Annotated in this window: 100 protein-coding genes, 2 tRNA genes and 2 pseudogenes (1 of these 104 running past the window's edge); 56 read left to right on the forward strand and 48 right to left on the reverse strand. The window is 43.7% G+C overall.

What is annotated here, in order from left to right; genetic code table 11:
• Nucleotides 1-5,783 (forward strand): cadherin-like domain-containing protein (locus QWZ04_RS01895; RefSeq protein WP_290324417.1); only part of this gene is annotated, 5,783 nt, incomplete at its 5' end.
• A gap of 132 nt (nucleotides 5,784-5,915) precedes the next feature.
• On the opposite strand, the gene QWZ04_RS01900 is transcribed toward QWZ04_RS01895, so the two are convergent.
• Together QWZ04_RS01900 and QWZ04_RS01905 are read right to left on the reverse strand one after the other, a co-directional pair.
• Complete coding sequence (locus tag QWZ04_RS01900; protein WP_290324418.1) at nucleotides 5,916-7,112, reverse strand: class I SAM-dependent methyltransferase; 1,197 nt, start codon at nucleotides 7,110-7,112, stop codon at nucleotides 5,916-5,918.
• 303 nt (nucleotides 7,113-7,415) lie between these two features.
• Nucleotides 7,416-8,819 carry a methyl-accepting chemotaxis protein gene (locus tag QWZ04_RS01905; RefSeq protein WP_290324420.1) on the reverse strand — a complete coding sequence of 468 codons (1,404 nt, stop codon included), beginning with the start codon at nucleotides 8,817-8,819 and terminating at the stop codon, nucleotides 7,416-7,418.
• An 84-nt stretch (nucleotides 8,820-8,903) separates the two neighbouring features.
• Here QWZ04_RS01905 and yccX point away from each other — a divergent pair, with 84 nt between their 5' ends.
• Nucleotides 8,904-9,176: an acylphosphatase gene (gene yccX, locus QWZ04_RS01910; RefSeq protein ID WP_290324422.1), complete on the forward strand. Its 273-nt coding sequence runs from the start codon at nucleotides 8,904-8,906 to the stop codon at nucleotides 9,174-9,176.
• Nucleotides 9,177-9,207: 31 nt separating this feature from the next.
• On the opposite strand, the gene QWZ04_RS01915 is transcribed toward yccX, so the two are convergent.
• The 6 genes from QWZ04_RS01915 to QWZ04_RS01940 form a co-directional block, all read right to left on the reverse strand.
• Entirely contained in the window at nucleotides 9,208-9,537 is a 330-nt protein-coding gene (locus tag QWZ04_RS01915; protein ID WP_290324424.1) for a TusE/DsrC/DsvC family sulfur relay protein, read from the reverse strand.
• Between the two features lie 125 nt (nucleotides 9,538-9,662).
• Nucleotides 9,663-10,328 carry a Bax inhibitor-1/YccA family protein gene (locus tag QWZ04_RS01920; RefSeq protein ID WP_290324425.1) on the reverse strand — a complete coding sequence of 222 codons (666 nt, stop codon included), beginning with the start codon at nucleotides 10,326-10,328 and terminating at the stop codon, nucleotides 9,663-9,665.
• Nucleotides 10,329-10,558: 230 nt separating this feature from the next.
• On the reverse strand, nucleotides 10,559-11,308 hold the full coding sequence (locus QWZ04_RS01925; protein ID WP_102521531.1) for an amino acid ABC transporter ATP-binding protein: 750 nt from the start codon (nucleotides 11,306-11,308) through the stop codon (nucleotides 10,559-10,561).
• A gap of 21 nt (nucleotides 11,309-11,329) precedes the next feature.
• A complete protein-coding gene (locus tag QWZ04_RS01930; protein WP_290324428.1) occupies nucleotides 11,330-12,427 on the reverse strand; it encodes an amino acid ABC transporter permease in 1,098 nt (365 codons plus the stop codon).
• Nucleotide 12,428: 1 nt separating this feature from the next.
• Nucleotides 12,429-13,631 (reverse strand): amino acid ABC transporter permease, encoded by a 1,203-nt coding sequence (locus QWZ04_RS01935; protein WP_290324430.1) that lies wholly within the window; start codon nucleotides 13,629-13,631, stop codon nucleotides 12,429-12,431.
• Between the two features lie 72 nt (nucleotides 13,632-13,703).
• Nucleotides 13,704-14,732: an amino acid ABC transporter substrate-binding protein gene (locus tag QWZ04_RS01940; protein ID WP_290324431.1), complete on the reverse strand. Its 1,029-nt coding sequence runs from the start codon at nucleotides 14,730-14,732 to the stop codon at nucleotides 13,704-13,706.
• Nucleotides 14,733-15,179: 447 nt separating this feature from the next.
• Here QWZ04_RS01940 and QWZ04_RS01945 point away from each other — a divergent pair, with 447 nt between their 5' ends.
• The 7 genes from QWZ04_RS01945 (at nucleotide 15,180) to ihfA (ending at nucleotide 22,279) form a co-directional block, all read left to right on the forward strand.
• Entirely contained in the window at nucleotides 15,180-16,121 is a 942-nt protein-coding gene (locus QWZ04_RS01945; protein WP_290324433.1) for a siroheme synthase, read from the forward strand.
• A gap of 166 nt (nucleotides 16,122-16,287) precedes the next feature.
• The gene (locus QWZ04_RS01950; RefSeq protein WP_290324434.1) at nucleotides 16,288-17,091 is read left to right on the forward strand and encodes an outer membrane lipoprotein-sorting protein; all 804 of its coding nucleotides are present in this window, start codon (nucleotides 16,288-16,290) and stop codon (nucleotides 17,089-17,091) included.
• An 18-nt stretch (nucleotides 17,092-17,109) separates the two neighbouring features.
• Nucleotides 17,110-18,339, forward strand: coding sequence for an ABC transporter permease (locus QWZ04_RS01955; RefSeq protein WP_290324436.1), 1,230 nt, complete (start codon nucleotides 17,110-17,112; stop codon nucleotides 18,337-18,339).
• The gene (locus QWZ04_RS01960; protein ID WP_290324437.1) at nucleotides 18,329-19,576 is read left to right on the forward strand and encodes an ABC transporter permease; all 1,248 of its coding nucleotides are present in this window, start codon (nucleotides 18,329-18,331) and stop codon (nucleotides 19,574-19,576) included. Before QWZ04_RS01955 ends, QWZ04_RS01960 begins: the two co-directional genes overlap by 11 nt.
• A gap of 2 nt (nucleotides 19,577-19,578) precedes the next feature.
• Nucleotides 19,579-20,289, forward strand: coding sequence for an ABC transporter ATP-binding protein (locus tag QWZ04_RS01965; RefSeq protein WP_290324440.1), 711 nt, complete (start codon nucleotides 19,579-19,581; stop codon nucleotides 20,287-20,289).
• Nucleotides 20,286-21,497 (forward strand): hypothetical protein, encoded by a 1,212-nt coding sequence (locus QWZ04_RS01970; RefSeq protein ID WP_290324441.1) that lies wholly within the window; start codon nucleotides 20,286-20,288, stop codon nucleotides 21,495-21,497. The genes QWZ04_RS01965 and QWZ04_RS01970 overlap by 4 nt, the downstream gene beginning before the upstream one ends.
• 485 nt (nucleotides 21,498-21,982) lie before the next feature.
• Nucleotides 21,983-22,279 (forward strand): integration host factor subunit alpha, encoded by a 297-nt coding sequence (gene ihfA / locus QWZ04_RS01975; RefSeq protein ID WP_102521522.1) that lies wholly within the window; start codon nucleotides 21,983-21,985, stop codon nucleotides 22,277-22,279.
• A 130-nt stretch (nucleotides 22,280-22,409) separates the two neighbouring features.
• On the opposite strand, the gene QWZ04_RS01980 is transcribed toward ihfA, so the two are convergent.
• On the reverse strand, nucleotides 22,410-23,189 hold the full coding sequence (locus tag QWZ04_RS01980) for a RelA/SpoT-related domain-containing protein (protein ID WP_290324444.1): 780 nt from the start codon (nucleotides 23,187-23,189) through the stop codon (nucleotides 22,410-22,412).
• Nucleotides 23,190-23,489: 300 nt separating this feature from the next.
• Between QWZ04_RS01980 and QWZ04_RS01985 the strand changes: the two genes are divergently transcribed.
• Complete coding sequence (locus QWZ04_RS01985; RefSeq protein WP_290324445.1) at nucleotides 23,490-24,146, forward strand: thiopurine S-methyltransferase; 657 nt, start codon at nucleotides 23,490-23,492, stop codon at nucleotides 24,144-24,146.
• 114 nt (nucleotides 24,147-24,260) lie between these two features.
• On the opposite strand, the gene purT is transcribed toward QWZ04_RS01985, so the two are convergent.
• The 5 genes from purT to sbcB form a co-directional block, all read right to left on the reverse strand.
• Nucleotides 24,261-25,454 (reverse strand): formate-dependent phosphoribosylglycinamide formyltransferase, encoded by a 1,194-nt coding sequence (gene purT / locus QWZ04_RS01990; protein WP_290324447.1) that lies wholly within the window; start codon nucleotides 25,452-25,454, stop codon nucleotides 24,261-24,263.
• A 243-nt stretch (nucleotides 25,455-25,697) separates the two neighbouring features.
• A complete protein-coding gene (gene cdd / locus QWZ04_RS01995; protein WP_290324449.1) occupies nucleotides 25,698-26,585 on the reverse strand; it encodes a cytidine deaminase in 888 nt (295 codons plus the stop codon).
• A 186-nt stretch (nucleotides 26,586-26,771) separates the two neighbouring features.
• Nucleotides 26,772-27,449, reverse strand: coding sequence for an LrgB family protein (locus QWZ04_RS02000; RefSeq protein WP_290324450.1), 678 nt, complete (start codon nucleotides 27,447-27,449; stop codon nucleotides 26,772-26,774).
• A gap of 1 nt (nucleotide 27,450) precedes the next feature.
• Nucleotides 27,451-27,813, reverse strand: a complete 363-nt coding sequence (locus tag QWZ04_RS02005; protein ID WP_290324452.1) for a CidA/LrgA family protein — start codon at nucleotides 27,811-27,813, stop codon at nucleotides 27,451-27,453.
• A gap of 10 nt (nucleotides 27,814-27,823) precedes the next feature.
• Nucleotides 27,824-29,248: an exodeoxyribonuclease I gene (gene sbcB, locus QWZ04_RS02010; RefSeq protein ID WP_290324454.1), complete on the reverse strand. Its 1,425-nt coding sequence runs from the start codon at nucleotides 29,246-29,248 to the stop codon at nucleotides 27,824-27,826.
• 172 nt (nucleotides 29,249-29,420) lie between these two features.
• Here sbcB and QWZ04_RS02015 point away from each other — a divergent pair, with 172 nt between their 5' ends.
• Nucleotides 29,421-29,582: a hypothetical protein gene (locus QWZ04_RS02015; RefSeq protein WP_290324456.1), complete on the forward strand. Its 162-nt coding sequence runs from the start codon at nucleotides 29,421-29,423 to the stop codon at nucleotides 29,580-29,582.
• Between the two features lie 77 nt (nucleotides 29,583-29,659).
• On the opposite strand, the gene QWZ04_RS02020 is transcribed toward QWZ04_RS02015, so the two are convergent.
• Complete coding sequence (locus tag QWZ04_RS02020) at nucleotides 29,660-29,992, reverse strand: PBPRA1643 family SWIM/SEC-C metal-binding motif protein (protein ID WP_290324459.1); 333 nt, start codon at nucleotides 29,990-29,992, stop codon at nucleotides 29,660-29,662.
• 122 nt (nucleotides 29,993-30,114) lie between these two features.
• Here QWZ04_RS02020 and QWZ04_RS02025 point away from each other — a divergent pair, with 122 nt between their 5' ends.
• The 3 genes from QWZ04_RS02025 (at nucleotide 30,115) to QWZ04_RS02035 (ending at nucleotide 31,435) form a co-directional block, all read left to right on the forward strand.
• Nucleotides 30,115-30,534 (forward strand): GNAT family N-acetyltransferase, encoded by a 420-nt coding sequence (locus tag QWZ04_RS02025; RefSeq protein ID WP_290324460.1) that lies wholly within the window; start codon nucleotides 30,115-30,117, stop codon nucleotides 30,532-30,534.
• A gap of 73 nt (nucleotides 30,535-30,607) precedes the next feature.
• Entirely contained in the window at nucleotides 30,608-30,907 is a 300-nt protein-coding gene (locus QWZ04_RS02030; protein ID WP_290324462.1) for a YkgJ family cysteine cluster protein, read from the forward strand.
• 147 nt (nucleotides 30,908-31,054) lie between these two features.
• Entirely contained in the window at nucleotides 31,055-31,435 is a 381-nt protein-coding gene (locus QWZ04_RS02035) for a VOC family protein (RefSeq protein ID WP_290324464.1), read from the forward strand.
• A 102-nt stretch (nucleotides 31,436-31,537) separates the two neighbouring features.
• Here QWZ04_RS02035 and QWZ04_RS02040 read toward each other — a convergent pair whose 3' ends face one another.
• On the reverse strand, nucleotides 31,538-31,993 hold the full coding sequence (locus QWZ04_RS02040; RefSeq protein ID WP_290324466.1) for an exoribonuclease R: 456 nt from the start codon (nucleotides 31,991-31,993) through the stop codon (nucleotides 31,538-31,540).
• Nucleotides 31,994-32,195: 202 nt separating this feature from the next.
• Here QWZ04_RS02040 and QWZ04_RS02045 point away from each other — a divergent pair, with 202 nt between their 5' ends.
• The 3 genes from QWZ04_RS02045 (at nucleotide 32,196) to QWZ04_RS02055 (ending at nucleotide 36,044) form a co-directional block, all read left to right on the forward strand.
• Nucleotides 32,196-32,645: a dCMP deaminase family protein gene (locus QWZ04_RS02045; RefSeq protein ID WP_290324468.1), complete on the forward strand. Its 450-nt coding sequence runs from the start codon at nucleotides 32,196-32,198 to the stop codon at nucleotides 32,643-32,645.
• A gap of 188 nt (nucleotides 32,646-32,833) precedes the next feature.
• Nucleotides 32,834-33,826, forward strand: a complete 993-nt coding sequence (locus QWZ04_RS02050; protein ID WP_290324470.1) for a phosphate/phosphite/phosphonate ABC transporter substrate-binding protein — start codon at nucleotides 32,834-32,836, stop codon at nucleotides 33,824-33,826.
• A gap of 22 nt (nucleotides 33,827-33,848) precedes the next feature.
• The gene (locus tag QWZ04_RS02055) at nucleotides 33,849-36,044 is read left to right on the forward strand and encodes a bifunctional diguanylate cyclase/phosphodiesterase (RefSeq protein WP_290324473.1); all 2,196 of its coding nucleotides are present in this window, start codon (nucleotides 33,849-33,851) and stop codon (nucleotides 36,042-36,044) included.
• Nucleotides 36,045-36,094: 50 nt separating this feature from the next.
• Here QWZ04_RS02055 and QWZ04_RS02060 read toward each other — a convergent pair whose 3' ends face one another.
• The 3 genes from QWZ04_RS02060 to QWZ04_RS02070 form a co-directional block, all read right to left on the reverse strand.
• Complete coding sequence (locus QWZ04_RS02060) at nucleotides 36,095-37,780, reverse strand: ATP-binding protein (protein WP_290324475.1); 1,686 nt, start codon at nucleotides 37,778-37,780, stop codon at nucleotides 36,095-36,097.
• 3 nt (nucleotides 37,781-37,783) lie between these two features.
• A complete protein-coding gene (locus QWZ04_RS02065; protein ID WP_290324477.1) occupies nucleotides 37,784-38,326 on the reverse strand; it encodes a heme NO-binding domain-containing protein in 543 nt (180 codons plus the stop codon).
• Between the two features lie 103 nt (nucleotides 38,327-38,429).
• On the reverse strand, nucleotides 38,430-39,869 hold the full coding sequence (locus QWZ04_RS02070; RefSeq protein ID WP_290324479.1) for a protein adenylyltransferase SelO: 1,440 nt from the start codon (nucleotides 39,867-39,869) through the stop codon (nucleotides 38,430-38,432).
• Between the two features lie 201 nt (nucleotides 39,870-40,070).
• Here QWZ04_RS02070 and QWZ04_RS02075 point away from each other — a divergent pair, with 201 nt between their 5' ends.
• Nucleotides 40,071-40,391 carry a YciI family protein gene (locus QWZ04_RS02075; protein WP_290324481.1) on the forward strand — a complete coding sequence of 107 codons (321 nt, stop codon included), beginning with the start codon at nucleotides 40,071-40,073 and terminating at the stop codon, nucleotides 40,389-40,391.
• Nucleotides 40,392-40,501: 110 nt separating this feature from the next.
• Here the strand turns inward: QWZ04_RS02075 and QWZ04_RS02080 are convergent, their stop codons facing one another.
• Nucleotides 40,502-41,302, reverse strand: coding sequence for a TetR/AcrR family transcriptional regulator (locus tag QWZ04_RS02080; RefSeq protein ID WP_290324482.1), 801 nt, complete (start codon nucleotides 41,300-41,302; stop codon nucleotides 40,502-40,504).
• A gap of 156 nt (nucleotides 41,303-41,458) precedes the next feature.
• Here QWZ04_RS02080 and QWZ04_RS02085 point away from each other — a divergent pair, with 156 nt between their 5' ends.
• The 5 genes from QWZ04_RS02085 (at nucleotide 41,459) to QWZ04_RS02105 (ending at nucleotide 52,561) form a co-directional block, all read left to right on the forward strand.
• Nucleotides 41,459-42,535 carry an efflux RND transporter periplasmic adaptor subunit gene (locus QWZ04_RS02085; RefSeq protein ID WP_290324485.1) on the forward strand — a complete coding sequence of 359 codons (1,077 nt, stop codon included), beginning with the start codon at nucleotides 41,459-41,461 and terminating at the stop codon, nucleotides 42,533-42,535.
• Nucleotides 42,535-43,596 carry an efflux RND transporter periplasmic adaptor subunit gene (locus tag QWZ04_RS02090; protein ID WP_290324487.1) on the forward strand — a complete coding sequence of 354 codons (1,062 nt, stop codon included), beginning with the start codon at nucleotides 42,535-42,537 and terminating at the stop codon, nucleotides 43,594-43,596. Before QWZ04_RS02085 ends, QWZ04_RS02090 begins: the two co-directional genes overlap by 1 nt.
• The gene (locus tag QWZ04_RS02095) at nucleotides 43,596-46,652 is read left to right on the forward strand and encodes an efflux RND transporter permease subunit (protein WP_290324490.1); all 3,057 of its coding nucleotides are present in this window, start codon (nucleotides 43,596-43,598) and stop codon (nucleotides 46,650-46,652) included. Before QWZ04_RS02090 ends, QWZ04_RS02095 begins: the two co-directional genes overlap by 1 nt.
• 408 nt (nucleotides 46,653-47,060) lie before the next feature.
• On the forward strand, nucleotides 47,061-51,098 hold the full coding sequence (pulA, locus tag QWZ04_RS02100; RefSeq protein WP_290324492.1) for a pullulanase-type alpha-1,6-glucosidase: 4,038 nt from the start codon (nucleotides 47,061-47,063) through the stop codon (nucleotides 51,096-51,098).
• Nucleotides 51,099-51,439: 341 nt separating this feature from the next.
• The gene (locus QWZ04_RS02105) at nucleotides 51,440-52,561 is read left to right on the forward strand and encodes a GGDEF domain-containing protein (RefSeq protein WP_290324494.1); all 1,122 of its coding nucleotides are present in this window, start codon (nucleotides 51,440-51,442) and stop codon (nucleotides 52,559-52,561) included.
• Nucleotides 52,562-52,638: 77 nt separating this feature from the next.
• Here the strand turns inward: QWZ04_RS02105 and QWZ04_RS02110 are convergent, their stop codons facing one another.
• Nucleotides 52,639-53,580 carry a carbamate kinase gene (locus QWZ04_RS02110; RefSeq protein ID WP_290324496.1) on the reverse strand — a complete coding sequence of 314 codons (942 nt, stop codon included), beginning with the start codon at nucleotides 53,578-53,580 and terminating at the stop codon, nucleotides 52,639-52,641.
• A 166-nt stretch (nucleotides 53,581-53,746) separates the two neighbouring features.
• A pseudogene (locus QWZ04_RS02115) lies at nucleotides 53,747-53,902 on the reverse strand (putrescine carbamoyltransferase); the annotation flags it as partial.
• Between the two features lie 565 nt (nucleotides 53,903-54,467).
• Here QWZ04_RS02115 and QWZ04_RS02120 point away from each other — a divergent pair.
• From QWZ04_RS02120 to QWZ04_RS02150, 7 genes and pseudogenes are all read left to right on the forward strand, one after another.
• Entirely contained in the window at nucleotides 54,468-54,818 is a 351-nt protein-coding gene (locus QWZ04_RS02120; protein WP_290324500.1) for a hypothetical protein, read from the forward strand.
• Nucleotides 54,802-55,215, forward strand: a complete 414-nt coding sequence (locus QWZ04_RS02125; RefSeq protein ID WP_290324502.1) for a hypothetical protein — start codon at nucleotides 54,802-54,804, stop codon at nucleotides 55,213-55,215. The genes QWZ04_RS02120 and QWZ04_RS02125 overlap by 17 nt, the downstream gene beginning before the upstream one ends.
• Nucleotides 55,216-55,574: 359 nt before the next feature.
• Nucleotides 55,575-56,194 (forward strand): annotated as a pseudogene (locus QWZ04_RS02130) (IS3 family transposase); the annotation flags it as partial.
• 281 nt (nucleotides 56,195-56,475) lie between these two features.
• Nucleotides 56,476-57,459, forward strand: a complete 984-nt coding sequence (pheS, locus tag QWZ04_RS02135; RefSeq protein WP_290324503.1) for a phenylalanine--tRNA ligase subunit alpha — start codon at nucleotides 56,476-56,478, stop codon at nucleotides 57,457-57,459.
• A gap of 15 nt (nucleotides 57,460-57,474) precedes the next feature.
• The gene (gene pheT, locus QWZ04_RS02140) at nucleotides 57,475-59,862 is read left to right on the forward strand and encodes a phenylalanine--tRNA ligase subunit beta (protein ID WP_290324506.1); all 2,388 of its coding nucleotides are present in this window, start codon (nucleotides 57,475-57,477) and stop codon (nucleotides 59,860-59,862) included.
• A 199-nt stretch (nucleotides 59,863-60,061) separates the two neighbouring features.
• Entirely contained in the window at nucleotides 60,062-60,679 is a 618-nt protein-coding gene (locus QWZ04_RS02145; protein WP_290324507.1) for an NAD(P)H-dependent oxidoreductase, read from the forward strand.
• The gene (locus QWZ04_RS02150) at nucleotides 60,676-62,628 is read left to right on the forward strand and encodes a monovalent cation:proton antiporter-2 (CPA2) family protein (RefSeq protein WP_290324509.1); all 1,953 of its coding nucleotides are present in this window, start codon (nucleotides 60,676-60,678) and stop codon (nucleotides 62,626-62,628) included. The genes QWZ04_RS02145 and QWZ04_RS02150 overlap by 4 nt, the downstream gene beginning before the upstream one ends.
• A gap of 122 nt (nucleotides 62,629-62,750) precedes the next feature.
• On the opposite strand, the gene QWZ04_RS02155 is transcribed toward QWZ04_RS02150, so the two are convergent.
• Nucleotides 62,751-62,827, reverse strand: a tRNA-Val gene (locus tag QWZ04_RS02155).
• 22 nt (nucleotides 62,828-62,849) lie between these two features.
• Nucleotides 62,850-62,926, reverse strand: a tRNA-Val gene (locus QWZ04_RS02160).
• Between the two features lie 309 nt (nucleotides 62,927-63,235).
• Between QWZ04_RS02160 and QWZ04_RS02165 the strand changes: the two genes are divergently transcribed.
• The gene (locus QWZ04_RS02165; protein WP_290324511.1) at nucleotides 63,236-64,099 is read left to right on the forward strand and encodes a DNA ligase; all 864 of its coding nucleotides are present in this window, start codon (nucleotides 63,236-63,238) and stop codon (nucleotides 64,097-64,099) included.
• A gap of 97 nt (nucleotides 64,100-64,196) precedes the next feature.
• Here QWZ04_RS02165 and QWZ04_RS02170 read toward each other — a convergent pair whose 3' ends face one another.
• On the reverse strand, nucleotides 64,197-65,567 hold the full coding sequence (locus tag QWZ04_RS02170) for an MATE family efflux transporter (protein WP_290324512.1): 1,371 nt from the start codon (nucleotides 65,565-65,567) through the stop codon (nucleotides 64,197-64,199).
• 153 nt (nucleotides 65,568-65,720) lie between these two features.
• On the opposite strand from QWZ04_RS02170, the gene QWZ04_RS02175 reads away from it, so the two are divergent.
• Nucleotides 65,721-66,359, forward strand: coding sequence for a riboflavin synthase subunit alpha (locus tag QWZ04_RS02175; protein ID WP_290324515.1), 639 nt, complete (start codon nucleotides 65,721-65,723; stop codon nucleotides 66,357-66,359).
• Between the two features lie 51 nt (nucleotides 66,360-66,410).
• Here the strand turns inward: QWZ04_RS02175 and QWZ04_RS02180 are convergent, their stop codons facing one another.
• Nucleotides 66,411-66,614 (reverse strand): CPXCG motif-containing cysteine-rich protein, encoded by a 204-nt coding sequence (locus QWZ04_RS02180; protein ID WP_290324517.1) that lies wholly within the window; start codon nucleotides 66,612-66,614, stop codon nucleotides 66,411-66,413.
• 289 nt (nucleotides 66,615-66,903) lie between these two features.
• A complete protein-coding gene (locus QWZ04_RS02185) occupies nucleotides 66,904-67,779 on the reverse strand; it encodes a fructosamine kinase family protein (RefSeq protein ID WP_290324519.1) in 876 nt (291 codons plus the stop codon).
• Between the two features lie 245 nt (nucleotides 67,780-68,024).
• On the opposite strand from QWZ04_RS02185, the gene QWZ04_RS02190 reads away from it, so the two are divergent.
• The 3 genes from QWZ04_RS02190 to QWZ04_RS02200 all read left to right on the forward strand — a co-directional run bounded on the left by QWZ04_RS02190 (nucleotide 68,025) and on the right by QWZ04_RS02200 (nucleotide 70,391).
• Complete coding sequence (locus tag QWZ04_RS02190) at nucleotides 68,025-68,990, forward strand: response regulator (protein WP_290324521.1); 966 nt, start codon at nucleotides 68,025-68,027, stop codon at nucleotides 68,988-68,990.
• The gene (locus QWZ04_RS02195; protein ID WP_290324523.1) at nucleotides 68,991-69,959 is read left to right on the forward strand and encodes a sensor domain-containing diguanylate cyclase; all 969 of its coding nucleotides are present in this window, start codon (nucleotides 68,991-68,993) and stop codon (nucleotides 69,957-69,959) included. It abuts the gene before it with no gap.
• Nucleotides 69,960-70,046: 87 nt separating this feature from the next.
• Nucleotides 70,047-70,391 carry a DUF3802 family protein gene (locus QWZ04_RS02200; protein ID WP_102521483.1) on the forward strand — a complete coding sequence of 115 codons (345 nt, stop codon included), beginning with the start codon at nucleotides 70,047-70,049 and terminating at the stop codon, nucleotides 70,389-70,391.
• Here the strand turns inward: QWZ04_RS02200 and QWZ04_RS02205 are convergent.
• A complete protein-coding gene (locus tag QWZ04_RS02205; protein ID WP_290324526.1) occupies nucleotides 70,388-70,909 on the reverse strand; it encodes a C40 family peptidase in 522 nt (173 codons plus the stop codon). The genes QWZ04_RS02200 and QWZ04_RS02205 overlap by 4 nt on opposite strands.
• 60 nt (nucleotides 70,910-70,969) lie before the next feature.
• On the opposite strand from QWZ04_RS02205, the gene QWZ04_RS02210 reads away from it, so the two are divergent.
• Entirely contained in the window at nucleotides 70,970-73,003 is a 2,034-nt protein-coding gene (locus QWZ04_RS02210) for a methyl-accepting chemotaxis protein (protein WP_290324528.1), read from the forward strand.
• Between the two features lie 9 nt (nucleotides 73,004-73,012).
• Here QWZ04_RS02210 and QWZ04_RS02215 read toward each other — a convergent pair whose 3' ends face one another.
• On the reverse strand, nucleotides 73,013-73,819 hold the full coding sequence (locus QWZ04_RS02215) for a sterol desaturase family protein (protein WP_290324530.1): 807 nt from the start codon (nucleotides 73,817-73,819) through the stop codon (nucleotides 73,013-73,015).
• A 58-nt stretch (nucleotides 73,820-73,877) separates the two neighbouring features.
• On the opposite strand from QWZ04_RS02215, the gene QWZ04_RS02220 reads away from it, so the two are divergent.
• Entirely contained in the window at nucleotides 73,878-74,630 is a 753-nt protein-coding gene (locus QWZ04_RS02220) for a tRNA-uridine aminocarboxypropyltransferase (protein WP_290324531.1), read from the forward strand.
• A gap of 160 nt (nucleotides 74,631-74,790) precedes the next feature.
• A complete protein-coding gene (gene nagK / locus QWZ04_RS02225; protein WP_290324533.1) occupies nucleotides 74,791-75,699 on the forward strand; it encodes an N-acetylglucosamine kinase in 909 nt (302 codons plus the stop codon).
• An 84-nt stretch (nucleotides 75,700-75,783) separates the two neighbouring features.
• Here the strand turns inward: nagK and QWZ04_RS02230 are convergent, their stop codons facing one another.
• The 6 genes from QWZ04_RS02230 to QWZ04_RS02255 all read right to left on the reverse strand — a co-directional run bounded on the left by QWZ04_RS02230 (nucleotide 75,784) and on the right by QWZ04_RS02255 (nucleotide 80,724).
• Nucleotides 75,784-76,053 carry a DUF2960 family protein gene (locus tag QWZ04_RS02230; protein ID WP_290324535.1) on the reverse strand — a complete coding sequence of 90 codons (270 nt, stop codon included), beginning with the start codon at nucleotides 76,051-76,053 and terminating at the stop codon, nucleotides 75,784-75,786.
• A 98-nt stretch (nucleotides 76,054-76,151) separates the two neighbouring features.
• On the reverse strand, nucleotides 76,152-77,939 hold the full coding sequence (locus tag QWZ04_RS02235; RefSeq protein WP_290324537.1) for a bifunctional molybdopterin-guanine dinucleotide biosynthesis adaptor protein MobB/molybdopterin molybdotransferase MoeA: 1,788 nt from the start codon (nucleotides 77,937-77,939) through the stop codon (nucleotides 76,152-76,154).
• Complete coding sequence (gene mobA / locus QWZ04_RS02240; protein WP_290324539.1) at nucleotides 77,936-78,520, reverse strand: molybdenum cofactor guanylyltransferase MobA; 585 nt, start codon at nucleotides 78,518-78,520, stop codon at nucleotides 77,936-77,938. Before mobA ends, QWZ04_RS02235 begins: the two co-directional genes overlap by 4 nt.
• Nucleotides 78,498-79,202, reverse strand: coding sequence for an energy-coupling factor ABC transporter ATP-binding protein (locus QWZ04_RS02245; protein ID WP_290324541.1), 705 nt, complete (start codon nucleotides 79,200-79,202; stop codon nucleotides 78,498-78,500). Before QWZ04_RS02245 ends, mobA begins: the two co-directional genes overlap by 23 nt.
• A gap of 11 nt (nucleotides 79,203-79,213) precedes the next feature.
• On the reverse strand, nucleotides 79,214-79,912 hold the full coding sequence (locus QWZ04_RS02250) for an ABC transporter permease (protein WP_290324543.1): 699 nt from the start codon (nucleotides 79,910-79,912) through the stop codon (nucleotides 79,214-79,216).
• A gap of 2 nt (nucleotides 79,913-79,914) precedes the next feature.
• Entirely contained in the window at nucleotides 79,915-80,724 is an 810-nt protein-coding gene (locus QWZ04_RS02255) for an ABC transporter substrate-binding protein (RefSeq protein ID WP_290324545.1), read from the reverse strand.
• 351 nt (nucleotides 80,725-81,075) lie between these two features.
• On the opposite strand from QWZ04_RS02255, the gene QWZ04_RS02260 reads away from it, so the two are divergent.
• The 3 genes from QWZ04_RS02260 (at nucleotide 81,076) to QWZ04_RS02270 (ending at nucleotide 86,294) form a co-directional block, all read left to right on the forward strand.
• The gene (locus tag QWZ04_RS02260) at nucleotides 81,076-82,542 is read left to right on the forward strand and encodes a sigma-54-dependent transcriptional regulator (protein WP_290324548.1); all 1,467 of its coding nucleotides are present in this window, start codon (nucleotides 81,076-81,078) and stop codon (nucleotides 82,540-82,542) included.
• Nucleotides 82,529-84,562, forward strand: a complete 2,034-nt coding sequence (locus QWZ04_RS02265) for a sensor histidine kinase (protein WP_290324550.1) — start codon at nucleotides 82,529-82,531, stop codon at nucleotides 84,560-84,562. The genes QWZ04_RS02260 and QWZ04_RS02265 overlap by 14 nt, the downstream gene beginning before the upstream one ends.
• Nucleotides 84,563-84,704: 142 nt before the next feature.
• On the forward strand, nucleotides 84,705-86,294 hold the full coding sequence (locus tag QWZ04_RS02270) for an ABC-F family ATPase (RefSeq protein ID WP_290324552.1): 1,590 nt from the start codon (nucleotides 84,705-84,707) through the stop codon (nucleotides 86,292-86,294).
• Nucleotides 86,295-86,395: 101 nt separating this feature from the next.
• Here QWZ04_RS02270 and QWZ04_RS02275 read toward each other — a convergent pair whose 3' ends face one another.
• Both QWZ04_RS02275 and fdhD read right to left on the reverse strand, forming a co-directional pair.
• Complete coding sequence (locus tag QWZ04_RS02275; RefSeq protein ID WP_290324554.1) at nucleotides 86,396-88,288, reverse strand: methyl-accepting chemotaxis protein; 1,893 nt, start codon at nucleotides 88,286-88,288, stop codon at nucleotides 86,396-86,398.
• 260 nt (nucleotides 88,289-88,548) lie between these two features.
• Complete coding sequence (gene fdhD / locus QWZ04_RS02280) at nucleotides 88,549-89,376, reverse strand: formate dehydrogenase accessory sulfurtransferase FdhD (RefSeq protein ID WP_290324556.1); 828 nt, start codon at nucleotides 89,374-89,376, stop codon at nucleotides 88,549-88,551.
• A 289-nt stretch (nucleotides 89,377-89,665) separates the two neighbouring features.
• On the opposite strand from fdhD, the gene QWZ04_RS02285 reads away from it, so the two are divergent.
• From QWZ04_RS02285 to QWZ04_RS02325, 9 genes are all read left to right on the forward strand, one after another.
• Nucleotides 89,666-90,115 carry a DUF3305 domain-containing protein gene (locus tag QWZ04_RS02285; RefSeq protein WP_290324558.1) on the forward strand — a complete coding sequence of 150 codons (450 nt, stop codon included), beginning with the start codon at nucleotides 89,666-89,668 and terminating at the stop codon, nucleotides 90,113-90,115.
• Nucleotides 90,105-90,758: a DUF3306 domain-containing protein gene (locus tag QWZ04_RS02290; protein ID WP_290324560.1), complete on the forward strand. Its 654-nt coding sequence runs from the start codon at nucleotides 90,105-90,107 to the stop codon at nucleotides 90,756-90,758. Before QWZ04_RS02285 ends, QWZ04_RS02290 begins: the two co-directional genes overlap by 11 nt.
• A gap of 183 nt (nucleotides 90,759-90,941) precedes the next feature.
• On the forward strand, nucleotides 90,942-92,636 hold the full coding sequence (locus tag QWZ04_RS02295) for a 4Fe-4S dicluster domain-containing protein (RefSeq protein ID WP_290324561.1): 1,695 nt from the start codon (nucleotides 90,942-90,944) through the stop codon (nucleotides 92,634-92,636).
• 9 nt (nucleotides 92,637-92,645) lie between these two features.
• Nucleotides 92,646-93,248, forward strand: coding sequence for a TorD/DmsD family molecular chaperone (locus tag QWZ04_RS02300; protein WP_290324564.1), 603 nt, complete (start codon nucleotides 92,646-92,648; stop codon nucleotides 93,246-93,248).
• Between the two features lie 55 nt (nucleotides 93,249-93,303).
• Entirely contained in the window at nucleotides 93,304-93,498 is a 195-nt protein-coding gene (locus QWZ04_RS02305; protein ID WP_290324566.1) for a twin-arginine translocation signal domain-containing protein, read from the forward strand.
• Between the two features lie 13 nt (nucleotides 93,499-93,511).
• Entirely contained in the window at nucleotides 93,512-96,367 is a 2,856-nt protein-coding gene (locus QWZ04_RS02310; RefSeq protein WP_290324569.1) for a formate dehydrogenase subunit alpha, read from the forward strand.
• 11 nt (nucleotides 96,368-96,378) lie between these two features.
• On the forward strand, nucleotides 96,379-96,987 hold the full coding sequence (gene fdh3B, locus QWZ04_RS02315; protein WP_102521461.1) for a formate dehydrogenase FDH3 subunit beta: 609 nt from the start codon (nucleotides 96,379-96,381) through the stop codon (nucleotides 96,985-96,987).
• Nucleotides 96,988-97,001: 14 nt separating this feature from the next.
• Nucleotides 97,002-98,033 (forward strand): formate dehydrogenase subunit gamma, encoded by a 1,032-nt coding sequence (locus tag QWZ04_RS02320; RefSeq protein WP_290324574.1) that lies wholly within the window; start codon nucleotides 97,002-97,004, stop codon nucleotides 98,031-98,033.
• 44 nt (nucleotides 98,034-98,077) lie between these two features.
• The gene (locus QWZ04_RS02325; RefSeq protein ID WP_290324576.1) at nucleotides 98,078-98,491 is read left to right on the forward strand and encodes a hypothetical protein; all 414 of its coding nucleotides are present in this window, start codon (nucleotides 98,078-98,080) and stop codon (nucleotides 98,489-98,491) included.
• 108 nt (nucleotides 98,492-98,599) lie between these two features.
• Here the strand turns inward: QWZ04_RS02325 and QWZ04_RS02330 are convergent, their stop codons facing one another.
• Nucleotides 98,600-100,471 carry a methyl-accepting chemotaxis protein gene (locus QWZ04_RS02330; RefSeq protein ID WP_290324578.1) on the reverse strand — a complete coding sequence of 624 codons (1,872 nt, stop codon included), beginning with the start codon at nucleotides 100,469-100,471 and terminating at the stop codon, nucleotides 98,600-98,602.
• Between the two features lie 292 nt (nucleotides 100,472-100,763).
• Here QWZ04_RS02330 and QWZ04_RS02335 point away from each other — a divergent pair, with 292 nt between their 5' ends.
• Both QWZ04_RS02335 and cobB read left to right on the forward strand, forming a co-directional pair.
• Nucleotides 100,764-101,984 carry an ammonium transporter gene (locus QWZ04_RS02335; protein WP_290324579.1) on the forward strand — a complete coding sequence of 407 codons (1,221 nt, stop codon included), beginning with the start codon at nucleotides 100,764-100,766 and terminating at the stop codon, nucleotides 101,982-101,984.
• Between the two features lie 164 nt (nucleotides 101,985-102,148).
• Nucleotides 102,149-102,880 (forward strand): Sir2 family NAD+-dependent deacetylase, encoded by a 732-nt coding sequence (gene cobB / locus QWZ04_RS02340; RefSeq protein WP_290324580.1) that lies wholly within the window; start codon nucleotides 102,149-102,151, stop codon nucleotides 102,878-102,880.
• Nucleotides 102,881-102,991: 111 nt separating this feature from the next.
• On the opposite strand, the gene QWZ04_RS02345 is transcribed toward cobB, so the two are convergent.
• The 5 genes from QWZ04_RS02345 to potA all read right to left on the reverse strand — a co-directional run bounded on the left by QWZ04_RS02345 (nucleotide 102,992) and on the right by potA (nucleotide 108,057).
• The gene (locus tag QWZ04_RS02345) at nucleotides 102,992-104,035 is read right to left on the reverse strand and encodes an extracellular solute-binding protein (protein ID WP_290324582.1); all 1,044 of its coding nucleotides are present in this window, start codon (nucleotides 104,033-104,035) and stop codon (nucleotides 102,992-102,994) included.
• Between the two features lie 139 nt (nucleotides 104,036-104,174).
• On the reverse strand, nucleotides 104,175-105,212 hold the full coding sequence (locus tag QWZ04_RS02350; RefSeq protein WP_290324584.1) for an extracellular solute-binding protein: 1,038 nt from the start codon (nucleotides 105,210-105,212) through the stop codon (nucleotides 104,175-104,177).
• Nucleotides 105,213-105,327: 115 nt separating this feature from the next.
• The gene (potC, locus tag QWZ04_RS02355) at nucleotides 105,328-106,098 is read right to left on the reverse strand and encodes a spermidine/putrescine ABC transporter permease PotC (protein WP_290324586.1); all 771 of its coding nucleotides are present in this window, start codon (nucleotides 106,096-106,098) and stop codon (nucleotides 105,328-105,330) included.
• Complete coding sequence (potB, locus tag QWZ04_RS02360) at nucleotides 106,098-106,952, reverse strand: spermidine/putrescine ABC transporter permease PotB (RefSeq protein ID WP_290324587.1); 855 nt, start codon at nucleotides 106,950-106,952, stop codon at nucleotides 106,098-106,100. Before potB ends, potC begins: the two co-directional genes overlap by 1 nt.
• Nucleotides 106,939-108,057: a spermidine/putrescine ABC transporter ATP-binding protein PotA gene (gene potA / locus QWZ04_RS02365; protein ID WP_290324769.1), complete on the reverse strand. Its 1,119-nt coding sequence runs from the start codon at nucleotides 108,055-108,057 to the stop codon at nucleotides 106,939-106,941. The genes potB and potA overlap by 14 nt, the downstream gene beginning before the upstream one ends.
• Before the next feature lie 297 nt (nucleotides 108,058-108,354).
• Between potA and QWZ04_RS02370 the strand changes: the two genes are divergently transcribed.
• The 4 genes from QWZ04_RS02370 to ttcA all read left to right on the forward strand — a co-directional run bounded on the left by QWZ04_RS02370 (nucleotide 108,355) and on the right by ttcA (nucleotide 111,759).
• Nucleotides 108,355-109,167, forward strand: coding sequence for a DUF2189 domain-containing protein (locus QWZ04_RS02370; RefSeq protein ID WP_290324588.1), 813 nt, complete (start codon nucleotides 108,355-108,357; stop codon nucleotides 109,165-109,167).
• Entirely contained in the window at nucleotides 109,160-110,005 is an 846-nt protein-coding gene (locus tag QWZ04_RS02375; protein WP_290324589.1) for a glucosaminidase domain-containing protein, read from the forward strand. The genes QWZ04_RS02370 and QWZ04_RS02375 overlap by 8 nt, the downstream gene beginning before the upstream one ends.
• A 3-nt stretch (nucleotides 110,006-110,008) precedes the next feature.
• On the forward strand, nucleotides 110,009-110,659 hold the full coding sequence (locus tag QWZ04_RS02380) for a DUF2987 domain-containing protein (RefSeq protein WP_290324590.1): 651 nt from the start codon (nucleotides 110,009-110,011) through the stop codon (nucleotides 110,657-110,659).
• A gap of 206 nt (nucleotides 110,660-110,865) precedes the next feature.
• Complete coding sequence (gene ttcA, locus QWZ04_RS02385; protein WP_290324591.1) at nucleotides 110,866-111,759, forward strand: tRNA 2-thiocytidine(32) synthetase TtcA; 894 nt, start codon at nucleotides 110,866-110,868, stop codon at nucleotides 111,757-111,759.
• A 67-nt stretch (nucleotides 111,760-111,826) separates the two neighbouring features.
• Here the strand turns inward: ttcA and uspE are convergent, their stop codons facing one another.
• The 5 genes from uspE to QWZ04_RS02410 form a co-directional block, all read right to left on the reverse strand.
• The gene (gene uspE, locus QWZ04_RS02390) at nucleotides 111,827-112,768 is read right to left on the reverse strand and encodes a universal stress protein UspE (RefSeq protein WP_290324593.1); all 942 of its coding nucleotides are present in this window, start codon (nucleotides 112,766-112,768) and stop codon (nucleotides 111,827-111,829) included.
• 151 nt (nucleotides 112,769-112,919) lie between these two features.
• On the reverse strand, nucleotides 112,920-113,666 hold the full coding sequence (gene fnr / locus QWZ04_RS02395; protein WP_290324594.1) for a fumarate/nitrate reduction transcriptional regulator Fnr: 747 nt from the start codon (nucleotides 113,664-113,666) through the stop codon (nucleotides 112,920-112,922).
• A 99-nt stretch (nucleotides 113,667-113,765) separates the two neighbouring features.
• Nucleotides 113,766-114,437 (reverse strand): sulfite exporter TauE/SafE family protein, encoded by a 672-nt coding sequence (locus tag QWZ04_RS02400; RefSeq protein ID WP_353958843.1) that lies wholly within the window; start codon nucleotides 114,435-114,437, stop codon nucleotides 113,766-113,768.
• Nucleotides 114,427-114,603, reverse strand: a complete 177-nt coding sequence (gene ccoS / locus QWZ04_RS02405) for a cbb3-type cytochrome oxidase assembly protein CcoS (RefSeq protein WP_290324598.1) — start codon at nucleotides 114,601-114,603, stop codon at nucleotides 114,427-114,429. Before ccoS ends, QWZ04_RS02400 begins: the two co-directional genes overlap by 11 nt.
• Before the next feature lie 3 nt (nucleotides 114,604-114,606).
• A protein-coding gene (locus QWZ04_RS02410; protein WP_290324601.1) for a heavy metal translocating P-type ATPase crosses the window boundary here: on the reverse strand, nucleotides 114,607-115,343 show its final stretch. 1,633 nt of this gene lie beyond the right edge of the window; the window shows 737 of its 2,370 coding nt (coding positions 1,634-2,370); its start codon lies off the right edge, out of view — the gene reads right to left on this strand; it ends in the stop codon at nucleotides 114,607-114,609.

The raw sequence follows: 115,343 nt of genomic DNA on the forward strand, positions 1-115,343 counted from the left end.
CAGACATCACCAGTGGTGAAGTGGTGATCGACACCACGGCTCCAAGCGTGCCAGTGGTAGTCATCACTGAAGATACGAACAACGACGGTCTGATCAGCGAGACAGAGTTGGACGGTGACGTGAACGTGACCATCAGCCTTTCAGGCACAGGTGCGCTGAAAGGCGATACCTTGACTGTGAACGGCACGCCAATCACGTTGACCCAAAATCACATCGACGCAGGCAAAGTGTTGACGACGGTGGATGCACCGGCGGAAGGCGCGAGACTGACAGTGGACGCGACCATCACGGATGCGGCGGGCAACGTGTCAGAGAAAGGCACAGACAGTGCGAAACTGGATACCAAAGTTTCAGCAGAAATAGATATACTTCATATCGCTGGCGATAATAAAATCAATGGTACAGAGTCAAATGCAAATATCAGTGTTGTTGGGTTTGTAAATAAAGACGCGAAGCCCGGCGATAATATTGACTTTTACTTGGAAGGTGAACTAATTGGTTCAGTTGAAGTTTCAAACGAACCATACCTAAATTCAAATGGCGAGCAGGCTGGTTATAAATACGAGTTTACGACACTTGGTTCTAACTTGATTCCTGACGGGGAAGTTGATGGAGTAGGGCAACTTATAGCTAAAGTTACAGTCATTGATGAAGCTGGCAATACACACGTTGCTAGTAATCATGAGAGTTATTTCTTTGACCTTGTGGCACCTGACGCACCATCAATCACAAACATCACCGATGACTCAGTAGATTCGGACTACTCCACGGTAACCCTACACGGAACAGGAAGCGAACCAGGCAACACAATAGAAGTCTTCGCTAAAGATGCATCTGGACTTTACGTATCAATTGGAACAGCACTAGTTGTAGCTGGTAGCCCATCGCCAACTTGGACGCTGGATATCTCGTCTGAAAGTGCGATCCCACTAAACGATAATGAATTCCTTTATGCTAAAGAAACGGACTCATACGGCAACACAAGTGAAGCATCCGATACAGTGCACTATTACCACGGTGATTTCGATCCTGCACAATCTGAAGCTTCCGATGATTATGTATTGCTCGGTACGGGTGACGACGAATTTATCGTCAATAAAGATGACGAGAACGATAAACTGGTAGCAGACGGTGGGGCAGGAATAGATACAGCGAAATTTGATTTTGCGAAAGATGCCCAAGGCGTAACCGTTACTATAAATGCATCCGGTGAAGTCGTTGTAGTTGACCCTCAAGGGGATACAAACACCTTCAGAGAGTTCGAGAAATTCGATTTTGATGGCGAAGTCATTAGCAAAGACGAAATCCTGAAGCCTGAAGTCAATATTATTGATGCCGATAATATTCTGACTCAGGTAGAGCTTGGACATAATGTTAATTATACGGTCAAGCTTCCGGTAGGTGCTGCGGTCGGTTCTACGTTAGTTCTAACGATTGAAGGCGTTGCACAAACACCGATTCAAATTACGCAACAGCACCTAAATAATGGCCAGTTGAACTTAAGTCTTCCGGGAAGCGACGTTGTTGGAAGTGAATTGACAATTGGAGCTCAAGTCACCTTAGAAAATGGTCAGACCGGTGAATCAGGCTCAGATAGCATTGACGTTAATGCAGCGCCTAACGCTGAAGACGACAGCTTAAATAATATAGATGAAGAGACGATAGTTACTATTGCTAAGTCAGATCTCGTTGTTAATGACTCTGATGCGGATAGTGACAGTTTCAGCATTACAAATGTTGGTAACGCTGTTGGCGGTACAGTGGCAATTATTGGCAGTAACGTAGTATTCACTCCAACAGAACACTTTAACGGTAAGGCATCGTTCACCTATACGATTACTGACGCTCATGGTGATATAGACACAGCAACGGTTGAATTTACTTACGACGCTGTTAATGACCAAGCGACTATTACAGGAATTGATGTCGGGTCAGTTACTGAAGTCGATGGTTCTGTCATTTTGAGCGACACAGGAACTCTGTATTCAACGGATGTTGATAACGTAAACAACCTATTCCAAACTATTGTTAGCGATGTTGTTCACCCAACGGAAGGTGCACCTCACGGGTCATTAACGATGACTGAAGCAGGCGTTTGGACATATAACGTAAATAATAGCCAAATTGAGTCATTAGCTTTAAATCAGACTCGAGTCGAAAGCTTCATTGTTAAGTCGGCAGATGATACGACACACCAAATTGATGTGACTATTACTGGTACGAATGACGAGCCAACAGTAAGTGGCCCCGTCACCAAAACGGTAGCAGAGGACAGTAGTTCTACGGTTGATTTATTGCAGAATGCCTCAGACGTGGATAACGGCCATTCCTTGTCGATCGTCGATTTAGGAGCTCTGCCTGACGGAGTTATCGTTTCGGGCTCAACATTAACCATAGATACTAGCCATGCTTCTTATCAGCATCTTGGCAAAGATGATTCGATGGATGTGACGGTCAATTACAAAGTAAAAGATGAAAATGGGGCAACGGTTGACCAAAGTGCTGTTATCACGGTTACAGGTACCAATGATGACCCTGTAGCTCAGAACTTCAAGCTAACGACGGACAGTGATGGCGATGTCGAGTTTAAATTCACAGATGTTGATTTGAACTTAGTTACTCAAGATTCTGCTGTGTCTGATGTTGAAGATGATCATGACGGAACAACTCTTAAAATAGTCATTGATGAAGACCCATTGTTTGGTGATTTCTACATAGCTGGAACCAATCAAAAAGTTGCTCAAGGCTCTGAAATAGATGCTGATACTAAACTTGAATATCGTGCCGCTGATGATGCGAACGATAAGCTTAGTTTTGATGCTGTTGATTATATCAATGCTGGAAATAGCGTAGATAGTTCAGTTAAGACGATTGTTATAGGTGGAGTTAGCATTTCTGGAGGAGTTTATAGTGGAGACATGGAAAAAGTAGTCTCACTAACGAAAGAAAGCCTTGGTTATGACTCAGAATACAAAGACCGTGGGTTTGGTGTTAACTCGGTTGGTGATGTAGATAATGAAATAAGCTCTTCCGCACAAGAGTACATGCAGATCAATTTTGCAGACGGGGTTACTGTAACGAGCGCTGATATTAGTTTTGCAAGTATGCATGGTCATTATGATAAAGATGCAACGCAAAATGCGCAGGTCAACATTTATCTGTATCGTGACGGCAAGCACGTTGAAACACTTGTTGTTGATGCTGATAAAGGGGATACATTATCCAATTCGCTCGCAACGAAGACGATTGAGTTTGAGGATGGTTTCGACGAAATACGTGTTACGACCACTGCTAATAGTAACTCTAACTTCACTGTTAGAGGTGTTGAGGTTAACGAATCTACGATCAGTGAAAGTATTGACTATCATGCCGTCGACGCAGACGGTGCTGATAGTAATACGGCTCAAATAACCGTAGATGGTACAACATCTGATGCAAAACCTGACGTGAGTGTTCAGATTGGTGAGCCGTTGATAGTTAAGGCTTCTGAATTGGCAGAACATAATGGTGCCCGTCGCTTTGACTCGTTGACCAGCGCAAGACAGGAATATTCGACATCTGGCAAGTTAATCAATGAGGGTGATCATCGACAAGATTCACTTTGGCATGAGAACAAGGATGCAGATTATTTGATGATCGCCCATGGTGGGAACAATGAAATACTGACTGCACAGCACGGAGACTTTAACGATATTCTAATTGGTGGTGATGGTGTTTTAGGTAACCCCGATAAAGATAAGCAAGATTCACTTTATGCTCGAGGCGGAGACGATATCTTAATCGGCGAAGGTGGGGACGACGGTCTTTATGGTGGTTCGGGTAAAGACACTGCAGTATATGCTGGAAATTTTGATGAATATGACGTTTCCGATGTGAAAACAACATCTGGTAACTCTAAATTCTTTACTGTGGAAGACGAAGGGCATGAAGACGCAGGACGTTCTGATGAAGGAGACGATGATCTTTATGATATCGAATACTTGCAATTCGCAGACGGCCTATATCATTGGAACGGCAGTGAATGGGAGAATCTTGACGAACAAACGTACCTCGAATATCCATTAGATATTGATGCATCAGTAGGTGATATTGCTAGTGATATTATCCACTCTTTGACCATCGAAGGTTTACCTTCAGGATCTGAAGTGGTAAACAGCAGTGGTGATGTCGTTGGATCTCTTAATAGCGATGGTACATGGTCAGTGCCAGTAACTAGTGGTCAGACTGAAATTAGTATAGATGGCCTGTCAGTACGAATCCCTCAAGGTGAACAACTTTCTATTAACGTTAAGGTTGAAGCTATTGACTCAGGTAACAATGATATTGAGTCTAGTGAAGCATCTGCTACAGCACCGCATGAAGTGTTTGTCGCTCAAGAAGATACACCACCAACCTTGATTTCATTGGTGTTGGATTCATCTGGCAGTATGGACGATTATTCACACAATGGTGTGACCAGAATGAACCTAATGCTTAAGGCGTCGGTTGCGATGCTAGCAGATGTTAAAGATCAACCTGGATCTAGTGCAGTGCATGTCCAGCTGATTGATTTCGATAATAGAGTCTCAGGTAGTAGTAATGAGGAGAATATGTCTCCAATCGGTTGGTTTACCGTTGATGAGGCGATAGCAATACTTACCTCTGCTCAGAATGGTTCAGTTGAAGTCGACGGAACCAAATATTTTCAGGTGCAAGGTGGTACGGATTACGAAGAGGCGGCGTACGCGACTATAAATGGTTACGACAGTTTGCCAACTGGTATTGATGCATCAAACACCAATGATGTAGTTTATTTCATTAGTGATGGTGAAAGTAACGGCGGTTGGGACGGCGACGCTGAAAAAGCATGGGATAACTTTACAAAAGGTAAAGATGTAACCGCAGTAGGTATTGTTCAGTCGGTGACTTCTGAAACGAGCATCGAACACCTTGAAGATATCTCTAACAAAGTGGTCTATATTCCGGATAGCGAGCTTACAACTAAGTTACCTCAACTGGCGCCTACAATTGGCCAATCGGGGGATTTGTTAGGGGCTGATAGTACCAGTAAGGTTGTCATTGATGCGGATAAACTGGACGTTATTCAGTTTATTGCTGAAGACGGAAGCGTGACAACACCTGCCATTAGTGCAACAGAAGTTAATGGTGATCTTAAAATCACAACCGATTACGGTGAACTATTCATTAGCGAAGATGGTAGCTATGTATTTGAACCTTCAAGCACGGCTACTGATGTGAATACGGGCAAAGCGGTTGGCTTTGAGGTGCTCTATACCTTAGTTGATGCGCAAGGTAGTGAAAGCCAGCGTCTAATGTCGTTAAATATTCATTCGGACGGAGAGACTGTTCTTGCGCAAAGCCATGCACAAGTTGGCTCTACTGCTAATGATACATTAGTAGGTACAGGCTTCGATGATATTCTGCTTGGTGGCGATGGAGAAGACATCCTAACCGGTGGGTTAGGCAACGATATCTTAACTGGCGGTGATGATGCAGATATCTTTAAGTGGGTTGCTGGAGATTTAGATGGAAGTACAGATCGCATTACTGATTTCAGTATTTCTGAAGGAGACAAAGTAGATCTATCAGACTTGTTTACTGATACACCAACTCAACAGCAAGTGACTGAGCTATTGGATAATATCAAAGTCGATGGTGATGCGGATAACTCTTCGATGATAGTTGAGAAAACAGGTCAACAAGTAACCATAGAGTTTGATGGTTTATCTGCTGCTGACCTAACGAATAACTTAAGTAATATCTTGGTGATTAAAGAGGACTAAGTTTTCCCTAAGCCAACAAAAAACCGAGATTGAAAAATCTCGGTTTTTTTATACCCACAGCGCCTAATAGCGCTATTTTTGAGCCTGTAGCCTGTAGCCTGTAGCCTGTAGCCTGTAGCCTGTAGCCTGTCTTTACAACACCTTACAAGCAAACCCTTTCAAATAAAACCCTTCAGGATAAGCCGTATCAACTGGGTGATCTGCTGCTTGTTCAAAACGTTCGATGAATTTAACGCTGCGGCCTGCATCTAGTGCCGCGTCGGCAATGATTTTTTGGAATAGGTCGTTACCCATAAGGCCTGAGCAAGAGTAAGTAAGCAATGTGCCACCTGGTTTCAAGATCTGCATGGCAAGCATGTTGATGTCTTTATAGCCATTCGCACCAGACGTTAAGTTGTTCTTGCTAGACACAAACTTTGGTGGATCCATGATCACGACATCAAATTTCGTGCCTTGGTCGCGGTATTCACGAAGCAGTTTAAATACATCTGCGTTTAGGAATACAGCGCGCTTTTTCGAAATGTCAAAACCGTTGATTTCCGCATTGTGTTTTGCGGTATCAAGAGCTGGTTTAGATACATCGACGTTGATAACGCGTTTAGCATCGCCTTTAAGCGCGTACAGGCCAAATCCGCCAGTGTAAGAAAAGCAGTTAAGAACTTCTTTGTCTTTAACGTATTTGATTGCTTGTTGGCGGCTATCGCGTTGGTCTAGGTAGAAACCAGTTTTGTGTCCATCGACAATATCGACGCTGATTTTAACGCCATTCTCTTCGATAACGACCGATTTAGGTGGTGTTTCGCCATGAAGCACACCAACAGTTTGTTCTAAACCTTCTTTTTTACGAACAGCTACATCAGAGCGCTCGTAAATATTGCATTCTGGGAACACTTCTTTTAATGCTTCTACCAAAGCTGGCTTTTGTAATTCGGCGCCTGCACTAAGAAGCTGACAAACAAGAAAGTCTTGATACTTGTCTATGGTAATACCAGGGAGGCCATCAGACTCAGCGGCAATCAGGCGAAAGCCAGTAAGGCCATCTCGTTCAATTATATCTTCGCGAAGAAGTAGGGCATCTTGAATTCGTTTAACAAAAAATGCCTGATCGATAGAATCCGATTTTTTGAAGCTCCATACACGCGCGCTGATTTGCGAATTTGGGGAATATGCTGCTTTAGCTAGCCATTCGCCATTGTGAGCAAGGATATCAACGGTTTGACCTAGTGTTGGCTCGCCTTCGATTTTTGCAATACCGCGAGAGAAAACCCAAGGGTGTTTGCGGCGTAGCGATTTATCGCGGCCTTTAACAAGAGTTAGTGTAGGAGTCATTTGAAGTGCCTGATTGGTTGATCTAAGGCGCGTATTTTGAGTGAAGCAGTAGGTAAATGCAATAGATGTTGTAAAGAAGGGGCAGGTGAGAAGGCACAAGGCTTAAGGCGGAAAGGCATAAGTGAAGAAATGGGCTCGATTTGTTCTCGCACCCAATACTCCACTTGATACTTATATTTTGTTACTTAGCCTTTAGCCTTTAGCCTTTAGCCTTTAGCCTTTAGCCTTTAGCCTTTAGCCTTTAGCCTTTAGCCTTTAGCCTTTAGCCTTTAGCTTTTAGTACTTAGCCTTTAGCACTTCAAACTACGCCTTTAACCCAGTAAGAAGTTTTTCCATTTGGTCGCTTTGCACGCGTAGGCTATCGATATTGCCATTTGAAGATTGAATAAGAGTATTCACTTCGTTTGACTGATTTCGAATCGTTTCTACACTTGAGGCAATGCTGTCGGCTACCACGCCTTGTTCTTCTGCGGCTGTTGCAATTTGGGTACTACTTTCTGAAATGAATTGGTTCTTATCAGAAATATCGGTGATCTGTTTGTCTACTTCACCCATTAAGCTTTGGCCTTGGTTGGCATTCAATACCGTGGTTTCCATTAAACGAGTTAGGGCACCACTGTTTTTCTGCAGAGCTTCAATCATGGATTGAATTTCAACCGTTGCTTGTTGGGTTCGACCTGCAAGAGTTCGAACTTCATCAGCTACAACAGCGAAGCCGCGGCCTTGCTCACCGGCACGAGCCGCTTCAATCGCTGCGTTAAGTGCCAACAGGTTGGTTTGCTCAGAAATTGCGTTGATAGTGGCAACCACTTCGTCAATCTGAGCGGCATTAGTATCCAATTCTGCTACGGCTTGTGCTGCAGATTGTATTTCATTACTCAAGTTAGAAATAGAACTCAGCGTTTCGCCAACTTTTACCAAGCCATCTTGCGCGACATTACGAGCTTCGTCGGTTTGCATGCTTGAATCGTGAGAAAGGTTGGCAACCTCACGAATGGTTGTCGCCATCTCTTCGGTAGCACTGGCGAGTGAATCCAAGTTGGATTGCTGCTGGCTCGAAAGGTTATAGCTGGTTTGAGATGATTGATTAAGCTCCGAGCTAATCTGTTGCATCAGCGCGACGGATTCTTGAATCGCTAAGACCAATTTCTGTTCGCGTTCAGATACCTTGTCTATATTAATAGCAATGGTGCTGAATTCATCACGAACAGGGAAATAGTTCAAACGAGCTTTGAGATCGCCATTGGCAAGAGTGGCAAGTGCTTTGTTGGTCGAAAACATCGCGCCGCCAATAAAGGTCATGATGTAGTAAACGGTTAAAGCAACAAGAAATAGGGCACCAATGATAATACTCAGTTGTGTCGCTGAAAGCCAAGAAACTAAACTAATATCAGGGTTTGGCATTAAGCTAAGTGTTCCATTTGCAACGGTAATCGCTTCTGGTCCACGGCCAACAATAATATGGTCGGACTGTGCAATGGCACCCATCACTTGCTGCTGAGTCAAGTTGCCGGCATCCGCTAAAGATTGAACAGCGGTCAAATCTTTAATAACAAGCTCATGAATTAAGTCATTAGCAGCAAAGTTAAGAATGGCGGTCACGATAACAACGGCCAGAGCTGGCAAGATGAATAACAGGTAAAATTTTTCTTGGATTTTTAGGTGAATGAGATACTTATCTATCCAGCGAAACGGGATTTCTTTCATAATTGTGGCTCTTATTTCTAAATGTTGTTAGACATTGGCATGATAGAACTAATATAGCATTGTGCATTTTTATAGGGTAATAAAATGGTTCAAAAATGTGTGCGGTTTAGCGTAAACGGTCAAGTTCAATGTGTTGGATTTCGTTTCCATACGGCTCAATATGCATTGAAACTGGGTTTGGTCGGCTATGCAAAAAATCTAAATAATGGAGATGTGGAAGTGCTGGCTTGTGGTGAACCTATGAATGTGGCCACGTTAGCGTCATGGCTAGAAAAAGGGCCAAAAACAGCCAGAGTAGATTCGGTCACTTCTGAAGAGGTCTCGGAAGCAAATATTGAAGGGTTTGTTATTTTGTAGGCCGTGAAAGCCTACAGATATGATATCGACATTACAAGCACTTAGCGGGTTTTGGTAAGCCAGCCAGTTTAGTGGCTTGTTTAGCTGGGCCTTGCCTGAAAAGTTTGAACAAGTATTTGCTGTTTCCCTTTTCTGGGCCGTGTGCTTTTTCCATCGCTTTGACCAACATTCTAACTGCTGGCGATGTATTAAACTCTAGGTAAAAATCACGGACAAATCGAATGACTTCCCAGTGCGCATCCGTTAGCTCTATACCTTCCTCTGTTGCAAGAAGAGGGACCATGCCTTCTTCCCATTCTTTGAAGTTTAGAAGGTAGCCCTGTGCATCTGTTGCAATTTCTTTATCTTGATAGTTCAGCATGGTATTTGTTCGTCAGGTTCATCTGGCGCTAGGTTAGCTCAAATTTAAGCTTTATACCATAAGCTTACATCAATAGAAAAGCCCGAGCAATGCTCGGGCTTTTGGGGTTCAAATAACAACAAAGATTAGTCGTTGTTGTTCATGATACCTAGAATGCTTAGCAGGCTGATGAAGATGTTGTAAATAGATACAAACAAAGTCACTGTCGCTGAGATGTAGTTAGTTTCACCACCGCGAATAATGCCTTGAGTCGTCATCAAAATTGCCATTGTAGAGAATACAATGAACAAGCTGCTCATTGCCAAATGCATAATTGTCGATTGGATAAAGATGCTAGCGATCATGCCAACAACCAAAACAACAAACAAAGAAAGCATTAGGCCACCAAGCATAGACAAATCACGCTTAGTTGTTAGCGCGTATGCCGATGCTGCCATAAATGATAGAGCAGTACCGCCAAGAGCAGTAATGATCACATCGCCCATACCTGCACCAAGGTACATGTTTAGGATAGGACCAATGGTGTAGCCCATGAAGCCTGTGAATAGGAAAGTAAACACCAAGCCCATCGAGTTATTGCGATTCTTTTCGGTTAGGAAAAGAAGGCCGTAGAAGCCAACTAGTGTAATGATCATACCTGGGTGAGGCATGTTCATTGCCATAGACACGCCAGCCACAACCGCTGACCAAAGCAGAGTCATAGACAGCAAGAAGTAAGTACTACGCAGTACTTTGTTTGTTTGAATCAGACTCTCTTGTTGGCGAGAGTTCGATACGATTGGACCGTTCATAATGTTCCTCGTAAGGTGACGTTGTTATCTATAAGACATTTATGGGGGCTAAAGTTCAATAATACAAGCGCTAGAGCCAACCATAGAGGTAAAAATAGTACGAAAAATAACGAGATATGTATCAACGACTTTGTAACACATTGTTACCGAGTTGTAGTGATCATAGCTGCCAAAGATAAGGCGACCATTTCAGTCGCCTTGTTTAAGTGTAGTATCATCTCTTGGAAAGTTTAATGATGCAATATCTGGCTCAAGAAGTTTTGGGTTCGATCAGACTGTGGGTTCTCAAAGAAGTCGACTGGGTTGTTTTCTTCAATGATCTCGCCAGCATCCATAAAGATAACTCTGTCAGCCACTTCTTTTGCAAAACCCATTTCGTGCGTTACACATAACATGGTCATGCCTTCCCCTGCTAACTCAACCATTACGTCAAGTACTTCTCGAACCATTTCTGGGTCGAGGGCGGAAGTTGGTTCATCAAACAACATTACTTGCGGATTCATACAGAGTGAACGAGCAATTGCTACACGTTGCTGTTGGCCACCAGACAGCTGCCCTGGGTATTTCTCTGCTTGATCTGGGATCTTAACCCTTTCCAAATATTTCATTGCGACGGCTTCAGCTTCTTCTTTAGGCATTTTCTTTACCCAAATTGGTGCTAACGTGCAGTTTTCTAACACGGTAAGGTGAGGGAATAGGTTGAAGTGCTGAAAACACATGCCTACTTCTTTACGAACCGCTTCGATGTTTTTGATGTCTTCTGTTAGTTCAGTTCCTGACACGAGGATCTGACCTTTTTGGTGCTCTTCGAGCCGGTTAATGCATCGAATCATGGTGGATTTACCAGAGCCTGAAGGGCCACAAATAACGATCTTCTCGCCTTTACGTACCTCTAGATTGATGTTCTTTAGTACGTGGAAATCGCCGTACCACTTGTTCATGTCCTTTAATTGGATCATTAGTTCATTTTCTTGCGTCATAATACGTCCCTGCGCTTAATTCTATCGTTTGTGACCGGTATGAAGTTTGTTTTCAAGCCATATCGAGTATCTCGACATGCTGAAACAAAATACCCAGAACACTAACGCAACAAATACATAACTCTCAGTCGCAAAACCTAACCACTCTGGGTCGGTGTTTGCTGCCTGACCAATACCAAGTACATCAAACATACCGATGATAAGCACCAAACTGGTGTCTTTAAATAGACCGATAAACGTGTTAACAATTGATGGAATGGTGATTTTTAATGCCTGAGGTAAAATAATTAACCCAGTTTTTTTCCAGTAGGATAGCCCTAATGCGTCGGCTGCTTCGTATTGACCCTTAGGGATAGCTTGAAGCCCACCACGTACCACTTCTGCCATGTAGGCTGCACTGAACATAACCACACCGATCAGAGCACGGATGAGCTTATCTGTTTCAGAGCCTTCAGACATAAATAGCGGCAGCATTACTGAAGCCATAAACAGAACGGTGATTAATGGAACACCACGCCATGCTTCAATGTAGACAGTACATAAGCTCCGAATAATTGGCATCTCAGATCGACGACCTAATGCTAGAGCGACACCGATTGGTAGTGAAACCACAATGCCCACTAACGCGATGATTAGCGTAACTAACAGGCCACCCCATAGATGGGTATCAACCACTTCTAAGCCAAATACGCCACCATATAACAGGCCTGCTGCCAAGAATGGGTAAATATTGACGAAAAATAGCCAAATCCACGTACGTTTCGGGGTTTTTTCGTAAGCCAGTAATGCGACGAAAACCGCTAACGTGCCGAAGAATAAGCGAGCGCGCCATAGTTCTTCTGTTGGGTAAAACCCATACATATACTGTTGCCAGCGGACGCTAATGAATACCCAACAAGCGCCATCACGAGTACAGTCGTCACGTGTTGTGCCAAACCAGTCTGCCGAAAGCACGGCCCAATCTAATGTGTTCCAAAACAGCGTGATAGACAGGTAACCAAGAATGACAGTTAATATTGAATTACCAACGCTATTGAATAGGTTTTTCTTTAACCAGCTACCGATACCAACAGTATTCGATGGAGGCGGAAGGTCAGGTTGAAATTGATGAGTACTCATATTATCTCTCCACCAACGCGACTTTACGGTTATAGATGTTCATCAAGGCAGAAGTAACCAAACTTAGAGTTAAGTAAACCCCCATCGTCATCGCGATAATTTCAATCGCTTGACCTGTCTGATTGAGCGTTGTACCTGCAAACACTGAAACCAAATCTGGGTAACCGATCGCCATCGCAAGGGATGAGTTTTTGGTCAAGTTCAGATATTGGCTTGTGAGTGGTGGAATAATGATTCGCAAAGCTTGCGGAATAACAACAAACTTAAGTGTGCGTGAACGAGGCAAGCCAAGCGCCATTGCCGCTTCGGTTTGTCCGTGACTGACAGCATTAATACCAGAACGAACAATTTCAGCGATGAATGAAGCCGTATAAACGCTCAGTGCCATAAGTAGTGCGGCTAACTCAGGAAGTATCGTAATACCGCCACGGAAGTTAAAGCCTTTGAGTACTGGATATTCTGCTGTGATGGGCATTCCAACGAGGAAGTACGTGACAACAGGTAAAACAACACATAAGCCTGTAGCAATAAGAGCGACGGGAGTTTGCTGTCCGGTTAGTTTTTGCTTGTTCTTTGCCCAAACCGAAATAACGATAGAGGCTGCGATGGCAATAACAAAAACACCGAGCACAATGCTACTTCCTGCTTCAAACACTGGGCTTGGTAGGTATAAACCTCGTACGTTGAGGAATATAGCTTCACCTAAACTCATACTTTGTCGAGGAGACGGCAAGGCTTGCAGTACGGCAAAATACCAAAAGAAAATTTGTAGTAAAAGGGGAATGTTTCGGAAAACTTCGATATAGACTGCTGCTAATCGGCTAACAAGCCAGTTAGATGACAATCTTGCGATACCCATGGTAAATCCAAGCAAAGTCGCAAAGATAATACCAAGTACAGCAACCAGAGCTGTATTTAAAAGACCAATAACGAACGTTCTTCCATAAGAATACGTTTCGTCATATTCGATGAGTGTTTGGCCAATCCCAAAGCCTGCTTCTTGTGTTAGAAAGTCAAAACCAGTCGCGATGCCGCGGGCATCAAGATTGTTTAATGCGTTGCTCACAATGGTATAAATAAAACTACCGAGAGCGAAAACCGCAATTAACTGAAAAACAACAGAGCGAAAAGTAGGATTGTATAAAAGGTTAGCTTTTTGAGATGGCTTAGTATTGCCTTCGGCTAAATTATTCGTAGGTTTCATACAACAATAACCTCAAATCCATTTAAAGAAGGGCGGAAATACCGCCCTTTCTGATTTATTGTAGTAGTGGAATTAGCGAAGTGGTGGAGCGTACATGAAGCCGCCTGCATTCCATAACGCGTTCACGCCACGTGAAATTTGCAGAGGAGAACCTGTACCAACTGTGCGTTCGAAACTTTCACCATAGTTACCGACTTGCTTAATAACTTGGTAGCTCCAGTCATCACTCAAACCTAGGCCTTTACCTTTTGGACCATCAACACCAAGGATACGCTTGATATTTGGATCGGTAGATTTAAGCATTTGGTCTGCGTTCTTAGATGAAATACCGTACTCTTCAGCATTGATCATTGCATTTAGTGTCCACTTAGCAATGTTGAACCATGCATCATCGCCTTGACGAACAACAGGGCCTAGAGGCTCTTTAGAAATGATTTCTGGCAATACAACTGCAGATGCAGGATCCGCTAGGTTAAGACGAAGTGCGTATAGACCAGATTGGTCTGTTGTGAGAACGTCACAACGGCCTGAATCGAACCCTTTAGATGTTTGAGCGGCAGTATCAAATACTACAGGCTTGTAAGACATGCCTTCGTTACGGAAGTAATCCGCAAGGTTTAGCTCTGTTGTTGTACCCGACTGAACACAGACAGATGCGCCATCAAGTTCTTTAGCACTTGTTAGTCCAAGGTCTTTCTTAACCATGAAACCTTGACCATCGTAGTAGTTAACCCCTACAAAGTTCAAACCTAGCGCTGTATCACGGTGCAGTGTCCACGTTGTGTTACGTGAAAGAACATCAATCTCACCTGATTGAAGTGCAGTAAAACGCTCTTTCGCAGTTAGGGGTACGTATTTAACTTTTGTTTTGTCGCCTAATACCGCAGCAGCAACAGCTTGACAGTACTCTACGTCGATTCCTTCCCACTCACCCTTAGAGTTCGGGTTAGAGAAACCAGGCAAGCCAGTACTAACACCACATTGTAGTGAGCCTTTTGCTTTCACTTTCGCTAATGTGCTTTCTGCAGCTTGTGCTGATGTTGCCATCATGACAGTTGATGCTGCTACTACTGAAGCAAGAATAGTGAGTTTGTTCGCCATATGAATCCTTCCTGTATCATCCATGTAAAACCGAACCAATTCGGTTCACGTTAAAAAAACTAGCATTTTGTGCTGACAGATTGTTTCGAACGACCTAACAATAAATCAACTAGTTATAAGCGTAGGAAAAGAATTGTGGTTTCTCAAATAGTTAATTTAAAAGAATTTTTGAGAACCGTCACAAAACTTGACGTAATTAGAATGAACAAATGTAACTAGTTTGTAAATAGTGCAACCGCGCTCCAACGTTGTGCATCAGAGGTATTGTTACAATATTGATACATTTATTGGGTTTTAATCTCATTTTCTTGCATATATGTAGTTGATATGTCTTTATAGAGTTGAAATTTCGAAGCTAAATGATGTCCGTGTTGGGTGGGGCATATCGTCAATGCCCCATTTTTGTTAGACTTTATAGGCATATATAAATGAGTAGAAAGGTAAAGGATGCGATATTTTCCACTGTTTTTTGACTTAAATCACAAGCCCGTATTGGTTGTTGGAGGAGGAGAGGTCGCTTCTCGTAAAGTCGATGCTCTTGTGAGAGCGGGTGCAAGAGTGACGATTGTGTCTCCGAAAATTGACTCCTTTTTGATGAACTTAGTCGATCAAGAGCAATGTGTCTGGGAAAAATCTTTTTATCATTCGGATATGATGAAAGGGTATGTACAAGCTTGGGCGACAACCGATAATCCAGATTTAAATCATCAAGTTTATCAAGATGCTAAAGACCAAAAAATCATGGTCAATGTGGTAGATGACTTGCCATTTTGTGATTTTATTACCCCATCGATGATAGAGCGCGGTCGTATTCAAGTCGCGATTTCAAGCGGCGGAGCATCCCCTGTTCTCATTCGAAATATTCGCGAAAAAATTGAATCGGTATTGGCCCAGAATTTGACATTACAAGCTGAGTTCGCGGCGTCAAAACGCAACAGCATTAAAAAGAATTTAGATAGCGTAGACAGCAGAAGACGTTTCTGGGAAACCTTTTTCGCACATCCGTTGGTTGATAGCGCGAGTAGCAGAGAAGCGCTAGAAGATGTGTATCAAACGTTGATTAACCAGGCTTACGAGCCTACGAAGCGTGTTACTTGGCATGAATTTGGGCAAGATGTAGAGCTGCTCTCTATTAAAAGCCTACGTTTGATGCAACAGACTCAGATGGTTTTGTACCCGAGCTCATGCCCGTTTGAATTCGTTGACTTATGCCGTCGAGATGCTGCAAGGCAACCTTATGACTCTATTTCCCATCTTTCTAAGTTATTAGAAGAAGCTTCACGTAATAATGAAGATGTGTGTGTGTTTGTTCCGGAGCGTTCCAAGTGCCCTCCAGAGTTAAATTTGCTTCTCAGTAATGCAGCACTGTTGCAACTTGCTAAAATTTAAAACGATACAAAATCGTACATTTTAGGCTTCCATTTGGTTGGGGGCCTTTTTATTCCTTGATAGATTAACTTACATGTTTTTAAACGTGTTTCTTTGATTCACTGCGGATGCTAAGTCTGCCAAATTGTGCCAATATAACTTCGTCAATCTCTAATAGGATTTTGTTATGAAGCACCTCGCGTTACGTTTATTTACTCTAAGCATCACTACTCTGTGTTTGTCTTCTTTTGTATTAGCTGAATCTTCAACTCATTCTGAAAAAACACTTTCTGCAACAACACAGTCCGCTAAGGAGATCGTGCAACGCTCTGATCAGCAAATGCGAGGCTCATCGAGCTACACCGTTTCCACAATGAATATCATTCGCCCAGACTGGACTCGCAGCATGAGCATGAAGTCTTGGACTAAGGGGCAAGACCTGTCGTTAGTCTTGGTTACAGCACCCGCAAAAGATAAAGGTGCATCGTCTCTTAAGCGACAAAAAGAAATGTGGAACTGGATACCGGGTATTGAGCGGGTCATCAAAATAGCACCGTCTATGCTGGGCCAGTCTTGGATGGGTTCAGATTTTACTAATGACGATCTTATTAATCAGTCTTCCATTGTTGTCGACTATGACCACAAAATGGCGGGAGAGGAGAAATTTGATAGTGAGAACACATGGGTAATTAACGCGTACGCGAAGCCAGATGCACCTGTGGTATGGAACAAGGTCAAATTATGGGTCTCTACTGACACCTATTTACAACGTAAAGTCGAGTTTTATGATGAGTTCGACGAGTTGGTCAATACGATGAGCACTTTTGAAATCAAAGAAATGGGTGGCCGAATGTTGGCAACAAGGATGGAGATGATTCCGGCAGACAAACCGGATCAAAAAACTGAAATGATCACCCATGAAGCTCAATTTGAATTTGAAATAGGTGATGAGTTTTTCTCACAATCTCAAATGAAAGCACTGCGCGACTAAGACTATCAAGGGCTATGTATGTTAGTGAAACTGGCTTGGCGAAACCTATGGAGACAGAAGCGGCGTACCGTATTGACGGCTTCAGCACTTGCGTTAGCATTGGTGTTGTCGTTGGTTATGCGGTCAATGCAAGAGGGTACTTACGCAAATTCTATAGAGAACAGCGCCCGCTTTTACACTGGGCTTATCCAGCTTCAGCATCCGGACTATGTGGAAAGTAGCAGCATTGATGACTTGCTACCGGGTAGTGAAGACTTCATTCAGCCAGCCAAAGCATTGCCTTCTATGGCGTTTGTAATGCCCAGGATCGAATCTTTTGCGTTGGCCGCGGCGACAGACCAGTCTAAAGGCGTCATGGTCATCGGAATTGACCCACCATTAGAAGACGCCTATTCCAACTTATCCGATAAAATCGTTAAGGGAAGTTATTTTGCCGCTTCCGATAAAGCCGTGTTACTTGGGGAAAGTTTGGCTCGCGTTATGAACGTAACAGTAGGCGATGAGTTTGTGCTGTATGGGCAAGGTTACCGAGGCCAAACAGCTGCGGGCTTATACACCGTTAAAGGGCTTGTTTCGTTTCCGACACCTCAATTAGAAAGTCAATTGGTCTATATGCCTCTTGAACAAGCAAAGCTGATGTACAGCACAGAGGGACAGGTGACTAACTGGGTTCTCCATACCCACGCTTTAGAAGAGGTCCCGATAGCAACGGGTCAATTAGAGTCGATATATAAAGACAAGGTAAACGTTCGAGACTGGACGGATCTATCGCCAGAAACTGCGCAAAATATTCAAATGGATAAAGCGGGAGGCATCTTTCTAATGTACGTCTTGTACGGTGTGGTTGGCTTTGGCCTATTTGCCACTATTATGATGATGACGTTAGAGCGCCAAAGGGAATTTGGTGTCATGCTGGCGACAGGCTTAGTGCGGTCAAAATTGATTGCATTGATAGGGCTTGAGTCTGCAATGATGGCATTGTTCGGTGTGGTTATTGGCTTGGTGGTGTCGGCGCCGATATTAGCTTATCTGTTTTATAACCCGATTGAGTTAACGGGGGAAACTGCGAAATTGATGATTCAAAGTGGGTTAGAACCTGTCATTCCAATTGCGATTAAGATGTCGTTGTTTATTGACCAAATCCTGATTGTATTAACCCTGATGTTGCTTTGCTTAATTTATCCAATGAAGCGGATTTATCAACTTGAATTGGTCAGTGCTTTAAAAGGAGGCGCTCATGCTCATTAAGCTTGCGTGGCGTAACTTATGGCGTAATAAAATGCGAACGAGCATCATGCTCGGCGCGATGGTGTTTGGCTTGCTTGGCGTATCGCTCATGATGGGTTTCATGACGGGATTGATTGATAGCATGTTAAAAAATGCGATCTCATGGCAAACGAGCCACGTTCAAGTGCATCAGCAAACTTACGTTGATAGTCCAGAAATCAATACCGTAATCCCGAATTCTGATGCGTTACTGGACTACCTTGAACATTCCGCTGATGTAGAGGCTTATTCAGGCAGAATGCTGGCCAATGGGATGGTCGCCTCAGCGCGAAGTACCAGAGGAGTGCGTATTAATGGCGTTGATTTGGTTCAAGAGCAAAAAATCACACCGTTGTCGGCGCACATAGTCGAGGGTGAGTGGCTTTCAGTTGAAGGGCGCAACCCAGTTCTTGTTTCGCAAAAAATAGCAGAACGATTGCGGCTGCGTATCGGTTCTAAAGTCGTGCTAACTTTTTCTGATACCAATAATGACGTATCGGGTGCTGCATTTCGTGTTCGAGGTATCTTCAAAACACCGTCAACCACCTTCGACGACGGCAATGTTTACGTTAGAAAAGGTGACTTAAGTAAGTTAGCAGGCATTTCTGGGGTTCATGAAATTGCGGTATTAGTTAATAACCAATCAGTTGAGGGCGTTAAAGCCTTTCAACAGAAGCTACAAACCCATATTGGTGCAAGTTTTAATAAGCACACATCATCAACCATCAGTGTAAGAAATTGGCAACAAGTTCAGCCCTTACTTGCCAGTATGCAAGGTTCAATGAAAACCAGTAATCAGGTGATGTTAGCGATTTTTGTGATTGCAATGGGGTTTGGCATTATCAATATCTTGTTGATGTCGGTGTTTGAGCGTACCCAAGAGTTTGGCGTATTGATGGCTGTAGGGATGCAGAAACACAAAATCTTTAGTTTAATCATGCTTGAGTCTGCTTTTTTAGGAGTGACAGGGGCGGCTCTTGGAGTTGTCAGTAGTTTTGTACTCATGACAATACTCGGTCACAGTGGCATCAATTTGACCATGATGGCAGAAGCGCTAGGGAATTATGGCATGGATACTATGTTATACCCTTATGTTGCTGCGTCTGACTATCAAATGATATTTGTCACCGTGGTGTTGGCGAGTTTAGTTGCCGCTTTATATCCAGCTCGTCAAATATTGAAACAACACCCTGCGCAAGCCATGTCGGAGAAACATTGATCATGACAATTCGAATCAAAGCACTACGAAAAACATACAATCAAGATACTGAGTTTCCTGTGCATGCCGTTCAAGATCTTGATTTAAGCATAGAGCAGGGCGAGTTTGTTGCAGTGATGGGGCCATCGGGCTCGGGGAAAACCACGCTACTGAATATGCTTGGTGGCATAGATAAACCCACTTCTGGGAAAGTGTTCATTGACGATTGTGATATTTGCCAATTGTCAGAAAAGGAGTTGATAGGCTACAGACGAGACCATATCGGCTTTATCTTTCAAGATTACAGCCTACTACCTGTATTAACTGCTCTGGAAAACGTCGAGTTTGTCATGCAGCTTCAGGGCCACAGTGAAGCGCAATGTCGTGAGCGAGCGAGCAGTTTATTAGAGCAAGTTGGCTTAGGCGATCAGCAAAACAAAGTACCTTCAAAGCTGTCTGGTGGGCAGCAACAACGTGTCGCGGTGGCAAGAGCATTGGCACCAAAACCTCGCTTTGTGATGGCTGATGAACCAACGGCGAACTTAGATGCTAAAAGTACCTCAGAGCTGCTGGATATTATGCAACGGCTGAATGAGCAGGAGGGCACAACGTTTATCTTTTCTACTCACGATCCACGAGTCATCAAAAGAGCAAAACGAGTCATTGTTTTTGAAGATGGCCAACTCAAAGAAGATAAACTACAAGGTGAATCTAGCCGTTTGGAAGTTGAATGAAAGGGCGAATAAAAGTGCGCGTAAAATGGACTACAGCATGCTTTATTTGGTCTGTTATCAGCACTACACTCGTTGTGAACGTAGCGCTTGCGCAAATCCCGGGGTTAGTTCCTGAAAAAAACTGGGACCTAAATGGCTATGTTAAATACATGGCGACTTCGACGATGCCTGACAACTCGAGCAACTCGTTGGATCACCTAGTTCACCAGAGATTTAACTACGAGTATCGTTTTCACTCCGATTTAAGGGTCAACCTAGGCATGAGAAACAGAGTGCTATGGGGAGATACGCCTAGTATGCCTGGTTATGGTGAACTTATCGGTCACGATCCTGGCTATCTAGATTTAACCAGTAATTGGCATGATAACGATGGTGTTATTGGTACCTCGCAGTTCGACAGAGCCTATATTCAGTGGCAAAACGAGGACTGGCAAAACCGCGTGGGACGCTTTCGAATTAACTGGGCTATGACGACTATTTGGAATCCGAACGACATTTTTAACTCATATTCAATATACGACTTTGATTATGAAGAGCGCAGCGGCAGCGATGCCATTGCAGTAAGCAGAAAACTGGGCTTTGCTAGCTCTGTTGACCTCGTTTACAGCCCGAGTGAAGATCAAGCACTAGACAGCTATGCTGCTCGGTATCTATTTAACCACGATGGTTGGGACTACCAAGCTATGGTTGGGAAGTCAGGCTTAGACCACGTTCTAGGGGCTGGTTTTGCTGGTGATGTTTCGGGGGCGGGAGTGAGAGGCGAGCTAAGTTGGTTTAATCCGACTCAAGATGAATGGCAATCGATGCCGCTTGAGCAAAGCACCATTGCGAGTTTAGAAGCCGACTATAGCTTTGGCGGCGCTCGAAACTGGATAGGCAGAATGGCGATGTTGTACATATCCAACCCGCAAACCACAGACAGCGCAATTAAGTACTTAAACCTACCACTTACCGCACGAACCTTAAGTTTCACCAAACACACCATGTATGCGGATCTTGGCTTTGATATTTCCCCTTTAAGTCGAATTACATTCTCATCGATTTACTATCAAGATGGCTCTGTGTATCTCAGTGTAAATAGCAGTTATTCTCTGTCGAATAATGTTCAGTTGTTGGCGGTTGCACAACGATTTGATGGTGCCCCGGAAAGCTTGTTTAGCGAAAGCGCGAGTACCTTGGTGTTTGGTCAAATCAAGTGGAGCTTCTAGTTGAACGCTAAAATATATAGCTGGGACGAGTATTTATGGAAGAACTAATTATCTAATCTATAGTTCTATCAATTTGCGCGAAGTATATGATTATTAACGATATGCATAAAATGGAAGTGAACTCGCTGTTTTAGACGAAAATTCGGTTTGTTTCCCTCAACATCATGAAAAATATGACAAAAAGAGAATTATTTTTCAATTACGTTGCTTTGGGGTAATCGACTGGTATGTGGTTTGTTTTTAGGGTTAAATTCTATAGCATGTCTTGATGCCAGCAAATTCCGTTGATTATCTGTGTTTTTATTGATTGAACTATCACCAAAGTTGAGTGGAGCCGATCAAGAAATTTAGAAAAAAATTAGCCAAAATCATGAGGTTGGCTTACACTTTTCAACATGAAGTCAATTTTAAGTTGTTTGACTCTTCATATTGCTTTGGCGCTACTGATTGGTAGCTAAGTTTAACACAGCTTTGAGGAAAGTTTTATGGCGCTCACCAAGGCCGATCTGGCTGAGAACCTGTTTGAAAAGCTCGGATATAGTAAACGGGATGCCAAGGACACGGTTGAAGTCTTTTTCGAAGAAGTTCGAAAGGCACTCGAAAACGGCGAGCAGGTGAAATTATCAGGATTTGGTAATTTTGACCTTCGCGACAAGAATGAAAGACCAGGCCGTAATCCGAAAACCGGTGAAGACATTCCAATCACCGCACGACGAGTCGTTACATTCCGTCCTGGGCAGAAGTTAAAAGCTCGCGTCGAGAGTATCGAAGTCGAGAAGTAGCCCTAATAGTGAAAACAAAGACCACGCCAATATGCGTGGTCTTTTTGTATTCTTTAGTGAAAGGCTAAAGGCTGATAACTAGCTAAGCACAAGTATTGTCGGCCTTGAATAAACATCAAGGCCGACTCTGTTAAGCAGCTGTCGCCTGTGGGGAAATATAAGGTTGCCAAGCTTGATGATATAGGTCGAATGCTTGGTTTCTTAGTTGGGCAATTTTACCCGTTTCAAACTCATTAAGAGAGCGGTCTTGAGCAACAGCCGTTCTTTCTATCCCTTGAATCACTTTGTAAATGTCATGTTCTGGGCCGCTTTTCACATCAGCAATGGCTCTTAAATGCAATTGAACTTCAACCATCAGTTTAGTTTTTGGTAGTTCAACGACGACATTCAAATCACGATACCCTGATTTATTCGGCGTTTTAAATCTATTTTTTGCTTTAACAACCGTCGCTTCACGCGTTAGGGTCTCGTACGCCGCCATTAACCCCTCAACGTCATCGGCAATGATTGTTGCACGAGCCAGGTCGGTGATCTTATTGGTGTTGCCATTAAGTTCGAGTTCAATTTTTTGCTTGGCTCTGTCTGCTGATTTTATGCCTGAGAAAAATGCTTGAGTGCCACTCAACATCGCCGTACTTTTGCACAAAGACTCTAATTCGAATTGTGCTTGGTGTGCTTTTGAGTAAAGCACGTCGAAGTCGGTATACGGCTGAATAGGATCGCTATTGAATGATTCAATGGCATAGAGGCCACTCAAGCTGTATTTGAATGAGCGAGAGCTGATTTGATTTTGCGAGGTGTTAGAGGTACGACCGTCTGTTAGGTTGACAGCATTCAACGGCATAGCAGCTAATGGTGCACGGCTTAAAAGCAGCAGCATTAGTGCAGTCGTTCTTAAAAATAGGTTCATTCACACTCCTTAAGGACCCAGTCAAATAGGGTGTACTAATAAGGTTACTTTGTCTCTCAAACAGCGTGCGGCCAGTTTTTCACTGACGTACTTACTATATGGGGACAGCGTACCTAAATACAACCCTAATAACGTGATTAAGACCACACAGTAATAGCGCTGGTTCATTACAAGCGTATGAATTGACATTCAATTTACAAACCACTTACCTAGTAAGCACGAGTGCATGATGGTGTTTTACTTTATTAACTAACGTACATTCGGTATTCTCGTTACATAATTTGTAGATGAGTAAAGCAAATGCAAGATCAAGAGCTGTGGCATAACAAATGGGCGTCCAATCAAATAGGTTTTCATCTAGATGATGTAAACCCTCTGCTCATCAAATACTGGCCTCAACTGTCGCCAAGCCGTGAAAAGAATGTACTGGTGCCGCTTTGTGGCAAATCTGAAGATTTAGTATGGCTTGCCCAAAAGCATGATGAAGTTCATGGTGTGGAACTGAGTGATATTGCTGTTCGTTCCTTTTTTTCAGAGCATCTTTATACACCGCTGGTTACCCCGCTAGATAATCACCATACTCTCTATCAATTCGATGAGCTATCACTCTATGTTGGCGACTTCTTCAGCGCGCCATTACAACCGGTAGAACTTGTTTATGACCGAGCGGCACTAATAGCTCTTCCAGCAGGAATTCGACCTATCTATGCTGAACGTATTCGTGGTTTACTCAAAACGAACGGCAGAATGTTGCTGGTGACGCTGGATTACCCACAAGAAGAGATGTCCGGCCCCCCATTTAGTGTTCCTGAGCAAGAAGTTCGCGAGCTGTTTTCTGGCATGAAGCTCACTAAACTGTATCGTGACGATGCCGATGAAACGCATCCAAGAATCAAAAAAGGGCTGTCTCGTTTTGCAGAAGAAGTGTGGTTGATTGAAGATAGGGATGAGATTTAAGGCAACAGGCAACAGGCAACAGGCCACGGGCGTTAGGCGTTCAAGAATATGGAAAGAGAATAAAAACGAAGAGCCAACGATTGAGTCGTTGGCTCTTTTTGTTTAAGTTAGTGTTTAGTAACGCACAGTGACTTTCGCAGCATTTTCGACAGCATCTTCAACGGCTGTTTCAATTGAGTCACGGCGAGTCAGTGTGACTCCTAAGCGGCGGCGTCCGTCGATTTCAGGTTTGCCAAACAAGCGAACTTGGGTTTGCGGTGCGCTAAGTGCGTCTCTAACACCGTCAAAACGAATATTCGTCGACGTGCCTTGACCAAGAATTACGGCAGATGCGCTAGGCCCGTATTGAGTAATACTGTTAATTGGCATGCCTGTAAATGCTCTCACGTGCAGTGCGAATTCTGACATTTCTTGAGATATAAGTGTGACCATGCCTGTATCGTGTGGGCGAGGAGACACTTCGTTAAAGATCACGTCGTTGCCCTTAATGAACAACTCAACGCCAAATATGCCATAGCCACCTAAAGCATTAACGACCTTTTCTGCCGCTCGTTGGGCATTTTCAAGGGCCGTATGGCTCATTACCTGTGGCTGCCATGACTCACGATAATCACCGTCTTCTTGGCGGTGACCGATTGGTGCACAGAAGTGAACACCGTCAACAGCACGTACCGTCAATAGAGTAATTTCGTAATCGAAGTCGATGAAGCCCTCAACAATAACGCGACCAGCCCCAGCTCGGCCACCGTCTTGAGCATAGTCCCATGCTTGTTGAATATCATCAGCGTGTTTAATGACGCTTTGCCCTTTACCTGATGAACTCATTACAGGTTTTACAACGCAAGGGATGCCAACAAACTCAATCGCTTGTTTAAAGTCTTCCAGGCTGTCGGCGAATCGGTAGCGAGATGTCGGGATCTCGAGTTCCTCTGCTGCTAAGCGGCGGATGCCTTCGCGATTCATCGTTAGCTTCGTTGCGTGGGCGGTTGGCACAACATTCAGGCCTTTTGCTTCAAGTGCAACAAGCGTGTCTGTCGCAATGGCTTCAATTTCAGGCACAACGTAGTCTGGTTGTTCTTTTTCAATGAGGGTTGTTAGGGCTTCGCCATCCAGCATATCAAGCACATACGAACGATGAGCAACTTGCATTGCTGGTGCGTTTTCGTAACGGTCAGCGGCGATGACTTCAAGGCCTAAACGTTGGCATTCGATAGCCACTTCTTTACCAAGCTCACCAGAACCCAGTAACAAAACTCGAGTAGCATCTTTAGCTAAAGCCGTACCAATACTTTTTGGAGAAACAGACATGTTGAACCCTATTCATTTTGTGAGTTGCTGCGGATCATACTGAAAAATGATCAATACGCAATCGTTTGCCATAAGATAGATACAAAATAATTGTAATCAAATTTCTGGTTGTTTAGCTTTTGAACAATTCAGCAACAAGTGGGGTTGTTTGGAAAGGAGATTGATTAGGCGCTAGGTCATTTTTTACATTAAAGGCCCTAAAAAGGGCCCTTAGTTGTCGGTGTTTTTTATTGAAATAGGGTATTAGTAGGCGATGTATTCTACTGGCACATCGGGACTGATCGCTTCCATTGTCCCCTGAGTATCAATTAAATGACTCATTGAGCTTTCAAGCATTTCTACCAACGCGACAGATTCAATATCGGCAAATGTTTTACCGGTTAATAGCACTTGAACCAGTGCTACTTGCAGAGGTGGCAAACTAGGGTTGAACGCCGCGTTTTCAGCATAACTACCTCTAACAATCACGCCGTCAGTGGTACGAATGGCAACACCACTATGGTTCTTCGTATAAGGTGAATGACTCATATTTAGAGCGTGAACGGCTTGCTGTATGAGTTCGTCGCTGCTGTCGCTCGTAACGCCTTTATCAACTTTTGTCATAAGGCCTTCGGTAACACCAAGATCTGCTGGACCGAATGAGTCTGGCAAGTAGGTATGTAAAGACAGTGCTTCTCGCTCAGGCAATTGAATCATGAGGTCTTTTGCGGTTGTCAGTTCATTCATGAATTGTCGACAGTGGCCACACGGACTAAAGTTAACAGTAACATCAATAAGCCCTTCTTCACCTTTCATCCAAGCATGGCTAATTGCGGCTTGTTCTGCATGTACAGTTTGACCAAGTTGAACACCAGACATCTCGACGTTAGCGCCAAAATACAAACGACCAGAAAGCCCACGAGCAATAGCGCCAACATAAAATTCAGATAGAGGAACATGGGCATAAGTCGCCGCTAATGGAAGTAGGGCGAGTCGCAACTCTTGATCGGTTAGGCCTGAAGCATCTAACAAAGACTGAAACTGTGACTTAGAAATTGTCGCGTCATAATGTTCTTCATTGAGAATGGCTTTAAGAGTGCTAGCAATGCTGTCTGGCATCTTGATGAGTACTTGTTCAATACGCTCGTTCATACGTGATCCTTTTATGTTATGAACATCATTCTAGGTCAAACAGAAACATTAACAGTGACACCTGTCGCAGTTGTAAATGTAACGACAATGTTCGTTGCATGAATTGAGAGGGGTCACACATGTAATTGATTACATCTAAAAAATATGAGATCTACGTCAACCTTGTTTGAAGCGTACAGAAGTCACTCAGTGGCTTAGCCAAACGACCAATGAGAAAAATGCCGGAGCCAAGATAGAGGTGATGACACCGCATAGCACCAGTGCCAAGCTACTGAACGCCGCATCTCTAGGGTCTTTTTCAATACAAGTGGATGTACCCAGTGCATGAGAAACCGTACCCATGGTTAACCCTTTGGCGATTGGATGTGTAATACCCACTAAATTGTAGATAGGATAAGCAAATACTGCCCCAAATAATCCAACAATAAGAACAAATATTGCGGCAATTGCCGGCTCACCACCCAAGTTACTGGAAACTTCCATCGCTATAGGAGTAGTAACCGACTTACCAAGTAAGCTGGCTATCAGAGTTAAGTCTGTGTTTAGGTAAATAGCGATGAGTGATGACGTCAGCATAGACATAATACTGCCAACGCTACAAGCCAACAGGATGATCTTCCAGCGGGTCCGGATTTCGGGCAACTGCGAGTATAAAGGGTACGCTAAAGCCACAACGGCAGGTTGCAACAAATAGCTCAATGAGTCTGCTTCTGCGTAATAGGTAGGAAAATCAATATCGAGTAACAATAGCGCGCAAATGATGATAGTGACGCTGATCACCAGAGGGTTCATTATCGGATTTTTCAGTTTCTGACTGACTGCCCGAGCAAAAAAGAAAACAGCGATGGTGATAACAAGCCACATACTATTTTTCTCCTTTTAGAAGGTATTCTAGCGCCAACCCCAATAACACCAATACGATCGCAGTCCCACCTACGGCGCTTGCTAAAATAGGAAGAGCGTTCTGCGCGAGCATGTCGAAGTGATCCATTAATCCAACGCTGATAGGAACAAACAGTAAGATCATATAGCGAATGAAAAGCTGTGAGGTCGGTTTAACCCATTCGACAGGCACAATCCCCATTACTAGCAAAGCAAACAGCAATAGCATGCCGAATATACTACCAGGTATCGACGTGCCTAGAGCAGATTGGATAGCGAGGCCCGCTAATAAGCAGGCCATGATGACAGCAAGTGAAACCACATAGCCGAGAAGGCGTTTAAACATAGGTGTGCCTTTATGAGACGAGTTTTTCTACATAGCGATAAACGGATTTTAATATAGCTAACTTTGATTCGTCACTTTCATGTTCGTGAGCTAAGTTTTCAAGATTAAGCATGTACTCTTCAATACGACTTTCGTAATAATCGCGACAATGTGCAGCCCATTTTTGTTGTTCAGCTTCGCTCAGTGTGTGAGGGTAATGCCGAGCACGATAACGAAATAATAGCGGTGCAATACGATCATCGTTGAAACTGATATCCAGTTCACCGAGATCTTCAGGTTTAGCGCTGCGAATGATGTCCATCGCTGCTTTGTCTGCTGGTGAGAAAAAACCGTCGTATAGTTGAGTATCTACATCTGGGTTCTTGTCGTATTTGCGTTCATTACTGTAAAGCTCCGTCAGCTTTTCTCGGATCTCTGGGTGTTGCTTAATCAGCGATAAGTTCTTCAAGCATTGTTCGCGATCGATGCCAATTTTTTCGGCATTTTCTGCGGTCAGCGTTTTTGCTGGCGCCAATGTCGGGCACTTATTCAGCTGTACCAGTTTCACCGGAATAGGAAGTTCTCCCTCGGCTAATTCGTCGCGCTTAGTGTACATTCGGTCACGAATTGCATCGGCATCTAGGTCGATTAATGGTTGAGGGTCAAAAGCCAGGTTAATCATGACCACCGCATTTTTATTGGTCGGATGCCAAGCGACAGGCACCATCCAGCTTGTGTAGGCACATTCAGAACCCAACATGCCAGAAACATGCATGAGCGGAGTCATGTTAACGATGTCGACTAACTCATTCAGTTTACGTTTGTGGCGCATACTAAATAGGTAATCAAATAGCTTTGGTTGCGCTTGCTTTACTTTCTTTGCTAATTCAATCGTTGCGACGACATCAGCCATGGCGTCATGGGCATTCGCATGTTCAATACCATTTTCAACTGATAAGTCCTCAAGTTTAAAGCTTGGAAAGCCGTCTTCTCTTTCAGGCCATTCAATGCCGTCCGGCCTAAGGGCGTAACAAGTACGCATCACATCCAGCAAATCCCAGCGAGAGTTACCATTCTGCCAAGCCCAAGCGTACGGATCTAAAAAGTTACGGTATAACGTGTAACGAGAAACCTCGTCATCAAAACGAATACTGTTGTAACCAAGGCTGGTAGTATTAGGCGTCGCCAGTTCGTGATGAATCTTCGCGATGAATTCAGGCTCAGGCAACCCTTTAGAAACCGCCGTTTGCGGCAAAATGCCGGTAATTAACGCAGCTTCAGGCGCCGGTAAATAGTCGCTAGGTGGCTGACAATAGATAACCAACGGCTCACCAATAATATTGAGATCCATATCGGTACGAACCCCAGCAAACTGACACGGTCGGTCGATGGCTGGGTTTACTCCCCAAGTTTCATAGTCGAAGAAGAAAAGAGTAGGCTGGTTGTCTTGTGACATCAATGGATTCCAAAGTATTGGTGCGCTATGGCGTTATTAGACCACTCAAGGGCTTGTATATCAATTAACGGTTTGCCTTCGTTACCATTATGAGGTTATTCATTACGGGTTTGTATGCGTTCTGGTCGTTGGGCGTTATAATGCTGCCGTAATTAATGAATACGGAGTCACAATGAGAAAGCACTATACGACGGAAGGCGATCCGAACGCGAAAAAACGTAAAGATGCGTACCCTATATTGGTGTTATGTGAGCGCTGTGTTGGCCGCTATATTGTTATCAGTGAGGGAGAAAGGACGTATGATGCGTGTGTTAAGTGTGGGGAAGACGAGTAAATCTAAGTGATAAACTGAAGTGAATAAAATCGCCACTTCAGTTTTAGCAATAAGTGCTTATCACTTAGCGAATACAATTACGCACAGCACTTTTTGTATTTTATACCACTCCCACACGAGCATGGGTCGTTGCGGTTTGGTGTTTTTGCAAACGTCGTGGTTTTTGGTTTGTTAAGGATTGTGTCCAATTCTAGTGTGTTTTCTTCTTGAATTGGGTCTACTTGGATATTGGCAAAGATTGCGTTTTCAGCAACGATAGCTTCAATTTCAGCTTTACGTTCTTCTGTTGTTACCACAATTGAAATTGGTGCTTCTTCGCTTCCCGCTTTTACATCGCGGTTCACGTTATAGCCAGATTGAACATGGTTCTGTCTGGTTTCAATACGGCCTTTAAAAAACATTTTTGACATTGGAGACTCACTAACAGTTGGTATGACGCAATAATGCGGCGATTATACCTAACTATCGCCATTGATAAAGCGGCGATGCAGGTTAAGTGGTCTAAATACGTATTAATACAATGGGCATAGTGATGATAGACATAGTCGAATCGCAAACTGGCAGCAGATACTTAACGGAAGTGACACGGTTATTTCAATCGGAATGGCCTGACTTTGAGCCTTACACACCGGTTGTGAATGGTTTTGAAGTGCCATTACCGATACTTGCGCTTTCCAATGCTGATTTGGTCGGTGGTTTGGCGTTTACGCGATTTCCGGAGCCGAATGCAAATAGACAGGCGCTTTGGATAAATGCAGTTCTTGTCGAAGCAAAGAGCAGAAAGCAGGGAGTCAGCTCTAATCTAATACGGCGCGCAGAGTCTCTAGCGAAACACAATGGAGAATTGTCTTTATATGTTTACACCCACATTCCTACTCTTTATCAAAAATTAGGATGGGAAGTCACCGATACCAGCGATGAGCATATGGTGTTACGTAAAACTCTTTCTTAGCAATAAAAAGTAATCCGGATAAATAGTTTCTTTTTGGAGTACTATGCGGCAACGGATCTTATTGTAGATATGCATGACCATTAATATAAAAAACATTCCAACAAAAGAAATAACCTGCGCTAACTGCCAAGCTTGTTGTTGTCGCTTAGAGGTTATGATCATTACCGATACGGGCGTTCCAGAGGAGCACATTGCGGTCGACCAATGGGGAGGCGAAACGATGTTGCGTTTAGACGACGGATGGTGTTCAGCCGTTGATCGCGAAACACTGATGTGTACCATTTACGAAAATCGTCCTTGGATTTGCCGTGAATTTGAAATGGCGTCTTATGAGTGTGAGAACGAGCGTAAAGCCCAGTTGCTTGATCAGTAGGCACACTTACAGAGCACGAAAACGGTTGTGATTTTAGTTGTGATTTCTCGTTTATTGGAATCCATTTCTTGTTGCCTCCTGCTTGCTAGAAAATGTTGAATGTATGTCCTATGTTGTATTTGATAAAGACACAATGAGGGACAAAACATGCAAGGTAATCCAGTAGGTTGGTTCGAAATATATGTGGATGATATTGAAAGAGCAAAAGCTTTTTACCAAACAGTCTTCACGGTGGTTCTCGAAAGGTTAGGTGACCCTAAAGACACGAATATGGAAATGTGGTCATTTGGCTCAGACATGGAACAGTATGGGGCAACGGGCGCTTTGGTAAAAATGGCGGGTTGTTCTGCCGGTGGGAATAGCACCATGGTCTATTTTTCTTGTGAAGATTGCTCGCTAGAACAATCACGAGTCGTTGCTGCCGGTGGCGGTGTGACACAAGAAAAAATGTCGATAGGTGAGTACGGTTTTATTGCGATGGTTACCGACACAGAAGGCAATATGATTGGACTGCATTCAGCTAAGTGATATGAGACACATTAATGTTATTTGGTAAGAGTCAGAGTCAAGGGTGACTCTTACCTTTATGAGTACAAAGTAATAGAGGCTAGGCTATTTACTTTGCTCTGCCTAGTTTTGTTCTGCGTGCTCGTTTTGTTCTGCATAAAAGTGCAACAGCTCATTGAGTGTTTTGACCCATCCAAATGCATCATTTGGCGCACTTACTAGAAGTGATTCGACTTTTGCACAGTGTGTTTCAAGTGTGATCGCCTCTTCTAAATTAAACGAGATAGCATAGAAGTGCCATAACACCAAGCGGGTCATTCGTTCGGTGTTTTGCTTTGCATTATCGGAGTCAGAAAAAGCTTGACAGACTTCTCCTAGCGCGATCCCTGTCATTCTAAGCATTGCGTCAAACTGAGCCGCCTTCATGCGCTCTTCATTATCGACTTCTTCTTTGTCGAATGTAAAAAGCTCGCTCATCACGTCTTCTGGCACCATACGAGTCATTACCCGCATACTAAATTCTTCCAATTCGTGGCGTGGCATCGTCATCAAGCAATCTAGGGTGTAATCGCGTTCCATAATTCTCTCAAAGCAAATCTGTATCTGGAGGGCCATTCTAGCGATTTATAGCAACAAATCTATGAGTAATGAATGCCAGAAAGACATAATTTCCTCGCAAGTAATTACTCGGAAATGTTAGGGGTAAGTCACAAAATAAGCTACTATCAGTAGATTAGTCACAATCGAATTAAAATGACACGAGTGAAAGAGAGGAATCTACATGATATCTAAATGGGCTCAGCGCTTTAATCAAATGGCCGAATTGGTGGCATCTTGGAGTAAAGACCCATCGACACAAGTAGGCGCGGTGATCACCAAACATAATCGAATTGTTTCTGTTGGTTTTAACGGTTACCCACATGGTATTTCAGACAGTGCAGAAACCGATGAACGAGACATGAAGTACCTTAAAACGCTGCATGCCGAAGAAAATGCGATTCTGTTTGCTAAACGTGACTTAGACGATTGTGATATATGGGTGACGCATTTCCCTTGTCCAAATTGTGCGGCAAAGATCATTCAAACGGGAATAAAGGCAGTGCACTGTCCTGAACAAACCGAAGATTTCTTATCTCGCTGGGGAGACAAAATCCGAGTAAGCCAAGATATGTTCTTACAGGCAGGCGTTAAGGTTGACTGGTTGCCGCTAGGTGAAATTAGCGCTGAATAGTCGTCAAGTAATGGTTTTCTTGCGAGCTTGATGAGCTCGCATTTTTTTTGCCTGTTGACAGTGGCTGGTTGGAGTTCAAAAAAATCGTACGGTTAGTGTCTGAAAAAGAGACTAATTTGTCTTATTTGCTATTCTTAATTTAGCAATTAGTGTATTTAGCAACCTGTGAATTGATTAAGGGATGCATAATGTTAGGTTTATTTTCTTATTCGTCCCACCGCCTTTCCCAGATATTTCTACTTTTGTTAGGAATGTACGTTGGCGTGATGCCATCTACAGCGTTGGCTCAGTCAACTGAAGAATATACGATCAAACCGTCTATGAGCCCTGACCAGATCGTCCTTGGGGTCATCAGCTCTAACCCTAAAAATGCGGTAAAAAGAAGCATGCCAATTGCAAGGTATTTAGCCCGTAATCTGTCTCATCATGGCATCACCACAGGGCACGTCGTGGTGGCGAAAGATCATCTTCAGATGTCACGGTGGTTGGTACAAGGACGAGTCGATTTGGTCTCTGAAAGCGTCTTTTCCGCGCAAGCATTAGTTCGTCGCTCTGAGGGAGAGCTTATTGCTCGGCGATGGAAAAGTGGCGTAGCAGAATACGCCTCGGTGTTTTTCACCTTAAAAGATAACAATATAAACTCTTTTGATGATTTGATCGGCAAAACGGTGGTTTTTGAAGACAGAGAGTCAACCAGTGCATTTTACATTCCTGCGGCGATGTTGATAGAACAAGGCTATACATTATTCGAACTCACTTCACCTAGAGAAACACCGCCAGAGGGCTCGATAGGTTATATTTTTGCTGACGAGCTGACCACTTCCGGTGGCGAAATCAATATGTATACCTGGGTGTATAACGGTATTGTTGCGGCGGCGGCTTTCAGTGATGTCGATTGGAACAACGAGATCCCTGAATTACTCAAAGAAAAAATGAAAGTTTTCTATCGCAGTCAATCTGTCCCTCGAACCCTTGAGTTAGTTAGGCCAAATATGGATCCTAAGTTAAAACAAGACATTCAAGGTGTGTTGTTTTCGGCCCATTTATCAGAGGAAGGTCAGAAGGCAATGAGTGGGTATAAAAAAACCAAAAAATTTGATTCGATAGATGCTCATACCATGTCTGGCATTGAATGGGTCGAGAAGCTTAAACCCTTGGTTGATGAAACTTTGATGCTTTAATACTCGATTAGAATGAGAGCCAATGAAATTACAAAGTAGAATAACCGTATCAAATACTGTCATGGTGGTTGTCACTGTGATTACGTTTTCTATGATCCAAGTATTAGGCTTTTACTTCACTTCTAATCAAATATTGGAGCAAACATCGAAAAAAGTGTCGCAGAGCTTGTTATCACAACTGGAGCAACGCGCTACTTATACAGCCAATTATTTGTCAGAGGCGCTCATTAACCCTATATACAAATTTGATATGGAAGGGGTGCATGAGTTACTTGAACCGGCGTTAAAAAGCGAAGAAGTGTTAGCGATCGTGGTGTTTGACGAGAGTGGAAATACCTTTCATACAGGTCAACGGGTTGATGCCAGCTACGGCATACCATTTGATATGCCCGATGTGAAAGAAGCGGTATTGAAGCTTGGTATTGAATACCAACAAGTAGTAAATAACCAATTGCTGTACGCCAAGCCGCTTTATATTGGCGATGAGTTACTCGGGGGATTGTTTTTAAAGCTATCTGTTGAAGGTATCGAACAAGATATAGCACAAACACGGTCGATTATTGAAAACATCAATCTAAAAGCAAGCAAAACAGGGACGTTAGGCTCTGCACTTTTGGCTTTTGTTTTTTGTGTAGTTAGTATCGTGGTGTCTTTTTTAATTACTCGAACGATTATTTCTCCTGTTACATTGCTGGTGGGACATGCACGCCGAATTACGCAGGGGGACTACCTGCACGATAATACGATTGATCGTAATGATGAAGTGGGGGAATTGGCGAATACGTTCAATGAAATGAGTGCTAGCTTAAAGGAACGAACAGAAGCCATAGAATTTCTAGCCTATCACGACCACTTAACAGAACTTCCAAATCGGACTCTTTTCATTAAGCAAGTCTCTGAAGTCATCGATCAAAAGGGCGCGGCGCAACAGCACTCGTTGGCGATTCTGTTCATTGATCTTGATGAGTTCAAAGGAGTAAATGATAACTTTGGTCATCATGCTGGTGATCTATTGCTATGTGAAGTGTCGAGTCGATTAACATCACAGATTATCGACTACCAAAATCATTTTCACCATTCAGTGGTTAACGGTATTGGAGCGAATGATGTGGCTCCTCGAACCTGGCATGCTAATCGTGGCATCGTATCTCGGATCGGCGGGGATGAGTTTTTACTGTGCGTTCCGTATTCAGGAGACATCCAACAGTTATTTGAGTTCTCGAATTCATTGCTGGATTCTCTTTGCTCTCCTATTTCGGTGGGTGTGAAAAAAGAGCCTGTGGTGATCAGTGGGAGTATTGGGATTGCTACGTACCCAAATGATGGGGTAGACGCGGAAGAATTGATCAAGCATGCAGATATTGCCATGTATCAAGCTAAAGCTCTGGGAAAAAGAACGTACAGCCACTTTACTGATGAGATGCGAAAACAAGTGCGACATAAAGCATGGATAGAGCGGAAAATGCGGGTTGCGATGTCGGACATGTCTCAGTTTGAAGTTTGGTACCAGCCGTTTTTTGACATTAAAACCCGAGAGCTACTCGGAGCCGAAGCGTTAGTCCGTTGGAACATGCCAAACAAGGGCATACTTTGTCCTGATGATTTCATTCCAATAGCAGAAGCGACAGGGCTTATTGTTCCTATTGGAGAGTGGATTACAGAGCAAGTGTGCAGTCAATTGCAAGAATGGGAAGGCAAACTCAGCCCTGATTTTTATGTTTCTGTTAACCTGTCAGCCAAGCAACTTTATCGACAACAAATTGTCGATGTATTCCGTAATCAACTGGAAATCAAGAATATTCCTCCCCATCGGATTCACGCGGAAGTCACTGAAAGTTTGCTGATGCAAAATGAAGACGAGTCATTGCAAACATTAATTTCACTGAGAGAACTCGGCATACAGGTGTGGTTGGATGACTTTGGGACTGGGTATTCATCGCTCGGATATTTGCGTAAATTTCAGGTTGACGGGGTTAAAATTGACCGCAGCTTTGTGGCTGATATTGAGGTAGACAGTAACGATAGGGCGTTATGTTCGACCATTATTTCGATGGCAAAAGATCTTAATTTGGCGGTAGTCGCGGAAGGGATCGAAAAAGAAGCACAAGCATATTTTCTACAAGAAAAAGGGTGCCGAATTGGTCAGGGAGAGTTGGTCTCTGGTCCGCTGAAACCTCAAAGCTTTGAGCAGAAGTTTTGCCAGAAATATCAGCATTAGTTGTTAGTGGAATGGTTGTTTTAGCCTCACCTGTAATCTATTGCTTCTTATTAGCTCCACTTTTTGATCATTTCTATTAACTGAACCCCTCGATAGGGTTTGGTTAGAATATCGTTCATGCCGGCATCAATACACAGCTCTCTTTCATTCGACGTCGTTCCTGCGGTTAGGGCAATTATTGGTGCAGTAAAGCCAGATTTCCTCAGCTTTTTGGTTGCTTCTAGCCCGTCCATAACAGGCATTCGATAATCCATGAAAATCAGATCGTAATTGTTGTTGTCGACCGCGTCGATAGCCTCTAGGCCGTTATTGGCGAGGTCTGGTTTTAGGTTAAATTTAGACATCATTTGCTCAATCACAATTTGATTCATGCGGATGTCTTCCACTACTAGAATCGAAAGCTCTGGTGATTCTGTATTGGGTAATGATGGGTTGGTATCAACTGTTATTTGAGCTGGTTGCTTGGCAATCGTGAGTGGTAGGGTGATCTCTACAGTGGAACCTAGCCCCAACGTACTACTGAGTTTGATGGAGCCTTTCATTAAGCTGACTAATTGTCCACAGATCGCTAAGCCAAGACCTGTGCCCTCAAACTGGCGTTTACTGCTAAGATCTGCTTGAGTAAAGGGTTGGAATAAGTGTTGTTGGGCTTTTTCAGAAATACCAATCCCGGTATCTTTAATGATGAGAAGTAACTCAGGTTCTTGCCAGGTGACTTCAACGTTGACCGATCCAACTTCAGTAAACTTGATTGAATTGCCAATTACGTTGACCAACACTTGGGTGATCCGCTCCAAGTCGGCGTTAAAGTACTCAGGGATGGCATTGGTTGCGCTGATAGAGAATCCCAGCGATTTTTCTTGGGCCTTAATAGAAAAAATACTGGTTAATGTATCGTAGAGTTCTGATGAAGAGAATACACGTGGGATCAGTTCAAACATGCCCGCGTTGATTTTACTGAAGTCCAATAGGTCATTAATGATGGTTCTAAGGAACTCGCCAGATTGCTCAATGTTTTTGACCAGTTGCTGCTGATGATCGTTGAGTTGCGCGTCATGTAGCAATTCTGCACTGCCCAACAGCCCATTCAGAGGTGTTCTCAGTTCGTGGTTTATCATGGCGAGAAAGTCTCGCGTAGAACGTTCCGATGCTTCAGCCCGTTTTCTCGATTTAATGTTTTTCAGTCTCGCGACTTGATGGCTCACCGCATTGAGCAGTAGTTCAGCGACCAGTGTCATTGAATTTTGAATCGTGTCTTTAAAACCGTCGTAATCTCGGACTCTGACCGAGAGGGTACCAAGGAATTGATTATTTAACTTTAACGGGATATGTAATAAGTTTTCTAGCCAGTAATGCTCTGTAGTTTCCACGTATTCAATATTAAAGTTACCGAAACAATATAGGGTGAGATGTAAGTTACAGTTTTTATTGAACGTGAGCCGACTAGACTCGACCACTGTATTGTCGCATAACCTATGAGTGAAATTCGCGAGCACGACCTCATCGAGGTCCTTAGTTAAGAAAGTGCGACCAAAATCAATCAAAATAGCATCAATTTTACTTTGAAAATCGAGTTTTCTTAAGTTGTTATCTGATGTTTTTTCAAGTGCCTTTAACGCTCCTTGAAGTTTCTGATTGGTCGAAAACAACTCAAGGCTTTTGGCTTCGAGTAGGTGTTCAGCCTGCTTTCTGGCAGCAATTTCACGTTTAAGTTTGCGTTCAAGCGGGGATTCCATAATTTACTTCTTCATGGTCAAATAAAAACGTACGCAGCTGCCGTTTTCATTTTGAGGCTCCAGTGTTACATCCAATTGTTCATTGAAATGTTCAGCACAGCCATGTATCAACCCCAAACAAACGTGAGACATGCAGCGAGCACTATGGTAATCGACGGTCATTGCCTCTTCTGTTTCGGTGATAAAAGTGAAGCTAGGCGGCTTTGCTTCAGGGTACAGTTTTTTAACTTCCACATGAATGTATTCTTCAACGTGACGAATAAACTGAAAAGTATTCGTACTTTGCTTTAAGCTTACATCGCTTGGCAAGCTGGCCAGTAAGTTTTTAAATACAGACTGACCAAAGACTTGCTGCAGATCTTCCGGCGGTATTTCGGTTTGTTTGCTCAATTGCACAATGAGCTTAACCAAGTCTCTGTGATCATAGCTTCCGACTGAAGTGTAAATACCCTCGTCTCCAGCCAAGGTTAACACTGTGTCTAATGTGTCTAGGCCGAATTGTGCCTCTACCAGCTCTAGGAACTCAGTGAATATAATGCCTTTCATGACGATCCTTATTGGCTAATGGTACTTTTAGTATTGTTTAATTCTTAATAAATTCAAGGGTATTAGATAAAAACTGATAGCTCAGTAGGTTAGGACCCACAAGTTAGGTCCCACAAAAAGTTTGGTAATACCTATCGTTCGTCGATCCAGCATCTTGGTAATATTGTGTTTCGGCCAATTGTTGGTAAGGACAGGCCAGTACTTTCAACATGTCGATGGCTGAATCTGCCTTTCCTGTTAACTCACATTGGTCTATAACGGATTCGATATGGTGATTTCTCGGGATAACGAGTGGGTTATATTCTTGCATTAAGGCTGAAGTATCCGCAGTCGATTGGGCTGCAACCAGAGACTTCCATTCATTATGAACGTCACCTAGTGCATCGAGGTTTGGCGTTTCTATACTGTCTAATGACGAGCGTTTTAGATTCAAAGTTAATTCGGCAAAGGTCAGAGTATAATCAAGTTCGAGATCTTGCATTGCAGTTAAGAACTTATCGACGAATTCTCGGCTAGGCTGAGCGATTAATCCTAGCTTGTTAAACATCATTTGATAGTAAGCGACTTTAAACTGTTCTGAATATTCGTTGATATAGGGCTCTAGCATAGAAACGGCGGTGTCTGTATCTTCATCGACAAGGCTAATCAAGCTTTCTGCAAGGCGGGCCATATTCCATTGCATGATCCACGGCTGGTTACCAAAGCTGTATCGACCATCTCTGTCTATTGAGCTAAATACGGTTAATGGATGGTATTTTCCCATCATCGCACAGGGACCATAATCGATCGTTTCGCCGGAAATCGTCGTGTTATCTGTGTTCATTACGCCATGGATAAAACCGACTCGCATCCATTCTACAACCGTCTTAATTTGTGCTTGGATTACGCAGTTCAAAAATTCGAGTGCTTTTTGCTGATGTCCAGCAATGTTGGGGTAGTGACGTTCGATCGCAAAGTCCAGTAACTGTTCAAGCTGTTGTTTATCATCAAGGGCTGCGATGTACTGAAATGTACCGACTCGTAAGTGGCTAGACGCGACACGTGTTACCACAGCGCCGTCTTCCGACGCCTGCCTCCATACTTGCTCTCCAGTCGTGACGACCGCAAGTGCTTTGGTGGTTGGAACCCCAAGAGCGTCCATCGCCTTGCTCATGACAAATTCACGGACCGCGGGGCCAAGAGCGCATCGTCCGTCTCCTCTTCTTGAATAGCGGGTTGGCCCTGAACCCTTCAACTGAATCTCTTGAATCTCGCCATTAATATTTTTGGTATCACCCAGTAAATGAGCTCTGCCGTCGCCTAATTGTGGGTTATAGCTGCCAAATTGGTGGCCTGCGTATGCTTGCGCTATCGGTTGGCTTCCCTCTAAACGCTCATTTCCAGAAAAATAGACACTGGCTTGGTCTTTTATTTGCTCCGAGATAGACAACTCGGCTGCCAACGCTTCATTCCATAGAAACAGTTGAGGAGATGCTACAGGCGTAGGGTCGACTTCTTGATAAAAGTGTTCACCAAGTGTTAGGTAGGTATTCACGAGCTTCACGGGCTTTCCTTTGTGCAAGTGCTGTTAAATTGGTGTTAATTGAACATACAATGACAGTAATTACAATTAACAACTGTAGGTAGATATGATTGAGAGCGAGCGAGAACGCCGTGTATTGGATAGAAACTTAGATAGAAACATTAATCTGATATCTTGCTACGCTTAATGAAGATCTTAAAGAGTGCACATAGGGAGAAACAAATGGCTCAGTATCTAATTGTCTATTTTGGCGGGAATCCACCAGCCACCCCGGAAGAAGGAAAAGTACACATGGCGGCCTACAAGGAGTGGATGGCGTCTATTGGCGAAGCACTTGTTAGCCCAGCGAATCCAATAAAAAATACACATACCATTGAATCGAATGGTAATACTAATGTTGGCAGTGCAACATTGATGTCTGGTTATACCATTATTGAGTCTGATTCTATCGAGCGAGCAGCTGAAATAGCGAAAAAATGCCCGTTTTTAGCGATTGGAGGTAAGTTGGAAGTGTCGGAACTTGCGGCCATGCCAAAATTCTAGCAGGTACCAAGCCCAAATCGAAAAAACCACCTATTCAGCAACATGATTAGGTGGTTTTGTTTTGATAAAGACGGCCGTTGTTTAAACCACTCAATTTATAAGTACTGCTATTACTCAGATTCCGGCTTAGCGCTATTCATGCAGCCAAATACACGGTTGAGCTGGTTGAGCTGTTGTTCAAAAGCGCAATCACCGCCTTGCTCCTGAGTAAAACAGGGAACATCGTAGACGAGATCATCAACGGTGACGGTGGTCAATCGATTTTCCTGCTTAATATGCAGAGTTGACGCGACATGTTTTTCAAACATTTTCCATTGTCGAGCCAAGCATTCAACGTCGTTGAGGGATTCATCCACCCAAGTTTGGCGCATGAATGGCGTTAAACTGGCCGCACTGTGAGCTACCATGATCATCTGCCATTTTATTTCGGCTACGTTGACTGGCGTTTCTGGGTATAGCGCGTTGTATTCTTCTGCAATAGTGAATACTTGCGACTCAAGTTCGCCAACGTTATCGATAAAATAATCAAATAACGCATCTTCTTGCCTAACTGCGTCAGCAATTAACTGAATTGGCTGAGGGTAGGTCAACATAAATGCCAACAAACGGGACACAAGCGTGTACAGCTTAACATTTGGTGCTGTATTACTGGGCAGTTTCTCAAGTATGTGGCCAATATATCGCTGCATATAGTCATGTAGACCATCGCTGATTGCATGCCATATCTTTTCTTTGCTACCAAAATGATGGCGAATCAAGCTATGTGACACGCCTGCTTTTTCACTAATACTTCGTAATGAAACCCTTTCATAGCCTTGTTCGCAAAACATCTGGGTTGCGAATAAAAGGATATGTTGTTTGGTCTCTTCTGCTTGTTGGGCGCTACGGCGACCTTGTTTTCGTTCAACCATGCTAACTCTTCTTATATTGCTCGGGGACATTTTTACCAGATTTGGCCCAGTTAGTCATTTAATTATATTACACAGGTGGAAAATAACAATTGATCTCTGTCTAATTCCGAATATACTGCACGTGTGTGTAGTAAATCAATCGTGATGGAGAAAACGATGATAACGTCCAATAATCACTTAGCTAAATTGACGAGCCTTGCAGCAATCGCGGCACTGAGCTTGTCGTTAAGTGGCTGCAATAACGCCAACTCTGAAATAATTGATCCTGTGATCACGCCTGTTAAGTTAGTCACTGTTCCTCAACTTGGTGTGCAAACCGTTGATAGCTTTTTGGCAAAAGTGGATGCAACCGAACGCGCTCAACTGTCATTTCAGGTGGGTGGGGTGATTGAATCTCACACGGTCCGAATGGGTGAGCAGGTGAAGAAAGGGCAGGTTATCGCAAAACTCGATCCTACCGATTACCAACTGGCTGTTGACGCGAAGCAAGCTGAATATGATTTAGCAAAAACTCAATATCAAAGAGCCAAGCAGTTGTTTGATAAAAAGCTAATTAGTGCCGATAACTACGATCAAAATGAAACGCGCTTTAAGGCTAACCTAGCGAATTTAGAGCAAGCCAAAACCGATTTGGCGCACACTGCGTTACTCGCCCCTTTTGATGGCATGGTTTCTTACACCTACGCAAAGCAATTTCAATTGGTTGGGGCAAAACAGCCCGTGATTAATTTAATCAACATTGATCAAATGGATGTGGCGTTCACGCTTCCTGTTTCTTATGTAAAAACCGTTGGGATTGATGCGCTAAAAGAAAAGCGAATCTGGATCACTATGGATAATCATTCACAGCAGCGTATTGAGGCGAGCTTCAACCAAATATCAACACAACCAGACTTAGATACCAATAGTTACGAAGCGTCAGTGACCATCAAAAGACCGAAAGCCATGAACTTATTAACAGGCATGTCTGGCCAAGTTCACATTCAATCCGCGACTCGACATGGTGCTTTTGCGCTGCCTAACGCGGCGTGGTTATCAAAGTTGGAAACAAAGGGAGAATTGTGGCGATTTGATCCAGATAGCCAACAGGTTAATCGCATTTCGGTTCAATTTGATGATAACAATTCGGTGATCGCGGGCTTAGAAAAAGGCGATCTAATTGTTGTCGCAGGTGTCGAGAAGCTCATTGAAGGACAAATCGTGAAAGCATGGAAAAAAGAGGGTGGCATCTAATGAAGTATGGCTTATTAGCAACCAGTATTGCGGCGCTACTGTTAACCCAAGGGTGTACAACAGAAGACGTAAAACAAACGAATACGCCACTTTCTGTTTCGACACTGACCGTGAGTGCACCCATTGAAGCACAGCATCGGAGCTTTAAAGGGCAGGTGATGCCAGCAGAACAAACGCCGCTTTCTTTTAGAATTGAAGGTGAGTTGGTGTCTCGCTCTGTTATTGAAGGGCAACATGTTAAAAAAGGCGACGTGCTCGCGAAGTTAGATGATAGAAAACTTCGCCAAAAGTTATCGGATGCCAAAGCTCAATATGCGCTAGCTAAAAGACAGTTAAAGCGTGGTGAAGAGATGTTCGCACGCCAAATGGTGTCTGATGCGGAGTTAGACGAACTTACCGCTAACATGAGATTAGCAAAAGCCAATTTTCAGGCTGAACAAAAAAAACAACAATACAGCATTCTAACGGCACCGTTTGACGGCGTGATCTCAGCATTGGATAAAGAGCAATTTGAAAGCGTTACTCCCGGTGAAACCGTAGTAAGTATGTATCAGAACGATCAAGTTTACGTTCAAATTCAGTTATCTGATACGGTCCTTGCCATGCTAAACCCAGACCAAAATCAAGTTAATTATAAGCCAATGGCATCGTTTTCAGGTTCAAGTGAGATTTATGCATTGTCTTACCTTGAACACACGAGCGAACCTGCTCCTCAGTCTCAAACGTACGAAATGTGGTTGAAAATGCCACAAGTGACGCCGGCTATTTTACCCGGTACCAGCGCTAACGTTGAAGTTGATCTACTGGCTGCAGGGCTAAGAACGGAAACGGGCTATCAAGTGCCGATGCCAGTATTGCAAGCAGGCAGCGATGATGGGCAATTTTATGTTTGGAAGTGGTCTGATGGTGAAGTTCACCGAACACAAGTGGATGTTGAACTCATCAATAGTGATGGGGCAATCATAGCGAGTGGGCTGGCAGAGGGAGATATTCTCGTCAGTTCTAGTTTACGGAAATTACGCGAAGGGCAAGCTGTCGTCAAAGCAGAGGGTAACCACTAATGAATATTGCGCAGTATTCAATGAAAAACAAAGTTATTAGTTGGCTGTTTATTGTTATTTTAGCAATTGGAGGCGTGAGTGCTTTCAATGATTTAGGGCGCCTGGAAGATCCGGCGTTTACCATTAAAGATGCCATGATCATCTCTACCTATCCGGGCGCCACATCAACGGAAGTAGAAGAAGAGCTGACTTATCCTTTAGAAAAAGAAATTCGAAAGCTTCCTTATATTAAGCAGATAACATCAACCTCATCTGCGGGCATGTCGCAAATAATGGTGAGCATGGAGATGGATTACGGGCCGGATGAACTCCCTCAGATATGGGATGAAATGCGCCGTAAGATCAACGATCTCCGCCCATCATTACCTCAAGAGGTGAATTCACTTCAAATCATTGATGACTTCGGTGATGTGTATGGTGTGATGCTCATGCTAACTGGTGATGGTTATGACTATGTTGAGTTAAAGCGTTATGCCGATTATCTGTCACGAGAGATTGAATTGGTTGATGGTGTAGGTAAAGTGGCGATTTCTGGTGATCAGCAAGAAATGCTGTTTGTTGAAATATCGCTAGATCGCATGAGCGCACTTAACCTTGATATTAACAATATTGTGGGCTTACTTAATCAGCAAAACAGCGTCGTAGCATCTGGTGAAGTGATGCTTAACGGAGAAAACTTAGCCATTAGGCCAAGTGGTAGTTTGTCTAGCGTTGAAGAGTTAGAAAACCTGATCATCCACGGCCGAGATACCGGTAATTTGATCCGCCTAAAAGACGTAGCGAACCTATCTCGTGGTGTGCAAGAAAAACCGACCAATATCATTACCTACAACGGTAAACCGGCTATTAACCTTGCAATTTCCTTTGGTGCGGGTGTTAACGTTGTAGAGGTTGGCAAAGCGGTTGATGCAAAATTGGCGAGCCTAGAAAACATTAAACCCGCAGGCGTCAATATTGACCATTTCTACAACCAAGCTCAAGAAGTGGATAACTCAGTACAAGATTTTGTTGTGAGCCTAGCCCAGGCTGTTGCTATCGTGATCATTGTATTGTTGTTTGCTATGGGGTTTAGAAGCGGCCTGATCATCGGTTCTGTGCTGTTACTGACGGTATTGGGTACATTCATCTTAATGCAGTTAAATGAGATAGAGCTTCATCGTATTTCACTCGGCGCTTTGATCATAGCGTTGGGTATGCTGGTGGACAACGCGATTGTTGTTGTGGAAGGCATACTGGTTGGTCTTAAAAAAGGACGCACCAAGGTTCAAGCCGCAACCGATATTGTCAAGCAGACACAATGGCCACTACTAGGAGCAACGGTTATTGCCATTACTGCCTTTGCACCGATCGGTTTGTCGCAAGATGCAACGGGCGAATTCATGGGATCTTTGTTCTGGGTATTGTGTTTCTCCTTATTCTTAAGCTGGATCACCGCTTTAACAATTACGCCATTCTTGGCTGGGCTGCTTCTTAAAGACCAACCGTTGACGGAAGGGGAAGAAGAATCTGATCCATATAAAGGCGCATTGTTCACGATATTCGGCGGTATACTGAAGCAAGCCTTGCGCTTTCGGTGGTTAACCGTGGTGACTATGGTTGTGTTACTGGCCGGTGCTGTGATGGCATTTGGCATGGTTAAACAACAGTTTTTCCCACCATCAAATACGCCGATGTTCTACGTCGATATGTGGATGCCGGAAGGTACCGATATCCGTCAAACTCAAAAACAAGCTCAGTCCGTTGAAAAATTCATTCGTGAGCAAGAGCATGTAGAATTCGTTACAACGTCTACGGGCCAAGGTTTACAGCGTTTTGCGTTAACCTACCAGCCAGAGAAAAGTTACGAAGCGTACACACAGCTTCAAGTACGCTCGACTGATCGTGAAAATATGTTTGTTTTGTTGAATCAGCTAAATGACACGTTAAACGATCGATTTAGCCAACCGACGTTCCAGTTTAAATTGATGGAATTCGGGCCGTCGCCAGCATCTAAGATTGAAGCCAGAATCACTGGCCCAGACCCGCAAATATTGCGTGATATCGCGGTACAAGTAGAAGACATTCTATTGCTTGACGATGGTGCAAGAAACGTAAGACACAATTGGCGTGAGCGTACAAAAGAGTTGGTGCCAATTTTCAATGAATCGAAAGCCAGACGTTTAGGTATTTCTAAAGCCGATCTTTCCAATACTCTGCAAAATGCCTTTGGTGGCAGTGTGATTGGGTTGTTAAGAGACGGTACTCACCGTTTGCCGATCATGAGCCGTTTGCCAGAAGAAGAACGTGTTGACTTTGAATCACTGCAAAACGTAAAAATTTGGAGCCCAACACAACAAGGTTATGTACCGGTTGAACAAGTGATCGACGGGGTTGAATTGGCGTGGTCAGAACCTTTGATTCAACGCAGAGATAGAAAGCGCACTTTAACCGTATTAGCCGATCACGACGTGCTTAGCCAAGACACAGCTGCAAGCTTGTTTAGCCGTGTGCAACCGAGTATTGAAGCTCTGCCATTGCCAGAAGGGTATAGCATCAGTTGGGGTGGTGAATACGAGTCGTCTAAAGATGCACAAGATTCGTTATTCAGTTCACTGCCTATGGGTTACTTATTGATGTTTATCATCACTATTTTCTTGTTCAACTCGTTCAAGAAACCATTAGTGATTTGGTTTACGGTTCCGCTATCTATCATTGGTGTTTCGATTGGTTTACTAGTTGGTGGAATGCCGTTTAGTTTTACCGCTTTCCTTGGCCTACTTAGCCTGAGCGGCATGATTCTAAAAAACGGCATCGTGTTATTGGATCAGATCAACATTGAAATGGAATCAGGGAAAGACCCGCACCTTGCGATTGTAGACAGCGCAATAAGCCGTGTACGTCCGGTAGGTTTGGCGGCATTGACGACCATTTTAGGGATGATCCCTCTGGTATTCGATGCGTTCTTTGGTTCGATGGCGGTAACCATCATGGCGGGCCTTGGTTTCGCGACGGTATTGACGCTGATAGTTGTGCCTGTAATGTTTGCGATTTTATTCAAGATCCACCCTAAAACCTAAGTAAGACCTAAAATAATACGGCCTAAAATGGTGCTTCAATCAATTTGAAGCGCCATTTTTTCGTTTACTGAACCTTTTGGACGGAAAAATTAACAGGCGTTAAGGCCGGAATGTTGCACCGATTGAAAGGGGGATCTCGTTTTGGGAGGCAGTCTAGTTTTTAACGGCTCTCTTTTTGTAGGCGTAGTGCTAAGGCCTGTGTGAAAAACAACCAATAAATGAGATTTACGTCAAATAAAGCAGGCATACAAAGGGTGATTTTAGTTACGAAACTTATTTTTCTACGAGAAATGAAACAAAAAATTCAACTCCGTCACGGTTTGTAGAGCAAGAAATTTTCTAACCTAGATTTAGCTTTTTTAGGCAGGAAGCGACCTTTTTATAAAAACTAACTGACGGACTAGAAACGTGAAGAATAATAAATTTACTCTACGAAAATCCAAATTGTCGGTGGCATTGCTATCGATTCTCGCGGCTAGCGCATTAACCGCCTGTAACGACTCGGACGATGAGACCACGGTCGTTAAGCCATCAAACGATAAAGTTGATACTCCGCAAGCAGGTATTGTTCTACCACCACAAGTCGACTTACCAGCGGCTGCGCCAGTTCCATCAAACGAACAGATTGCAGTGAGCTATGTGGTATCGCCGAGCAGTAGTGCGGTGCAGGCAATGGCAGCGACGTCTTCTGAAGATTATTCGAAATGGACATTGAGTTGTGACGGCGCGGAAGCGGTTGCACCGGCACATTCCGATAGCTTTGGCCCAACTTGGTTGATCAGCGGTGCGGCTGATGCAAATTGTACTTTTACTGATTCTTCTGGTGCTAAAAAAGAGTCCGTCGCGGTCAGTTCTACCGATGCTGGCAAACAAATTGGCTTGGTTGATGGTAAACCTGTGGACGCTACGGGTGAGCGTTCTACGTTACTTTTGAAAAGCTATGGACTTGATCAAACGGATACAGACGTCAAACTTCCTGTAGTCAAAGCTCCGGGTGAGTTAGCGAAACCAGGTTCTAGCCAAGTGGCTCTACAACTTTATGACCCAATGGGTGATTACGCGCCATATGACAAAATGAATCTTCACATTTGGAACGATACGGCGTCTGAATGTACAGCAATGGAAAGCTCTTACGCTAACAACGGTTGGGATGACGTGTCTGTGGTAGCCAATGAGGTCGATGAATTTGGTCCAGTTTGGTACGTCCCAGTAACGGATACAGATAAAGGCTGCTTCAAAGTCATATTCCGAAATGCGGCAAAAGACAAACTGATCGGTTCGGATCTAACCGTGAACATCGCGACGTTGGGTGACACCAAATCGACTACTTATATGCCGGGCCGCAGTGAAAGCTATGCGAGCCGAGATAAAGCGTTTGAAATTGCGGGCCCAAGCGCTGAATTCGCAATTGATACCGTTGGCGCCATTTTAATTGATGCCAATACATTGGTTTGGAAGGGTGGAGATAAATCTGATGTCCAAATTAAGTTCAGCAACGATGGTAAATACCCAGTTAAAGATGGGGTAATTTCAGGCTCTGCAATTAAACTGACCTCGACCACGCTAACAGACGAACAGAAGGCCAAATTCCCACACCTTGCTGATTATCCAGCATTTGAGATCCCAGCATTAAACGCTAATGTGAGTTTAAACAAATTGCTAAAAGGCAGCATGGTTGCAATTTCATCGTCCGCAGCCGATGGTGCACAACAGCTGCGTTCAGCGACTGCAATTCAATACGCGGGTGCGTTGGATGACTTATACGCAGAAGAAGCCAAAGCCCTCGAATATGGTGCGGTTTATGGCGATAACGGTGTGACATTCCGCTTGTGGGCGCCAACGGCGTCAGACGTAGACTTGGTCATTTATGGTCAAGACAAGCAAGAAATTAGGCGTGTTCAGATGATTGAAGACGCAAAAACCGGTAGCTGGAGCCTTACTGAAGAGTTGGATGCGGTGGATAAAAAATACTATCGCTACGCAATGAAAGTATTCCAACCACGTGAGCAAAAAGGTTACGGTTACGAAGTAACAGACCCGTACTCAGTATCACTGTCTACTAATTCTATCTTCAGTCAGGCCATCGATCTTTCTTCTGATGAGTTAAAGCCATCTGGTTGGGATTCACTCGCGTCACCACATTCTCAAAAGGATGCGGATCTTTCTGACATGGTGATTTACGAATCTCACGTGCGTGATTTCTCTTCTTTAGACGCAAGCACAGAAAATAAAGGCAAATACTTAGCCTTTACTGAAAATGGCACTGTTCCTACTGAGCATTTGAAACAGTTAAGTGAAGCGGGCATGACGCACCTGCATTTGTTGCCAGTGTTTGATATTGCGACGATCAATGAAGATCCTAGCAAAGTTGCAAACATTGATGAACCATTTAGCAAGCTTTGCACGGTAAATCCTGCGACAAAATCTTCCGACTTTAGCAAGTACTGTGATAGCGGTTCTACCATCGCTGAAGTATTTGAAGAAATCAAAGCAAGCGATTCGAAAGAGACACCAAAAGTTCAAGACTTAAACGAATTGGTTCGTGGTGTTGACAGCTATAACTGGGGTTACGATCCGCTTCATTACACGGTGCCTGAAGGTTCATATGCGTCCAACGCTGAAGGTTCTTCACGTATTCTTGAATTCCGTCAGATGGTGCAATCGGTTAAACAAGACATCAAAATGAATGTGGTCATGGATGTTGTGTACAATCACACGAACGACGCAGGGCTTAACGAGAAGTCGGTTCTGGATAAAATCGTTCCATTGTATTACCAACGTTTAGTACCTGATACTGGCGCAGTCACCAATTCGACTTGTTGTTCAAATACGGCACCAGAACACGAAATGTTTGCCAAGATGATCGATGACTCGATCAAAACGTGGACGAAAGAGTACAAAATTGATGCCTTCCGTTGGGACTTGATGGGCCACCATCCATTAGCGCAGATGAAAGGCACATTAGACGCGGCTAAAACTGTTAACCCTGAAGTGTATTTTTACGGTGAGGGTTGGAACTTTGGTGAAGTGCAAGACGATAAACGTTTTGTTCAGGCAACACAAAAGCATTTAGGTGGGACCGGTATTGGTTCGTTCTCAGACCGTTTGCGTGATGCCGTTCGCGGTGGTAGCCCATTTGATGGTGGTAAAGGTCTTCGTAAAACTCAAGGTTTTGCAACCGGTGCATACGTGTTACCAAATGAGTTGGCAACAGCGGATGCCGATGAACTAAAACGCGCGTTACACCAAGCTGACCTTACTCGATTGGGTATGGCTGGTAATCTGAAGGACTTCGAGTTTGTTGATAAAGACGGCAACACACAAAAAGGGTCAACGCTGGATTACAACGGCCAAAAAGCCGGTTACGCAGACCAACCTTGGGAAGTTCAAAACTATGTATCAAAACATGATAACCAGACGTTCTGGGATATCAACATGTACAAAGTGGCGAAAGAAGTTACCGTGGAAGATCGCGTTAAAATGCAATCCATTGGTATGGCAACGGTTCTATTAGGTCAGGCGATGCCTTTCAACCACATGGGTGGCGAGTTGTTGCGTTCTAAATCAATGCAGCGCGACTCGTACGATTATGGAGACTGGTACAACAAGGTTGATTTCACTCTCAACGATAATAACTGGAACAAAGGTTTACCAGCTAAAGATAAAGACGCCGATAACTATGACGTGATTACAGACGTTTTGGTTGCAAACGCTCAAGCGTCAGCAAACAACATCGATACTGCATTTACGCAATATAAAGAACTATTAACATTGCGTAAGTCATCGCCTCTGCTAACGTTACCTACTGCACAAGAGGTTATGAGCCGCGTAGATTTCAAAAACACGGGCGCATCACAGGTTCCTGGTTTGATTGTAATGACGATTGATAACGGTTCGACTCAAGCGACAGATTTAGATGAAAGCTTGGACGCAGTGGTTGTCATGATCAACGCAACACCAAGTGAGCAGAGCTTTAGCAAGTTCTCGTCGGTACTAGAAGGGTTTGAATTGAGCTCGGCTCATATCTCATCTAACTCTGTATCTGATGGGGCTAGCTTTACCAGCGGAACGTTTGTTGTTCCTGCTTGGGGAAGTGCGGTGTTTGTACAGCCAAGAACTGGTGAGCGTGGTGAAGGCCTTGCAGTCAGTAAAAAAGATGAAGTGCCACCGTTTGGATATGAAACCAAAGTGTACGTAGCTGGAAGCCTGAATGGGTGGACAGCCGATGGCACACTTGCGAGCTTTACAGGGAATGGTAGCTACACGGTTGATGTCACAGTAGACGGAGCCGAAGAGTATAAGTTTACTCAAGGCACGTGGGACACCAATTGGGGTTGTGCAACAGACAATGGCAATTGTAAATTACCAGAAGCCGGTAAGTATCGCCTAACGTTAGATGCTTCAGTTGAAGGGGCTGAAAAAGTGTTAGACGCAGTTAAAATGTAAAATAGACTAGTGAAAAAACAAAGCACCAGCTAATTAAGCTGGCGCTTTTTTTGTTCTAAATTACCAGAAAATGGCAATCAAAAACGGTGTAGCGAGTAAGACTGTAGCCTTGGCTACCTTTTAATGATAGTTCAGTAACTAAAAAACGCCAATGTCACAAAATATTTTGCAGCGAAAAGCAATGGGAAGAATCGAGACTATAAGTTAACTGTCTGATATTTTATGACTTGGCTAGAGGTTTAACTCATCAAAATGCGCTATAAGTTAAACTTATGGGTAAGATGGAATAATTCGCCAGATTACGGGCTTACCGCGTTAATTTGCATGACTTAGGTTATTGAATGAAATCATTTTTGTGGGACAAAAATTTTGAAACTGGATTAGATGATGTTGATGAACAGCATCAGTATCTGGTCGGCATTATAAATAAATATGCCGAACTAATCTCTGAGAACGGATTAAAACAAGAAGATGTTAAAACTGCGCTAGCTGAATTGTCTGATTACGCTGAATTTCACTTTGAGCAAGAAGAAGCGCTAATGGCGAGTATTGGCGTTGATGAACGTCATGTCGGCTTTCACATAAAGCTACACCGTAACTTTATGAGTGACATACGTTCTATGCAAGGTCTGATTGATTTTGATGATCAAAATTCATCAGAGTTACTGTTGGATTTCTTAATCCACTGGTTGGCATATCATATCCTGGGTTGCGATCAAAATATGGCCCGCCAAGCGGCATCAATAGAAAGTGGCCTCTCGGCTAATGAAGCCTATGAAAACGAAGAGCGGGAAAGGGATAGCGCTACAGAGCCCCTCTTAATGGCATTAAATGGGTTGTTTGAACAAGTCTCTGCGCGGAATAAATTGCTTATTGCACTGAATGAATCGTTAGAAAAAAAAGTAGCTCTGCGTACACAAGAGTTATCGACGGCTAACCAGCAATTAGAAGAGCTAACCTTAACCGATTCATTGACTAAATTACCTAACAGACGCCATGCTATTCGTAGTTTGCGTGAATTATGGAATTCAACGGATCGCTTAGTATGCATCATGGTTGACGCCGATCACTTTAAAACCGTCAACGATACCCATGGTCATGATGCCGGTGATCTCGTCTTATGCGAGTTGGCTCGAACCCTTAAAGGCGCGTTTAGAACCGACGATATCGTGTGTCGCATCGGTGGAGACGAATTCATCGTTATTTGCCCCGATACCGATTTGAGCGGAGGCGTACACGTTGCCAATATCATGCTGCAACAGGTCAATCAGTTGATGGTTAAAAATGACAATAAGTTATGGGAAGGCAGTGTTAGTGTGGGTGTGGCAGAGAAAACCAGCGAGACCTCCGATTTTAATGAGTTGATAAAACTGGCAGATCAGTCGGTTTATCAAGCGAAAAGTAACGGTAGAAACCAAGTTAAGAATGTACAGGTGATTTCGCGATTAGAGAACAATGTTTAAATAGTTAAACTTTAAAGGTCTGCATGATTGCTTATTGCAGACCTGTTGACGGTCATCTCTATTTTTCGTTGAACTCGCTAGCTATTGTAATATTCTAGTGCGCACTCAGCTTTAATTGAGGTGCCTGCACGTCCCTTTAAGATCATATCGAGTTCATAGAGTGAACCTATAACGGCTTTGCGTCCAGTCTGCTGTACAAACTTACAAACCGCATCTACTTTAGGCCCCATAGATCCTGCTGGGAAGTTATATCTACGTAGGTCTACGTGTGAGATCTGTTTGATGCTTCTTTGCTCTGGGGTTCCGAAATTCTCACAAACATCACCGTCGGTTAAAATAATGAACATGTCGGCTTCGATATTTTCGGAAATCAATTCAGCGGTATAATCTTTATCAATAACGCATTCTACTCCGTTAAGCATTCCATCATCATCTTTATAAACGGGTACGCCACAACCGCCACCAGCGATAACGATACTGCCAGTAGCTAGTAATGCGTTGATTTGTGAGATTTCAAAGATTTCCTTGGGCATAGACGAAGCGACGACCTGTCGATAGTAGTCACCATCAGGCTTGTATTGAAGGTTAGGGCGTTCTCGCATTATTTTTGTTGCTTCGTCTTTGCTATAGACAGGGCCGACAAATTTGGTCAAATTTTCGAATGCCGGGTCCGCTTTCTCGATTAATGTCTGCGTAATGATGCTGATTGGCGAACATGTGTTGTCTGCATTTAGCAGCTCTTGTTGCAGTAAACAACCAATCATGCCACATGTCTCGGCACTTAAAACATCCATCGGATACGGTGATATTTGAGGTTTTACCTCATGATAGGTTGCGTTCTGTTCCATCAACATGCCAACTTGTGGGCCGTTGCCGTGCACGATAACTAGCTCGTTGCCTTGTGCAATTTTAGCGATACTGGCTGACGCTTCTTTAATGTTCTTGAGTTGATTTTCTAATGTTTGAGCTTCTTTACGTTGAAGGAGTGCGTTACCCCCTAATGCTAATACAATTTTCATAATTTCGTTCCTAATGTTTCAAAGCTTTAAGAGTTGATGTCTCTGAAGTTTGATTCGAAATATGGCATCTAACTAAGAATGGTAGATGCCGTAAATCGAGAGCCGTGCTCGTTATGGGTGATTAGGTATGGAGCGCCAATTTCCGGTCTATAGGGAGACTGATAGGCTAAATTTTGCCAAGAAAGTTTTCAATTTTCTCTTTATGCATTGCGGTCACTTCGGCTGAAGGAATGATGGCATCTTTGTGAGTGAAGTAGACTAAGATTGCCATTTGAGCAGTTAAACGGTTTTCGGCTTCGTCAAACAAAGCACCACGTGTCACCTAAAAGCTACCCAGCGAAGTTCCTACGCTCAAATGGGCATACGAAGCCATTTCCAAGCTTGGAGGCTTCTACGATTTTAAGCGAACAGGTATTGCTATCTGGGCAACCATATGGCTTGGCTGGAACAAACTGCAAGATATGCTCAATGGATACTATCTGAGCAAGAAAATGGATGAATTGATGGATTTTAAGCTGAAATGTGATCAAAAGACAGGTTAAAGGTAATTGACCAACGTGTGTGTACTTTCCAATCTTCGCAACTAATTCTAGCTCTTCGGTTCCTGTTATAGCTTATGGAGTTGACTAAATAAACCTCGATTACGATCTCCTCTTCTTCTTATACATAAAGGCCTTGTGAACGTCCGTAACTTCGTGTTTGTTAGTAGCAAGCAAAGGCAACACTACATATTTATAAGGCGTTCCTTGTATTTTGGTGCGCAATGGATTGCTCTCACGCTATTGATCTGTGTAATGGCAATTGTTGGGCGTATGTGACTTTAAGCACATATTATTTCCCCATACTTCTTTATATTGCGGTGAAATTTATAAAGCCAAAGAAATGGTATGAGACGATGGAATGACTCTGAACAGAGCGTTGATAATCTATTAATAAAGCCAGAAAGCTTAGGTTTTGACTTTATCTTGTATGGTTCATGGGCAAGGAAAAGCATTTTAGAAAGGTATCTATTGTCAGGAGGTCGACATATTTTCTTCAATAATCCAGTAGAGGGTTTGATCAAATTACTTTTTGAACATGACGTCGTATTGATCCAACATGGCCAATCTGCCCCAGATTTCGCGCTCTCGAAATTTGTTCTAGATGAGGGTATAAAGAATGACTATGTATATCCAGGCTACTTATTTCTAAAGCTAGATTTTATACAAACTGGAGGTAATTATGAAGTATTGCTTTAGTATTCCTCTCGGTATATTTGTAATAATGTTCTTGTTCTCAATTAATGCACATGCCAGTAGCAATTGTGGTGAAGAGGTGAGAGAGCTATATTTTCAATTAAAAGATGCCGCATATGGTTCGAAACCTGACGAAGGTGGAGTTTATCATGCTCCTCCAGTATTAGATAAGTGCATTATAAGTGTTATTGCAATTAATAATAATGCGGATAAGGACAGACTTTCAAAAAAAGCGTTGAATAGTTGGCAGTCTGAAGCGATTGATATGACTTGTAAGTATTCTGAATATATATCAAAAGCATCAGAGTTAGGAGGAGTAAAACATGTATTTAGAGATGTATATAATAGAGAAATCTTCTTTTTAATGGTATCCAGTGATATGTGCGAAGAGTCAAAATAAAATTATAGGTTGACAAATGTCTAATGATGTTAAAAAGATGAAAAAACAGGCAATGTTGTAGACGCAGCGATACAGTCCACAGTCATTGTTTTAGGTAAATTTGCTGAATATGTGCCAAATGATTTTGCTGAAAAAGCTATAAAGCTTTCATCTGGAAAGGTAGGTATTGCAAGCGATATATACATTAACATCACTAACAGCAAAAATTAATAATGGGAAAGAATTAACCAAAGACGATGAAATTGATGCGCTGTGTTCTGTAACGCGTGTGGCTACAGTTGTTGGGACAGCTTATTGTGATACGCACTAGCAGTTTTGGACACTGAGTTAAGTGAGTACAATCACTAATGAGGTGAATCATGACAAGTAAGAAGAAACGTATTATCGATTCTCCTGAATTTAAAGCAGAGACCCTGAAGCTAGCAGAGAAAGTGGGAGTAGCTGGAGCCGCAAGACAGCTCACGTTACATGAATCTCAGCTCTAAGGATGGCGAAAGGCTACAATGAAAAACAGCAATATTAGCCAGCGAGAACCATAACTGGCCGTTGAAGTAGCTAAGCTAAAAAGACTATTGGCTGAGCAAGCAGAAGAGCTAGAAATCGTAAAAAAGGCCGCGACCTACTTCGCGAGAAATCTAAAGTAAATTGCTATGAATTTATGCTCGAACACCTGCTGAGCTTCAGTGTTGCCCGTATGGCTAAGGTGTTCGGAGTTTCTCGAACTGGGTTTTATTATTGGGTTAAGAATCGCCACAAGGCGATTCAACGTGAGTCAGTTCGGCAAAGGTTTGATACCAAGGTCAAAGAAGCTTTTGACGCTAGCAAAAAACGAGATGGCTCAAGACGTATTCAGATGGAACTGGCTGAGAACGGTGATAGCCATAATGTTAAAACCATTGCTGCCAGCATGAAGCGTCAGGATTTAATCCCGAAAGCAGCACGTAAGTTTAAGTGTGCAACTGACGGTAAGCATAAAATGTGATCTGCTCCAGTCAGGCTGGAGCAGATCAGCGGTATGCCTGCAAGTTAACTAAGAATATCAGTAATACTTGGTGATGCTAGCCAAGGTCAGCCACCTCGATAAACCACGATTTATTGCATTGTCACCTCAAATCCTTAGAAATCGCCCTGTTATTAACCAATAACTCATTCATATTGCATTTCAATTTGGCTTTATGGGCTGGTTTGATTACTATGTACGGCATATAAAAACACCAAACCATCCTTCAGGGACACTGCCCGAGGGTAGATGAGGAAACGATGCAACATCTAGAAGAGATCATTGCTAATGCAACGGCTGCCATTAATTCGGCTGAGTCGTTAGTCGCACTTGATGAAGTGCGTGTTCAGTATTTAGGTAAAAAGGGCGAACTAACCCTTCAACTGCAAAGCCTAGGTAAACTTCCACCTGAAGAGCGTCGCACTGCTGGTCAAGAGATCAACAAAGCGAAAGGCGCTGTTCAACAAGCGATTGCTGCTCGCAAAGACGCACTTCAACGTGCTGAGCTAGAAGCGAAACTGGCTGAAGAAACTATCGATGTGAGCCTTCCTGGTCGTCGCATTGAAAACGGTGGCCTACACCCAGTTACTCGTACCGTTGAGCGTATTGAGCAGTTCTTTGGTGAACTTGGCTTTAGCACTGAGTCGGGCCCTGAAATTGAAGATGCATTCCATAACTTTGATGCATTGAACATTGCCGACGATCACCCAGCTCGTACTGATCACGATACGTTCTTCTTTAACCCTGATCTCATGCTGCGTACGCACACATCAGGTGTTCAGATCCGTACGATGGAAAATGGCAAACCACCGTTCCGCTTTATTGCGCCGGGCCGTGTTTACCGTAACGATTACGACCAAACGCATACGCCAATGTTCCACCAAGTGGAAGGCATGCTAGTAGACGAAAACGTAAACTTTGCACAGCTTAAAGGTGTGTTGAACGATTTCCTATGTAACTTCTTTGAAGAAGAAGTAGAAGTGCGTTTCCGTCCTTCATTTTTCCCGTTCACAGAGCCTTCAGCTGAAGTTGACGTGAAGCGTAAAGATGGCAAATGGTTAGAAGTACTTGGCTGTGGCATGGTTCACCCGAACGTACTTCGTTCTGTTGGCATCGACCCTGAGAAATACTCTGGTTTTGCTTTCGGTATGGGTGTTGAGCGTCTAACAATGCTTCGATACGGCGTAAACGACCTTCGTGCGTTCTTCGAGAACGACCTTCGTTTCCTTAAACAATTCAAGTAAGTCAGGGGCAGTAAAATGAAATTCAGTGAATCTTGGCTACGTGAGTGGGTTAAACCTGCAGTAAACAGCGAAGAACTTGCACACCAAATCACAATGGCTGGTTTGGAAGTTGACGAAGTGGCTCCAGTTGCTGGTGAGTTCACCGGCGTTAAAGTGGGTAAAGTGGTTGAGTGCGGTCAGCACCCAGACGCCGACAAACTTCAAGTAACAAAAATTGATATTGGTGAAGAAGAGCTGTTAGACATCGTATGCGGTGCTTCTAACTGTCGTCTTGGCCTAACAGTAGCCGTTGCTACCGTTGGCGCTGTTCTTCCTGGTAACTTCAAAATTAAGAAAGCAAAACTGCGCGGCGTTCCATCGCACGGCATGCTTTGTTCTTTCTCTGAGCTAGGTATCGACGTTGAATCAGACGGCATCCTTGAGCTTCCAGAAGGGACGGCTCTTGGTATGGATGTTCGTGAGCTTCTAGAGCTTAACGACGTTGCTATCGACGTAGACTTAACAGCAAACCGCGCAGACTGTTTCAGCATCCGTGGCCTTGCTCGTGAAGTTGGCGTTCTGAACCGTGCAGACGTAACAGAGCCTTCTGTAGAAGCGGTTGCGACAAGCATCGAAGACACAGTATCAGTTGAAATCAAAGCAACGGATGCGTGTCCACGCTACCTTGGTCGTGTGGTTAAGAACGTAAACGTGAAAGCAGAATCTCCACTTTGGATGCAAGAAAAATTGCGTCGTTGTGGTATCCGTTCAATCGATCCAGTTGTAGACATCACAAACTACGTGATGCTAGAGCAAGGCCAACCAATGCACGCATTTGATCTTGCTAAGATCGAAGGCGGTATCGTGGTTCGTCTGGCAGAGCAGGGCGAAAAGCTAACACTTCTAGATGGTAATGAAGCAGAGCTAAACAGCAAAACTCTGGTTATTGCTGACCAAAACAAAGCACTAGCAATTGCGGGTATCTTTGGCGGTCAAGAGTCTGGTGTGACTACTGAAACAACAGACGTTCTTCTAGAAGCGGCATTCTTCGCACCAGACCATATCCGTGGTCGTGCTCGTGCATACGGCTTGCACACAGATTCTTCGCTACGTTTTGAACGTGGTGTAGACGCAACACTTCAAGCAGCGGCAATGGAGCGTGCAACCCAGCTTCTCGTTGATATTTGTGGTGGTGATGTTGCTCCTGTAAATGGCAGCGAGTCTGAGGCTGATTTGCCAAAAGCAAACACAGTTGCACTTCGTCGCGCTAAGCTAGACAGCTTATTAGGCCACGAAATTCCATCTACGGATGTGGTTGAGATCTTAACGCGTCTTGGTTGTGATGTAGAAACGACCTCAGAAGGTTGGACGGCAGTTTCTCCTGCTTGGCGTTTTGATATTGCTATTGAGCAAGATCTTATCGAAGAAGTTGGCCGTATTTACGGTTACGACAACATTCCAAACCAATCTCCAGTGGCTGCACTGAAGATGAACGATCACAAAGAAGCAAACCAACCGCTTAAACGCGTTCGTGACCTTCTTGTTGACCGTGGTTACCACGAAGCAATCACGTACAGCTTTGTTGAACCAGAACAGCAAAAATTGGTTGTTCCAGGTGTAGAGCCACTGATCCTGCCATTCCCAATCTCTGCGGATATGTCAGCGATGCGTCTTGGTTTGATTCAAGGCCTACTAAACACCGTTGTTCACAACCAGAAGCGTCAACAGTCTCGCGTTCGTTTATTCGAGTCAGGCCTACGTTTCATCCCTGAAGTAACGGCTGAAAACGGCATGCGTCAAGAAATGATGCTAGCGGGCGTTATTGCTGGTACACGTGGTGAAGAGCACTGGGACATTGAAACCAACACCGTTGATTTCTTCGATCTTAAAGGTGACCTAGAAGCGGTACTTGAGCTGACGGCTAACGACAAAGCTTACAGCTTTAAAGCGGCGAAGCACCCAGCACTTCACCCAGGTCAAACTGCGGCAATTATCGTAGACGGCAAAGAAGTGGGTATCATTGGTACTGTTCATCCAGAATTAGAGCGCAAGTTTGGCCTAAACGGTCGCACTATCGTGTTTGAAATTGAGTGGGCTGCTATCAATACTCGCGTGCTTCCGGAAGCGGTAGCGGTATCTAAGTTTCCTGCAAACCGTCGTGATATCGCAGTAGTGGTAGACGACGCAGTATTGTCTGGCGACATTGTTGATGCTTGCCTTGCTGCTGGTGGTGAATTCCTAACGGATGCACAACTGTTTGACGTTTACGTAGGTAAAGGTGTAAAGGAAGGTAAGAAGAGCCTTGCTATCGCACTTAGTTTACAATCACTAGAACGTACGCTTGAAGATGCAGACATCGCTGGCGCGGTTGATGCTATCGTTGCTTCAATCTCTGAGAAGTTTGGCGCTGCATTGCGTGACTAACTTTAGTAAGAGTTAAACTTAAAAAGCAGGCTTTTACGCCTGCTTTTTTTATGTCTGTTGTTTTAAGCCAAAATCGAAACAAGTAAAACTTTAATAATATAAATCATTTAACTATCATCTATAATGCGAGCTTAATAAGTACAGTCAACTGAACAAGGACGTACTGATCGGCAATGGCCGTTATCACCTAGGTGTCATTATGGAAAGAAATAGAGTTCTAGTGCTATTCGCACACCCATCCCAACATCGCTCTGAAGTTAATCAACCGTTATTTGATGCCGCCATGGTTGCCAAAGGGGTAACGGCAATCGACCTATACGCTGAGTATCCAACCTTTAATGTCAATATCGAGAGGGAGCAGCAAAGGCTTCGCGATCACGACGTTGTTATCTTCCAGTTTCCGCTATTTTGGTATTCCACACCCGCAATATTGAAAGAGTGGCAAGATCTTGTCTTAGAGTACGGATTTGCATACGGTAATGAGGGCACGGCGCTTTATGGTAAAACCTTTTTCTGTGCACTGTCAGCTGGCGGAAAACAAGATGCCTATCAGACTGATGGGTATAACCATTTCACGATAAGAGAGCTACTTCATCCTTTAGAACAGATGGCTTCATTGACGGGAATGCGTTATCTCGCTCCCTTTACTCTATTTGGCTCAAGGACAGCAGCAGAAGAGGGGCGAATAACAGAGCACGTCAATAAATGGATAACGCTTCTTGATGGCCTAGTGACAGACAAAGTGGATCTTAAAGAAGCGCAACACCTAGATAAGCTTAACCACCTAGACATGCTATCCATGGGAGAAAGCCAGTGACGGGAATATTTCTACAGGCATTTGTTTACCTACTTGCTGCGGTTATCGCCGTGCCTATCTCGAAAAAACTCGGACTTGGCTCTGTGCTGGGATACTTAATCGCCGGCGTGGTTATTGGCCCTGTGATTGGGCTAGTTGGCGAAGAGACATCCGCTATACAGCATTTTGCTGAATTCGGCGTCGTTATGATGCTGTTTTTGGTCGGTTTAGAGCTTGAACCTAAAATGTTATGGGCCATGCGTCATCGTTTAATGGGCTTGGGCGGTTTGCAAGTCGGTGGTACCACAGCATTGGTTATGATCATCGCCATGCAGTTTGGGCAAGATTGGAATATTGCTCTAACCATAGGTTTGGTTTTCTCACTGTCTTCCACTGCGATTGTATTGCAGACATTTAACGAGAAGAGTCTTAATAAGACGGATGGTGGAAAGAACGCGTTCTCCATCTTGCTGTTTCAAGATATAGCCGTGATTCCCATGCTGGCGTTTATTCCTTTGCTTGCGATACCTGAACTGGTAGAACTCGCCAATAAGATGGCCTCTACCGCGGATCATCATGAAGAACTTAACTTGGTGGCTGGTCTATCAAGTTGGATGTATGGTCTAGTGATCACGGCGTCCATTGCGATTGTCGTCGTGGGCGGTCATTACTTGAGTCGTCCATTGTTTCGAATGGTCGCCGACTCTGGCTTACGTGAAATATTTACCGCAACGGCATTGATGTTAGTGATAGGCATTGCCGCCTTGATGAGCTTAGTGGGTCTATCGCCAGCGTTAGGCACGTTTTTGGCTGGCGTTGTATTGGCAAACAGTGAATTTCGCCACGAGTTAGAATCGAATATAGAACCGTTTAAAGGGTTGTTGCTTGGCCTGTTCTTTATTACCGTTGGAGCGGGTATCGACTTCACCGTGTTGTTCAATGATTTTGGCCTCGTCATCCTACTGACATTGGGCGTCATTGTGATCAAAGGCTCAGTACTCTATTTACTTGCACTGATCTTTCGAATTAAAGGCAGCGATCGCTGGCTAGTAACGTTAAGTTTGGCGCAAGCCGGAGAGTTTGGTTTTGTGCTACTTGGCTTTACGGTCACAAACCATGTACTACCAACAGACATCGCTCAAATGTTGTCCCTTGTTGTGGCGTTGTCGATGTTCTTAACGCCAGGGCTATTTATCCTGTTTGATAAAGTAATCAAACCTCGATTCGAGCAACAAGCAAACGATCAAGAACAAGATCACGTTGATGAAAAAGGAACAGTCATTATCGCGGGGATTGGCCGAGTAGGACAGATCATCAACCGGTTGTTAGTCACGAACGGAATAAAAACCGTGGTGTTGGATTACCAGGCGGCTCAAGTGGATTTAATGCGCCAAATTGGCACTAAATCGTATTTTGGTGACGCAACTCGCCCCGAGTTATTACATACCGCCGGTATAGAAGAGGCCAGTGCGTTCGTTGTAGCGATTGACAACCGAGAAGCGAGCATCGAGCTGGTTAAATACGTGAAGCATACCTATCCGCATGTCACTGTCATTGCAAGAGCGTTTGACAGGAGGCACACGTATCAACTGCGAGACGCAGGAGCGGATGTGATTGAATCAGAAACTTACTATTCTGCCTTGGAGCTCGGTGGCCATACGTTGAAACATCTAGGCTTACATCCTTTCTTCATTGAACAGCAGAAGCACACATTTAAACACATCGATGAAATTAACTCAGATGCTCTTTATTCCGAGTGGACCATGCGAGATCCGGAGTCGAATCAAGTTGGGGCTAATTTCCGTAAGTTGTTCATCGAGCTCGAAGAACAGTTTGATCATCACATGAAAAAAGACAAACGAGGTAGGCACTCGCTATTGGAAAGGGAGTGGACACCACCACCGAAAGGCTATGCAGATGCTATCGACGAAGAAAATATGAACACATCGAAACCATCAGACAGCGTTTAGGCTGGATATGCATTCGTTGGATCTGTTATCGGTGATAGCTTACCGGTAGCAGAACCTAGCCTATAGATACAACAAAGCCCGCTATAAAAGCGGGCTTTGTGTTTGTTCTTTAAGAACGAATTTGGTGCCCGCTACTGGACTCGAACCAGTGACACCTTGCATGTCATGCAAGTACTCTAACCAACTGAGCTAAGCGGGCGATGTTCTAATTTTGTGGAATATGGTGCCCGCTACTGGACTCGAACCAGTGACACCTTGCATGTCATGCAAGTACTCTAACCAACTGAGCTAAGCGGGCATATTCCTTAGAACGAGGGAGATAGTAACGAACGGGTTTCATCCGTGCAAGTATAAATTTCATGTTTTTGAACTGGTTGGCGACTATATGATCGCATTGTTGTATTTTTAATCTCTTTTGTTGATAAAGCCACGTTATGAGCTTTGATTACGTAGTAAATACAGCGAGCGACTATTTTGAGCTATGCAAAATTTCAAGTGAATACTCAACTAGCGCCAAACTGGTCGCATTCCTTTTCTTTGATTCGGTATTTCTCAAGCGTAGCTGGCAATATGAAACTCTATGATTTTACTGCTGAGGTTACGATTTGTGAAAAGAACAGCAATAGCCACATGTGTCTTTTGGGCGTTAGCCACATGCCCAGCGGCTGCGGTTAACAGTCAGCTTTACCGAGGTGATGTGTATCAGGAAATCGTACTAGCGAAAAGCTATAAGCCAGGAATGGCACTGGATGATTATTGGGTCAGCGAGAAACTGGACGGGATCAGAGCGATTTGGGATGGAAGCCAATTACTCACCAAAAACGGAAACAAAATCCACACGCCGGACTGGTTTACGTCTTCGTTGCCGAGTATGAAAATAGAGGGTGAACTTTGGGCTGGGCGAGGTAACTTTAATTTGGTGCAAAATACAGTACTAGATAAAGAGCCAGATGAAAACTTATGGAGACATATAGACTTTATGCTTTTCGATCTGCCTCAAGCGGCAGGAGACTATAGAAAAAGATATTATGATATTTTGCATTGGGTTAGGCACATCGATCAAGACCATATAAAAGAGGTGCTGCACTCGCCAATCAATAGTGAAGTTGAACTGCTGTCGATGTTAGACAACATTGAAGAAAAGTCGGGCGAGGGGTTAATGCTGAGAAAATCGACCGGATTATATAATGCCGGGCGTTCTGATGAGTTATTAAAGGTCAAGAAACATCAAGATGCAGAAGCTAAAGTCATTGGATATAAACCGGGCGAAGGCAAGTACACCGGGATGCTTGGATCACTAAAGGTTCTTAATTCTGATGGTAAAACATTCTTTATTGGCTCCGGGTTAACTGATGAGGAGAGAAGAAACCCTCCAGAAATCGGTTCAACAATCACGTATCGGTATAACGGCGTTACTCATTCTGGAATACCGAGATTTGCTCGATTTTTAAGGGAAAGATTTGAAGAGTAGTGTTTAGTGAGTGAATAAAGAAGCCACTTAGAGAACGAAGGCGTACTTGCCGTCTGCGTCTCTAAAGTGGCGAAGAATATGGGTGCGTGGTACGTAGTTATTGAGCCGAAGATTCCAGCTGAAATTCATCGCTTTGACGGTGCATCCAAAATAAGCGGATGCTGAGCATGACTGCAGCGCACGTAAGCCCAATAATGATACCAATCCAAAAACCGGTCGCCCCCAAAGGCTGTGTTATCCAATCCGTTAGGCCCAATATGTACCCCATTGGCAACCCAAATACCCAATAAGCGATAAAAGTGCGGTTAAAAATGGCTTTCATGTCTTTATAGCCACGTAATGCGCCAGCAGCAATAACCTGAACTGAGTCCGTACATTGATAAATAGCCGCTAAGAGCATTAAGCCGCCTGCCATTGCGATAACCTGTGGGTCGTTAGTATACAGTTGAGCGATTTCTTCTCTGAACAAGACCGTTAACACAGCGGTTGTCGTAGCCATGGCAAAGCCAACGAGGATTCCAACGTGAGAAGAAATCTTAGCGCCCTCGACATTATTCTCCCCGAGTTTATGGCCAACCCGAATACTTACCGCTGAGCCAATACTAAGAGGTAACATGAATACTAACGATGAGAAATTCATCGCGACTTGGTGGGCGGCCACGGTTAACGCGCCTAATGGTGCAATCATTAACGCGACGATAGCAAATAACGTCACTTCAAAAAACATGGCAGCTGCAATTGGAAAGCCTAACCCAAACAGACGCTTGATCGCTTTAAATTCAGGCTTATGGAATCGTTCAAATAGACCCATGTACTTAATGCGATCTGAGGTCAATATATACACGAGCATTAGACCAAACATGGCCCAATAAACGATGGTCGTTGCAACGCCACAGCCGACTCCGCCAAGCGCAGGCACACCAAATTTCCCGTATACAAAAATCCAGTTTAAAGGGATGTTAAGCAATAGACCGAGGAAACCGATGACCATAGCTGGCTTGGTTAATGACATGCCATCAGTAAAGCTTCGTAAGGTTTGAAACAACAAAAATGCAGGTACCGCTAGCATGACCGCGTACATATAGCCGTTAGCCTTTTCAGCCATGAGCGGTTCTACATCCATCCAGCTTAAGATCCATTGTGTTTGTAGTAGCACTAGGATGATTGGAATGCTAACGATCAAAGCCAGTGCAATGCCTTGTTGAAGCTCAAAGGGAATACGCTCTCGTTGGCCAGAACCGTTCAGTTGAGCCACGATAGGGACCAAAGCCAACAATAAACCGATACCAAACAAAATTGACGGTAGCCAAACACTGGTAGCAATTGCCACGGCTGCCATGTCTGTAGGGCTTACCCCACCAGCCATAATGGTATCAACAAAGCCCATTCCCGTTTGTGCGATAGACGCAATTAGAACAGGGGTCGCCAGTTTTATAAGTTGTGATGCTTCAGTGCGATAACGATGCAAAAGATGCTCCAAACGTAGCAAGGTAAGAAAAATGATAATGAATTTTAATTTGGAGATAGTAATCAATAGTCGGTAAGATACCAATCAAATATCCAACTAAATCAGCGATTTTTTATACTCTAGCTGAAATTGGTGACGTAATTAGGAGAACGTATGTTTACAGGCATTGTGCAAGGGATGGCGAAGATTGTCTCTATCGATAAGAAAACCGAATTCCAAACACACGTGATTGAGCTCGGAGCGCCATATAGTGATGGCCTAAAAATTGGTGCATCAGTCGCGCATAACGGATGCTGTTTAACCGTAACTAAAATTGCGGGTAATCATGTGAGCTTTGACTTAATGCAAGCAACACTGAAGTTAACCAATTTAGGTGAATGTGAAGTCGGGTCGTTGATCAATTTTGAGCGAGCTGCGAAGTTTGGCGATGAGATTGGTGGGCACTCTATGTCTGGTCATATATCTCAGATCGCTATCATTAAACGAGTGATCGATACGGAAAATAACCGCACCATATGGTTTGAATTTGCATCATCAGACGTGATGAAATACGTGTTAGCTAAAGGCTACATTGGCATTGACGGTTGTTCATTAACGATAGGCGAAGTTGAAGGTAATGCATTTAGCGTCCACCTTATTCCAGAAACGTTAAGCCGTACTCTTTTTGGGCAAAGACAAGAGGGGGATTCAGTTAATATTGAGTTTGATCCTCAGACACAAGCTATTGTTGATACGGTAGAGCGAACGTTAGCCACTAGGTTTCCAAATAGCGTAAGTTTTCCAAATAGTTAAAGCATGTTAGATAATAAAAAGGAGCCAAGATAGGCTCCTTATTAATCAAAACTAAAAAATTTGCTCGTCATCGGCATCAATAAATAATTGAATATTGTCGTGTTGTTCATCCACCATCATATTTAGGTGGATGGCGTGGCAACAAGCTGGGCAATCATCGTAGAATTCTTGGCTTCCATTTGAAGCATCTAGCGTTATCCCAATCATATGACCGCAATGCGGGCATTTCACGTTCTTCTCTGTATAATTGTTCATCTAATCCGCCTTACACCTTAATAGGAAATCGATTGCTCTATTTTCATCATAGTGTGGGAAGTTGTTATTCGGAGTTAATTAAGTCCTATAATTGAGTCAACGCTAGAAACCGTGAAAAACCGAGTTAGAAACTGGATCTAGTTCAAAACTTGGTGCTATTACTCTTGGTCAATCGCAAAATATCATGATTAAAAAAGCCAATAACACTGGAATCCTTGGCTTTCTCTATTTAAATTCCCTTTATAAAGCAGATAGATAAATCGAAATAATTCGTTACATCAAATAGGTACTACTCGGTGTAAGCTTTCATCATGGATTCGATCATTTCTTGAGCTTGGTCGAGGTAAGGTCCGCCAAATAAGTTGCAGTGATTAAGCACATGGTAAAGGTTATAGATGTGCTTGCGTGATTGGTATTCGAGACCGAGTGGACGAACGCTTTCATAGGCCACGTAAAAGTCGGGCATGAAACCGCCGAATAATTCAGTCATCGCAATATCACATTCGGGATCACCCCAATAGCAGGCAGGATCGTAACAAATTGGTCCAAACGCTGTATTCGACACATTGCCATGCCATAAGTCGCCATGCAGTAAAGATGGGGTAGGGTTATGGTTTTTTAGTTCTTTATAAACAAAATCGACAATGGTTTGTTCAGCCCCAAAAGAAATGCCTTTTTCTTTAAGCAGTTGCAGTTGCCACCCAATTCTCTGTTCAGAAAAGAAACGTGCCCAACTTTTATTCCACTTATTCGGCTGTAACGTTGAGCCAACATAGTTGTCGTGATCGTACCCGTACTCACCTTGCTCATCAGATTGATGCAATTTTGCTAGTTGGAGACCAAATTTGTAGCTTGCTTTGGCACTTTCCAATGGTTTTGCCGCAAGAAAGTTCAAGATGATGAATGCTTGATCTTTGCAGTATCCGATATGAATGACTTCTGGAACAAGTACCGAGTTACTTTCACTAAGTTTCTTTATGCCCTCTGCCTCTAACTCGAATCGAGGAAAGAAATCACGCTCATTAACTTTTACAAAATATCTCTGCTCTCCGTCTGAGATCATATAGCATTTGCTAATGTCGCCACCGTCTAGCTGAGTTTTTTCAACTATTTTGAAGTCAAACATAAGCACTTCAGAAAGTTGCTTTGAAAGTGATTGCCACATAGTAAACTCCTAAGTTGAAGTCATTCCCTTTACATACTAGCTCAAAAAATGAGTTCTTTGCTGTTAGTTCGAACACATTTCGTTCGAAAGTTTAGAAGAACCAAAGATATAGATAGTAGAAAATCTAAGCTTTAGATGTGAGATGAATCCGGTTTTAATCTATCTATTTCGATAATCAATAGCGATATTGAATCAAACGGTTATAGTGTGACATTGATTCAGGAAAGTTAGCCCAAGCCGTTAATATGAAAGTACTAATTTGCGATGATTCCGCATTAGCTCGGAAGTCGTTGTCTCGCTGCATCGCCGAGTTGGAACACTTAAATATACAGTATGCAGAGGATGGCAATGAAGCATTAGCCATTCTAGTAGAACAAAATATCGACGTGCTTTTTCTAGATCTTACTATGCCGATAATGGATGGTTATGAGGTTTTGACTGCGCTTCCTGTCTCTAAGCATCCAACCAAGGTGGTTGTGGTATCAGGTGACGTTCAGTTGGCAGCCCAGCAAAGGTGCATGCAGTTAGGAGCGTATGCTTTTATCGAAAAGCCATTAAAACCAGACGTTGCGCGTCCATTGTTTGAAAACCTAAACCTCAGATACCATGATCCTCGTAGCCACGCATCGACATCTCCTTCTATAGATCCACTCTCCAAGTTTCGTGAGATCACTAATATAGCATTAGGTCGGGGGGCGGCGATCTTATCGGATCACTTTGGTCAGTTTATCCAGATTCCGATCCCACATGTCGGCGTGTTGAGTAGCGGTGAGCTGACCATGATGCTTGAGGACGTACTGCATCGTGAAGGCTCTGTCGCCGTCGCTCAACGGTTCGTTGGTGGTGGTATCCATGGTGAGGCATTAGTTTGCATGCGTGGAGAGCACATACACAAAATGGGTGAGCAGCTAAGTTATAAGGTGGGCGAATATACCTTTAATGAAGTCGTGCTCAACATTGCCAACCTTCTAGTATCTTCTTACCTTATCTCTTTGAGTGAACAAATCAACGTCCTATTTTCACTCAGACAGCCGTCAGTGATTGATTATTTCCACCAAGAGATTAACTCAATCGGATTAGGGCAATATGAAGAGATATTTACGGTGGAATACACGTATGTTGCCGAAAATGCAGATTTCGAATGTGAAGTGTTGTTTTTAGTGGACCCACTCTCTGTTGGTGCAATAAAACGAGTCATGGAGAGTTTTTAAATGACTAAGGTTAACGACGAAATTGCTGAATTTCATATGGCACTGCAAATCATGGACAACATGGATACCGGTTTGGTTGTTCTGGATTTAGATTGCAACGTGTGTACCTGGAATAGCTTTATGCGTTCGTACAGCGGCATTGAAGCCGAGTTTATTATCGGAAAAAGCGTATTCGATTTCTTTCCTGATTTACCGAGTCATTGGCTTAAAGCGAAAATGAATTCTGCTCGGAAATTGAAAATGAGAGGATTCTCGTCTTGGGAAGACCGAGAGTATCTTTTCAAATTTAACAACTTTTCGCCGGTATCCAATGGAGTATCGGTTATGTATCAAAACATCGTGTTCATGCCATTGCACTCACTGGGTGGCGACGTTACCCACATATGTTTAATGATCCACGATGTTTCTGATATCGCTAAGAAAAAACTGCATCTACGTGAATCCAACCAAAAATTGAGTCATTTAAGCCGCACTGATGGCCTAACAGGACTTTACAATAGAGCTCACTGGGAGCTTTGTCTAAGCGAACAGTTTAGCCAATGTGAAACTTTGTCTTCAACGGCGACCTTGGTCATTTTTGACATTGATCTCTTTAAAAAGGTCAACGATACCTATGGGCACAGCGCAGGAGATGGCGTCATTAGAAATACCGCCTATCTTTTAAAGAAAACCGCCAGACAAGGTGATAGCTGTGGTCGCTATGGTGGCGAAGAGTTCACCGCACTTTTGCCCAATACATCGTCTGATCAAGCGTTGTTTTTTGCAGAGCGATTAAGACATCGAATTGAAAAGTCTTTGGTTGATGCTGATGGTGAACAAATTTCTTACACTATTAGCTTAGGCATTTGTGAGTATAAGCCAACGATGCAAAATTACCTACAATGGCTAGAGTCGGCAGACAAAGCGTTATACTCGTCCAAACAAAATGGACGAAATCGGTCTACAATCTTCGAAGAAAGTGATAAGTAGCCATAAATCGATGTGTCAATATGTTCAGAGTTAGCATAATATTAACGGTATAGAGAAATTAAACACACCAACAGGTGGAGATGAATAGTGGTAGTAGAAACCGATGGCTATCTGGCTCTGATTGAGCATCTTACAATGAACCTAGATATTTTTGCTCGCGCAGAGGGAGATACGGGTGACGAAAGTATAGAAGATGTTGCGACCGACTTGATCGTAACGAATATCATGTCTTTATTCGAGCAAAACCCAGAGCTTCACTCAAGCGTTAGATTCCAGTTACTTAAAGAAGCCGATTCTGTCGCCGAAGATCTTGGCGAAGTACTAGCGGGAGCTTGGATGAAAAAAGCAACCAATGAGCAAATCATGTTTTTGGACGAATACATTGCGTTGGTTAAAAACCTATTTGACTCCGCCGTCGCGACTTACGACTAATTTACTCTTCGAAAGTGCCAAAAAGCGTCTGCCCAATAGGGGTTATCTAATCTTGAAATGATGACTCCTTTTGATGTCGAGGCATGCATGAACTCATTCCCCCCAATATAGACGCCGACATGTTTTTGTTTTCGGCTCACCTTAAAGAAAACCAAATCACCGACTTTAGCGTTATTGAACGAAACCTTATTGCCCACGTTGACTTGTTGATGCGTCGTTCTTGGTAAATTGGTTTGGCTGTACTCCAGCATAACAACTTGGGTAAACGCACTGCAATCGATGCCAGATTTGTTTGTTCCTCCCCAGCGGTAAGGCACACCATTCCATTCTTTATAGATTTTACTCATCACATGATCGGTTTGCGCGGTTGAATGACGGCTCGTGATATCAAGATTTGTATTATCTCTAGGCGCACTCGAACATCCATTGAGTGATAAGGTAATAATTATTGCTGATAGTACTGTAAATAGCTGATTGTTCATGCCTTTGAACCCAAGAGTCAGAAATATAAATGTCATAAAAAGTACGTAGTATCCGTATCAATACTCACTTAGCCAGTGGCTTATGTAGGATAATGGATGCGTAACTTAAAAAAAATTGGATTTTCTCTTTCAGTAATACAGATTAGCTCGATGGTGTTCTTTAGTATTATTTTGCTCGTGTCTGGGCTGTCGTATATCAGTGTTAAAGGGATCGAACGAGTCGGTGAACAATTTTCTGTATTAGCTAATAAAACCCTACCACTTTCAACGAATAACGCAAACCTAACCCAAAATGTTCTAACTCAAGTAAAAACGTTGAACCTCGGAATAGGTTCAGATTCTGCGAATGAACTTTCAGTTATAGCTCAAAGCTATACCGACCTAGCGCAAGTCGCAGATACGCAGCGTAATCAGTTATTGGATATCTCTTCCCAGTTTTCGCAAGTTATCACGACAAGTCAGAAAAACGAATTGAGCGAACGTTTAGACGGATTGGCCCACACTGCGTCTAATGTCCTCCAGTTACAAAAACAAATTTTGATTACCCAATCTGACCTGGATGAAGTGGTGCCGGGTTTTCGCTACGGTTTAAGCTCGATTGGCCCGGAAATGAATCGAGTAAGTCTGTTTTTTATCGATGAAAATCCTGAAGCCGCAGATGCCGCTAGCCGGTTTATTGCCAGTGCAAGCTCTATGGAAAGCACATTTTTGATGTTATTGATGGAACAAGACAAAGACAAAGCCCAAGTTGCTTATCGCGAAATGAGAAACCGCATAGCAGGCATCGAGTTGGCTTATGACGACTTTATGGTGTGGTATCCAGATGCTGCGGAGTTTGCGAGCCTTACTGCGCCTTACAGTATGGTGAAAGATGGATTTAAGCCAAACGGCGTACTAAAGTTGCTGCTAGCAAAAATTGAATTAGTAGAACAGCAGAAATCGGCGTTGAGAATTGCTGGCCAAGACGTGGAAGCCACAATCATTCTTCTAAATGCGCTGTCAAAGCAAGCAGAGCGACTCATGGACGACAGCAAGGTGACCGTTTCAAGTGAAATCAGTCGCATCGCGACACTGCTTTCTATAGGCACCGCGGTGATGGTTATAATGATATTCATATTTGCGATCGGACTACGTAAGTGGTTGAAAAAAGGTTTATTGGCGATCACCAAGCCGATGGCTGCGCTGAACGAGCATCAATTTAACCAAATAGCCGATTTGCAAGGGCCGCAAGAAATGAAGCTCATCGCTTCACAGCTAAACCTAGTGATAGAAAACACCCGAGAGTCACTCATCTGCGTTAGCCACAACTGTCAAACTTTATACCGTACCGCAGAAACGAGCCAAAGTGCGGCTGACCAAACCAATCAAAGCCTTAATGCGCAAAATAGCGCGTTACAAAATATGGTGGAAACGATCAGTGACTTGCAGTCGGCCATCAAAGAGATCGCTCAGGTGACCTGCCAGTCCACCGACGTTGCTCAGCAAGCAACTCACCATTCTCAGCAAGGCAGAAAAGCCATCGAGGGCAACACACTTCGTTTACAGGCACTAGAAAAAACGCTCCAAACGAACGAACACTCAATGGCGGAGTTGGAAATTAAAGTGGGTGAGATCAGCGATGTGGTCGACGTGATCAGCAATATTGCTGAGAACACCAATTTATTAGCGCTTAATGCCGCCATAGAAGCCGCAAGAGCAGGGGAGCAAGGCCGAGGCTTTGCGGTGGTCGCTGATGAAGTTCGTCACCTCGCAAGTAACACCAGCAAGCAGACGGGCAATATACGGATCATGATGCAATCACTCCAATCTGCCGCCCATAGGGTGAAAGGAGCCGTCTCTGATAGCCGAGGTGAGATGACGCATGCCATGCAATCTAGTGAAGACGTTAAGCAAACCTTCTCAGAGATTGAATTGTCTATTGGGCAAATTCATCAGCGAGTAGAGCAGATTTCCGTTGCGGCGGAGGAGCAGGAAAGAACCACCAATGAGGTCAGTGAAAACATCCGCCATATTTCCAGCCAAGGTGACCGAACCAAACTGCAATTAGAGACCCTTATTGCGAGCGCAGAAGAAGTGGCAGATATAGGCGCACAGCAGCAAGCCATGCTGAATAAGTACGCCCTGACTTAGTGCCAATCGTTAACGCTTGTCGTTAGGGCGAAAAGCTTTAAAAGGTTGAAGCAGCATATGCCAGATATGTTGCTCCTGAGGCTTGCGAAAGTAAGGTAAACCAATAACCACTTTGTTGTGCCCAAGTTCAGGTTGACCGCAGTATGAGCCGAACATTCGATCCCATATTGACAAGAAAAACCCATAGTTAGAGTTGGTTTCTTTAACAATGACAGAGTGGTGAACACGGTGCATGTCGGGCGTTACGATTACGCGCCGTAACCACTTATCAATAGGGAGATTAAGCTTTGCATTACTGTGGTTGAACATGGCACTGGCGTTGAGTACCACTTCAAAGATGAGAACGGCTATGGGAGAAACACCAAAAACCACCACAGCCGCCATCTTAATGGCCATAGAAAGCAGTATCTCGATGGGGTGAAACCTTGCTCCCGTGGTCACATCAATATCTTGATCCGCATGATGCATGCGATGTAATCGCCAAAGCCAAGGCGTGGTATGAAATAATCGATGCTGAAAATAGATAGTGGCATCGAGTAACACGACAGACAATATGATATTAAGCCATAAAGGCAAGGAAGTGAGGTTGAACAAACCCAACCCATGCTGTTGGGCCAGCAAAGCCACATCTATCGCCATTAATGGCATGATAATAGCCAAAATAAGGCTGTTTAACCCAACGAGGCCAAGATTGTTACTCCAACGAACCCATTTGCTTTGGGTCAGTGCTTTTCTTGGTGTGGCAAACTCCCATAATGCACAAAGCACCAATACTGATAAAAAGAATGCGAGCCTGATGCTTGTTTGATTATCCATAGCGTTCACTCCTTGCTGTGCTACAATCGCGCCGTTTTTACTGTCAGTCTATTATCATATGCGAATTCATCAATTACACACGCTTTATCAAACACGATTAGAAAGATCGACAAAACCTTTTAATGCTCGAGGAGCAAAGGTAAAACGTTGCTCTTATTGCCAAATTGCGATTCCTCATTGTACTTGCCAATACCAACCTAATGTTGACAGTGAGTTGGCTGCAATGATCATTATGTCTGACAACGAAATACTGAAACCAAGTAATACGGGCCGATTGATTGCCGATGTTATCAAAGAAACCTACGGATTTGCCTGGAATCGTACTGAACCGGATGAAGACATGCTCGCGATTTTAGCGGATGAACAATATCAACCCATTATTGTTTTTCCCGAAGAGTATGTTGAAAACAATAACAGATTGGTTGCTTCATTTGAGTGCTCTACCGCGATGTTTAATGCTAATAAGAAACCATTGTTGATATTTTTGGATGGTAGTTGGCGAGAAGCACGTAAGATGTTCAGAAAGTCATCTTATTTGGAAAATCTACCGGTATTTTCAGTAAATCCGAGTGTTGTCTCGCAATACATCATGAGAAAGTCCGAAAATGAAAATCATTTAGCGACAGCAGAAGTGGCAAGCCTTGTCATTGGTGAGGCTGGAGAGGCAAACGCTGCGGACGTATTGGCCAGTTGGTTTGATGTGTTTAATGAAAGCTACATGCTCAGTAAGACTCGAATTAAGCCCGATTTAAGTAAACCTTGTCTCGCATCCTATATTGAAAATGGTTTTGATAAACTGTCAGAAAAATAACGAGTTAAGAGTGAATTCGTTCTGTTATGTCGTGTACGTAATAAGCAGTCGGCCTAGCTCACATTATTAATCAGCTCTGGGTCACGGATTGTAGGGGCAATTTATGGATAATGTCACTCAGTTATATTTTATCTATTGATACACATTCTAGGAGAGAAATATGTATTACGGCTTTGATGTCGGCGGCACGAAAATAGAGTTTGGGGCTTTCAATGAAAAGCTTGAACGTGTTGCGACGGAGCGTGTTCCTACACCAGGAGACGATTACACTAAACTGGTTGAAACTATCGCAGCAATGGTTGCGAAGTACGATCAAGAGTTCAAAACTGAGGGCACCATCGGTATTGGTATTCCAGGAATGGAAGACGCCGATGACGGTACTGTACTTACAACTAATGTTCCAGCAGCAAAAGGCAAACCGCTACGTACTGATTTAGAAGCCAAAATTGGCCGAACTGTACGTATCGATAACGACGCAAACTGCTTTGCATTGTCTGAAGCATGGGATGAAGAGTTAGCCGACGAGCCGTCTGTACTTGGCTTAATTTTAGGCACTGGTTTTGGTGGCGGTATCGTCATTGATGGTAAAGTATTCTCTGGCCGTAATCACGTTGCGGGTGAACTGGGCCATGCTCGATTGCCTATTGACGCTTGGTTTCACTTAGGCGAAAACGCGCCGTTGTTGCAATGTGGCTGTGATAAGAAAGGCTGTATTGATAATTACTTGTCTGGCCGTGGCTTTGAATTGTTGTATGCACATTATTACGGCGAGCAAGTAAAAGCGATCGACATCATTAAGCGTCAAGCAGAGGGTGATGAAAAAGCGGTAGAACACGTTGAGCGTTTCATGGAACTGTTGGCAATTTGCTTTGCGAACCTGTTCACTCAGTTAGACCCACATGTTGTCGCACTTGGTGGTGGCTTATCTAACTATGACCTAATTTATGAAGAGCTACCAAAGCGTATTCCTAAATACCTACTTTCAGTAGCAAAAGTACCGAAGATCATCAAAGCGAAGCACGGTGATTCCGGTGGTGTACGTGGCGCCGCATTCTTAAACATTAAGTAGTCGCTTAATTAGCCTCACGACAACTTGCTGAGTGACAAATAAAAAAGCCCCGTAGAACTGATCTACGGGGCTTTTTCGTTGCTATTAGTCGTCTTTCTTCTTGCCAACGCCTAGGTTTTCTTTCTTGGCTAGGGTTATCTTTCCGAATCCCAACTTTCTGAAGTGATTGTCTCTGTAGTCACGAACCGCTTTAGTGCTCGAAATCGCTTCGATTTGTTGTTCCATCTTCAAATACTCGCGAATGTCGATGCCTTCTTCTTCAGCGACGGCTTCGTGAATATTGCGATGTTTCTCGTACGAGAAAATAAGCGTTTTGTCTTCATTTTTGTAACTATAAAGAATTGTACGTGCCATAAAAAAGATACTCTAAACAGTTTATGGAAATTTTGCTGCACTCTAACCTAGTTGACGAACAGTGGCAAGAGGGCAGCAAGCGCGAGGTTAGATAAGAATTAGACACGGCCTTGTAAAGGAATGATAGTGACTAATTCGCCTTGTTTCACGGTATCAACCTCTGGCGTTATTTCGATAAGGCAATTGGCTTCGCTCATCGAACGTAAAATACCAGAACCTTGTTTGCCTGTGGTTTTTACTTCAACGCGACCCTGAGCATTAAAGCTATATACGCCACGGCTGAATTCGGTACGGCCCATGCGAGAGCGCAAATTTTCGCTCGCAACGGCTTGAACTTTGGCTGGCATCCAGTTTTGCTCGCCTTGCATTTTACGTAGTGCAGGCTCAACAAAATTGATTAGCGATACCATCACTGCGACGGGATTGCCGGGTAAACCAAAAAATGGTTTGTCATTGATCTTGCCAAATGCTAGTGGTCGGCCCGGGCGCATGTTGATGCGCCAGAAGTTGATTTCACCTAGCTCTTCAAGCACAGTCTTGATGTAATCGGCATCGCCGACAGACACTCCCCCAGACGTGATTACCACATTCGCAAGGTGAGATGCTTTTTGAAGTGCATCCGCCATCACTTGATGGTCATCCTCTAGAATACCTAAGTCGATAACCTCACAACCGAGTTGAGTTAACACGCCTTTAATGGTGAATCTATTTGAATCGTAAATGCGGTTAGGTTGTAGATCTTCTCCAGGTGCTTGCACTTCATCCCCAGTTGAGAACATCGCCACCTTGATTTTGCGTGTAACATTTAGGCGGTTATATCCCAATGAGGCGATCATGCCCATTTCCGGCGACTCTATACGAGTACCAGAATCAAATACCGGTTGCCCTTTGGCTAGGTCTTCCCCGGCTTGTCGCACATTCTGCCCTGATTTGATTCCTGAAGATGAGAAAGTGACGATGTCACCATCTTGTGTGGACTGCTCGCGCATTACTACGGTATCAGCGCCTTTAGGAGTAGGAGCTCCGGTCATAATTTTAACCGTCTGCCCGGCTAGCAACTCTTGATCATAGCTTTGGCCAGCCAATACTTCTGCAACTAACTGGTATTGCGAGCGATCAACATCGTCGCCACGGATGGCGTAACCGTCCATCGCCGAGTTTGTGTAAGCGGGCACGTGAATAGGTGAAATAATGTCGTCTGCTAATACGCGGCCGTAGCTCTCTTCAAGCGCGACTTCTTCGCAATCCGTTAGGCATGAAACTTGGTCAAGAATGGCCGTTTTACCTTGCTCAACCGATAAAAAAGCAGGAGACAGAATGTCACAGCAAGAAGAAGCAGCCGATGGTTTACACTCATTTGTTTGAATTTTCCCCTTAGCGTAGTCGATAACGAATTCAGAGAGGGTACCAAGATCGTTAATATCAAGTAGAGGTAACTCGACGTTTATAATTTGATCGCACGCTACAGCAATGATGTTGGTGTCGGTGGTGTGTAACCAAGGTTTTCCCAAGGTTTCTCTGTTTAGCTCAATCTTTGGAAAGGCGATATTCTTGCAGCCTTCAACCAAAATAAGATCTAACTCTTCGCAATTAAAGCGAGTCAACAGGTACTCAAACTCGGCTTCAGCTTGTGGCGTTTCGGTCATCAGAACATGGCGATTTCGCGACGCTATCAGCATCTGACTCGCACCGGCTTTACGTAGGCGATAGCTGTCTTTACCGGGTTTATCCACATCAAAATCGTGATGAGCATGCTTTAATACACCAATACGTAAACCTTTGTCGGTCAGGATTGGCAGTAGCGCTTCTAGTAAGGTGGTTTTTCCGGTTCCGCTGTACGCGGCAAAGCCAAGAACAGGTACAGATACGGGAAGAGTTAGGCTCATAGTAAAGTTCCAAATTGTTCAAGTTCTTGAGGAGTGTTCAAGTTAATGAATGACGTCTTGTCATGGCTGAAATCGACGTATTTTGTTTTACACTCATCATAAAGGAGGATGATTTTTCGATCGCCCCTAGCCAAAAATGCTTCCAATTTTGGTAGCACGCGCTTATGAAATAAGGTAAATACGGGTTGCAGATGTTCACCGTCATGAGCCACTAAGATATCGAGTTCAGGCGTCATGGCTTGTTTGAACTGTGAGACGAGGTCACTGCTGATTAAAGGGCTGTCACAGGGTACAAAGCCGACCCAATCAGTATTTGAATGAAGTAACCCTGCATGAATTCCGCCTAGGGGGCCGGGGTAGCCCTTAAACTCGTCGGCAATGACTGGTGCGTATTGTTGATACTGCTCTACGTTACGGTTGGCGTTGATAACAATACTGTCTGTTTGAGGAAGTAATTTCTGTTGTACCAATTCTATTAGCGGTGTGCCGTTAAGTTCTACAAGACCTTTGTCTTTTCCACCCATTCTGGTGGCTTGGCCACCGGCTAAAATAACCCAACTAATTGGTGTTGGAGATTGCATAGTCACTCTCTTGGATCAGTTGTAGCAATGGCTTTTCAACGATGGTTTGATCGTCGATTAACCACTGCTTTTTACACAACTCAGTCAGAGCGTTGGTTTGATGACTGGTAATCACGAGGCTGGAGCCACGTTTTATCAAGTCTTGGCACATTATGACTAAGCGTGAAGTGGATTCTTGATCTAGGCTTGCACTTGGTTCGTCCATTAACAATATGGCAGGGGAAAGCACCCAAGCTCTCGCCATAGCCACTCGCTGTTTCTCACCACCAGACAACAATGAAATATGCTCATTTGCCAGTGTTTCTAAACCAACCATTCGCAGCGCTGTGATCACATCATTGCGTTTCTGCAATTTGGATTTCGCGCTGTATTTTATCCCATAAGCGACGTTTTGATAAACGCTGCCATCAAATAGATAGGGGGTTTGATGCAAATAGATGACATCGGTACGAGTTTTGATACCCAAAAGGCGTTTTAGCCAAGGTGTTTTTGTTGAAGTAACCTTTCCGGTGGTCGGGCTGAGCAGTCCGGACATGATTTTTAACAGCGTTGTTTTGCCAACGCCATTATCGCCTTTGAGGTAGATGGCATCATTGGGGCCCAACGTGAGATCAGCAACGTGAAAAAGCGTGCGCTGTTTAAATCGCATAGATAGGTTTTGAATCGACAGCTTGATCGTCATATGGCTATGTCCTATGTACGCAGATAACCTTTGCCTCTAACTGAGGACAAAGAAAAATTAAGCACTAGCGCCAAGGCCAGTAACACCATGCCTAAAGCGACGCCTTGAGCAAAAGCGCCTTTCTGGCTTTCCATGGCGATGGCGGTTGGGATATTTCGTGTCATTTCCATGATATTGCCACCTACCATCATCGAACAGCCCACTTCGGTAATAATTCGAGAAAACCCGGCAATGGTGGCTGCAATGAGTGGAAAACGATTTTCCCACAGTAAGGTGGTGACGACATGAGGAATCGACGCACCAAGCGTTAATGCGGTCTCTAAAGCGCGCTTATCACTGGCTTGCAAAGCGCCGTGCATCATAGATACCAGTATAGGGAAGCAAATTAGCATTTGGCCTAATATCATGGCTTTTTGAGTGAACAGCATTTGCCAGTCGCCTAATGGCCCAGATCGAGAAAGCATCATGTAAAGTAACAGGCCGATCACAACCGTTGGCACTGCCTGTAATGTGTTGATCAAAGACAGTAATGTCCAACGGCCTGGGAAGTGGCAATACGCCAATACAAATGCACAAATCAATGCGGGTACTAAGACCAATATCAGTGCGGTGAGCGAAACGGAAAAAGAGACGCCCACAATGGTCCAAAGTTGGCTATCAAAGCTCACCAATAGTTGAAATGCATCGAGTGTCGTTTGCCACAATTGCATTGTTATTGTGCCGCGCTTGCAACAAACAACTGCTTGCCTTGCAGTTTGAAGTTGTTAATCAATGTTTGACCTTTTTTGTTAACGAGCCAATCGCTGAAGATTTTGGCTCCTTGGTAGTTGATATCTGGGTAACGCTTCGGATTGATTAAAATCACTTGGTAAGGGTTAAACAGGCGCTTGTCGCCTTGCACTGCGACGGTTAAATCAACTTTGGTGCGATAGGCTAACCAAGTGCCACGATCAGTCAGGGTATAAGCCTGCATTTCCGACGCCATGTTTAACGTTGGGCCCATGCCTTGGCCTACAGAACGGTAACCACCGAAGTTAGGTTCCATTTTCGATTGTGCCCACAAATTTAACTCTTTTTTGTGAGTGCCAGAATCGTCTCCGCGAGAAACAAAATAGGCATTACTCGCCACGATCTCTTGAAAGGCTTTTGCGACATCGGTTTCTCCTAAAACATTGGCAGGATCCGACTTGGGGCCAACCACGACAAAATCGTTGTACATCAACGCTCTTGGCAGTACGCCATATCCTTGTTCAACAAACGTTGCTTCAGCTTTTGGAGCATGAGTCATCACCAAGTCAACATCGCCATTTTGACCCATGCGCAAAGACTTTCCCGTACCAGCGGCAATCACATCGACTTTATAGCCCGTGTCTTTTTGAAATTCCGGCAACAAATAATCGAGTAGACCCGAGTGATATGTACTTGTGGTTGTTGCTAATCGAATGTGCGGGAGTTGATCCGCTGCGTGAGTAGAGTATGAGAATGTCGCTGCGGCGATGAGTGGGAGAATTGTGTATTTCATACTATGTCCGTTTTCTGTGATGAAAATTTAAAGTGAAAATAGGGGAGTTAGGATCATAAACCCTTGGCCCATATTTAATAGTTGAAGAATTTAAGCCTTACATTGCAATCCGTCGAACGGCTATGATGTAAACTTAATTGAATATGGTTTTGTGAATCTAACTACATTTGTAAGCAATCCTAGTGCCAACATTCATCGTTCAAAAAATGCCTAAATTGTGTGCGTTAAGTGGAAATTTGCTGTTTTTTATCAGTTAATTATTTGAGTTAGGACAAAATGTCGCACATACTTAGCGGCGTCTTCAAATCAGATTGGTACACTCTGTCCCAGTCATTGCATTAAGGTTCTACAATGTCTCAATCCGTCGGTTCTAGTTTAAGTAACCATGCTAAGTATCGCGCTTTTTCCGTATTAGTCGTTGACGACGAACACGGTATGCAAACAATTTTACAAAAAGCGCTGGGAAAATGGTTCTCAAAGGTGGATTGCTGCGGAAGTATTGAGCAAGCTGAGCAGTTAAGAAGTTTGAATCATTATGATTTAATAGTATTAGACATCAATTTGCCAGGGCGTTCTGGCATTGAATGGACTGAAGCATTTAATGATCCCGATAGACGCAGCGATATTATATTCATGACTGGTTATGCGGATCTAGAAACAGCCATCAAGGCACTAAAACTAGGTGCAACCGATTTTATACTGAAACCGTTCAATCTAGAGCAAATGCTGCAATCAGTGCAGCGTTGTATGGATAAAAGATTAGCCGAACGCATGCACACCGCGTTGCAACATGATGTAAATCGTCACAAGAATAGCGAAATTATCGGTGGTTCAGAGAAAACACGCCTACTAAAACAGCTTATCAGTCAGTTTGCGCCCTCTAAAGCTTCGATTTTAGTAGAAGGTGAGTCTGGCACAGGCAAGGAACTGGTTGCCCGGGGTATACATAATGCCAGCGAGCGATCAGGCCCTTTTGTTCCCGTTAACTGTGGTTCTATCGCGCCAGAATTGCTAGAAAGTGAGCTATTTGGTCATACATCGGGAGCGTTTACCGGAGCTAAAAAATCTCGTGAGGGTCTGTTTCGCGTCGCACATGGTGGCACGTTATTTTTAGATGAAATTGGCGAAATGCCGCTGGCAATGCAGTCATCTCTATTACGTGTATTAGAACAGCGAACTATCCGGCCTGTCGGTACTGAAAAAGAAATCAGCATTGATGTCCGTATTGTGGCGGCGACTAACCGAAACTTGAAAGAACAAGTTGAAGCGGGCGCATTCAGAAAGGACCTCTATTATCGCCTAAATGTACTTAAGATTGACGTGCCGGCATTACGTGAACGGACAACAGATCTCATTGAGCTAGTTCCTTTCTTTACACGGATTTTGTCCAAAGAGTTGGGCATGCCGGAGCCCATGTGGGCCCATGAGGACGTTCTCGCACTGCATGATTACGAATGGCCCGGCAATGTTCGTGAGCTTAAAAATTTGATAGAGCGTTGTATCTTACTGGGCAAACCTCCGGCTCATTACTGGAGAGAGCTCAATGGTACGCCTGAAGTTGAACCTAATCGAGTGACGGTGACGCTGTCACATGGCGCCGAACTTCCGACCATGCCCGATTATCGTACCGATGAAATCATTGGCTACCCAAACCTTTGGACCTTAAAAGATGTGGAAAAGTCACACATCCAGCAGGTCGTTGACTTTAATGATGGCAACAAGTCTGCCGCTGCCCGTCAGCTTGGTGTGGCGAGAAAAACATTAGAGCGAAAATACAAAGAGTGGGAAGAGGGTGAAGAGTCGTATGCCAACCAATAAGAGAGGCATCTTAGGCAGCGTACGATTATGGCAAATACGCTTTCAAACCATGGTTCGTTACCGTTTATTATTGCTTACCTCAGCACCAATAATCTTAACGCTGCTTGCGCTGGTGGGCATCACTTTGTATTGGTCTACCCATTACTCTTGGCAAAATGCACTGGTTAATGTTGAAGAAAAGCTATCAGTGGCGGAAAACAGCATTGAACTATTGCAGGAAAAACAAGAACAAAGTGTAGCTGCCACGGGGCAGAACTATTACTTCAGGCAGCAGCTCGCAAGCTCACTAACAGGGACTGAACCATTTAAGCTCTGGATGGAGCAAACAAAAATTGATCATCAGTTGGACTTTCTTCGTTGGGTGCCAACCTCTCAGAGAAGCCAAGAGTCTCCGGTTTACGTTCCTCAAACGTATTTTGAAGCCGTTGATAAAGAGGCGTTAAAGTTAATCGACCCTAAGTTAACGACTAAGGCGCATATCCCTTTATTAAATGAAAAAGGTCTGGAGCCCAGGGGATTGTTAAGCCGTAGCATATTTCCCGTCATCACAAATGATGGAGAGTTGCTGGGCTATCTAGAGGGAGGCTTGCTCCTAAATAACAGCACGGCGCTGGTGGATAAAATCCGAGATCTGATTTACCCAAAGCCGAATATGCTGCAACCGAGTAAAGGCACCGTGACGCTATTTTTGGACGATCTTCGAATCAGCACCAACGTACCGCTCGATAGCGAAGACAGTGTTGGGCGAGCAATCGGAACACGGGTTTCTTCCGAAGTGAAGCAGGCCGTGTTGAAAGAGGGGAAGCACTGGGTAGACAGAGCCTATGTGTACGATGATTGGTACGTTACTGCCTACCAACCTCTGCACAATCAAAAAGGTGACGTGATTGGGATGCTCTATACCGGCTATCTTATATGGCCGTTAATCAAAGTCTACATTACTAACCTAGGGGAAATCAGCCTTACCATTTTGGCTTTGTTATTAATTTCCGGAATGATGGTTTACCGAGGCTCGCGTGATTTGTTTCATCCCATTGAGCGTATTCATCATGTTGTTAAATCGGTACAGGCAGGACGGCATAAGCGTATTGGCCAGTTGGGGCTAGATTCTCAACATGAGTTGATGTCGCTTGCGAGCCAGTTTGATCAAATGCTCGATCTATTGGATAAACGCAATAACGAGATAAAGCAGGCTTCAGAATTATTAGAAGAGAAAGTAGAACGCCGAACGCTTAAATTGCAACATCAAACCGAACAGTTAGAGCTGCATATAAAGTTACTGCACCAAACAAGAGACAAACTTGTGGTGAGCGAGAAGCTAGCCGCGCTCGGTGAATTGACTGCGGGCATCGCGCATGAAATCAATAACCCGACCGCTGTTATTCTGGGAAATGTTGAGTTACTTAAGTTTGAACTTGGAGATAACGCTGACTGCGTTGAAGACGAAATTCAGACTATCCTCAATCAAATCGACCGCATCAGAAATATTACCCGAAGTTTGCTGCAATACAGCCGGCAGGGCGGAATTCAAGACGAAATTACATGGCAACACGTGAATCCGATTGTTGAAGAGAGCCTTACCTTGGTAAAAACAGGTAGCAAGAAACGTAATGTAATTTTTGTCACAGAGTTAAAAGCGAAAGCAGTCGTAGAGATGAATCGCCATCAGTTATTGCAGATATTGGTGAATCTAGAGATGAATGCGATACACGCAATGGATGACGAAGGAAGCATCACACTAAGCAGTGAAGACTGGCTAGATGACGGAGATGTAGTTGGTGTTGTCGTTCGCATTACAGACCAAGGTTGCGGTATCGCGCCTGAACGCCTTAAACGGGTCTTTGATCCTTTCTATACTACCAAGCGAGATGGGACTGGTCTCGGCTTATCGGTTAGCCAAAGTATTTTGAGCCAAAGTGGCGGAGAAATTACGGCGGAATCGGAGTTGGGGAAAGGCAGTTGCTTCTCGATATATTTGCCATTAAAGGCGAACCACGTAGAGATACTTGAAGTAGGGTAACGGTAGCCATTCATTCGGCTCTCTTTAATAACGAGTTTCGATTGGATGGATATTGACGAAAATTAGTGAATCTGCTTGCATCTATACTCTAACGCGAGTACGGTTGCACCGTTTTTTTAACGCTAACTGTAGGTAATAGGTTTTGATTTCAACCGCAAACATCACGCAACAATTTGGTGCTAAGCCACTATTTGAAAACATTTCAGTCAAATTTGGTGAGGGCAATCGCTACGGCCTGATCGGTGCTAATGGGTGTGGTAAATCTACATTCATGAAAATTTTGAGCGGTGAGTTAGAACCTACTGGCGGTAACGTAAGTACTGATCCGAATGAACGTGTCGCTAAACTGAGCCAAGATCAGTTCGCGTACGAAGAGTACAGTGTTATTGATACTGTTATTATGGGTCACAAAGAATTGTGGACTGTAAAGCAAGAGCGTGATCGCATTTATTCGCTGGCTGAAATGAGCGAAGAAGACGGCATGAAAGTGGCCGATCTTGAAACTGAATTCGCTGAAATGGACGGTTACACCGCAGAGTCACGTGCGGGTGAATTACTGCTGGCTGTGGGTATTCCACTAGAGCAACACTTTGGCCTAATGAGCGAAATTGCTCCGGGTTGGAAACTGCGTGTTCTTTTGGCGCAAGTCTTGTTTGCTGAACCGCATATCATGCTGCTTGATGAACCAACGAACAACTTGGATATGGATACTATTCGCTGGTTGGAGCAAACGCTTAACCAACGTAACTGTACTATGATCATCATCTCGCATGACCGTCACTTCTTAAACAGCGTATGTACACATATGGCTGACCTAGATTACGGTGAGCTAAGCCTATTCTCTGGCAACTACGATGAATACATGACAGCCGCAACGCAAGCTCGTGAGCGTCTATTATCTGATAACGCGAAGAAGAAAGCTCAAATTGCAGAGCTTCAAACGTTTGTATCTCGCTTCTCTGCTAACGCATCTAAAGCGAAGCAAGCAACGTCTCGTGCTAAGCAAATCGATAAGATTCAATTGGATGAAGTGAAAGCGTCTAGCCGTCAGAACCCGTTTATTCGTTTTGAGCAAGACAAAGAGCTATTCCGTAACGCATTGGTTTTAGAAAACTTAACTCAAGGCTTTGAAGAAGACTTGTTCTCTGATTACAGCACCATCTTCGAAGTGGGTGAGCGTGTTGCTATCATCGGTGAGAATGGTGTCGGTAAAACAACGCTACTTAACACACTAATGGGGCAATTAGCTCCACGTTCTGGTGAGTTTAAGTGGTCTGAAAACTCAACACTGGGTTACTACGCGCAAGATCATGCTCATGAGTTTGAAGAAGACATGAACTTGTTTGACTGGATGGGTCAATGGCGTAGTGAAGGTGAAGATGAGCAAGTTATTCGTAGCTTCCTTGGCCGTATGCTTTTCTCTCAAGACGACATCAAAAAATCAGTAAAAGTCCTTTCTGGTGGTGAGCAAGGTCGTATGCTTCTTGGTAAAATCATGATGCACCGCCCAAACATCCTATTAATGGATGAACCAACCAACCACATGGATATGGAATCGATTGAATCGTTAAACTTGGCACTAGAGAACTATAAGGGCACTTTGTTCTTCGTTTCTCACGATCGCCAGTTTGTAGATTCATTGGCGACGCGTGTTCTTGAAATCAGAGATAACAAAATTCATGACTTCAAAGGCACTTACGCTGAATTCCTGAAAAGCCGTGGTGTCGAGTAACATAGTGACATAGTGACTTAGTGTCAGGTTAAACAAAAAACGCTCTTTCTATTGTTATAGAGGAGCGTTTTTGTTTTTGGGGCATTAATCGCTACTGTACATTAGGCATAGCGGAATTGTTCAACCACTTTGAGTAACCGATTACTCGCGCAGCTGACGTCTTCACTACTAGACACAGAAACGGATACAGAGTCTTTGGTATTGGTTGCGAGTTCGGCGATGTGGGTGATATTTCGGTCAATGTCTGCAGAAACCACAGCCTGTTCTTCTGAAGCGGTAGCAATTTGTGAGTTCATATCAAAAATTGCGCTGACTTCTGTGACAATACGTTGAATTGCCGTTACCGCCTCAATGGTATGTTGGTTGGTGTTACTTGCTTGGGACAGACTGCTTTGCATTAGTCCGACAGTTTGTTGTACGCCTTGGCTCAATCCATCAATCGTTCCTTCGATCACTATCGTAGATTCATTCGTTCGTTTAGCAAGTTGACGAACTTCATCTGCAACCACCGCAAATCCTCTCCCATTTTCACCGGCTCTAGCGGCTTCAATGGCGGCGTTGAGTGCTAACAAATTTGTTTGTTCGGTAATACCCTGAATAGTCGATACAACTGAGTGAATCTCTGTGCTTTGTTTTTCAAGGGCTTTCACTAGGTTTTGAGAATCAGTGATGTTATTAGTGAGCTCTTGGATGCTGTCGCCAGCAATGTTAGTTAAACGCATGCTTTCTTCCGCATCTACTTTTACCGTGTGAGCGGTATGTGCGGCATTTTCAATATTCGACGCGATTTCGTTGGTGGTCATTAACAACTCGTTCACCGCTGTTGCAATAGAAGTTGACTCCGCTTGCTGTTGTTCAGCGTTATTTAGGCTGGCTTTCGCCGCAGATTGAGAAGAACCCGCGGCGCCTGATAGTTGTTCTGTGACGTTGGCAATCTCTTGAATACTGATTTGCAGCTTTCCGACAAATTTATCGAAGGCTTGGCTTAACTGAGCGAGTTCGTCGCCACCTTGGTCGTTCATACGTACAGTTAGATCGCCATCACCTTCAGCAATGTCTTTCATCATATTTTTCACGTTAAGAAGCCTTGAGGAAATTTTGTAGCTTAGAGCGATCAAGCACAATGAAACGATCGTAGCAATGCAAATACCCAATAGGTTGAGGGTTTTTGTAACATCTGACCGCATGGAAACCACTATTTCATTGATGGCTATTTGCATTTGGTCGAATGCTTGTTCTGTTTGATGAACATTACGACGAAGTTCTCCACGCATCCCTGATTGATGATCAAGACCTCGGACTACCATAGAGTCATATAGTTGAGTTAACGTCGACTGATAGCGATCTGAGAGCGTTTTAACTTCTTTCGGTGCTAGGAACAATTGCGTCCGGTATCCTTTCCATTTTGATTGAAATAGGGCGACTTGTTCAGCATTTGGGTCGAGCAAGAATCGATGTTGAAGATCGATGACTTGCATTAGCCCTAATGAAAGGTTGATATTGCTTTGTTTGGCTACTAATTCGGTTAATTTACGCTCCGTTTTAGACAGTTCACCTAATAATCCCGAATTCATATCGAATCCGACTTGTTCTGTTTGGCTGGCTAATCGATTGAACTGCGTTTTGTAGTTATCTAGCGTATTACGAATGAGATTAAAGTCCGTATTACGAAGCCCTGGGTAATGGCTTAGAATAGACTCCAAACTCGTAACTTGTTCAGTGAGTTGGGCATGGTTGATGTTAAATTCTGATACATATTTTGGGTCATTTCTGCTTAAAAAGTCTTTTTCATTTCGTCTTAACATCAACAGGGCCGTTTCACTACTGCCGTTGAGTTCTTGAGCAACTTGAAGTCGCTCTAGTTCTTTTAGTGCATGATTTTCATAGAACGCGTAAATGCCCATACAGACCAACAAGAACGCCGTGACGAATAGTAATTTAGCTTTAATGGTTATGGATGAGAAAAGCCCGGGCCTACCCTGATTTGATTGCATAATTTAACTCCTAGCACAGCGAATTACACAGCTTATAAGAAGCTGGCAAAGCAACGATGGCTTCCGAGGTGTTTAATGCTCGACGGCACTTTATAGATGCACGGAATACCTACCTGACGCAGTGCCCGCTAGCTTGTCTTTATGACAGTTGTGTTAATTATTAATGACAGGCACTAATAAAGTCTTAGCATAGGAGAGTGAATATGCAAGCGCGCGAATACACGCGCTAAATATAGGGATAATGAACGTTTAGAGAGGGATCAGTTAGCGCCTTTTACATCAAAGTCAATTTTCTCTGCGCCAGTAAATACTTGAAACCGTAGTCCTTTTGCTCGGGCAATAGTGGTGATGCCAAACTTTTTCGCCAGATCTAGTCCCATTTGAGTAACTCCTGAGCGAGACAATAGGACTGGAATGCCCATTTGAGCTACTTTGATAACCATCTCAGAGGTGAGACGACCTGTTGTGTAGAAAATCTTATCTTCACCTGATTCTTGCTTTAACCACAGTTCACCCGCAAGCGTATCAACCGCATTGTGCCTGCCAACATCTTCAACAAACGATAATACGGTGTCTTTATTGCAAATGGCGCAACCATGCACAGCGCCAGCCTTGCGGTAGGTGTCGTTATAATGTGTGAGAGCTTCAAGGGCAGAATAGATTTCAGACTGTTTCAAGGCAACTTGAGGGACTTGGTATTCTTCAAGCTTCTTCATGACGTTGCCGTACATGGTTCCTTGCCCACAACCGGATGTAACGGTTTTCTTTTTTAGAGCAGCGTCTAGGTGATCGGTATTCTCTTTGGTGACGACGGCAGCAGAGTGAGTTTGCCAATCAATAATGACGGAATCAATGGCGGTTGGATCTTCCAAAAAGGCTTGGTTTTTAAGATATCCCAGCACGAGTGCTTCAGGACGAGAACCTAATGTCATCAAGGTGACGATCTCTTTCCAATTTAACATGACCGTTAACGGACGCTCACACGCCACTTCTTTGATCAGTTTTTCACCGTACTCGTCATAGACTTCGACTTCTTGGGTTTGAACCGGTGCCGTTCCTGATGTAATGAAATTTGGTAATTGGGACACGAGGTAATCCTTACTCTTTTATTGTAATGGGGTGTGCTTACAGAAGTTTCTATTAAGCAATAATTACACCACTTTAACTTAGCTCGCGTTACTTGAATAGCGAGTTGAACTGTTACTTGGATGTGGGTAGGCCGCTATTGGCGTAAGAATTGCTTAAAACCCATATATGGACAAGTAACGTGCCTTAGTGTGATGGCATTAGTCAGTACGACTATGTCTTTAACGCTGAGCACAATATTCAAAAGTCAGCTGGTGAATGAGAATCAGCATAGTAGGAGACGTCTCAACAATGACCTTATCAAAAACCGAAGAACGCTGGCCTATTGAGTGCCTTGTTGAGGCAAAGGAAGTAAGCAGCGGGCGCTGGAGCGTCACACAGTGGCAATGGACTGAAATCAATACACAAGCCTCTGAATTGTCGTTATCCGATAATGCTTCGTGGGTATTACCACTTGAATTGTTTCGCGACGAGCGTACTGATTACCGATTTAACTTAAGCTCTCAGCAACCTAAGCTATTTCTTGCTATTGAAGAAGAGAATGAGCAACTCAAACCCATTACGCTCAGCGCTTCTCAGTCTATGGCTGGCAACTTTTTAGACGGGGACTACCTAGTACTCTCAATTGATATGCCTTTAGCGGTACAAGCCTGGATGGAAGCCTTCATCGGGCGTCATGGTGAGCTATTAGAACAACGACGTAAGAAACGCAAAGGGGCGGGGCGCGCAAGTGGCAAATAATTTCTTTAAACGTTGGTCTGATAATAAGCTGACTAAGCAAGATGACGCCCGTGATGCGGACATAACACCAGAGCCTAAATTCGGCATTGAAACGTCATCCTCGAAGGGCTCATTCGTTGAAGTTGAGACTGAAAAAACACAGGTCGATGCCTTAGACAATGGGGCTGTTGCCGGTGAATCTTCGGCGGACTCGATTGAGCAAGGTAGCGAAGCAGCCGATCCTCAAAATGTCGAATCTTTGAGTGTGGCGAATATATTGGCTGATGGCATTAAAGGCAGTGTGAAGAAGCAGGCGTTAAGAAATCTATTTCTTTCTGGTGAGTTTTCAGAGGTCGATAGGCTCAATGATTACGATCACGACTACCAATCGGTGAAAAGCCTGTCGGCGGACGCTGCAAGTCAGTTGAGAAATTGGCTGAACGATCAGATGGACGATGAAACAGAATTAAGTGATTCCGAATTGGCCGATGAACAAATGACAACAGAACAGGAAAGACAAACGCAAGACGGAAAGGGAGCTAAACCAAATGAAGTGAACGAAGAACTCGTGTCCGATGCTTACCAAACCAGCGATTTAGTGACGGATAGCTATCAATCCAATAATGAGAACTATTCAGGTTTGACGGGCGCTGGAGACAAATAGTACCACTTAATGTATCGGTACATTTTGACGTAATCGCAAAATCTTCAACTGAGACAATTTGTCACACATTAATTGTGGATTTGCCAAAATATAGACATGAGTCACTCATAATTGAGAGTTTAAAGTTGGTGCAGTACTTGCAATGTAAGCGGTATAAAAACAATCAAGCCGTGAACTGAAGCAATGTTGAAATCACTATTAGAATCATCCTCATCTCATGATGGCAAAGCACGTTACTTTGCGGTTGAAAACACCGTAGAGTTAACTAATTTGATCCCCCCTACGGTCAGCTATAACAGTACGGGTCATTTAGTTGTGATTGGGCCGATATCGATCTTAAAAGATCTTGCGCCTCAATTAACTGAAATGGCAACGGTCACATTGCTGTGTACTGACAATGAACTGTCTTTACCTCACTCCGATGTAAGCAATAAAGAAGAGACTTCGGAGCGTCTGTACTTTGCTAAACGAATTCACGTCACAGGTTTCCTAGGAACATTTCAGGTATCGGTGGATGTGAATGGCGCAATGGCAAACCTAGCTCAAGTGGCGATAGGTAAAGATTGCTTCGATCTTGTGCTAGACATGACTCTTACGAGTCACATGAGCGAGGAAGTACCTGTACCGGGCTATTACCCTGTAGGTCGTGGTTACCCAAAACTGGCTGAAGCCCTAGTTGAAATTCCAACCTTGATGGGAACATTCGATAAACCTAAGTTCTTTCGCTTAGATACAGATAAATGTGCTCACAGTTCTCGTGGTGTTAAAGGGTGTGACCGCTGTGTGGATGCTTGTCCTGCCGGCGCATTAACTAGCGATGGTAATGAGGATATTGGTCATAAAATCCAAATCAATCCATATTTATGTCAAGGCGTTGGTACGTGTGCGACCGCTTGCCCGACAGAAGCCATTTCATACGCGCTTCCTGAACCAGAACAAACGCAAAAATTCATTGAGAACCTGTTAGCTAATTACAAGAAAGCGGGCGGAGTGAATCCAATCATTCTTTTTTGTAGTGAAAGGCATGAAACCTACAACGTAATGGCGTTAAAGGCTCTGCCAGATAACGTGATCCCTGTAGAACTAGAAGATCTTCCTTCCGTTGGTATTGATACCTGGTTTGCGGCGTTAACGAATGGCGCATGCCAGGTTATGTTTGCTGCAAGTCAGCACATGCCTGAAACTATTAAACGAGTGCTTGGCCAAGAAGTTGAAGTCGCCAAGCAGTTGTTAACTCAACTAGGAGTTGAGCCTAATCGCATCGATATTCTATTTCTTGAATCGATGCGTCATGGGCTACCGGAATTAATAGAAACGCCTTTGGATCTGCTACTTGGTCCTTTGCAAGGCAGTAAACGCCAGCGCTTGTTTACTGCACTCGATAACTTAGCAGCGGTCTACCCACCTCGACAAATGGAGACCACGGTCTCGGCTTCGGCTCCATTTGGTAAAGTGAATTGCGATGAAACGTCGTGCACGCTTTGCATGGGGTGTGTTGCTGTTTGTCCAACTGCGGCGCTTCATAATGATGGTATTTCTCCAAAGCTTCAATTTATTGAGCAAGACTGCATTCAATGTGGAATGTGTGAGAAAGCTTGCCCTGAAAACTCACTCACTCTTTCAAGCCAGTTCAACTGGGACCAAGAAACAAGGCAATCGGCTCAGATTATCCATGAAGAGAAAGCCGCAGAATGTCTGAGTTGTGGAAAACCATTCGCACCTCAATCAATGATCACCATGCTGCAAGATAAGTTACGTGGTCACTCACATTTTGCCGATGATACAGCACTTAGCCGTATTGCGATGTGTGAAGACTGCCGAGTGATAGATATGTTTTCTACTTTGGCTGATAACCCAGAAAAGCAACTGGATATATAGGAATAAAGCATGACTCAAGAAACCCAATCAGTTCGTGCTGATATCTACAATTTAATCGCGACCTTATTGCGCCAAGCGCCTAATCAAGAACTACTGAATTGGCTGGCTGAAATTGAAGTCGAAGGTGCGAATGAACAACCGATGGCAAAAGCGTGGCAGGCACTCAGTTCGGCAGCCAAAGCAACAACCGAAGAACACCTTATTGATGAGTACCAACACCTATTTATAGGTATTGGCCGAGGTGAGGTTATGCCTTTTGCATCTTGGCACATAACTGGGTCATTGATGGAAAAGCCTTTGGCGTTACTACGTAATGACCTTATCCAGCTTGGTTTTGAACGAGCGGAAGGGACGAAAGAACCGGAAGACCATTTCGCCGCTTTATGTGAAGTCATGGCCTTATTAGAAACTGAAAAAGAGCAGTATCGTTTCTTTAATCGTCATATTCAGTCTTGGTACTTAAAACTAACGGATCAAATCAGAAGTGCAGAGAACAGTCAGTTTTATTGTGCGGTTTCTGACTTGATAGATCAATTTTTGCTAATAGAACAAACTCGATTCGCCGCTGTACCAGTGCGTGAAACCAAATTCGCTACATCTGGTATTAATTAGTCGTCACCAGATAACCACACAAGAGATGCGCAAAGCATCCATGAAGGAGCAATGTATGAAGGAAAAAACACAAGTGAATACAGCTCGACGTAACCTTTTAAAAGGGATCACCACCGCAACGGTTGCAGGCGCTGTTGCTGCGGGAACGAGCAAGGTTGCCTCTGCTGCTGAAGTACCAGCCCCTGAAGAAATAAAAGAAACGGGGTACCACGAAACTCAACATATTCGTGATTACTACGACACACTGTAAGGAGCTTTAAAAAATGAAATTAACAAAACGCTCCAATAGCGTAGTAAAAGAACAGAGCCAGCTGGGCATCAGCCGTCGTTCATTTATGAAAAACACCTCCATCGCCGCTGGTGGTGCTGCAGTCGGTGCCTCTATGTTTGCACCGGGCATGATGAAAAAAGCGCAAGCGGCTGACGTTGATCATGATTCGCCAACTGAAATTAAGCGCACCATTTGTTCGCACTGTTCGGTTGGTTGTGGCATTTACGCTGAAGTTCAAAATGGAGTATGGACCGGGCAAGAGCCGGCGTTCGATCATCCATTTAATGCTGGTGGCCACTGTGCAAAAGGCGCAGCACTGCGCGAGCACGGCCATGGTGAAAGACGTTTAAAATACCCAATGAAGCTTGAAGGCGGTAAGTGGAAGAAGTTGTCGTGGGACCAAGCCATTGAAGAAATTGGTGAGAAGACCTTACAAATTCGTAAAGAATCAGGCCCAGACTCTGTTTACTGGCTTGGTAGTGCTAAGCACAGTAATGAACAGGCCTATATGTTCCGTAAAATGGCGTCGTTGTGGGGCACGAACAATGTCGACCACCAAGCCCGTATTTGTCACTCTACTACGGTAGCAGGTGTTGCAAATACGTGGGGATACGGGGCGATGACCAATTCCTTCAATGACATGCACAATTGCAAGTCGATGTTATTTATTGGGTCAAACCCTGCTGAAGCACATCCAGTGGCGATGCAGCATATCTTGATCGCAAAAGAGAAAAACAACTGTAAGATCGTCGTTGCGGATCCTCGTCGTACTCGCACGGCCGCGAAAGCCGATCACTTTGTTTCACTGCGTCCGGGTACGGATGTTGCCTTTATTTGGGGCGTGCTGTGGCACGTATTCGAAAACAAGTGGGAAGACAAAGAGTTTATCCGTCAACGTGTGTTTGGCATGGATGAAATTCGTGAAGAAGTGGCCAAATGGACACCTGGCGAAGTTGAGCGTGTGACTGGCGTTTCAAAAGAGGACGTTTACCATACGGCTAAACTGCTTTCTGAAAACCGTCCGGGTTGTGTGGTTTGGTGTATGGGCGGTACTCAACATACGACCGGTAATAACAACACACGGGCGTATTGTGTGCTTGAGCTTGCTCTTGGCAACATGGGCAAATCGGGCGGTGGCGCTAATATCTTCCGCGGTCACGATAACGTGCAAGGTGCAACAGACCTTGGCGTACTGTCGCATACGTTACCGGGTTACTACGGTCTGTCTGACGGAGCTTGGAAGCACTGGTCTAGAGTTTGGGACTTAGATTACGAGTGGGTTCAAAAGCGCTTTGATCAAAATAAATACCGTGGCAAACAACCAATGAATAACATGGGTATTCCTGTCTCTCGTTGGATCGATGGTGTACTCGAAAACAAAGATAATATCGAGCAAAACGATAACATCCGTGCGATGTTCTATTGGGGGCATGCGGTTAACTCGCAAACTCGTGGCGTTGAAATGAAAAAAGCCATGAAGCAACTCGACATGATGGTGATCGTTGACCCTTATCCAACGGTTGCCGCGGTTATGAATGAGCGCAGCGATGGCGTTTATCTTCTTCCTGCATGTACTCAATTTGAAACTACGGGATCCGTGACAGCATCTAATCGCTCGCTTCAATGGCGTGAGCAAGTTGTCTCTCCGCTATTCGAATCGAAACCTGATCATGAAATTATGTACTTGTTGACCAAAAAGCTTGGTTTTTCTGATGAGTTATTCAAACACGTTGAGATCAAAAACAATCAACCGGTCATCGAAGACATCACACGTGAATTTAACCAAGGTATGTGGACGATTGGTTACACAGGCCAAAGCCCTGAGCGTATCAAAGCGCATACCATGAACTGGCATACTTTCCATAAAACCACGCTTGAAGCCGAAGGTGGTCCTATTCACGGAGAAACCTACGGTTTACCGTGGCCATGTTGGGGTACACCAGAGATGAAGCACCCTGGTACCCATATTCTGTATGATACATCTAAACCAGTAGCCGAAGGCGGCGGTAACTTCCGAGCTCGTTTTGGCGTTGAGTTTGAAGGTGAGAACTTACTGGCGGAAGACAGCTATTCGAAAGATTGTGAACTTGAAGATGGTTACCCAGAATTTAGCGACAAACTACTTAAGACGCTCGGTTGGTGGGATGACCTAACGGCTGAAGAAAAAGCGTTGGCTGAGGGTAAAAACTGGAAAACCGACGTTTCTGGTGGAATTCAGCGAGTCGCAATTAAACATGGTTGTATGCCATTTGGTAATGCAAAAGCACGTGCAGTGGTTTGGACGTTCCCAGACAGAGTGCCACTTCACCGCGAACCGCTATACACACCACGTCGTGACTTGGTGGCTGATTACCCTACATGGGATGACAGTGAATCCATCTATCGCTTACCGACGATGTACAAGTCTATTCAAGACCAAGACAAGTCAAAAGAGTACCCAATTGTTCTTACCTCTGGTCGCTTGGTTGAATACGAAGGTGGTGGTGAAGAAACGCGTTCAAACCCATGGCTTGCTGAACTACAACAAGAAATGTTTGTAGAAGTGAACCCAAAAGATGCCAACGATCTTGGTTTTAAAGATGGTGAAATGGTGTGGGTTGAAGGTGCTGAGAAAGGGCGCATTCATGTTAAAGCTATGGTCACTCGTCGTGTACGTCCTGGTTTGGCGTTCATACCGTTCCACTTTGGCGGCAAATTCCAAGGTGAAGACTTACGTGACAAATACCCAGCAGGCAGTGATCCCTATGTAATTGGTGAATCGGCGAATATTGCAACCACCTATGGTTACGATCCGGTTACTCAAATGCAAGAAACTAAAGTCACCCTTTGTAATATTCGTAAAGCGTAAGGAGTCCTCGAATGGCTAGAATGAAATTCTTATGTGACACCAAGCGTTGTATTGAATGTAATGGTTGTGTCACTGCGTGCAAAAATGAAAACGATGATGCACTAGAGTGGGGTATCCAGCGTCGTCGTGTTGTTACTCTTAATGACGGTGAGCCGGGAGAAAACTCGATCTCTGTAGCATGTATGCACTGTACAGATGCGCCGTGTATGGCGGTTTGCCCTGCAGATTGCTTCAAGCAAACAGAAGATGGCATCGTGTTACACAATAAAGATTTGTGCATTGGCTGTGGTTACTGTCTGTTTGCCTGCCCATTTGGTGCGCCTCAATTTCCGAAACAATCGGCATTTGGTGAGCGTGGCAAGATGGACAAATGTACCTTCTGTGCTGGCGGTCCTGAAACAGAAGCTGGTTCTGATGAAGAACGTAAAAAATACGGTGCTAACCGTATTGCAGAAGGCAAGCTACCAATGTGTGCTTCTTTATGTTCGACCAAAGCTCTGCTTGCTGGGGACGCTGACAAAGTATCCGATATCTTCCGCCAACGTGTCGTAGAGCGTGGTGCAAAAGGTGCAGGTTGGACAAATGGTGAAGACTTAGCTTTTGATGCAACAAAAAGCTAATGATGGAGAATGTTATGTTAAGACATTTTAAACGTGTGGGTTTGGCTGTGGTTGCGTTGATCACCGCTTTATTGTTCGCGTTTTCAATGCCTGCTATGGCGGATGACCAAAGTCATCCGTCTGCGGAAAAAGAGATGACCCAATTAGCGGGTGCCGATTTTTGGCGCGAAGTAAAAGAGGGAACCGAAGGTTACACGACATCTCAATTTCCTGAGCACGGTGTTCTGATCAGTACTCCTGGTGAAACCTGGTTCATCTTGAAAGAAAAGTGGATGTCGCCTGCTGGTGCTATCGCTATCTTTGGCAGCATCGCCCTCGTTGTTTTAGCTTATATCGCCGTTGGCCCTTTAATGTTAAGCGCTCCAAGAACGGGCAAAAAAATCAAACGTTGGTCTCGATGGGACAGGGCGTTGCACTGGAGCATGGCGTTTACTTTTCTAACGTTGTCTTTTAGTGGATTAATGCTGGTTTACGGCAAGCACTTTTTGAAACCGTATATTCCAACCGATTGGTGGGGCTTCGTCATTATGTTGGCAAAGCAATACCATAATTACGTTGGCCCGCTGTTCTTTATTCTGCTGACTTGTGTGTTACTCAAATGGTGGAAGAAATCACTGTTCAATAAAACTGATGTTTCATGGTTTATGAAGATGGGCGGCATGGTTGGCAAGCATAAAGGAACCCATCCGTCTGCTGGTTTTTCGAACGGTGGCGAAAAGGCCATTTATTGGTTGTTGATCGTGTTTGGTGCGGTTGCGGCGATCAGCGGTTTAGTGCTGGATTTCCCTATCTTTGGTCAAACACGCCGAGACATGGAACTGTCTAACTTGGTTCACATGTTCTCCGCTCTTATCTTGATTTGCGGCTTTATCTTCCACATCTATATCGGATTATTCGGTATGGAAGGGGCGCTAGAGGGTATGGTAACTGGCGAGGTTGATGAGACTTGGGCGAAAGAACATCACGACTTGTGGTATGAAGAAGTGAAAGCGGCAGAATCGCCAAATCAAGCACAAGAACAAGAGACTCAAAGTAAACACACTTAAAACACAATGAGGCAGCAGTTTTGCCTCACTTGAGAGATGGACAGATGAATAATAATCGAGGTATTTGGGTTGCGTATTTTGCCAGCCTGCTTACACCTTTCACCTTTTTGATTTCAGGTATTGGCGCGATTCTTTACGCGGGTTATCGGTTAGACAAAAATGAAGATGGCGATGTGGTTAATTCGCATTACTACGGGTTGATCCGTAGCTTCTTCTTGTACCTTACATTTTTTGTGGTGCTGATCGTAACGGTTGCTACTTCTAACGGTGTGTTAGCTGGGGTTCATAATTACTGGTATAAAGCATCCTGGATTGACTCAATTCGCTATGTGATCCCATATGTTGGCGCTGGATTTGCGGTTGTCGCTATTGCGGTCTGGATGTTCAGAATCGTTAAAGGTATGAAGAAGCTGCAGCAAAATTTACCGTTAGAAAAGTCGAAAGGGCCGAATCTGTAAGTTGGAAGAACGCCAATAGAAAACAAAAAGCCCCAAATCATTTCAACCGTATGTTGTGAAATAATTTGGGGCTTTTTTATTGTTTACACTTTGTGCTTGTAACGAAGATTAAACGACAAATCGACCTAAGATTGAATCTTGTTGCTCGATTCGTTGTTGCTGTTCATCAACCGCAGAGACCGCACCATTTGCCAGTGTGGATACTTCAGTAGAAAGATCCTTAATTTGCAAAGTGTTAACGTTGATTTCATCCGCAACATGGCTTTGTTCTTGGGCAGCCGTTGCGATTTGCATGTTCATTTCGCTGATGACACCGATGCTTTCTTTGATTCGGTTTAGCGCATCACTTGCTTTAGACGACTCTTCTACCGCAACCGAAGCCATACTCGCACTTTCTTGCATCACTTTGGTCACCCCAGACGCGCCCGTTTGAAGCTGTGTGATCATTTCTTGAATCTCAGAAGTAGACTGCTGTGTGCGGCTAGCGAGATTTCTTACTTCGTCTGCAACGACAGCAAAACCACGACCACTTTCACCGGCTCTCGCAGCTTCAATCGCGGCATTGAGTGCAAGTAGGTTGGTTTGTTCGGCAATTTCACTGATGACACGAAGGATGTTTTCGATGTTATCACTGGCCGATTCCAGTTCACTTACTTTAACCACGGCTTCTGATATTCGGTCTGCAAGTTGTGTAATCGATCGTTGAGTATTGCTCACGATCTCGTCTCCCTCGACGGTGGCATTGTCGGCGACTGACGCCGAATCTGATGCCGACTGGGCACTATTTGCAACGTCTGACGCTGTTACAGACATCTCGTGCATCGCGGTTGCTAACATTTCGAGCTGTTCCATCTGCTTAACCATGGCAGCCGAAGATGTACCTGCACCGTTAGAAATCATGCCGTTATTGTTTTTGATTTCTCCGCCAATGACCTGCAGTTGTTGAACCATGGTCTGCAGTGATGAGGTAAAGGCATTAAACCCAGTTGCCAGTTCAGAGAATTCCTGGTCTGTATTGGTTGAAAGTCTTTGTGTTAAGTCACCTTCGCCATTTGCAACGTCATTAATGGCTTTATTTAGGCTTTCTAACGGCCGCAACAGGCGAATGGTGACCATGGAAACAACAAAAACACTAAGAACAATAGCGAGCAAACCAAACAGGATATTCGCCTTGTTAATGGAAGTAAGTTCACTGTATGCCGCCGCATGACTCACCATCACGCCGACTTTCCAGCCCTGGGTGCCTGCTGGCATCATTTTTATTATCTGATCTTGCCCTTGGATGTTGGCAATTTGCAGCGAGTCATTGATTGTTATAGTTGGAAAGACGTCTTGAAGCTTTTTACCGTTGTATTGCGAATTAGGATGAGCGACAAAAGTACCGTCAGGGCTAAGAACGAAACTGTGTCCATCGCCGACAAGTTTGATCTTATTGATCTGTGTTGCCAAATCTTTAAGGCTTACATCAGCAAATAGGCTTCCCACAAACTGCCCGTTATTTTTAATGGGAGTGGCTAAGGATACAACCATTTCATTGGTAACATCATCAAAATACGGTTCAGTAACGTTAAACGTCCCGGTTGATTTGGCCGTGGTGTACCAAGGTCTTGTTCTTGAATCGTAGCTAGAGTCTGGTAGCCAACTTGGGTCGTTTTCAACCAGTGACCCATCAGACTCATAACCCAAACCCACGACGATAAAAGATTGTTTAAAAGTGGTCGTGTCTAAAATAGTGCTCACATGACTTTTATCTAGCGGTGCTAACTCGATCAAATCTGAAATGGATGAGGTCAGTACTGAATTTTTAGACAGCTCCGACTCAACCGCAAGTTTTGATTCATCTAAGGCTAACGTGATGTTTTCATTTACGCTTTTTTTAACGTAATCAGAAATGGAAAAATATTGGTAGGTTGAAAGGCAGGCGACGGCGCCAATGACACACATCGACGACGCAATAACGATTTTGCTCTTGAACTTCATTTAGACTCTCCAGACGCTTAAAATTCAGTCAACTGAATGGGTATTTATAACCAAAATGGTCCAGTTGCTCTCTATTTGTGCAATGCACCAAGTAATCACAATGATGCACTTAAATGGTGCAGTTGAGCAGTAATCCTATGCACCAATAATGGGTACTGATCGTATAGTAATTCATTATATTCAGCCAGTTATATATATAAGTGATTAAGTTAACAGTATTGGTATACAACTTGCAGATATCGAATGCAAAAGGAAATTGCATGATAATAATTATACTGGGAGTTTTTTCACAATGAGCAATTCAATCAGTGAAGTGCATGGCGCGGTTCAGACACTTACACAAAGCTCGGACACACTTTTTCTCTTGCTGGGTGCGATCATGGTATTTCTGATGCATGCCGGTTTTGCATTTTTAGAAGTCGGAACCGTGCGTAAGAAAAACCAAGTCAATGCACTGGTTAAAATTCTCGCCGATTTTGGTGTGTCGACCATTGCGTACTTTTTTATTGGCTATTGGGTTGCCTATGGCGGAACATTTTTCGCTGATGCAGAAACATTGTCTGCGGGCAATGGCTACGAGTTAGTGAAGTTTTTCTTCTTGCTGACTTTTGCTGCTGCAATCCCTGCCATTGTGTCCGGAGGTATTGCCGAGCGTGCTCGTTTTTACCCAATCCTCCTTGCTACATTTTTTACCGTTGGCTTGGTCTATCCGTTGTTTGAGGGGATGATTTGGAACGGAAATTTTGGTGTGCAGTCGTGGTTTGAATCGACGTTTGGTGCAGGGTTCCATGATTTTGCTGGGTCAGTTGTAGTACATGGTGTTGGCGGATGGATAGCATTGGTTGCAGTGATATTTTTAGGCATGCGTCGCGGGCGAATTCGTGCTGGTAAGCACACAAACTTCGCGCCATCTAATATTCCGTTCTTGGCACTAGGTGCTTGGATTTTAAGTGTTGGTTGGTTTGGCTTTAATGTGATGTCGGCACAAACACTCAATGGAGTGAGTGGTTTAGTGGCCATGAACTCTCTGATGGCAATGACTGGCGGAATTTTGGCTGCCTTGGTTGTTGGTAAGAATGACCCCGGCTTCATTCATAATGGGCCGTTAGCAGGATTAGTTGCCGTGTGTGCTGGTTCTGATTTAATGCATCCACTGGGTGCGCTTATTACTGGTCTTGTCGCTGGGGCGGCGTTTGTTTGGTTGTTTACGCACTTACAGAACAAAACAAAAATAGATGATGTATTAGGTGTATGGCCACTTCATGGTGTTTGTGGTGCTTGGGGTGGTATTGCCGCTGGTATCTTTGGTCAAAGTGCACTGGGTGGTCTTGGCGGTGTGAGCTTAACCGTGCAGATCTTGGGAACGGTATTAGGTATTTGTGTTGCTGTGATTGGCGCATTGATTGTTTATGGCACATTAAACCTTGTAACAGGCTTAAGGCTTTCTGAAGAAGATGAATTTAACGGTGCGGACTTAGCGATTCATAAGATCAGTTCAACCAACGAAGACTAACTCCTGCCGATAACATAAAAGTCGCGTTGCTTTTATGACTTCATTTATTTAAAAGAGCGATCATGATCGCTCTTTTTTCGACTATGGTCTATACTCACACGTCTTCTGATGTTGTTACATTGATGTTAAGGTAACTAAAGTAGTGATTCAGTTAAGGAAGCAGCATGGACTACCCGTATCGAAACATCGTAATCTTAACCGGAGCCGGGATTTCTGCGGAGTCAGGAATTCAAACATTTAGAGCTCAGGATGGCTTGTGGGAAAACCATAAAATTGAAGATGTTGCAACACCAGAAGGATTCCATAAAGATCCGCTATTGGTGTTAGATTTTTACAATCAAAGACGAAAAAAGCTTCAGGATAATTCGATCCTCCCTAATGCTGCACATATTGCCTTAGGCAAACTTGAACAGCAAATAGAGGGCAGCGTAACGGTTATAACGCAGAACATAGATAATCTACATGAAAGAGGCGGCACCAAGAATATTATTCATATGCACGGTGAGTTGCTTAAATCTCGCTGTTCTGAATCTAATCAAGTCATTGATTGCTCGGATGACATAAACATCGACGATCTTTGTCATTGCTGCCAAATTCCGGCACAAATGCGTCCTCATATTGTATGGTTTGGTGAAATGCCCTTAAGGATGGGGGATATTTATTCTGCCATTGAAGCTGCCGATCTGTTTATTTCAATTGGTACATCGGGCGTTGTTTATCCGGCTGCTGGTTTTGTTCATGATGCCCGAATGCATGGCGCTCATACTATCGAAATAAACCTAGAACCGAGTGCAGTAGAGAGCGAATTTGAAGAAAAGCGTTACGGTAAAGCAAGCATTGAAGTGCCTAAGTTAGTAGAAGAGTTACTGAGTGTTCCTTCGGCATTACGCGCTTAGCAATTTTTTATACCTTTAGAGTATTTAACGTTAAGTTTCTTAATAGCGCACACAATAAAAAAGAGCAGCTTTCACTGCTCTTTTGGCTATTTCTTTGATGAATCTGCCTGATTACATGTCGACTTTTAATTTCTGGAAGTACTCTTCATAGAGCGAACTTGCTTCACCAACCTCATCTTGCCACTCGCCTGAGTCCATAATGTGCTGTGGTGGGAACACGTTAGGATCTTCAGAAAACGATTTAGGTAGCAGAGGGTAAGCCGATTTAACTGGAGTAGGGTAACCAATCTCCAAGGCAATTTTTGCTGCGTTCTCAGGGCGAGTTAAGAAGTCGATCATCTTATGTGCAGCATCAGTATGTTTAGCGCCTGCAGGGATTGCAATGCTATCCATCCAGAAAATTGCGCCTTTTTCCGGCCATACGATATCTATTTGAGCGCCTTCCTGCCTTGCCATGTAGGCAGAGCCGTTCCATAACATGCCGATAGAGGTTTCACCCGCTAGGTATGGGTTAGCAGGGAAGTCAGAGTTAAACACTAATACGTTAGGCATTAGCTTTTTCAATTCAAGGTAAGCGGCCTTTATTTCTTCAGGGTTAGTGGTGTTACCTGAATAGCCAAGCTTGCTCAATGCAATATGAAAGACTTCACGAGAGTCGTCCATCATCATTAGCTGGCCAACCCACTTACTGTCCCACAAGTCTGCCCATTTTGTTACCGAAGACTTATCAAGCATGTCTGCGTTAATACCAATACCAGTCGCGCCCCAAATGTAAGGAATCGAGTATTTGTTATCTGGATCGAAAGGCTTATCAAGATAGTTAGGGTCGAGATCTTTAAAATGAGAGAGCTTTGACTTGTCAATTTCCTGCAACATGCCTTCTTTACGCATTTTTGAAACGAAATACGTAGACGGCACAACTAGGTCATAACCTGCACCTTGGGTTTTCAGCTTGGCATACATGCTTTCATTCGACTCATAAGTCGAATAGAAGACTTTTATTCCGGTTTCTTCGGTGAAATCTTTAAGCACTTCACTTGGAATGTACTCAGACCAGTTATAGAAATATAACTCTTCGTCTGCAGCTTGAGCAGAAAAGGAAATAAAAGTAGCAGCACTGATAATACCAGCAAATAGCTTCGAGCAATTTTTCATCTTTACGCTATACCTGAATGTATATGAATGGTGGGGTTTATATCACTAGGCGGATATTGAGGGGCATATTGTACTGCAAATGGAGCAAATGAAAAAGGGCAGCTTGACGCGACCCTTTGATTAATTGCAATTGTGAGGATTATTGACCTGCTTTAAGCTTCATAAAATAGTTTTCATAGCGTGTCGTTTTGTCACCAATAGCATCTTGCCATTCAACACGGTCGAGATCTTCTTGTGATGGGAAGAGTGCTGACACGTCTTTAAATTTGTCATTAGACTCTTTAACTGCGGTTAGGTAACCTGCGCTTTGTGATATTTGCTCCGCGATTTCAGGCCTTAACAAGAAGTCGATCATCTTATGTGCAGCTTCTACATTATTTGCCCCTGAAGAAATGGCAAAGTTATCTACCCAGCCAATTCCACCTTCTTTTGGAAATATCAGCTGTAATGGCAGTTCTTCGGCTTGTGCGGCAGCAGCTGAACCGTTCCAAAGCATGCCAACTCCGACATCCCCAGCGAGATATGGGTGAGCAGGGTTATCAGAGTTAAACAGCAGTACATTAGGCATAAGCTTAACCAACTCTGCATAGGCTTGGTCTATTTCATCGTTGTTGGTGCTGTTACCCGAGTAGCCGAGCTTTCTTAATGCAATGTGGAAAACTTCACGGGTATCGTCCATCAACATGATTTGCCCTTCGAGCTCCGGAGACCAAAGATCAGCCCAACTGGTAAAGTCTTTTGGATCGTACATGTCTGTATTCACGGCAAGGCCAGTTATTGCTACTACATGAGGAATGGAGTAAGCATTGTCAGGATCGTATGGCTTATCTAAGTAGTTACTGTCTAGTTTAGAAAAGTTTGTTAATTTGGTCTTATCAATTTTTTGTAGCATGCCTTCATCGCGCATTTTTGCCACGAAGTAGGTAGAGGGTACAACCAAGTCATAACCTTTATTATGCGTTTTTAGTTTGGCATATAGGGTTTCGTTCGACTCATACGTTGAGTAGATGACTTTGATGCCGGTTTCATCGGTGAACTGCTGTATGAGTTCGTTGGAAACGTATGGCCCCCAATTCATGAATACCAGCTCTTCATTTTTATCATTCGCGCTTACCGGTGATACTGACAAAGAAAGCGCACATGCACTACCAGCTAAAAGAGTAGCCCATTTTTTCATTTACGTTAGCTCCAAAACAAACGTGGATAGAAAAACAGTACGGACAATTCGCCGTACTGTTTGATTGTTGCATCAAAGTTAGATGAACTTAGTACTGTTAATTTATTGAGTCCGACTACTTAATCTTCTCTCGAGCGAGCAACTGAGATATAACAACTAACACCAGTGACACAATCAACATGATAGTTGCGAGTGCATTCACCTCTGGTGAGATACCTACCTTGACCATTGAATATATTTTCAACGGTAATATTTCGTAAGTTGGGCCAGTAACAAAAGAGCTAATGATCACGTCGTCAAGTGAAAGGGTAAAGCTCAATAACCAACCCGCCGCGACGGCGGGTTTCGCTAGTGGCAGAAGTATTTGTTTCAATATTACCCATTCACTCGCGCCAAGATCTTTTGCGGCTTCTAGCATCTTAACGTCAAAACCATTAAGTCTTGAGTAAACCGTTACGACGACGAACGGCAAACAGAACGTTATGTGGGCGAAGAACAGAGTTAAAAAACCAAGTTCAAACCCGACGACTAAAAACAGGGCCAGCAATGAAATGGCCATGACAATATCTGGCGACATCATAACGATAAACAGTAAGCCGTTAACTAAGCCCTTGCCTTTAAATCGATAACGAAATAAGGCGACTGCCGTTAAACTACCAATGACGGTGGCAGCTGTTGCAGAAAACACGGCTACGGTGATTGAGTGCCACGCTGCCTGCATCAAACTGTCATTGTTAACCAGCGACTCGTACCACTTAAATGTAAAGCCACCCCATTTCATACCAAACTTATTGGCGTTAAATGAGTTGGCAATCAAAACAATGATTGGGAGGTATAAGAATGCGTATACCAAGCCCATGAAACCAAATTTGGCGCTCTTTCCCATTATTCTAATTCCACTTTCTTGTTCAGTAATTTACCCGCCCGGTAATAGGCATAAAGCATGACTGCCATTGCGAACGTTAGCGCAATGCTCGTCGCGGCCCCAAAAGGCCAATCTCGTGCATTAAGCACTTGGCTTTTAATTACGTTACCGATGAGTAAGTTCTTAGCTCCGCCTAATAAGTCAGAGATGTAGAACATGCCAAGGGCTGGTAATAATACCAATAAACAACCACCAATAATGCCTGGCATAGTTAGCGGTAATACCACTTTCATAAATGTCTGAAACTTGTTTGCACCTAAGTCTCTTGCGGCTTCAATATACGTTCCATCGAGCTTCTCAATAGCAGAGTAGAGTGGCAATATCATGAATGGCAGTAAGATATATACTAGGCCAATCATAACAGCCGTTTCGGTGTACATAATGCGCATTGGTTTATCTATGATTTCTAATGCGATTAGGCTCTTATTTAAGATGCCTTGAGTACCTAATACTATTTTTAGCCCATAGGTGCGGATCAGTGAGTTAGTCCAAAATGGGACTATCACTAAAAACAGCATAAACGGACGCCACTTCTGTGGCATTTTTGCCACGATGTAAGCAAATGGATAACCAATCGCTAAGCACAATAATGTCGCGACAATCGCCATATAAAACGAATGCCACAGCACTTTAAAATACAGTGGGTCTGCCAACCTGATGTAGTTATCGAGTGTAAAAGTCATCTCGATAAGGTTAGCTTCATCTCTGGTTAAAAAGCTGGTACCAATGATCATCAGGTTTGGTAACAACACAAAGACTACTAGCCAGCCTACAACGAGCCCAACTATTGCATTCTGTAAATTAAGCTTCTTCATCCGCCAGTACCACTTCCCAGCTTTCAACCCATGTAACCGCGACTTTTTGCCCTAACGAGTGATCAACGTCGGGATCATCCTCATTAAAGAACTCACTCACCATCACGCGCAAACCTGACTCTAGTTCAACAACTGAGTCAAGTGTCATGCCTTTATATGTACGCTCAACAACGTGGCCGACAATGCCTTTTTGTTCAGACTCTTTGATTTCTTCTAACCGAAGATCTTCGGGTCTTAATAGCACCTGCAGCAGTTGACCTTGTTCAATCGGCTGATCGTAGTAAACCACAGCATTGATGCCTTCAATTTCAGCTTGAATGCGTTTTTCGTCCAAACGCTCGATCGCTTTAGTATGGAATACGTTTATCTCGCCAATGAACTTTGCAACAAATAGATTCTTTGGCTCTTCATAAATTTCGCGGGGCGTACCGTCTTGCTCAATATTACCGTCTTTCATTACGATAATGCGGTCAGACATGGATAACGCTTCTTCTTGATCGTGAGTAACAAAAATGAAGGTGATACCCAACTGACGTTGCAGTTGTTTTAGTTCAATCTGCATTTGTTTACGTAACTTGTAATCCAATGCCGATAAAGACTCGTCGAGCAATAACACTTTTGGCTTATTAACTACGGCACGAGCAATCGCAACACGCTGCTGTTGGCCACCAGAGAGTTGATGTGGTTTTCTCTGCGTCATGTGATCGAGTCGCACCATTTTCAGTGCCTCCACAACACGCAGTTCAATCTCAGAAGAGGCCACTTGCTGCATCTTTAAGCCAAATGCGACATTATCGAACACCGTCATGTGTGGGAATAATGCATAACTTTGAAATACCGTATTTACATGCCTCTGTTCAGCAGGAACTGAAGTGACATCCTGACTTGCAAGATGAATACTTCCGCTGTCAGCGGTTTCAAATCCAGCGATCATCCTAAGCACGGTTGTTTTACCGCACCCCGATGGACCTAATATAGTGAGGAATTCACCATGGTTTACATTTAGGTTCAAATTGCCAATGATCTGCTTTCCGTCAAAACTCTTACTAATGTTAGTAAGTTCAACTACATGTGTTGGTTTTTTCAATGTCTGTCTTTCTCCTATACAAGCCTAAAAACCGAGGCCATAAGTACGCTACGAATCGGGCACGCATAATAAGTCCCATCTTCTGATCCGCAAAGAAATTTCTTACTCTGAAACAACTTTTTTTTGCGTCTTTTATGCAATAAGTTCTACCATACTCGATAGAGGGCAATGGTTTTTCAATAACTGTCTAATTATTCGCCATTATCGCAATAAAAAAAAGTGCTTATTGCATACTTCTTGTTACGAGTTGGCGACCTTTAAGTATAATAGCGAGCATACTCAATCTGGCAGCCTTCAACCTGCCACGGAAATATTATGAATAACGAAGATATAGAAAAAGACTTTAACCTTGGCGGTAGTGTAGAAAAGGCGCTTTCAGGTGATTATGAGCTTAGCCCAACAGCTGTATTTCAAGAAGCTTGGAAACAGACTATTAAGCACTTTTTAACGTTCTCTCCTGCGATAGTTTTTCTCATTTTTATGCAAGCGGTGATTTTCTATATCGCGTTGAAATTGCAATTAGGTGATCCGTCCGTGCTATTGGAAGCGGTTAAAGATCCCCTGTTATTTGACGAACGAATTCTTCAGTCGATTTTTATGGCCAACTTTAGCTATGAAGTGATCAGCGCGCCACTGTATGCGGGTATTAGCTTAATGGCCATGAGCCATGCTGCAGGATTAACGACAAGGCCTCGTCATATGGCAAAGGGTTTACAGTTCACTATTCCGGTTATTATCGCTACGTTGTTTAGTTTGATGCTGCAAGCCATCGCGAGTGTGTTGCTGCCGTTTGTTTCTTTTTACCTAACAATGGCTTTTAGCCTATCGATTCTGCTTATCTGTGAAAAACGTGTTGCGCCTTTGCAATCTATGTTGTTGTCGCTCAGAGCCATTAATAAGAAGATTTTCCCAATTGCGGGTATCTACATGATGGTAACGCTGATGTTTGTTGTGGCGACGCTCTTTTATGGTATTGGTCTGATTTTTGTTGTGCCGTTCTTCTTCCACGTGAAAGGGATTTTGTACCGCAATATGTTCGGAATTCGTTTGAAAGTGGTTGCTTCAGACATGCCAGCAGCGACTGATTCAGATTCAGGTCGTAATAACCCGGGTTCATTTGATGCGTAATAAGGTTTCTTACGCCATTGGTATCAGCGCCCTGATGGGCTTATCTGGAGTTGGCCTTTTGCTATCTGAAGAAGAGCAAGAGCAGCCTAGTTCAGTAAGATCAACCACCGTTGAAATACCAAAAGAGCCACAATCACCTTTGGTTACTGTCGGTGATAAGCCAGATTTCAAGGCATTTACTGATGTAAACGAGAAAAAATCAGCCTTTTTTGGTTATCTTAAACCGAAGATAGATATTGAAAACAAACGTGTTTTAAACGAACGAAATGCATTGTTGGCTGCTAAAAGTGCACTGGCAGATGCTTCACTAACGAGCGAGCGCCGCAGTTATATAACCCGCATTGGCAAAACTTATCAGCTTTCATTATCTGAGGGGGCTGAGTTAACACTGGAGTGGATTGATCAGGCTCTTGAACGTGTGAATGTATTGCCTCCTAGTATGGTAATGATCCAAGCCGCTAATGAGTCTGCTTGGGGAACATCAAGGTTTGCAACTCAAGCTAATAACTTCTTTGGTCAGTGGTGTTATCGAGAGGGCTGCGGGCTCATTCCATTACAACGTAACGAAGGGGCGAGCCATGAAGTGGCTAAGTTTTCTTCAGTTCAACAATCGGTTAATGCCTATTTTATGAACATTAACCGTAATCGAGCTTACCAGAATTTACGAATTAAGCGTTTGGCGTTGGAAAAAGAGGGAGCTTCTCTACAAAGTGACGACACAGCACTCGCACTAATCAATGAGTTAGGTCAATATTCAGAGCGCGGTTCGGACTACATCAGCGAGCTCCAAGCAATGATCCGTCACAATAGTAAATTTTGGTCAGAGAATGGAAGTTAATTAATGAAATTGCCAGTTACGAGTTTAATCCTGCTGTCTCTCGCAGCATCGTTTCCATTGCATGCGCAGGAATACATGTTTACTTATTCCAAGTTGTATTCACAGATGAAGAATAACGCTAAAGAAGGGCATGATGATGTTCGTCTGGGTATGTTCTTCTTAAATGCAGAAACCAAGAAATTATGCCCGCTAACGAAAGCATGGATGGAAAAAGAAGAGCATTATGAAGAACTTGATACGTCAGGTTTTGAATTCAAAGTGCCTCTTGACAGTAATTTAAAAAGTGCTAACCCGCTAGTGTATGTGCAAATGGGCACCGAAGTTCAGTGCGATTTCTCGATGGTTGTAATGGCTAATGAACAGTTAAGTGGTGAAGTAACTTATCAAGACATTGAAAAACTGTTACCTCAAATGCAAGTGATGCTAGAAGATTTAGGCGGCATGTTCGCCAGCTGGTTTACTCCAAATGTCGAGGGCGTCACGTTAGAGTTTGCTGATGGATTTAATGGCAGCATTGATGCTTCTAACGGTAAGTCCTTTGATATCATCGACGGACGAGCTTACGTAGAACTCGCCAAACTTGCTCCAGGTGCCAGCTTAATGCTACCAAAGCCGACAACACGGGTTTTACCTTGGTTGCCTAATGCAAATTGATCTTTAATCTAGCAGAGTCGCCTTCAATCGTTAGACCATCGTATCGGTGGTCTATTTAATTCCCAATCATTCTTGGCCTTGTCTAAGTAAAACTTGTCTCGATTGATGTGTTCCAACCTTTAAAAAAAATCCGTATAATCCACGCCCTAGAACGCATCCCACTAAGAAATCAGCCGTCGAACCAATTGGCTACACGAGAAGTTGTAATGAATCAATTAGATAGTAAGAAAGAAACTCTGGAATTCAACAAGCTCCAAAAACGTTTACGAAAAAACGTTGGCAACGCGATCGTTGACTACAATATGATCGAAGAGAACGATGTGGTGATGGCGTGCATTAGCGGCGGCAAAGACTCTTTCGCGATGTTAGATATTTTATTGAAACTGAAAGAGGTAGCGCCAATTAAATTTGACGTTATCGCTGTAAATTTGGACCAAAAACAACCAGGTTTCCCCGAGCACATACTGCCAGAATACTTTGAAACATTGAACATTCCTTACTATATCGTTGATAAAGACACCTATTCTGTCGTTAAGGAAAAAATACCTGAGGGTAAAACCACTTGTGGTTTATGTTCTAGACTGCGTCGTGGCACTTTATATTCTTTCGCTGAGAAAATTGGAGCCACGAAAATCGCATTAGGCCACCACTTGGATGATATCGTCGAGACCATGTTTTTGAACATGTTCCATGGTGCAAGGCTAAAAGCAATGCCACCTAAACTTCGTTCTGATGATGGACGTAATGTTGTCATTAGGCCATTAACATACTGCCGCGAAACTGATTTGATTGAATACGCTGAACATCGAGAGTTTCCAATTATTCCATGTAATTTATGTGGCTCTCAGGAAAACCTACAGCGCCAGAGTATTAAAGCGATGTTGATCGATTGGGATAAGAAAACTCCTGGTCGTGTAGAGCAAGTTTTTAAGTCCATTCAAAATGTAAGCCCTAGCCAGTTAGCGGATAGAGCTTTGTTTGATTTCATCAATTTGCCGATTGATAGAGAAGGTGAACGAGAAGAATATGGCTTTAGCGAAGCGGAAGTCTCTTCGTCTAATATTGATGAGTCTCTGTTTATTGATGTGACCAACGTTTAGTATTGCACTGATATTGGAACAATATATTTAAGGCGACCAAAGGGTCGCCTTATTTTTTGTTGCCCGTTTATTGGTTGGGATCTAACGGGCTAATATAGCCACTTGGCTTAAACGCCAATACGTCACACGTAATCTTATCGATGACGTGCTCAGCTGTGTTGCCAATAAAGACTGCGGATAACCCAGTGCGCCCAGTGGTACCTAATATGACAAGCCCTGCATGTAACTCTTTAACCACAGCAGGAATGACTTCTTCAGGTAAGCCTTGTTCAACGCGGGTATTTTCTTCATCAAGCCCGTGCTTTTGCCTTAGCGCTTTCATTGACGTTAAGTGATGCCCACGTACCGCATCGGTATAGCTCGCAGGATCAAACTCTGGCAGTTCAATTGTGATGTTAGCAGGAGTAACAGGGTAGGCATTAACCAATACTGGACGAGCATTAAGTCTGTGAGTGATGTCTTTTAATTGCTCAACCATAGTGTCATTGAGACCTAAGTGAGTCGGGTTTTCTGAGCCTGCGTGTACAGATGCAATAACGTATCCATTAACCGGCCAATCGTGATCTTTTACTAGTAATACTGGGCAAGGGCATTTCCGCAACAAGTGCCAGTCGGTTGGTGTGAAAATGACCGACTCAAGCAAGTCGTGCTTGCGTGTCGCTTTAACGACAATTTCATGTTCTCCACTGAATACTTCGCCAATAATGGCTTCGTATGGGCGGTTATGCCAAACCACTTTTACATCTATATTGATTGTGTCGTTTAAATAAGGTTGCGCCACTTCTTTCATCCAAGTTTCTCGTTGCTGAATGACGCCTTTACGCATGGCATTGCGCTCGTCAACGGAAAGCATCGAGGTCATTTCGTACGAGAAATCGTAGATGGATAAGAAAAAAGTGATGTGGCTTTCTGAACGGCTGCTCTCGCTGAGTTGTATTGCTCGTGCGAGGGCGGGTTGCTGATCGCTATTTACATCAGCGATAACGAGGATCTTATTGTAAATACTCATAACCAGCTCCTTATAAACCAATTGGTTAAAGACAATATCTAATTAAACTGTAGCTTAATCAAGAAAAAGTTTTTAGCAAATTCGAAGGAATTGGTAGAGAAATATGAAGTGGCTCATTTTTGAGCCGCTTCATGAATAGAAAAGGGGGGAGTTAACCTTTACTGACGCCAGCAAGATCTTGCAATGCGCTGTGATCGATGATGGTAATGTACTTACCTTTTACGCTAAGAATGTCAGACTTTTGGAAGCGCCCTAATAGACGACTGATGGTCTCGACCGTCAATCCTAGGTAGTTTCCGATATCACCACGTGTCATCGTCAGTCTGAATTCACGAGGACTAAAGCCTCGTTGAGAGAAACGAGTAGACAGGTTATAAAGGAATGCTGCTAACCTTTCTTCTGCATTTTTCTTCGACAGCAACAAAATCATTTCTTGATCGCCTTTGATTTCGTTACTCATCAAACGCATAATTTGCTGCCTTAGCTTTGGCATCTTGCCAGACAAATCGTCGAGGATTTCATAAGGAATTTCGCAAACCATCGATGTTTCAAGAGCCTGAGCAAAGCTCGGGTGCTCGTTATCATTGATTGCGTCAAATCCTACAAGATCTCCCGCTAGATGAAAGGCTGTGATCTGTTCATCGCCCTGTTCTGTGATCGTATAGCTTTTAATTGTCCCAGAACGTATCGCGTAAAGTGATTTTAGCTCATCACCGGCTTTAAATAGTTCTTGGCCTTTCTGGATCGGCTTCTTACGCTCAATGATTTCATCAAGCTGATCCAGCTCTGATTCATTCAACGTAAAAGGGATGCAAAGCTGACTAATACTACAATCTTGGCAATGAATTGCACATCCGCCAGACTGGATTCGTTTTGTCGCAGGTTTATCAGATATCATAACTTCCAAGCACTAATTTGATATACATCAATATTTTAACACTTCTAAACCCTAAAGGATAGATAAAAATATTATAAGAAAACAACAAGATATAACAGATTATGACAATAATATCAGCGCGTCATACCCGGAGTAGATACCATAAGCTAGCAATAGTAGGGCGCCTATTTGGCGAAAAGTTGGTGACCTCTGCAAACTTTGTATCTTGGTGGCGCCAAACCCGATCATGACCATCGATGGCAATGTTCCCAAGCCAAATGCGAGCATGATCATCGCACCACTAACGGCGTCACCAGCGACCGCCGACCAAGTCAACATTGAGTAAACTAGCCCACAAGGAAGCCAGCCCCAAACCATACCAAATGGAATGGCGTGCCAAGGCGATTGTAGCGGCAAAAGCTTGTTACCCAAAGGCGATAAGTGTTTCCAAAGGTGTTGCCCCATTTTTTCAATAAATAGTAGTCCAAACCACCACTTACCAAGATACAAGGCGAGCAGAATCATGAATATTGCCGCAAGTAATCTTAAATAGACAAAAGCATGATTGTAGTCTGCTACCTCTGCTATCGAAGATACCGTTCCGCCAATTAACGCCCCAGCAATACAATAGGTGAGCAGACGGCCCAAGTTATAACAAAGGGTAATGAATGTAGTCCTATTGCTGGAATTGCTACCCAAAGACATCGCAGAAGCAATGCCTCCACACATACCCATACAGTGGCCAGCGCCTAAGAATCCGACCATTAAAGCGGCGATCCAATCATTCATCAGGATCGTCTTTCTGCTTTTTACGTGGTTGGTCTTCATCAAACAATATATTGTGCCCCTGCCGCTCTAAATCTTCAAACTGCTCACTTCTTACTGCCCACAGGAATACGGCAACGGCTAGGCATACCAAGACGATAGCGATCGGGATTAAAATAAACAAGCTTTCCATTTTTTAGCCTTTATCTTTAAGCAGTCTGAGTGAATTAGAGACGACGATAATCGAACTTGCTGACATACCAACAACGGCAATGTACGGCGCAACTAAGCCTGCTACGGCTAGCGGCAGTATCAATAAGTTGTAACCTAAAGACCAAGCTAGATTTTCCCTGATGATCTTACGTGTTTTCAAGGCTAGGTGTCGTGCGATGATCAATTTGTCTAGTCTATCACCTAGTAACACCATATCTGCAGAGGCTTTAGCGACATCGGTTCCTCCACCCATAGCAACGGAAAGATGAGCGCCTGCCAGAATAGGAGCATCGTTGATGCCATCACCAATCATCAAAGATACTTCGTCGGCCTTGAGGGTTGATAAGAAATTTAGTTTATCTTCCGGCGTAGCACTTGCGACAACCGATGTGATTCCCATAGCTTGAGCCACTGGTTCTGCGTGCTCTATGGAATCACCGGTCAATAGCGTGGTTTTTACGCCAACTTTTGATAATTGTGTGATAAGCGTTTCACTTTCTTTTCTAATTGGGTCTTTATAGAAAAATGTTGCTTGATGAACACCATCAATAGATAAATAAACGGAAGGTAACGTTGACCCTTTAGAACCGGCCAACACGAATTTTTCGCTGCCTAACTTACACATTTGACCATTCAAGTCGCCTTGAACGCCAAAGCCAATCAAGTTTTCAACGTTGGTCACTTCAACATTAGACTGTAAGTATTGCCCAAATGCTTTGG

The sequence above is a fragment of the Vibrio tapetis subsp. quintayensis genome (genome assembly GCF_030409945.1).
Taxonomy (GTDB): domain Bacteria; phylum Pseudomonadota; class Gammaproteobacteria; order Enterobacterales; family Vibrionaceae; genus Vibrio; species Vibrio quintayensis.

What these genes read in the sequence shown, in the direction of transcription:
- QWZ04_RS01900 (WP_290324418.1), bottom strand. Translation starts at nt 7,112, where the DNA reads ATGACTCCTACACTAACTCTTGTTAAAGGCCGCGATAAATCGCTACGC.
- QWZ04_RS01905 (WP_290324420.1), bottom strand. Translation starts at nt 8,819, where the DNA reads ATGAAAGAAATCCCGTTTCGCTGGATAGATAAGTATCTCATTCACCTA.
- yccX (WP_290324422.1), top strand. Translation starts at nt 8,904, where the DNA reads ATGGTTCAAAAATGTGTGCGGTTTAGCGTAAACGGTCAAGTTCAATGT.
- QWZ04_RS01915 (WP_290324424.1), bottom strand. Translation starts at nt 9,537, where the DNA reads ATGCTGAACTATCAAGATAAAGAAATTGCAACAGATGCACAGGGCTAC.
- QWZ04_RS01920 (WP_290324425.1), bottom strand. Translation starts at nt 10,328, where the DNA reads ATGAACGGTCCAATCGTATCGAACTCTCGCCAACAAGAGAGTCTGATT.
- QWZ04_RS01925 (WP_102521531.1), bottom strand. Translation starts at nt 11,308, where the DNA reads ATGACGCAAGAAAATGAACTAATGATCCAATTAAAGGACATGAACAAG.
- QWZ04_RS01930 (WP_290324428.1), bottom strand. Translation starts at nt 12,427, where the DNA reads ATGAGTACTCATCAATTTCAACCTGACCTTCCGCCTCCATCGAATACT.
- QWZ04_RS01935 (WP_290324430.1), bottom strand. Translation starts at nt 13,631, where the DNA reads ATGAAACCTACGAATAATTTAGCCGAAGGCAATACTAAGCCATCTCAA.
- QWZ04_RS01940 (WP_290324431.1), bottom strand. Translation starts at nt 14,732, where the DNA reads ATGGCGAACAAACTCACTATTCTTGCTTCAGTAGTAGCAGCATCAACT.
- QWZ04_RS01945 (WP_290324433.1), top strand. Translation starts at nt 15,180, where the DNA reads ATGCGATATTTTCCACTGTTTTTTGACTTAAATCACAAGCCCGTATTG.
- QWZ04_RS01950 (WP_290324434.1), top strand. Translation starts at nt 16,288, where the DNA reads ATGAAGCACCTCGCGTTACGTTTATTTACTCTAAGCATCACTACTCTG.
- QWZ04_RS01955 (WP_290324436.1), top strand. Translation starts at nt 17,110, where the DNA reads ATGTTAGTGAAACTGGCTTGGCGAAACCTATGGAGACAGAAGCGGCGT.
- QWZ04_RS01960 (WP_290324437.1), top strand. Translation starts at nt 18,329, where the DNA reads ATGCTCATTAAGCTTGCGTGGCGTAACTTATGGCGTAATAAAATGCGA.
- QWZ04_RS01965 (WP_290324440.1), top strand. Translation starts at nt 19,579, where the DNA reads ATGACAATTCGAATCAAAGCACTACGAAAAACATACAATCAAGATACT.
- QWZ04_RS01970 (WP_290324441.1), top strand. Translation starts at nt 20,286, where the DNA reads ATGAAAGGGCGAATAAAAGTGCGCGTAAAATGGACTACAGCATGCTTT.
- ihfA (WP_102521522.1), top strand. Translation starts at nt 21,983, where the DNA reads ATGGCGCTCACCAAGGCCGATCTGGCTGAGAACCTGTTTGAAAAGCTC.
- QWZ04_RS01980 (WP_290324444.1), bottom strand. Translation starts at nt 23,189, where the DNA reads ATGAACCTATTTTTAAGAACGACTGCACTAATGCTGCTGCTTTTAAGC.
- QWZ04_RS01985 (WP_290324445.1), top strand. Translation starts at nt 23,490, where the DNA reads ATGCAAGATCAAGAGCTGTGGCATAACAAATGGGCGTCCAATCAAATA.
- purT (WP_290324447.1), bottom strand. Translation starts at nt 25,454, where the DNA reads ATGTCTGTTTCTCCAAAAAGTATTGGTACGGCTTTAGCTAAAGATGCT.
- cdd (WP_290324449.1), bottom strand. Translation starts at nt 26,585, where the DNA reads ATGAACGAGCGTATTGAACAAGTACTCATCAAGATGCCAGACAGCATT.
- QWZ04_RS02000 (WP_290324450.1), bottom strand. Translation starts at nt 27,449, where the DNA reads ATGTGGCTTGTTATCACCATCGCTGTTTTCTTTTTTGCTCGGGCAGTC.
- QWZ04_RS02005 (WP_290324452.1), bottom strand. Translation starts at nt 27,813, where the DNA reads ATGTTTAAACGCCTTCTCGGCTATGTGGTTTCACTTGCTGTCATCATG.
- sbcB (WP_290324454.1), bottom strand. Translation starts at nt 29,248, where the DNA reads ATGTCACAAGACAACCAGCCTACTCTTTTCTTCTTCGACTATGAAACT.
- QWZ04_RS02015 (WP_290324456.1), top strand. Translation starts at nt 29,421, where the DNA reads ATGAGAAAGCACTATACGACGGAAGGCGATCCGAACGCGAAAAAACGT.
- QWZ04_RS02020 (WP_290324459.1), bottom strand. Translation starts at nt 29,992, where the DNA reads ATGTCAAAAATGTTTTTTAAAGGCCGTATTGAAACCAGACAGAACCAT.
- QWZ04_RS02025 (WP_290324460.1), top strand. Translation starts at nt 30,115, where the DNA reads ATGATAGACATAGTCGAATCGCAAACTGGCAGCAGATACTTAACGGAA.
- QWZ04_RS02030 (WP_290324462.1), top strand. Translation starts at nt 30,608, where the DNA reads ATGACCATTAATATAAAAAACATTCCAACAAAAGAAATAACCTGCGCT.
- QWZ04_RS02035 (WP_290324464.1), top strand. Translation starts at nt 31,055, where the DNA reads ATGCAAGGTAATCCAGTAGGTTGGTTCGAAATATATGTGGATGATATT.
- QWZ04_RS02040 (WP_290324466.1), bottom strand. Translation starts at nt 31,993, where the DNA reads ATGGAACGCGATTACACCCTAGATTGCTTGATGACGATGCCACGCCAC.
- QWZ04_RS02045 (WP_290324468.1), top strand. Translation starts at nt 32,196, where the DNA reads ATGATATCTAAATGGGCTCAGCGCTTTAATCAAATGGCCGAATTGGTG.
- QWZ04_RS02050 (WP_290324470.1), top strand. Translation starts at nt 32,834, where the DNA reads ATGTTAGGTTTATTTTCTTATTCGTCCCACCGCCTTTCCCAGATATTT.
- QWZ04_RS02055 (WP_290324473.1), top strand. Translation starts at nt 33,849, where the DNA reads ATGAAATTACAAAGTAGAATAACCGTATCAAATACTGTCATGGTGGTT.
- QWZ04_RS02060 (WP_290324475.1), bottom strand. Translation starts at nt 37,780, where the DNA reads ATGGAATCCCCGCTTGAACGCAAACTTAAACGTGAAATTGCTGCCAGA.
- QWZ04_RS02065 (WP_290324477.1), bottom strand. Translation starts at nt 38,326, where the DNA reads ATGAAAGGCATTATATTCACTGAGTTCCTAGAGCTGGTAGAGGCACAA.
- QWZ04_RS02075 (WP_290324481.1), top strand. Translation starts at nt 40,071, where the DNA reads ATGGCTCAGTATCTAATTGTCTATTTTGGCGGGAATCCACCAGCCACC.
- QWZ04_RS02080 (WP_290324482.1), bottom strand. Translation starts at nt 41,302, where the DNA reads ATGGTTGAACGAAAACAAGGTCGCCGTAGCGCCCAACAAGCAGAAGAG.
- QWZ04_RS02085 (WP_290324485.1), top strand. Translation starts at nt 41,459, where the DNA reads ATGATAACGTCCAATAATCACTTAGCTAAATTGACGAGCCTTGCAGCA.
- QWZ04_RS02090 (WP_290324487.1), top strand. Translation starts at nt 42,535, where the DNA reads ATGAAGTATGGCTTATTAGCAACCAGTATTGCGGCGCTACTGTTAACC.
- QWZ04_RS02095 (WP_290324490.1), top strand. Translation starts at nt 43,596, where the DNA reads ATGAATATTGCGCAGTATTCAATGAAAAACAAAGTTATTAGTTGGCTG.
- QWZ04_RS02105 (WP_290324494.1), top strand. Translation starts at nt 51,440, where the DNA reads ATGAAATCATTTTTGTGGGACAAAAATTTTGAAACTGGATTAGATGAT.
- QWZ04_RS02110 (WP_290324496.1), bottom strand. Translation starts at nt 53,580, where the DNA reads ATGAAAATTGTATTAGCATTAGGGGGTAACGCACTCCTTCAACGTAAA.
- QWZ04_RS02120 (WP_290324500.1), top strand. Translation starts at nt 54,468, where the DNA reads ATGAGACGATGGAATGACTCTGAACAGAGCGTTGATAATCTATTAATA.
- QWZ04_RS02125 (WP_290324502.1), top strand. Translation starts at nt 54,802, where the DNA reads ATGAAGTATTGCTTTAGTATTCCTCTCGGTATATTTGTAATAATGTTC.
- pheS (WP_290324503.1), top strand. Translation starts at nt 56,476, where the DNA reads ATGCAACATCTAGAAGAGATCATTGCTAATGCAACGGCTGCCATTAAT.
- pheT (WP_290324506.1), top strand. Translation starts at nt 57,475, where the DNA reads ATGAAATTCAGTGAATCTTGGCTACGTGAGTGGGTTAAACCTGCAGTA.
- QWZ04_RS02145 (WP_290324507.1), top strand. Translation starts at nt 60,062, where the DNA reads ATGGAAAGAAATAGAGTTCTAGTGCTATTCGCACACCCATCCCAACAT.
- QWZ04_RS02175 (WP_290324515.1), top strand. Translation starts at nt 65,721, where the DNA reads ATGTTTACAGGCATTGTGCAAGGGATGGCGAAGATTGTCTCTATCGAT.
- QWZ04_RS02180 (WP_290324517.1), bottom strand. Translation starts at nt 66,614, where the DNA reads ATGAACAATTATACAGAGAAGAACGTGAAATGCCCGCATTGCGGTCAT.
- QWZ04_RS02185 (WP_290324519.1), bottom strand. Translation starts at nt 67,779, where the DNA reads ATGTGGCAATCACTTTCAAAGCAACTTTCTGAAGTGCTTATGTTTGAC.
- QWZ04_RS02190 (WP_290324521.1), top strand. Translation starts at nt 68,025, where the DNA reads ATGAAAGTACTAATTTGCGATGATTCCGCATTAGCTCGGAAGTCGTTG.
- QWZ04_RS02195 (WP_290324523.1), top strand. Translation starts at nt 68,991, where the DNA reads ATGACTAAGGTTAACGACGAAATTGCTGAATTTCATATGGCACTGCAA.
- QWZ04_RS02205 (WP_290324526.1), bottom strand. Translation starts at nt 70,909, where the DNA reads ATGACATTTATATTTCTGACTCTTGGGTTCAAAGGCATGAACAATCAG.
- QWZ04_RS02210 (WP_290324528.1), top strand. Translation starts at nt 70,970, where the DNA reads ATGCGTAACTTAAAAAAAATTGGATTTTCTCTTTCAGTAATACAGATT.
- QWZ04_RS02215 (WP_290324530.1), bottom strand. Translation starts at nt 73,819, where the DNA reads ATGGATAATCAAACAAGCATCAGGCTCGCATTCTTTTTATCAGTATTG.
- QWZ04_RS02220 (WP_290324531.1), top strand. Translation starts at nt 73,878, where the DNA reads ATGCGAATTCATCAATTACACACGCTTTATCAAACACGATTAGAAAGA.
- nagK (WP_290324533.1), top strand. Translation starts at nt 74,791, where the DNA reads ATGTATTACGGCTTTGATGTCGGCGGCACGAAAATAGAGTTTGGGGCT.
- QWZ04_RS02230 (WP_290324535.1), bottom strand. Translation starts at nt 76,053, where the DNA reads ATGGCACGTACAATTCTTTATAGTTACAAAAATGAAGACAAAACGCTT.
- QWZ04_RS02235 (WP_290324537.1), bottom strand. Translation starts at nt 77,939, where the DNA reads ATGAGCCTAACTCTTCCCGTATCTGTACCTGTTCTTGGCTTTGCCGCG.
- mobA (WP_290324539.1), bottom strand. Translation starts at nt 78,520, where the DNA reads ATGCAATCTCCAACACCAATTAGTTGGGTTATTTTAGCCGGTGGCCAA.
- QWZ04_RS02245 (WP_290324541.1), bottom strand. Translation starts at nt 79,202, where the DNA reads ATGACGATCAAGCTGTCGATTCAAAACCTATCTATGCGATTTAAACAG.
- QWZ04_RS02250 (WP_290324543.1), bottom strand. Translation starts at nt 79,912, where the DNA reads ATGCAATTGTGGCAAACGACACTCGATGCATTTCAACTATTGGTGAGC.
- QWZ04_RS02255 (WP_290324545.1), bottom strand. Translation starts at nt 80,724, where the DNA reads ATGAAATACACAATTCTCCCACTCATCGCCGCAGCGACATTCTCATAC.
- QWZ04_RS02260 (WP_290324548.1), top strand. Translation starts at nt 81,076, where the DNA reads ATGTCTCAATCCGTCGGTTCTAGTTTAAGTAACCATGCTAAGTATCGC.
- QWZ04_RS02265 (WP_290324550.1), top strand. Translation starts at nt 82,529, where the DNA reads ATGCCAACCAATAAGAGAGGCATCTTAGGCAGCGTACGATTATGGCAA.
- QWZ04_RS02275 (WP_290324554.1), bottom strand. Translation starts at nt 88,288, where the DNA reads ATGCAATCAAATCAGGGTAGGCCCGGGCTTTTCTCATCCATAACCATT.
- QWZ04_RS02285 (WP_290324558.1), top strand. Translation starts at nt 89,666, where the DNA reads ATGACCTTATCAAAAACCGAAGAACGCTGGCCTATTGAGTGCCTTGTT.
- QWZ04_RS02295 (WP_290324561.1), top strand. Translation starts at nt 90,942, where the DNA reads ATGTTGAAATCACTATTAGAATCATCCTCATCTCATGATGGCAAAGCA.
- QWZ04_RS02300 (WP_290324564.1), top strand. Translation starts at nt 92,646, where the DNA reads ATGACTCAAGAAACCCAATCAGTTCGTGCTGATATCTACAATTTAATC.
- QWZ04_RS02305 (WP_290324566.1), top strand. Translation starts at nt 93,304, where the DNA reads ATGAAGGAAAAAACACAAGTGAATACAGCTCGACGTAACCTTTTAAAA.
- QWZ04_RS02310 (WP_290324569.1), top strand. Translation starts at nt 93,512, where the DNA reads ATGAAATTAACAAAACGCTCCAATAGCGTAGTAAAAGAACAGAGCCAG.
- fdh3B (WP_102521461.1), top strand. Translation starts at nt 96,379, where the DNA reads ATGGCTAGAATGAAATTCTTATGTGACACCAAGCGTTGTATTGAATGT.
- QWZ04_RS02320 (WP_290324574.1), top strand. Translation starts at nt 97,002, where the DNA reads ATGTTAAGACATTTTAAACGTGTGGGTTTGGCTGTGGTTGCGTTGATC.
- QWZ04_RS02325 (WP_290324576.1), top strand. Translation starts at nt 98,078, where the DNA reads ATGAATAATAATCGAGGTATTTGGGTTGCGTATTTTGCCAGCCTGCTT.
- QWZ04_RS02330 (WP_290324578.1), bottom strand. Translation starts at nt 100,471, where the DNA reads ATGAAGTTCAAGAGCAAAATCGTTATTGCGTCGTCGATGTGTGTCATT.
- QWZ04_RS02335 (WP_290324579.1), top strand. Translation starts at nt 100,764, where the DNA reads ATGAGCAATTCAATCAGTGAAGTGCATGGCGCGGTTCAGACACTTACA.
- cobB (WP_290324580.1), top strand. Translation starts at nt 102,149, where the DNA reads ATGGACTACCCGTATCGAAACATCGTAATCTTAACCGGAGCCGGGATT.
- QWZ04_RS02345 (WP_290324582.1), bottom strand. Translation starts at nt 104,035, where the DNA reads ATGAAAAATTGCTCGAAGCTATTTGCTGGTATTATCAGTGCTGCTACT.
- QWZ04_RS02350 (WP_290324584.1), bottom strand. Translation starts at nt 105,212, where the DNA reads ATGAAAAAATGGGCTACTCTTTTAGCTGGTAGTGCATGTGCGCTTTCT.
- potC (WP_290324586.1), bottom strand. Translation starts at nt 106,098, where the DNA reads ATGGGAAAGAGCGCCAAATTTGGTTTCATGGGCTTGGTATACGCATTC.
- potB (WP_290324587.1), bottom strand. Translation starts at nt 106,952, where the DNA reads ATGAAGAAGCTTAATTTACAGAATGCAATAGTTGGGCTCGTTGTAGGC.
- QWZ04_RS02370 (WP_290324588.1), top strand. Translation starts at nt 108,355, where the DNA reads ATGAATAACGAAGATATAGAAAAAGACTTTAACCTTGGCGGTAGTGTA.
- QWZ04_RS02375 (WP_290324589.1), top strand. Translation starts at nt 109,160, where the DNA reads ATGCGTAATAAGGTTTCTTACGCCATTGGTATCAGCGCCCTGATGGGC.
- QWZ04_RS02380 (WP_290324590.1), top strand. Translation starts at nt 110,009, where the DNA reads ATGAAATTGCCAGTTACGAGTTTAATCCTGCTGTCTCTCGCAGCATCG.
- ttcA (WP_290324591.1), top strand. Translation starts at nt 110,866, where the DNA reads ATGAATCAATTAGATAGTAAGAAAGAAACTCTGGAATTCAACAAGCTC.
- uspE (WP_290324593.1), bottom strand. Translation starts at nt 112,768, where the DNA reads ATGAGTATTTACAATAAGATCCTCGTTATCGCTGATGTAAATAGCGAT.
- fnr (WP_290324594.1), bottom strand. Translation starts at nt 113,666, where the DNA reads ATGATATCTGATAAACCTGCGACAAAACGAATCCAGTCTGGCGGATGT.
- ccoS (WP_290324598.1), bottom strand. Translation starts at nt 114,603, where the DNA reads ATGGAAAGCTTGTTTATTTTAATCCCGATCGCTATCGTCTTGGTATGC.